We start from the raw sequence: 111,096 nt of genomic DNA, 5'->3' as shown, positions 1-111,096 counted from the left end.
TTCCTTGGCGATGCGCCGGCGTTTTTCGCCGGACAGCACTTCAAGGGTGCGCATGTTGTGCAGGCGGTCGGCGAGCTTGACCAGGATCACGCGAATATCGCGGGCCATGGCCATGGCCATCTTCTGGAAGTTTTCCGCCTGGGCTTCGGCCTTGGTCTCGAAATTCATCTGGGTCAGTTTGCTGACCCCGTCGACCAGTTCGGCCACGGTTTCACCGAACTGCGCTTGCAGCGCTTCCTTGGCGATCCCGGTGTCTTCGATCACGTCATGGAGCATGGCCGCCATCAGGCTCTGATGGTCCATGTGCATGTCGGCAAGAATATTGGCCACCGCCAGCGGATGCGTGACGTAGGCTTCGCCGCTGCGACGGCGTTGACCGTCATGGGCTTGTTCGGCGTAGAAGTACGCCCGGCGGACCAGGTTGACCTGGTCGGCGCCGAGGTAGGTCGATAAGCGATCGGCGAGGGCGTCTATGCTCGGCATGAGGTTTCCCCCGGCCGAAGCCTTGTACCCTGCGCCGTGCTACGTCGACCAGGCATAGGCTTAGACGGCCTCGTTGGACTCGTCCTCGAAGGCGGCGAAGACCGGGTCTTCATGGACGATATCCTGTTCAGCGATGAACGCGTCCGTCACGTAGCCTTCGGCGATTTCCCGCAGGGCCATTACGGTTGGTTTGTCATTTTCCCACGCCAGCTTCGGCTCTTTGCCGCCGGTCGCCAGTTGACGAGCGCGCTTGGTGGAGAGCATGACCAGCTCAAAACGGTTAGCCACATGTTCTAGGCAGTCTTCAACGGTTACGCGGGCCATGGTGTTCCTCGTAGCAAATGCGGTAATCACGCTACCCGGATGGGCGAGCGGACTGAACAGTTTAAAAAATCACCAGCGTTTAGGGAAGCGCTGATTTTTCCAGGCGCTTCACCAACGCGCTACGAGTACCAATGTAAAGCCCTCGCGGCGCTTTTGGGAAGTGTTGCTTATGCCAGCAATTCACTCAAGAGCTGAGTGAAATGTTGCTGTTGGGGCAGCTGTTGCAAGCGATTGGCGCGGAAAATCGCCTTCAGATCGTCCAGTGCGTGGGCAAAATCGTCGTTGATGATCAGGAAATCATATTCGACGTAGTGGCTCATTTCGCTGACTGCTTCACGCATCCGCCCTTCGATGATCGCGTCGCTGTCCTGGCCACGGTTGGTCAGGCGCTGGCGCAGGGCCTGCTGGCTCGGCGGCAGGATAAAGATCGAGCGGGCCGCGGGCATTTGCCGACGTACTTGTTCGGCGCCCTGCCAGTCGATCTCCAGGATCAGGTCGTGGCCTTCGTCCAGGGTCTGTTGCAGGTGGCTCTGGGAGGTGCCGTAGAGGTTGCCGAAAACTTCCGCCTGCTCGAGGAAATCACCGTGCTCGACCATCCGCACGAACTCGGCGCGGTCGACGAAGTGGTAGTTCACGCCGTTGGCTTCGCCCGGGCGCATGGCGCGGGTGGTGTGCGAGACCGAGACGCGGATCTGCGGTTCGGCATCGATCAGGGCCTTGACCAGGCTGGTCTTGCCTGCGCCCGACGGTGCGGAAATGATGTAGAGGGTGCCAGTGCTGTGGGTCATGTCGGGTTAGCCTTACTCGATGTTCTGTACTTGTTCGCGCATTTGCTCGATCAACACCTTGAGGTTGACCGCCGCCTGGGTGCTGCGCGGGTCGAAGGCCTTGGAGCCGAGGGTGTTGGCTTCGCGGTTGAGTTCCTGCATCAGGAAGTCCAGGCGTCGGCCGGCCGCGCCGCCGGACTTGAGGACCCGGCGGACTTCGATGATATGGGTGGCGAGGCGGTCGAGTTCTTCGGCCACGTCGCTTTTCTGCGCCAGCAGGACCATTTCCTGCTCCAGGCGGGTCGGATCCAGCTCGGCTTTCATGTCGGCGAAGCGGTCGAGGACTTTCTGGCGCTGGGTGGCGAGCATCTGCGGAACCTGTTCGCGCAGGGTCGCGACATCGCCTTCGATGGCGTCCAGGCGCTCGACGATCAAGCGGGCCAGCTCCGCGCCTTCGCGCTGGCGGCCGTTCTTGAGTTCCTCGAGGCCTTGGGTGAACAGGGCCAAGGCTTCGTTGTTCAGGGCCTGCGGGTCGCTGGCGTCGGCCACCAGCACGCCGGGCCAGGCGAGCACTTCCAGCGGGTTCAGCGCGGCGGGCTGCTTGATCAGGCCGGCGACGGTTTCGGCGGCGGCGATCAGTTGGGTGGCGCGCTCGCGGTCGATCTGCAGGGCCTTGCCGGTGGTTTCCTCGGTAAAGCGCAGGGTGCATTCCAGCTTGCCCCGGGACAGGCCCTGGCGCAGGGCTTCGCGAACCGCGCCTTCGAGGTCGCGGAAGGATTCCGGCAAACGCAGGTGGGGTTCCAGGTAGCGGCTGTTGACCGAGCGCAGCTCCCAGCTCAGGGTGCCCTGGCTGACGGCGCTTTCGACGCGGGCGAAGGCGGTCATGCTGTGGACCATGGAAGTACCTCGCGATTCAGGTTCGCCGCCGTTTGGGCGGGCAATACCGATGAATGAATTAAAGCCGACGGGCAGCAAGGCGCAGGATTGTAGCGCAGTGCGGGCGCTGCCCCCAAACCCCCCGTAGGAGCGAGCTTGCTCGCGATGGTAGTCCAGGCACCGCGGGGTATCAGGTTTCCCGCGTTATCGTTGACGTCCATCGCGAGCAAGCTCGCTCCTACAGGGTCGGCGGGTGGCATCAGGTATTTAGAGGTGCCCAGCGCAGTCCCTGGCCTCTATAATGCCCAGTAGATTTCCGTCCTCGTACAGGTATTCCCAATGAAACGTCCAAGTGGTCGCGCTGCCGATCAGCTTCGCTCGATCCGCATCACCCGCAACTACACCAAACACGCCGAGGGGTCTGTACTGGTCGAGTTTGGTGATACCAAAGTGATTTGCACGGTCAGCGTCGAGAACGGTGTGCCGCGTTTCCTCAAGGGCCAGGGCCAGGGTTGGCTGACCGCCGAGTACGGCATGCTGCCGCGCGCCACCGGCGAGCGTAACCAGCGTGAGGCCAGCCGCGGCAAGCAAGGCGGCCGGACCCTGGAGATCCAGCGCCTGATCGGCCGTTCGCTGCGCGCCGCGCTGGATATGTCCAAGCTGGGCGATGTGACCCTGTATGTCGACTGCGATGTGATCCAGGCCGACGGCGGCACCCGCACCGCGTCCATCACCGGTGCCATGGTCGCGCTGGTCGACGCTTTGGCAGTGATCAAGAAGCGTGGCGGCCTGAAGGGCGGTAGCCCGCTCAAGCAGATGATCGCCGCGGTATCGGTGGGCATGTACCAGGGCGAGCCGGTGCTCGACCTGGACTACCTGGAAGACTCGGCCGCCGAGACCGACCTGAACGTGGTCATGACCAGCACCGGTGGTTTCATCGAAGTCCAGGGCACAGCCGAAGGCGCGCCGTTCCAGCCGGAAGACCTGAACGCGATGCTGGCATTGGCACAGAAAGGCATGAACGAAATCTTCGAATTGCAGAACGCCACCTTGGCCGACTGAGGATTCGAACCGTTACCAGCATAAGGAGAGCGCCATGAGTGACGAGCAACTACCCGTACCGACACCGAGCCAGGAAGTCAGGCAATGGGCGATGTTCTGTCATTTGTCGGCGTTTCTCGGCTACTGGTTTCCGTTCGGCAGCCTGATCGGGCCGCTGATCCTGTGGCAGATGAAGCGCGAGCAGGATCCGTTTATCGACGCCCAGGGCAAGGAAGCGCTGAACTTCCAGATCACCGTGGCGATTGCGGCGATGGTCTGCATCCCGCTGATGTTCGTGCTGATCGGCATTCCGCTGTTCGGTTTGCTGGTGATCGCGGCGGTGGTGTTGACCATCATTGCCGGGGTCAAGGCCAATGAAGGCGTGGCTTACCGCTATCCCTTCACCTGGCGGCCGATCAAGTAGGTCCTGGTGCTGTTCCTGCGAGGTTTGTGGCGTTTTTGAGGGCCTGTTCGCGGGCAAGCCCTGCTCCTACAGTATTGTGTCGTACACAGATTTTGTGCTCGACGGCGAACTGTAGGAGCAGGGCTTGCCCGCGAAGACGGCCGCACAGGCATCGCCATATCCAGCGGCGACACGCAAAAAAGCCGACGCGAAGTCGGCTTTTTTGTCACTGCGAAAAGACCCTTAGATGGTCAGGGTCCAGTCGTAGTCGACGATCAGCGGCGCGTGCTGCGAGAAACGCGGCTGGCGCGGCAGGCGTGCGCTACGGACAAAACGGCGCAGGCCCGGGGTCAGCAGCTGATAGTCGAAACGCCAGCCGAGGTTGAGCATCTCGGCCTGTTCGTTATCCGGCCACCAGCTGTACTGGTCGCCTTCGCGGCTGACTTCGCGCAGGGCATCGACATAACCCATGTTGCCGACAATCTCGTCCATCCAGGCCCGTTCCGGCGCCAGGAAGCCCGGGGATTGCTGGCTGTCGCGCCAGTTCTTGATATCCAGCTTCTGTTGCGCGACGTACAGCGAGCCACAGTAGATGTATTCGCGACGTTTGCGCCGCTGTTTATCCAGATAGCGGGCGAAGTCGTCCATAAGCTTGAACTTCTGGTTCAAGTCTTCATCGCCGTTCTGCCCCGAGGGAAGCAGCAAGGTCGCGATGCTGACCTTGTCGAAATCGGCTTGCAGGTAGCGCCCGTAGCGGTCTGCCGTCTCGAAACCGAGACCGCTGATGACAGCCTTCGGTTGCAACCGCGAATACAGAGCCACGCCACCCTGGGCGGGGACTTCGGCATCGCAGGCATAAAGGAAGTAGCCATCCAGTTGGAAGGCTGGGTCGTCCAGTTCAAAGGCGGAGGCGCGGGTGTCCTGCAGGCAGATGACGTCGGCATTCTGAGCTTGCAGCCAACTGAGCAAACCACGCTCGACTGCGGCCTGAATACCATTGACGTTCACACTGATGATCCGCATAAATGGCCCCAAAAATCACGTGCGTGTATGATACCCCAAGGTCTACCTAATTAGCTAAATCCGTGGTATTTGGGGCTTTTTTCATGCAGGCGTATCAACGCGACTTCATTCGTTTTGCCATCGATCGCGGGGTTTTGCGCTTCGGTGAGTTCACCCTGAAGTCGGGACGTACCAGTCCTTACTTCTTCAATGCCGGTCTGTTCAACAGCGGTTCGGCCCTGGCCCAGCTGGGGCGTTTCTATGCGTCGGCGATTGTCGAGAGCGGTATTGCGTTCGACGTGCTGTTCGGCCCGGCCTACAAGGGTATCCCCTTGGCGGCGGCCACCGCCGTGGCCCTGGCCGAGCATCACGGGCGTGATCTGCCCTGGTGTTTCAACCGCAAGGAAGCCAAGGCCCACGGTGAGGGCGGCAGCCTGGTCGGCGCGCCGCTGGCCGGCGATGTGCTGATCATCGACGACGTGATCACCGCCGGCACCGCGATCCGTGAAGTGATGCAGATCATCCAGGCCCAGGGCGCCAAGCCTGCCGGCGTGCTGATCGCACTCAACCGCCAGGAACGCGGCAATGGCGAGCTGTCGGCGATCCAGGAAGTCGAGCGTGACTTCGCGATCCCGGTGGTCAGCATCGTGTCCCTGACCCAGGTCCTGCAGTTCCTGGCCGACGATGAGCAGCTCAAGCAGCATTTGCCTGCGGTTGAGGCTTATCGCGCGCAATACGGAATCTGACCTCCCTTGCGCGGTGGGTATCGGTGGTTGCCCCTGATGCTCTGTGTGTCCTTTGCCGTTCAGGCCGAGGACGCATCCGGCGTGCTGTTGTATCGCTATGTCGACGGCAAGGGCGTCACGGTGCTCGACCGCCAGGTGCCGCCGGAGTACGCGGGCAAGGGTTATCAGGTGCTGAACTCGCGTGGTCGGGTGGTGCAGACGATTGCGCCGGCGCCGACGGCCGAGGAGTTGGCGCGCTTGCAGGCGCAGAAAGCCCAGGCCGATGCCAATGCGCAGCTGTTGCAGCGTTATTCCAGCGTCGGCGAGGTCGACAAGGCCCAGGCTCGGAAACTCGCTGAGCTGGACGCGATGATTGCGAGTATCCAGACCAACCTCAACGCCTTGCTGGCGCAGCAGGCCAGTTTGCAAGGCCAGGCGGCGGAGCAGGAGCGGGCGGGGCACGAGGTGCCGTCGCAATTGCTCGGGCAACTCGCGGGGCTGCGGGATGAGCAGGCGCGGATGAGGGCCGATATTGCCCGCTACCAGGCGGCACGGGTCCAGGCGCAGCAGGATTTTGCCCTGGATCGGGCGCGGGTGGAGCAATTGACGCGCTGAGGTGTGGTCGGCGCGAGCCTGTAAATACTGCCTTGACCCTCGCTCGTAGCGACGGCCGACGTGATCCCTGTAGGAGCCTGGCTTGCCAGCGAAGAGGCCCTTGAGTCTTGCAGAGATCTTGCGGGCCTCTTCGCTGGCAAGCCAGGCTCCTACAGGGGGTATTGCGTTTTCGAGTCCGTGCTTCGGCTTGATCAGTGACGCTTGCGATTGCTGATCAGGGTGCCCATGCCGGTATCGGTAAAGATCTCCAGCAGCACCGCGTTCGGCACGCGACCGTCGATGATCAGCGAGCTGCCAACCCCGCCCTGTACCGCTTCCAGCGCGCAACGGATCTTCGGCAGCATGCCGCCATAGATGGTGCCGTCGGCGATCAGTCCATCCACCTGGGTGGTGCTCAGGCCGGTCAGGACCTTGCCTTCCTTGTCCATCAGGCCGGCAATGTTGGTCAGCAGCATCAGCTTCTCGGCCTTCAGGGCCTCGGCGATCTTGCCCGCCACCAGGTCGGCGTTGATGTTGTAGGACTCGCCATTGGCACCCACGCCGATCGGTGCGATCACCGGGATGAAATCACCCTTGACCAGCAGGTTCAGCAGATCGGTGTTGATCCCGACCACTTCGCCGACCTGGCCGATGTCGATGATTTCCGGCTGGGTCATTTCCGGGGTCTGGCGGGTCACGGTGAGCTTTTTCGCGCGGATCAGCTCGGCGTCCTTGCCGGTCAGGCCGATGGCGCTGCCGCCGTGACGGTTGATCAGGTTGACGATGCTCTTGTTTACCTGGCCGCCGAGAACCATTTCCACCACGTCCATGGTTTGGGCGTCGGTCACGCGCATGCCGTCGATAAAGTGGCTCTCGATGGACAGGCGCTTGAGCAGGTCACCGATCTGCGGGCCACCCCCGTGGACCACCACCGGGTTGATCCCCACCGCTTTCATCAACACGATGTCGCGGGCAAAACCGGTTTTCAGCTCTTCGCTTTCCATGGCGTTGCCGCCGTACTTGATCACCAGCGTCTTGCCGACGTATCGGCGGATGTAAGGCAACGCTTCGGAAAGAACCTTGGCGGTATTGGCAGCGGCATCGCGTTCGAGGGTCATTCAGGGCTCCGGTGGAACAAGTGGTCGGACGGTGCAAAGACTACGCTTTTACACCGTCCAGAGGTCAGAACGGTAGTGGGAGATCAGGTGCAACACGTTTCAATTGGGCGTGGAACACGTCCTTGATGCGCTGCAATTCGGCTTCGCTGTCGGCTTCGAAGCGCAGGACCAGCACCGGGGTGGTGTTGGAGGCGCGGACCAGGCCCCAGCCCTGGGGATAGTCGACCCGCACACCGTCGATGGTGGTCAGGTTGGCATCGCCCCAGTCGGCGTCGCGTTGCAGTGCATCAATGATGCTGAATTTGCTCTCGTCGGTCACATTGATATTGATTTCCGGCGTGGAAATATCGTTCGGGAAGGTCGCGAACAGCTCCTCGGCGCTGGATTTCTCCTGGCTGAGGATCTCCAGCAGGCGCGCGGCGCTGTAGATACCGTCGTCAAAACCGAACCAGCGTTCCTTGAAGAAGATATGGCCGCTCATTTCGCCGGCGAGCAGGGCGCCGCTTTCCTTCATTTTCTTCTTGATCAGCGAGTGACCGGTTTTCCACATCACCGGACGACCGCCGTATTCGCGGATCAGGGGCGTCAGGCGGCGGGTGCACTTGACGTCGAAGATGATGTCCGCGCCAGGGTTGCGCGCCACCACGTCCTTGGCGAACAGCATCAGCAGGCGGTCGGGGAAGACGATGCTGCCGGTGTTGGTCACCACGCCGACGCGGTCGCCGTCGCCGTCGAAGGCCAGGCCCAGGTCGGCATGGCTTTCCTTGACCTTGGCGATCAGGTCCACCAGGTTCTCGGGCTTGCCCGGGTCCGGGTGGTGGTTGGGGAAGTGGCCGTCGACCTCTTCGAACAACGAGATCACTTCACAGCCCAGGGCTTCGATCAGCTTGGGAGCGATGACCCCGGCGGCGCCGTTGCCGCAGTCGACCACCACCTTGAGTTTCCGCGCCAGCACGATGTCGTTGCGGATCTGCTCGAAGTACGGGGTGAGGATGTCGACTTTCTCGACGCTGCCCTTGCCGCTGCTCAGGTCGTTGTTCTTGAGGCGGGTGTGCAGGGCCTGGATCTGCTCGTTGGCCAGGGTGTCGCCAGCGATGACGATCTTGAAACCGTTGTAGTTCGACGGGTTGTGGCTACCGGTGAGCATCACCCCGGACTTGCCGGCCAGCACGTTGGCGGCGTAGTACAACGCCGGGGTCGGCACCAGGCCGACATCGCTGACGTGGCAGCCGCTGTCGTGCAGGCCCTGGATCAACTGCTGGACCAGCTCCGGCCCGGACAGGCGACCGTCACGGCCGACCGACACGTTGGGCTCGCCCTGGGCCAGGCTCTGGGCGCCGATGGCGCGGCCGATCCAGTAGGCGGTTTCGCCGTTCAGGGTCTCCGGGACCGTGCCACGGATGTCGTAGGCGCGGAAGATGCTGTCAGGGAAGCTCGGGATGGCAGGTGCGGTGCTGTTCATGGTGTGGGGGGGCTCCGTTCCCAGGAAATCCTGGTGTTCGTCGAGAATATCGATATCGAGAATGTCGGTGTCTTGGAACAGCGGATCGGCCCAGACGGTACTTGGCGTCGTAGACTGGATCGGCGCGGGGGCGCTGCGGATCGCGGTGCCTGGATCACTGCCGACAGGCTCGGGATGACCATTGCGCAAGGAAAAGCGCGCCAGTTCCTGGGCCAGCCCATTGAGGGCCGGCAGGCTCAAGCTGAAGGCTTTGACGGCTTTGCCGCCGGAGAGTTCGCGAAACAGTTGCTCCAGCTGTCGGGCATCGCCGTCGAGACGGTTCTGCAGGCGTTTGTACGGCAGGTAGGTGCCCAGCAGGGCGCCGCCGAGGGCGAGCAGGGCGGCGAGGGCTGTCAGGGCGTAGGCGCTCAGGGGATAGGACAGTTTGAGCGAGGGGCCTGGGCTGAATTTCAGCGTCCAGTTGGGGTTGCCGGTACCAAAGGCAACGCTTTCGTCGGTTGCCGCCGTTCCGCGCTGGTCCAGCACCTGTTCCGGGCTGCCGAGGACGCTTTGCGTCAGGCGCAGTTCGCCGGTCTCCGGGTGGAATGTGCTGAGGGATTGGAGCAGGCGTTGCAGGTCGAAGACCAGCAGCAGGGTGCCGCTGCTTTGGGTGGCGGCGGGCGCCTTGAGTGAGGCCACGCTGTAGACCAGCCAGCGCTGGCCGATCTTGTAGGCTTCCGGTGCGGGTCGGGTGCCGCGCTCGGCGCGGGTGATCAGGTCCAGCGCCGAGAAATTCAGCGGCGCGGCGCGGTCATTGCTCGGTTGGGCCTGGCCGGGCAGGTAGAGTTGCGCGTCCACCAGGCCGCTGGCGAAGCGCAAGCCGGCTTCCGCGGCCTTGACCTGGTCGGCGTTCTGGCTTTGCAGGGCCTTGAGCAGCGAAGGATCAAGGGCCGTTGCCTCGGTCTGGGCGATCAGGTCGCTGCTGGCCTGGCTCAGGCCCGCGGCCGCGACGGCACCCGGGGTCTGCACCAGGCTGCCGCGCAGCGCCTGGTTCCAGGGCGCGACTACGCCAAACCACAGGAGCGCGGCGGCCAGGGCCAACCCGCCCAAGGCAATCTGCAATCCCGGTAACAGGGGCCTGGTGGCGTCGCCTGGAGGCGCATGGCCGTTGCTTTCATGACCGCCGGCGGTCTTTGCACTGCGCTTGAAGCCTTTCAAATACTGCCTCCGAGAGGGTCATCCTGAAATTCAACGCGCACCGTTCGGACCGGGCCTGGACCAGCTTAGGTCAATGGCTGCCCGAATGCCCGAAGCCGCCGGCACCGCGTTGGCTTTCGTCAAAGGTTTCAACCAGTTCGAAGTGCGCCTGGACCACCGGCACCAGCACCAGCTGGGCAATCCGTTCGCCGACGACGATGTTGAAGGCGGTCTGGCCACGGTTCCAGCAGGACACCATCAGTTCGCCCTGGTAGTCGGAGTCGATCAGGCCCACCAGGTTGCCCAGCACGATGCCGTGTTTGTGACCCAGGCCGGAGCGCGGCAGGATCAGGGCCGCAAGGCCTGGATCGCCGATGTACACCGACAGGCCGGTGGGGATCAGCAAGGTCTGGCCCGGTTCCAGTACGGTGTCCTGCTGGAGCATGGCGCGCAGGTCGAGACCGGCGGAGCCGGGCGTGGCGTACTGCGGCAGCGGGAATTCGCCGCCGATGCGTGGGTCGAGGATCTTGGCTTGCAAAGCGTGCATGAAAATTAAACCTGGTTCAGTCGTTCGGCGATAAAGGAAACCAGCTGGCGGGCAATCTTGCCTTTGCTGGTCTGGGCAAACAGCGTCGCGTGGAGCTCGCGGTCGATCACGCTGCAGGCGTTTTCCTCGCTGTTGAAGCCAATGCTGGGGTTGGCCACGTCATTGGCGACGATCAGGTCGAGGTTCTTGTCCTTGAGCTTGCGCGCGGCGTAGTCGAGCAGATGTTCGGTTTCGGCGGCGAAACCGACACTGAACGGGCGGTCGGCGCGGCTGGCGATGGTGGCCAGGATGTCCGGGTTACGCACCATCTGCAGCAGCAGGCCGTCGCCGTTCGTAGGGTCTTTCTTGAGTTTTTGCGGGGCAACGACTTCCGGGCGGTAGTCCGCGACCGCTGCCGAGGCGATAAACAGGTCGCAAGGCATGGCCGCTTCGCAGGCGGCGAGCATGTCGCGGGCGCTGACCACGTCGATGCGGGTCACCCGGTCCGGGGTCGGCAGGTGCACGGGGCCGGTGATCAGGGTCACCCGGGCACCGGCTTCCACCGCGGCTTCGGCCAGGGCGAAGCCCATTTTCCCGGAGCTGTGGTTGGTGATGTAGCGCACCGGATCGATGTTTTCCTGGGTCGGGCCGGCGGTGATCAGCACGTGTTTGCCGGTCATGGCCAAGTGCTGGAAGCAATCGGCGGCGCATTGCGCCAGGTCCGTGGCTTCGAGCATGCGCCCCAGGCCGACGTCGCCGCAGGCCTGACTGCCGGAGGCCGGGCCGAAGACTTTCAGGCCGCGGCTTTGCAGCAATTGGGTGTTGGCCTGGGTGGCCGGGTCGCGCCACATGGCCTGGTTCATCGCCGGGGCGATGGCCACGGTGGCGTCGGTGGCGAGCACCAGGGTGGTCAGCAGGTCGTTGGCGATACCCTGGGCCAGGCGCGCGATCAGGTCGGCGGTGGCCGGGGCGATCAGCACCAGGTCGGCCCATTTCGCCAGCTCGATATGGCCCATGGCGGCTTCGGCGGCCGGGTCGAGCAGGTCCAGGTGCACCGGATGCCCGGACAGCGCCTGCATGGTCAGGGGGGTGATGAACTCGCTGCCGCCACGGGTCATGACCACGCGCACTTCGGCGCCCTGGTCGAGGAGTCGGCGAACCAGCTCGGCGCTCTTGTAGGCAGCAATGCCGCCGCCGACGCCGAGAACGATGCGTTTCCGATACAGCCGCTGCATAGACCTGCCTTTTAGTCCGGTGATGGCGACCCCCTGACGACGCCTCCCCAGGCCAGATCAGGGGTAAAAATGATGGGCTAAGATAACACAGCGACCGCCAGGGAACAGCGGCGCCACAAGGACAGGGAGGTGGAATGAGTATTCGTGATTGGCCGGCGGCGGAGCGGCCCCGGGAGAAATTGCTGGAGCAGGGGGCGGCGAGCCTGTCGGACGCCGAGTTGCTGGCGATCTTTCTGCGTACCGGGGTTTCCGGGAAGAGCGCGGTGGACCTGGCCCGGCACCTGTTGAGTCGGTTCGGCAGCCTGCGCAATCTGCTGGAGTCCGACCAGCAGGCGTTTGGTCGCCAGTTGGGCCTGGGGCCGGCCAAGTTCGCGCAATTGCAGGCGGTGCTGGAGATGGCCCGACGGCATCTGGCCGAGCGCCTGCGCCGCGACTCGGTGCTGGAAAGCCCGCGGGCGGTCCGCGATTACCTCAAGGCGATGCTGCGTCATGAGCCCCATGAGGTGTTCGCCTGCCTGTTTCTCGACAGCAAGCACCGGGTGTTGGCATTCGAGCCGCTGTTTCACGGCTCCATCGACAACACCAGTGTCTATCCTCGGCAGGTGGTCAAGCGGGCGCTGGCGCACAATGCGGCGGCGTTGATCCTGTGTCACAACCACCCTTCGGGGGTTGCCGAGCCCAGCCAGGCTGATCACGTGCTGACCAAGCGGCTGAAAACGGCACTGGAATATGTCGATGTGCGGGTGCTCGATCACTTTATCGTCGGCGAGGGCGAGCCCTTGTCGATGATGGAGCGGGGCTGGATGTAGCGGTCCGGGAACGATCCCCTGCAGGAGCCGGCAAGCCGGCTCCTGCACAGGGTGTGCCGGTTTCAAGGCTTGAGGCTGACCTTGGAAAAATCCTGCCGCCCGAACGGACTCACTTCATAGCCCTGGACGTTCTTGCGCAGCAAGGCGAAGGCCGTCGGATGCGCCAGCGGCACCCACAGCGCCTGTTGCTGGATCTGCGCCTGGGCCTGCTCGTACAGCTTGCTGCGCACCCCTTGCTCGCTGGTGGTCTTGCCGGCACTGATCAGCTTGTCCAGGCCCGCATCGCAGTAGCGGGCGAAGTTGGTGCCCGATTTCACCGCCGCACAGGAGAATTGCGGGGTCAGGAAGTTGTCCGGGTCGCCGTTGTCGCCGGCCCAGCCCATGAACAGCAGGTCGTGCTCACCGGCCTTGGCCCGGCGGATCAGTTCGCCCCATTCGATCACGCGGATCTGCGCCTGGATGCCGACTTCGGCGAGATCGGCTTGCAACAGCTGGGCACCGAGGCTCGGGTTGGGATTGAGCAGGCTACCCGACGGACGTGTCCAGATGGTGGTCTGGAAACCGTCCTTGAACCCGGCCTTGGCCAGCAGGGCCTTGGCTTTTTCCGGGTCATGGGCGTAGCCGGGCAGGTCCTTGGCGTAACTCCAGGTGTTGGGCGGGTACGGCCCGTTGGCGGCCTCGGCGGTTTCTTCGAACACGGCCTTGAGGTAGCTGGTCTTGTCGACGGCGAGGTTGATCGCCTGACGCACCTCCGGTTTGTCCAGGGGGGGATGCTGGCTGTTGATGGCGACGAAAGCGGTCATGAAGGCCGCGGTTCTTTCCACCTTGAGCGTCGGCTCTTTACTGGCAGCCGTGACATCCAGGGGCTTGGGCGAGAGCGCGATCTGGCATTCGTTGCGCCGCAGCTTCTGCAGGCGAACGTTGGCATCGGGGGTAATGGCGAAGACCAGGTTGTCGACCGCCGGCTTGCCGGCGAAGTAGTCCGGGTTGGCGCTGTAGCGGATCGAGGCGTCTTTCTGGAACCGGCCGAACACGAACGGGCCGGTGCCGACGGGCTGGCTGTTGAGTTTTTCCGGGGTGCCCGCGGCCATCAGCTTGTCGGCGTATTCCGCCGGATAGATCGAGGCGAAGCCCATGCTCAGGGCCGCGAGGAAGGTCGAGTCGGGGTGGTCGAGGGTGAAGCGCACGGTCAGCGGATCAACCGCCTCGATTCGTTTGATCAGGCTCGGCAGTTGCAGCGACTGGGCGTGGGGGAAGCCGCTCTGGGCGATCTGGTGCCACGGGTTGGCCGGGTCGAGCATGCGTTCGAAGCTGAAGCGCACGTCGGCGGCGCTCAGGTCACGGGTCGGCTTGAAGTAGTCGGTGTGATGGAATTTCACCCCCGGATGCAGCTTGAACTCGTAGATCAGGCCGTCGTCGGACACGGTCCAGCTGTCAGCGAGGCTGGGCACCAGCTTGCCGCTGTCGGCGTCGAAGTCCACCAGGCGGTTCATCAGCACGTCGGCCGAGGCATTGGTGGTGCTCAGCGAGTTATACTGCACCACGTCGAACCCGTCGGGGCTGGCTTCGGTGCAGACGCTCAGGGTGCTGGCGGCCTGGGCCGACACCCCGAGGAAGGGGACGAGCAATAGCGGTAGGGCAGCGAGACGCATATTCAGTATCCTTTGCAGGTCGTTGTCCCATCTGCGAGTGCAGTCTGGAAAAGTCCTACCCTAGAGGTATGGACGGTAATTGACTATCCCGTTTTTAGCGGATTTTTCAGTTTGCCTGCTTCCCCCGATATTTTCACCGCACGGTTTGCCGGGCCTTTTGCGCCGCTGGCCGGTGTTGTGCGACGAGCGGCCTTTCAGGGCGCCAGCCCAGGTTGCTGGCGTCCTGGCCGGTCATTGACGGTGCGCCGTCGAGGTTTTAATCGCACTTGATGTTGTTGCACCTGAGTCTTTCTGGTATAAAGCAGCGCTCTTTTCTAGGGGCCCGGTTCCTTCGCTTGTAGGTGTAGCCGGTAAGACCCTTAAAGAAACGCGGCGCCTGGCGCCAAATGACTGAGAGATTAAGCGGCCAACCCATGCCGGGTTGGGCATGTGGTTTTAGAGGGCTGAGGCATGTCTAGAGTCTGTCAAGTTACCGGTAAGGGTCCGGTGACTGGGAATAACATTTCCCACGCAAACAACAAAACCCGTCGTCGTTTCCTGCCGAACCTGCAGCATCACCGCTTCTGGGTCGAGTCCGAGAAGCGTTTTGTGCGTCTGCGCGTATCCGCCAAGGGCATGCGTATCATCGACAAGCGCGGCATTGATGTCGTGCTGGCCGAACTTCGTCGCGATGGCAAGGTATAAGGGAGCTAAATCATGCGTGAATTGATTCGTTTGATCTCGAGCGCCGGTACTGGTCATTTCTACACGACTGACAAGAACAAGCGCACTACTCCGGACAAAATCGAGATCAAGAAATATGATCCGGTTGTTCGTAAGCACGTGATCTACAAGGAAGGCAAAATCAAGTAATTGATTTTGTTTTTCGAGAAAAACCCCGACTGGTTCGGGGTTTTTTTTCGCCTTTTTTCGGCCGGCTCCTGCCTATTGCGTGGCTGATTCCTACATTTTTCCCGTTGCGCCTTTCCTAGACTGGGGTGAACACCGAAAGGATGCGGATGTGGAGAACGCTCATGATGATTGCGAGGATGTTTGGAATTCTGCTGCTGGTGGTCCTGGCAGCGGGGAGTATTGCGGTTTCGGCGGCTCAGTCGGCCAAGGCCGAAACCAGTACCGATGCCTACGTACGCAGGATGATCGAGGCCACTCGGATCGGCTGGTCCGCATTGGCCGGGTTCAATGAAATCACCCGTGTGTTTGCGGATGTCCAGTTGTTGACCAGCGACGGGCAGCGGGCCTGGCTGATGAGCGCGCAGGGGGGGAGCGAGATCGATATGGAGGCGGTCAGGGCGCTTGGGGTTTCCTACGAATACAAATCCTTCGACAAGATCCTCTGGCGGGGGCGTCCGTCTGTCTTTATCGGTCTGGGAAAGGAACTGCCGGCGGACGAACTGCAGCGGCTGGAAGATCCGCGAGCGATTCCCGATGTGTTCAGTCTGGCAACCCACGAAGCCTTTCATTTTTACGCCGAGGACGAAAAGAGCTGGGCATTCTCCCCGGGATCGGATCGCAGCACTTTGTACCCTGCCGCCGCCGAGCCGCGCATGCATCGCAACCAGTTGATCCGTCACCTGCTGGCGGCGGCTCAGGGGCGGGCCGATGGTTTGCGGCGGGCCAGTTATTGGTATCGCCAATGGTCAAGCGGGTATGCCGACGAGTTGAAGCACATTCATGGCACTGATCGTTCCGAAGGTAGTGCGCGTTATGTGGAGGCGATTGTTCGGCCGCTGGTGCTGGGCGCGCGTCCACTCTCCCATGAGTGGTCGGTACTCATGCTTGAGGAACTGAGCCTGCTGGCGCGAGATGATTATCTGGCTGCCGATCATGAAAGCTATGCGTTGGGTGCTTTAGCCGGCTATCTGCTTGAGCAGCAGGGTGTGGACTGGCTGCCGCGCGTCGCCCGGGGAGAAACGCCCGTAGCGATGCTGCTGGATTCGGTGCCGCCTCTGGATACTCCCCCTGACGAGTTGATGGGGCGACGTATTCGGGAGGTCATTGCCGAGTCCAATCGACAGACAGCGCAAGTTTTCGATTCGTTCCTGCCGCATTTCAACGATCCGGCAGGGAAGCGTTTGCTGGTGCCGAACCAGGTTATGCAAGGGAGCTTCAATCCCACGCATTCCTACCGTCTGGCTACACAGCCCGAGAAAATTGAAGTCGGGATTGATGCCGCCTTCGTCTTGAACGATGGCCGCATTGACCTCAGGGCAGCGACGGTCGCTACCCATGTGAGCGAGGATTGTGGTCAGTTGGATCTTTACTGGATCTTGGCCCTGACCAGGGACGAGTTCGAGAAAACCGCTGACAGTCGGATGCGTTTCGAGCGCGATGACATCAAGGTGGATATTCCCTACCCGGCCCAGCCTGCCCAGGATCCGCGTATCTGGTGCGTCCAGGTCTGATCAGGCTTTCTGCTCGAACACCACATAGATCTTGCGGCAGTGCTCCAGCACCTCCCAGGTGCCCTTGAAGCCCGCCGGGATCACGAAACGATCGCCGGCGCGCAGGGTCTTGGCGTTGCCGTCCGCGTCGCGCAGCACCGAGACGCCCTGGACGATTTCGCAGTATTCATGTTCGGTGTAGTTCACCGTCCATTGGCCCACCGCGCCCTCCCAGACGCCGGCATTCATCTGCCCGCAGGGGCTGCCATAGTGGTTGTAGATGGTTTGCTCGGGATCGCCCTTGAACACTTTCTCCTCTGCCGGGCGAAAGCGTTCCGGTACGGTGGTGGCTTCGCTGAAATCGACGATGTCCTGGATACTCATGGTGCTCTTCCTCTGCGGTGACGGGCTTTGGGTCGCAAGCACCGAGTCTATGTTTATTAAAACGAACATGGCAACGGCGTTTGACGAGTCTTTGTCAAATATATTGAAACTTCAGGTGCCGCTGGTTTAGGGTGGTGGGTGCCATGGGCCTGAATCGAGGTTCGTTGGGCAGAATTCCGAACGGTGCTGGCGCAAGAGCGCACGGTTCCAGTATTTCAATAAGAGGAGGACACTCGAATGATCACCCTGACTCGTGCTGACTGGGAACAACGTGCCCGTGAGCTGAAGATTGAAGGCCGTGCCTACATCAATGGTGAATACACCGCCGCGGTCTCGAATGAGACCTTCGAGTGCATCAGCCCGGTCGATGGCCGCCTGCTGACCAGCGTTGCCAGTTGCGATGCGGCCGATGCCCAGCGTGCCGTCGAGAGTGCCCGCGCGACGTTCAACTCCGGTGTCTGGTCGCGGCTGGCCCCGGCCAAGCGCAAGTCGGCGATGATTCGTTTTGCCGCGTTGCTGAAGGTCAATGCCGAGGAGCTGGCCTTGCTGGAAACCCTCGACATGGGCAAGCCGATCAGCGACTCCCTGCATATCGACGTACCCGGCGCGGCCCAGGCCCTGAGCTGGAGCGGCGAGGCCATCGACAAGATCTATGACGAAGTGGCCGCCACTCCCCACGATCAGTTGGGTCTGGTGACCCGTGAGCCGGTGGGCGTGGTCGCGGCCATCGTGCCGTGGAACTTCCCGTTGATGATGGCTTGCTGGAAGCTCGGGCCGGCGTTGTCCACTGGTAACTCGGTGATTCTCAAGCCTTCGGAAAAATCCCCGCTGACCGCGATCCGCATTGCCGCCCTGGCGGTTGAAGCCGGTATTCCGGCGGGTGTGCTGAACGTGCTGCCGGGTTACGGCCATACCGTCGGCAAGGCCCTGGCCCTGCACCAGGATGTCGACACCCTGGTGTTCACCGGTTCGACCAAGATCGCCAAGCAACTGCTGATCTACTCCGGCGAGTCCAACATGAAGCGCGTCTGGCTCGAAGCCGGCGGCAAGAGCCCGAACATCGTCTTTGCCGATGCTCCGGACCTGCAGGCCGCCGCCGAATCCGCGGCCAGCGCCATTGCCTTCAACCAGGGCGAAGTCTGCACCGCCGGTTCGCGCCTGCTGGTGGAACGTTCGATCAAGGACCGCTTCCTGCCGCTGGTGATTGAGGCGCTGAAGGCCTGGAAGCCGGGCAACCCGCTGGACCCGGAGACCAATGTCGGTGCCCTGGTGGATACCCAGCAGATGAACACCGTGCTGTCGTATATCGAATCGGGTCATGCCGATGGCGCCAAGCTGGTGGCCGGTGGCAAGCGGACCCTGCAGGAAACCGGTGGTACCTACGTCGAACCGACCATCTTTGATGGCGTGAGCAACGCGATGAAGATCGCCCAGGAAGAAATCTTCGGCCCGGTGCTGTCGGTGATTGCCTTCGACAGCGTGGAAGAGGCGATCAGCATTGCCAACGACACGCCCTATGGCCTGGCGGCAGCGGTCTGGACCGCGAACATCTCCAAGGCGCACCTGACCGCCAAGGCCCTGCGGGCCGGCAGCGTGTGGGTGAACCAGTACGATGGCGGCGACATGACCGCACCGTTCGGCGGTTTCAAACAGTCGGGTAATGGCCGTGACAAGTCGCTGCATGCGTTCGACAAGTACACCGAGCTGAAGGCGACCTGGATCAAGTTGTAAGGCATCGATCCTGAGGGCACAACGAAACCTGCAGGAGCTTGATTAGGGCTCTGCGTACGTGATCGAGCAACGCCCCTGACGCAGCCGGACTCTCCGCAAGGAAGTCCGGCTGTGTCGTCTTGAACAGAAACTATCCACAGGAGCGTGGAACATGCGTTGGGCGACTTATTTCGCCGTGCTGGCTTCGGTACTCAGTGTCGGGCTGGCACTGGGCGTGAGCATGCCGTTGGTGTCCCTGCGGCTGGAAAGCTGGGGTTATGGCTCTTTTGCCATTGGCGTGATGGCGGCGATGCCGGCCATCGGGGTCTTGCTCGGTGCCAGTATCTCCAGCCATCTGGCGGCGCGTTTTGGCACTGCCCGGCTGATGGCCCTCTGCCTATGGGCGGGAGCCCTGTCTATCGGTTTGCTGGCGCTGCTGCCCAGCTACCCGGTGTGGCTGGTGCTGCGCCTGATGATCGGGGTGATCCTGACCATCGTCTTCATCCTCGGCGAAAGCTGGATCAATCAACTGGTGGTCGAGCAATGGCGCGGGCGCCTGGTGGCGCTTTATGGCAGCACCTATGCGCTGAGCCAGCTGTCCGGTCCGCTGCTGCTGGCCGCCGTGGGCACGGAAGGCGATTACGGCTTCTGGGTTGGCGTGGGCCTGCTGGTGGTCGCGCCATTCCTGTTGCTGGGGCGCAGCGGTGCGCCAACCACGGAGTCCAATCGCGTCACCCTGGCGGACTTGCTGGGCTTCTGTCGGGGTTTGCCGGCCATTGCCTGGGCCATTTCGCTTTTTGCTGCTTTCGAGGCGATGATTCTGACCTTGTTGCCGGTGTACTGCCTGCGCCAAGGCTTTACGGCGGATATCGCCTTGGCGATGGTCAGCACCGTGGTGGTGGGCGATGCCTTGTTGCAGTTGCCGATTGGCGCCTTGGCCGATCGGCTGTCCCGGCGCGCGTTGTTCATCGGTTGCGCCCTGGCGCTGATGTTGTCGAGCCTGGCGGTGCCTCTGCTGCTCGACACCTTGCTGATCTGGCCGCTGTGGGTGCTGTTCGGTGCCAGCGCGGGCGGGCTGTTCACCTTGTCCTTGATCCTGATCGGCGAGCGTTATCGCGACGACGCGCTGGTGCGGGCCAACGCCCATGTGGCGCAGTTGTGGGGTATCGGCTGCCTGATCGGGCCGTTGGTGGCGGGTGCGGGCAGCCAGTGGATCAGCGGGCATGCCTTGCCGTTGTTCATGGCGGCCGGGGCCTTGGGCCTGCTGGTGTTGCTGTTGCGCCAAGGGGCCTTCGGCACGGCACAGTCGGCCACCTCCCTGTAGGAGCAAGCTTGCTCGCGATGACGGGCTTCCGGGCACCGCCGAAACATCAGCCTGCCGGCTGATCGCGAGCAAGCTTGCTCCCACAGGTCAGGCCTCGTGAACCTTCAGAGCATGCGCTCCAATCCGATATGGTTGGCGAACCAGGCGTTGAACCGACGCCACCAGTTGCCCGGCTCGTGGTGCAGCTCGTGGAGCTGTCCGTGGTCCTCGGTGACCCAGACAATCTGTCCCTGCTCCAGGCGCGGCTGGTAGCTCAGGGCCGGGGCCATGCCGCGCAAGGCCAGGGCCCGAACGTGTTCCGCCAGCTCCGGACTGTCCACCAGGACGCCGACTTCGGTGTTCCACAGTACCGAGCGCGGGTCAAAGTTGAATGAACCGATAAAGGATTTCTGCCGGTCGAAAATCATCGCCTTGCTGTGCAGGCTGGAGTCCGAGCCTTTGTAGGAAGCGCTATGAAACAGGTGCGGCCCGCTGCCGCCACGCTCTCCGGGCTGGCGCCGCAGTTCGAAGAGTTTCACGCCGTGTTCCAGCAACGCCTTGCGGTAAGGCGCGTAACCGCCGTGCACGGCAGGCACGTCGGTGGCCTCCAGCGAATTGGTCAGCAGGCTGACCGAGACCCCTGCATCGGCGCGCCCGGCCAGGTAGACCAGCCCCGGTTGACCAGGCACGAAGTAGGCGGAAATCATCATCAGTTCGGTATGGACGTTCTTCAGTTCCGGCGCCAACTGTGTGGCCAGCAACAAGCGTGGATCAGGCTCGTCCCTGGCCAGGACCTTGCTCGGTGCGTCCCACAGCGCCTCGCTCCAGGCCCAGATCAGCTCACGGCGCCAGATATCCATGCGCGGCTCGCTCTTGTAGGCCCGAAGCTTCAGGTACAGGGCGGTATTGTGCTGGCGATAGCTGCCCAGCGAGTCCTTGAGCTGTTGTCGGGCCTTGGCCAGTTCCACCGCGGACGGTGGGTTTGAGAGGAAGTCGCCAATGGGCGCGCTCAGGGCGCTGTTCCAGTACTGGTCGAAGCTGTGTCCGAGTTGTTCGGCCACGGGGCCGAAGCCGAGCAGGTCGATGTCGGTGAAGTTCAGGTCCGGCTGGGCGCCGAAATATTCGTCCCCGAGGTTGCGGCCGCCGACGATGGCCGCGCTGTTGTCGGCCAGCCACAGCTTGTTGTGCATCCGCCGATGTTGTTGCGACAGGTTGAACAAACGGCCCAGGGTACGCGTGGCACCGGTGCTGCGGCCCAGGTTCAGCGGATTGAACAGGCGGATCTGGATATTCGGATGGGCGGCGAGGGTGCCGATGACCGAGTCGAGCCCGTCGCTGGTGGTGTCGTCCAGCAGGATGCGCACCCGTACGCCGCGATCGGCGGCCTCGAGCAGTTCATCCACCAGCATGCGGGTGCTCAGGCCGTCATGGACAATGTAGTACTGCAAATCCAGGCTGACTTGGGCATTGCGGATCAATTCGGCCCGGGCCCTGAACGCCTCGCTGCCGTTGGGCAGCAGGCGAAAGCCCGAGCGCCCCTGCCAGGGTGCGGCCTGTTCCTGGATCGAACGACCGAAGCTCGATTCGCTCGCCGCCAGGGCCTGGCTGGGAAGCCGTGGAATATCCAGGGTCGCGCATCCGCTCAACAGCAGGGCAATGAGCAGCAAGCAGGCTTTCAATGGTCATCGCCCCGGGTCGGTAGGTGTCGGCATATGGACGCTGTCCGGCGGGTAAAGGTCAATCGATACTGCTCTCGTTTTGTGCCAGTAATTTGATCGCGGCCGCGCCGACCTTGCGCACAGCCTCTTCGATCAGTGGCGTCGGCTTGGCAGCGTAGTTCATGCGCAGGCAGTTACGGTATTTGCCCGAGGCGGAAAAGATGCTGCCCACCGCGATCTGCACGCCCTGGTCCTGCAGCGCCCGGTTCAGGCGCAGGGCATCGAACCCTTCGGGCAGTTCGACCCAGAGCATGAAGCTGCCCTGGGGGCGACTGGCGCGGGTACCGGCGGGAAAATAACGGCTGATCCAGTCGATCATCAGGTCGCGGTTGCGCTGGTATTGGCTGCGCATGCGTCGCAGATGCGGCTCGAAGTGCCCGTTTCTGAGGAAGTCGGCGATGGCCAGCTGTGGCTGCGGGGCCGTGGAACCGGTGCTGATGTACTTCATGTGCAGCACCCGTTCGAGGTAACGACCGGGTGCGACCCAACCGATGCGCAGGCCCGGGGCGAGGGTCTTGGAGAAGGAGCTGCAGAGCAGCACGCGACCGTCTTCATCGAAGGACTTGATGGTGCGCGGACGGGGGTAGGTGTAGGCCAGTTCGCCATACACATCGTCTTCGATAATCGCCACGTCGAAGCGCTGGGCCAGGGTCAGCAGGGCGCGCTTGCGCGACTCCGGCATGATATAGCCCAGCGGGTTGTTGCAGTTGGGGGTCAACTGTATGGCCTTGATCGGCCACTGCTCGAGGGCCAGTTCCAGGGCGTCGAGGCTGATGCCGGTGATCGGGTCGGTGGGGATTTCCAGGGCCTTCATACCCAAGCCCTTGAGGGTCTGCATGGCGCCGTGGAAGCTGGGTGAGTCCACCGCGACGATGTCCCCCGGCTCGCAGATGGAGCGGATGCTGGTGGACAGGGCCTCGTGGCAGCCGGTGGTGATCACCAGATCTTGGGGGCCGAGCTGGCAGCCGGAGTCGAGCAGCAGGCGCGCCACCTGTTCGCGCAGCCCGAAGTTGCCGTGGATATTGTCGTAGGACAGGCCGGGCATGTCCTGGCGGCGGCTGATCTGCGCCAGGCTGCGCAGCAGCGGTTTCAGGGTCGGGCTGTCGATGTCGGGCATGCCGCGGCCCAACTGTACGGTGTCCTCGCGAGGGACGGCGCGAATCAGTTCCAGCACCTGTTCCCATTGCGAGATATCAACAGGGCGTTGTGCCGGTCGGCCGATGACCGGCAACGCCGGTAGTTCGCGGCCTACGGGTACGAAGTAGCCGGACTTGGGTTTTGGTTGGGCCAGCCCGCTGTCTTCCAGGACGCGGTAGGCCTGCTGCACCGTACTCAAACTGACACCGTGCTCCACGCTCAACGCCCGTACAGAAGGCAGGCGGTCTCCGGGGCGATAGAAACCCTGTTCTATGCGGGTTCCAAGCAGTTCGGCAAGGTTGACGTAGAGGGTCATGGCGCAGTTCTCGGCGACGGTGGAAAGCGTTGGACGGTACAGATAGGAAGAAAATACAGGATTCAGTCGCGCTTTGGCGAGATCTGTATTGAATTAATAAAAATTGATTGAATCTGTAATGGTTTTGGCCGCTCACCCATTCTATGTACTCATGGCAACCGAGTAACAAAGGAGCAGAGGTAATGAACGGCATGAGCGATGTGCGTCTGGTGTTGCGCAGTCAGGAACTGGTGATCGAGCACGAGCGGGTAGTCATGGCGTCTTCCGCCCGTGGCGGCGCTCCGGCCTTCGGTGCCATGGGTCTGTTCTGGCATCGTCTGCGTACCCGCAAGACCTTGCTTGCACTTACGCCCGAGGAACTGAGCGATATCGGATTGAGCCCGGAGCAGGCCCGGAAAGAAGGTTTGAAACCGTTCTGGCGTTCTTGACGCGAAATTTGTGGGAGCCCGGCTTGCCAGCGGGCGCATGACTCAAGGGCCTGATCGCCGGCAAGCCGGCTCCTACAGGGGACCGCGCTCCTTCAGATGAGCAGGTTTGCTGCCGGGAGTGGTCTTTTCAGGCAAAATACGCGCTTGTTCTTCTTTCCGGTCGTCGTTCGATGAGTTGCAACAGTCAGAAAATCCGCTTTCTGCGTCAGCAAATTCCGTCGTTCGACTGCGTGCCGGGCTGTCACGACTGCTGCGGGCCGGTGACCACTTCGTCCGAGGAGATGGCCCGCCTGCCGCGCAAGACCGCCGCCGAGCAGGAAGCGGCGCTGGACGAGCTCAATTGCGTGCACCTGGGACCGAACGGCTGCACTGTGTATGACGAGCGTCCGCTGATCTGTCGCTTGTTCGGGACAACACCCACGTTGCCTTGCCCCAATGGCCGACGTCCCGTGGAGATGATTCATCCACGGGCCGAGCAGCAGGTGCACGAATACATCGCTACCACGCGTCAGGTACTGGTCTAGGCTCAATCCGGAATCGGCAGGTTCAGGCTCTCCTTCACTTCTTCCATCACGATATAGCTCTTGGACTCCCGAACGTGGGGCAGCTTGAGCAGGATGTCGCCGAGCAGCTTGCGGTAGGAAGCCATCTCGGAAATCCGTGCTTTCACCAGGTAGTCGAAATCCCCCGAGACCAGGTGGCATTCCAGCACATGGGGCAATTTCAGCACGGCACGTCGGAATTCTTCGAAGGTGTCGCCCGACTTGTAGTCGAGGCTGATCTCGACGAACACCAGCAGGCTGCCCTTGAGGTGCTGCGGGTTCAACCGGGCGTTGTAGCCCATGATGATGCCTTCGCGCTCCAGCCGGCGAACCCGCTCGGTGCAGGGCGTGGTGGACAGTCCGACCTTTTCGCCAAGCTCAGTGAACGAGATGCGTCCGTCGGCCTGCAGGATGCGCAGGATATTGCGGTCGATCTTGTCCAGCTCGCGCTTGGTCTGATGGTTGGTTCTCATTAGGGAATGCCCCTCCGTCAAAAGCGATAGTGCCGAGAATTCTCGCCAAATATAGGCACTTATATAGTGAAAAGCACTGGCTATTGTTTTTTACACTGCGCGCATCTTGGCTTTGAACATTAAACATCGGCGCCTGGCCGCGGATTGAGGAATAGACACATGCGAGTTCTGGTATTGGGTAGCGGCGTCATTGGTACCACCAGTGCTTATTATCTGGCGCGGGCCGGTTTCGAAGTGGTGGTGGTCGACCGTCAGCCGGCCGCGGCCATGGAGACCAGTTTCGCCAACGCCGGCCAGGTCTCGCCCGGTTATGCCTCGCCCTGGGCCGCCCCGGGCGTGCCGCTCAAGGCCATCAAGTGGCTGCTGCAGCGTCACGCGCCGCTGGCGATCAAGGCCACCGCCGATATCGACCAGTACCTGTGGATGGCACAGATGCTGCGCAACTGCACCGCCAGTCGTTATGCGGTGAACAAGGAGCGCATGGTCCGCCTGTCCGAGTACAGCCGTGACTGCCTCGACGAACTGCGCGCCGAAACCGGGATTGCCTACGAAGGCCGTAGCCTGGGGACCACCCAGTTGTTCCGCACCCAGGCGCAACTCGATGGCGCAGCAAAAGACATCGCGGTACTGAAAGAGTCCGGTGTCCCTTACGAATTGCTCGACCGCGCCGGCATTGCCCGGGTCGAACCGGCCCTGGCCAGCGTCACCGATATCCTCGCCGGCGCCCTGCGCCTGCCGAACGACCAGACCGGCGACTGCCAGATGTTCACCAGCCGCCTGGCCGAAATGGCCATCAAGCTCGGTGTGGAATTCCGCTTCGGCCAGGACATTCAACGGCTCGACCATGCGGGTGACCGCATCAACGGCGTGTGGATCGACGGCAAGCTGGAAACCGCCGACCGCTACGTACTGGCGCTGGGCAGTTATTCGCCGCAGTTGCTCAAGCCGCTGGGGATCAAGGCGCCGGTCTACCCGCTCAAGGGCTATTCGCTGACCGTGCCGATCACCAACCCGGCCATGGCCCCGACTTCGACTATCCTTGATGAAACCTACAAGGTCGCGATCACTCGTTTCGACAACCGCATCCGCGTCGGTGGCATGGCGGAAATCGCCGGTTTTGACCTGTCGCTGAACCCGAAACGGCGCGAAACGCTGGAGATGATCGTCGGCGATCTTTATCCTCAGGGCGGCGACCTCGAGCAAGCCAGTTTCTGGACCGGTTTGCGTCCGACCACTCCCGACGGTACGCCGATCGTGGGGGCGACCTCATTCCGCAATCTGTTCCTGAACACCGGTCACGGTACGCTCGGCTGGACCATGGCTTGTGGCTCCGGTCGCCTGCTGGCTGACCTGATGGCGAAGAAAAAGCCGCAGATCAGCGCCGAAGGCCTCGATATTTCCCGTTACGGCAAAACGCCCCAGGAGACTGCAAAACATGGCAATCCAGCGCCAGCTCACCAATGAACGTCTGAGCCAGATCGTTGTTCACAGCGGTACCGTGTATCTGGCGGGGCAGGTTGGCGACAACATGAGCGCCGGGATTGAAACCCAGACCCGTGAAGCCCTCGGCAATATCGAGCGTTTGCTGGATCTGGCGGGTACCGACAAGAGCAGGTTGCTGTCGGTGACGATCTACCTGAAAGACATCGATGCCGACTTCGCCGGGATGAATTCGGTCTGGGACAAGTGGCTGCCCAAAGGCGTCGCGCCGGCCCGTGCCACGGTTGAGTCGAAGCTGTGCGAACCGGAAATCCTGGTCGAGCTGTCGGTCGTGGCCGCTCTGCCTTAAGTACGATCCCTCTCCCGGTGTGATGGCGGTCTCACTGCTTTTCGCACCGGTTTTTTTCCCCGTTGACCGTCCAGAAGTTTGCCGCCATGCGTCCTGCCCGTGCCCTGATCGACCTCCAAGCCCTGCGTCACAACTACCAATTGGCCCGCGAAGTCTCGGGTGCCCGAACCCTCGCGGTGATCAAGGCCGATGCCTATGGTCATGGCGCGCTGCGCTGTGCCCAGACCCTGGAAGCCGAGGCCGATGGTTTTGCCGTGGCCTGTATCGAGGAGGCCCTCGAGTTACGGGCCGGGGGGATTCGCGCGCCGATCCTGTTGCTGGAGGGCTTTTTCGAGGCCGCCGAACTGCCACTGATCGTCGAGCACGACTTCTGGTGCGTGGTGCATGCGCTCTGGCAGCTGGAGGCCATCGAGCAGGCGGTGTTGGCCAAGCCGATCAATGTCTGGCTCAAACTCGACTCGGGCATGCACCGGGTGGGGCTGGAACCGGCCGATTATCAGGCGGCTTACCAGCGCCTGCAGGCCAGCGGCAAAGTGGCGAAAATCGTCCTGATGAGCCACTTCGCCCGCGCCGATGAACTGGGCAGCCAGCGCAGCGCCGAACAGGTGGCGACCTTCGAGGCCGCGCGCCAGGGTTTGTCGGCTGAGGTCAGCCTGCGCAACTCTCCGGCGGTGCTCGGTTGGCCGCAGATTTCCAGCGACTGGGTACGTCCCGGCATCCTGCTGTTCGGCTCGACGCCTTTCGAAGAAGAAAACCCTGTCGCCGCGCGTTTGCAGCCGGTCATGACCCTGGAGTCGAAAGTCATCAGTGTGCGCGAGCTGCCGGCGGGTGAGCCGGTGGGCTACGGCGGCCTGTTCGTGACGTCCAGGCCGACGCGGGTTGGCGTGGTTGCGATGGGTTATGCCGACGGCTATCCGCGTCACGCACCGACCGGCACGCCGGTGCTGGTGGCGGGCCAGCCGAGCCAACTGCTGGGCCGGGTGTCGATGGACATGCTGTGCATCGATCTGACCGACGTGCCCCAGGCCGGGTTGGGCTCGACGGTGGAGTTGTGGGGCAAGAACATCCTGGCCAGTGAGGTCGCGGCCCGGGCCGAGACCATTCCTTATCAGATCTTCTGCAACCTGCGCCGGGTGCCACTGCTCTACACCGGGAGCTAACGGGCAACCCGCCGCGCCACAGATCGTCCCGCCGACCAGGATTCGGCCCTGAGTGTTGTAAATACTGAACGCTATGCCATGATATCGCTCAATTACAACATCGCCTGAATCCCTGGGAGGCTGCCGTATTGGACGTCGGTGAACGACTGCAATCCATCCGTAAACTGAAAGGTCTGTCTCAGCGTGAACTCGCCAAACGCGCGGGCGTCACCAATAGCACCATTTCAATGATTGAGAAAAACAGTGTCAGCCCCTCGATCAGTTCGCTGAGGAAGGTGCTTGGCGGCATTCCCATGTCCATGGTCGAGTTCTTTTCCGAAGAAATCCTCCAGGAAAAACCGACCCAGATCGTCTACAAGGCCAACGAGCTGATCGATATCTCCGATGGTGCCGTGACCATGAAGCTGGTCGGTCGTGCTCATCCCAGCCGTGCTATCGCTTTTCTCAATGAGATCTATCCTCCAGGTGCCGACACCGGAGAGGAAATGCTCACCCATGAAGGCGAAGAGACTGGCATTTTGCTGGAAGGCCGACTGGAATTGGTGGTGGGTGCAGAAACTTTCGTCCTCGAGGCGGGCGACAGCTACTATTTTGAAAGCACCAAGCCGCATCGCTTCCGCAACCCGTTCGATACCCCCGCGCGACTAATCAGCGCAGCGACACCGGCGAATTTTTAACAGAGAGGCGTCAGGTCAGGGATTTCAAGGCGCCCGGTAGTATTGATTGGCCACTTGCTAATACCCTTGTGACTATTAGGGTTGTTTCGCAGTGGCAATCGAACCGTTATACTCACGCCGCCTGCGAAACCGTGGTTGCGGGCGTGATTAGCCACCATTGAGGGTGTACGCGTGAATCCAATTATGAAAATGCTGGCCGTACCAGCAACCGTAGTCGCCCTGTGGGCCATCAGCGCTCAGGCTTCGACCATCAATGACGACATTGCCAAGCGCCTGGAGCCGGTGGGCAAGGTGTGTGTCCAGGGCGAAGAGTGTAAAGGCATGGAAGTGGCGGCTACCGTGGGCGGTGGCGGTGGTGCCAAGACGCCGGATGAAGTGATTGCCAAACATTGCAACGCCTGCCACGGCACCGGTTTGCTGGGTTCGCCGAAAATCGGCGACGCCGCGGCCTGGAAAGATCGCGCCGATCACCAAGGTGGCCTCAGTGGCCTGCTGGCCAAGGCCATCACCGGCCTTAACGCGATGCCGCCAAAAGGCACCTGCGCCGATTGCTCCGATGACGAGCTCAAAGGTGCGATCGAGAAAATGTCCGGGTTGAAATAAGACCGATCGTCTCTGAAAAAGCCGCTTACGAGCGGCTTTTTTGCATCTGCTGAAAACCCGATCCTGTGTCTGTGGGCTGTCATTTTCAGCAGATTCCCGGCAAGCTCGGTCGAACCTCAATTCACGGAAAGGCGAGGAGGATCCGATGGTGCAATCCTGTTCTATCGAACGTGCGGTCGATGAGGTGCTGGCACGGCTGCCGGCACATATCCACATGGCCAGCCCCTTGGGCCTGGGCAAACCCAACCGCTTTATCAACGCGCTCTACCAGCGCATCAGGCAATTGCCGGAGCGTCGGCTGACGATCTATACGGCCTTGAGTCTCGGTCGCCCATCCCTGGGCGACGGTTTGCAGCGGCGTTTCCTCGAACCCTTTGTCGAACGAGTATTCGGCGACTACCCCGAACTGGATTTCCTCGCCGACCTGCGCCGGGACAGCCTGCCGCCGAATATCCATGTCCAGCAGTTCTTCATGCAGCCCGGCAGCCTGTTGCACAGCGAGCAGGCCCAGCAGGATTACGTCAGCAGCAACTACAGCCATGCCGCCCGCGATATCAACGCCGCCGGCCTGAACCTGATCGCGCAACTGGTGGCCGAGGCGCCGGAACATCCCGGGCATCTGAGCCTGAGCTGCAATCCGGACATCACCCTCGACCTGCTGTCGATGATCGCCCGCCGCCGCGCCGCCGGGGAGACCATCCTGGTGCTGGCGCAGGTTCACAGCGATCTGCCGTATATGCCCGGGGATTCGGAACTCAGCCGTGATGCCTTCGACCTGCTGATCGACGAACCGGAACGCAGTACCCTGTTCTCCACCCCGAATATGCCGGTGGACACCCAGGACCACTTTATCGGCCTGCACGCCAGCACCCTGGTGCGCGATGGTGGCACCCTGCAGATCGGCATCGGCTCCATGGGCGACGCCTTGACCGGTGCCTTGCTGGCCCGTCAGGCGGACAACGAGGGTTACCAGGCCTTGCTGGCGGATATCGACCTGTCCCCCTGGAAGGTGCTGCTCGACAAGGAGGGTGGCATCGAGTCGTTTGCCAAGGGGCTTTACGGTTGCAGCGAGATGTTCGTCAATGGCCTGCTGGTGCTGGTGGACGCGGGTATCGTGCGGCGCAAGGTCTACGCCGACCTTGAGCAGCAACGCCAGGCCAATGCCGGAACCCTCGACAGTGCCCTGCAGACGGGCGGTATTGCGGTGCATGGCGGCTTCTTTCTCGGCCCGCGCAGTTTTTATCAGCGCCTGCACGAGCTGTCCCGGGACAAGCTGGGCGAGTTCAACATGACCGCCATCAGCTATATCAACGAGCTGTTTGGCCAGGAAGAACTCAAGCGCCTGCAGCGTCTCGACGCACGCTTTATCAACAGCGCCTTCACCATGACGTTGCTGGGCGCGGGGGTGGCCGACCAGCTCGAAGACGGCCGGGTGCTCAGCGGTGTCGGCGGGCAGTACAACTTCGTGGCCCAGGGCCATGCGCTGGAGGGCGCGCGCTCGATCCTGATCCTGCGCAGCTGGCGCGAGTCGGGCGGCGAGGTCAGTTCGAATATCGTCTGGGAGTATGGGCATTGCACCATCCCCCGGCATCTGCGGGATATCGTGGTCACCGAGTATGGGATTGCCGATCTGCGCGGCAAGACCGACGCCCAGGTGATCGAAGCGTTGCTGAATATCGCCGATTCGCGCTTTCAGTCGGAGCTGATCGAGCAGGCGCAAAAAGTCGGCAAGCTGCCGGGGAATTTCCGTCTCGATTCGCGGTTTGCCGATAACAGCCCGCAACGTTTGCAGGCGATTCGCGCGCGTCACCCGCAGTTGTTCCCGGAGTATCCGCTGGGCTGTGATTTCAGCGTGGAGGAGCGGGATCTGCTGCGGGCGCTGAACTGGCTCAAGAGCAAATTCAAGCTCACCGAGGCACTTGAGTTGGGCAAGGCGACGCTGGACGCGCCCGAGCCGTCGGCGTTCCCGGTACATCTGGAGCGCATGGGGCTGGCACAGCCCCAAGGCCTGCGTGACGAGTTGTACCAGCGCCTGTTGCTGGCGGGGTTGCAGGCCACTGCCGGCTAGCGACAGGGCCTTGGCGCAGGGCGCATGCCTCAGTTGTAGGTGACGTCCACCGTCGCCAGGCTTTCCAGCTTGCCTTCGCTGACCGCGCCGGACTTCCAGTAGGCCGCCCCCAGTGGCAGCACCGCCTGGCCGCCGCTCGGCGTCAGGGTGCGGGTATTGTCGTTGCCGTCGGCGCGGATGGTCTGTCGCACGCCTCCCAGCTGCGAGTACAGCCACAGCGTCAGGCCGCTGACATCGCCGGTGTTGGCGAAGCGGGCGCCATCCGAGGAGGCCGGCGTGCCATGGAACGTGAAGGTGACGCTGGTGATATCGGAGTCGCAGCGGACGCTCAGCTCGAAGGGCTTGTGGCCCGCGGAGTCGACGCCCGCGAAGTCATCGATCTTGACCGGTGGCAGGGATATGGCGCGTTCGATGTCATCGGCAATCAGGTTGCAGGTGCCGCCCTCGACAGTGCCTTCGAAGCGCAGATTGCCCGGGTTCAGGGTTTCCGTGGCCGAAGCCGGGGCGATGGTCGCGAGCGCCAGCGCCAGGGGTATCAGGTAGGTCTTCATCGGGTGTTGTCCGTTCTGGCGGGCCGACGGAAGGTGGCGGCCTGGTAAGGCTTGTGGCGTCAGTTATAGGTAATGGTCACGGAGGCCGTGGTGATCAGTGTGCCTTTGGAGACGCCGAAGAGGACGGTCTTTATGTAGTGCGCGCCCATGGGCAGTACCGCACGGCCGGCGGTTGTTGAAATGGTTCGCGAGCGAGCGGTAGGGTTGCCGTTGGCAGGGAAGTTGTAGGCAGTTCCCCCGATGCGCGATTGAATCACGGTAGCGATGCCGCGGGCGGTGCCGGTATTGGCGAAGCGTTCAGGCGCTAAGGAGTCCGATGTGCCGTTAAAGGTGAAGGTGACACTTCTGATATCCGAGTCGCAGTTGGCGGTCAGGTCGAATGTCTTGAGCCCGGCCCAAGTGGCGCTATCGAAATCGCTGACCTTGACCGGAGGCAGCTCGATCAAGCGGCTGACATCGCCGGTGGCCAGGTGGCAGGTGCCACCCTGGATATCACCTGTGAACCGCAGACTGCCGGTCTGGACAGCTTGAGCCGTGCCGGTGATCGTTGCAGCGGCAACCAGTAGGGGCAATACGAAAAGAGGTTTTTTCATTACAGGTATCCTTGTCAGGTAAAGCGTTGATTGACGCATTGCATTCGACGAGCGCTGCCGCGAGCGGTCTGTTGGCTCAGTTGTAGGTGATGTTGACGGTGACGGTGCTCACCAGCGTGCCTTTGGTCAGGGTGCCGGTGGTCTTGTGGTACTCCGCGCCCATGCGCAGCACGGCCCGGTTGCCTGAAACCGCGACGGTGCGAGTACTGTTGTTGCTTACCGTCTGGCCCGGTGTATGCAGCCATAGCGCAACACCGCGAGCCGAACCGGTGCTATTGGCAAAGAGCGCGGAGTTTCCGGGATCCGGCGTGCCGGTGAATCTGAAGGTGACGTTCGAGGCATTGCTGCAGTTGGCGGTCAGGTCGAAACTCTTGGTGCCGATCGAGATGCCGGTGAAGTTCGAGATCCGCACGGGGTCCAGTGCGATCACGCGGCTGACGTCGCCAGCGGCGAGGTCACAGGTGGCGGTGGGGGTGACGAAGCTGACGGGGTTGTTCAGTAGAACCGTGTGGATGGTGCGCCCATCCCAGCTGTTCACCATGAGGTTTGCGCCGGGGACCGTACCGTTTGATACGTTCCCTATTTTGTAGAACTGGGCCTCCATCGTGACGATGGTGTGCTCATAGCTTGTATAGGTCAGTGAAGTCGAGCTGCTGTGGAGGGGCAGCAAGTAGGGGCTCCCCCACCTGAGCGTCGCATAGACCCGTATGCCAATCCCTGGAACATTGGTTCGATAGACACCTCCCACACCAGGAAGCGTCACCAAATCGGCGGTTGTATATCGCCCGGTTGTTTGCTGCATGATGGGAGGGCTGCAGGTGCTGACGCCGCTGGGGTATGTACCACCAAAGGTGGCTTTTGCTATCAGGGCTCCCACTGCCAGACTTGACGGCACGCTGATAGTGGCTGGAAAAGTTGCGCCGTTGCGCGGGTTGTTTGGGTAATAGTTGCACGCCGCTTGAGCCGCCACCGGCAGTGAAAGGATCAACAATGCGCAAACTGACTGGAGGGGGCGTTTCATTTTCTGTCTCGCGTGAAGTAAGGTCTGGAATCTGTCGACAGAGGCGTTTGCGAAGCAGGTATGGGCGACCATGATCAAGCCTCATCCGCAGCGGTATCCGACGGACCCGACCGAGGCGTATCGGTCATGGCGGCCCGGCATTCACCATCCATCTGACGTAAACCGTTCGAGTCGGCGAGCGTGCCCAGGTCATAGGTGATCCGGCAGACGTCCGTGCTGGCCGAGCCCCACTTGACCGTCAGTTGGCCGCTATCGCGCGGTACCCGGACAAACGCCTTGCTGCTCTGCCCGACCACGCCTGTGCTGACGCCGCTTTCATCGAACACATCGGCACCGAAGGGCAGCGGGCTGCCATCCTCGCGCAGGGCATTGATGATCAAGGCCCGCCCGCTGCTGGTCTCGTACTTCATCACCACCACGGAACCGGCCCGGGGCGCGACGTTGTGCGAGGCGGACTTGAGCTCCACGTCGTGGGACATGTCCCTGGGGTCCAGCTCGACCACGTTCTGGCGGTACGACGTGAGGTGTGGCACCACCGCGTAGCCGTTATCGTCCACCTGCGCGTTATTGCCGCCGACCCAGGCGCCCTTGGCTCCGGGCGCGTTGACCAGGCCGAAGGTGTCGCCCAGTTCCGGGGTCAGGGTCAGGCCGTCGGCATGGGCCACCAGGCCGCCGGACAGGCCTAGCGATTGCGAGTGGTAGCCGTTGCCCTGGCTGTAGCTGGTGGAGGCCTGGGCGTAGCGGCTGCGGTACTGCAGGTCGGCGTTGAAACTGTTGCCGATGCCATTGTCGGCGTGGCTGGCCGAAGCGCCGTAGTTGATCTCGTTGCGTTCGCCCCAAGTGCCGCTGAGGCCAGTGCGGATGCTGTTTTGCCGGTCGCCGTGGGTCAGCGTGCTCGACAGGTTGGGCGCACGGTTCGAGTAGCCCAGCGGCAGGCTGACGGTGAGGTCGATCTGGTTGCTGCTGCGCTCGGTCAGCAGGTCGCGGGTGCGCTGGGCACTGAGGGTGTAGTTCAGGCGTTGCCAGTTGCTGCTGTAGCCGGCGCTGAAGCTCAGGCTGCCGCCCTTGCGGTTCCAGTAGTTCTGCGACGAGCCGGTGAGGAACAGCGAACCCCGCTCCAGGCTCTGGTTGATGCTGATATCCAGGCGTTCGCGTACCCGGCTGATATTGTCCAGGTTGCCGCCGTCGCGGGCCAGTTCGCGCAGTCGTGCGGTATCCCGCGCGGTGAGGAAACCGTCGGTGGAGTAACGGAAGGCCCCGAGGGCGAAGTTGGTCCCGGTGTCGGCGAAGTTCTTGTTGTAGCGGGCCTGCAGACTCTGGCCCCGGCGGTTGCCATTCCCCGGCAGCTGGGCATGGGAGGAGGTCAGATCCAGCGAAATCGCTCCCACCGGGGTGTTGAGGGCGGTGCCGAGGATTTGCGAGTTATAGCCTTCCGAGGCCAGGGCCCCGGCATAGCCGGTCAGCAGGTTGTTGAGGCCGTACTGGAAAGTGCCCTGGCTCAGCCAGGGATTGCTGTTGACGCCGAGCTCGGCCATTTCGCCCACGCTCAACGAGTAGCGGCTGTAACCCGGTCGGAGCAGTTTCACATCGGAAGCGAAAGGCACGATGAATTGCCGCTGGCGCCCGTCAGCCTCGGTGACGGTGACTTCCAGGTCGCCGCCGTAGCCGGTGGGGAACAGGTCATCGAGCACGAACGGCCCGGGGGCCACCGTGGTTTCGTCGAGCAGGATGCCGCGCTGGCGTACGCTGACCCGGGCGTTGGTCTCGGCCACGCCACGGACGATGGGCGCATAGCCGGTCTGCGAGTCGGGCAGCATGCGATCGTCGGTGGCCAGGCTGGCGCCGCGCATGCGCAGGCTGTCGAACAACTCGCCGGTGGTGTAGATCTCGCCGGTCATGAATTGCGATTGCAGCCCGGGCAGTTCCCGTTGCACATAGGTGGCGCTGCTCTGGTAGCTGCTGCCGGCATCGTTGCTGCTGTAGGCGCCGTTGTGCCGCAGGTGCCAACCCTCCAGGTTGAGACCGGTGTTCAGCCGCAGGGAGTTGGAGAACGATGAGCGGCCCTGGTTGTTGTTCATGAAGCCGTTGGCGTCGTAGCGGACGAACGCCGCGTTCACGCCGGTGTCCCAGTGCTCCGGACTGACATAACCGCGCGCCTTGCGTGACAGGTAGATCTGCGGGACTTGCAGGTCCAGGCGGCTTTCGCCGGCATCGAAGCGGGCGCTGGCGTCGGGTAGATAGGTACTGATATCGCCGCAGGCCGGTGTACTCGGTAACGGCGGCGGAACGGTTTCGCCAGCGTCGGCGGCCTTTTGTGCCACCCCGTCGAGGTCGATCCCGAGCCTGATCAGCAGGGCGCGATCCAGGCACAGCTGCGCGTTTTTCTGGCCCTCGACACCGGCGAAAGTCAGTTCGTCGCGGCCGATCCAGCCGCCGTTGACGCTGATATCGGCACGATAATGTCCCGGCAGGACCACATTGCCTTCGTTGAAGCGCGAGATGTCGATCTGCCCGCCACCTCCCGGAAAGAAGGCCGGGTTGAACTCCACCTGCTCGACCTCGTAGGCGGCCAGGACGCTGCCGGCGGCCAGCAGCAGGAGGCTGTGAATGACGTGGGCCAGGCGGCTGCGCGCAGGGTGCGATCCGCCGGCTACAGGTTGTGTCTTCGATCTCATCACTAACGTTCCAAACCTTGTGTATGGCCGGATTCGGGCAAGCCGTTCCCTGCCGTCGCGCGTTGTGGATCGCGACGGGGCCGGAGGTGTCGTTACGGGTGGGCGTTCGAGGGACGCCGGTTTTGGATTCAGCCCGTCAAAGCATGACCTGGGCCTTGTGCGTGTGGCGGGCGCCGTAGTCGTCGATGACCTGGAATTCGACCTGGGCGCCGGCACTCGGCGTCGACTTCAGGCTGGGCAGGGGGAAACGGTTGCTGGCCTGCGGATTGACCATGTTCGCGACTGCCGTCTCACCGACCGGCTTGGCATGGCGTTGGCCCGCCGCCAGCAGCTCCACCGAATCGAAGTTCAGGTGGTAGGGCGTCGGGTTATGCACTTCCAGGACCGGCCCCTGTTCGGTTTTCACCAGCGTCCAGCGCAGTTTTTCGGTGGCCTGTACCGCCTCGTACGGCAGGCCCTGCGGTCGAAAGAACAGCTTGATGCGGGTCTTGAACGCCAGTTGCAGCTGGTTGCTCTGCTCCGAATCTGGGGCCTTGGGCGGGACTTCCAGCATGTTCAGCCAGAACAGGCTCTCGCGATCCTTGGGCAGCGGTTCACCGGTGTAGGTCAGGCGCACGACCTGCTGCTTGTCCGGCTCCATCCGAAAGATCGGTGGCGTGGCGACAAACGGAACCTTGGCCCGTTCCGGCGTCACCTCCTCGTCGCCGCTGTCCAGCCAGACCTGTACCAGCGCCGGTTTCTGGTTCTTGTTCTCGAACCTTATGCTCATCTCCTTCTGGTTCGCCGGATACACCACGCGGGTGCCGGTGATAACGACGCTGGCCTGCACCGTGAAGCAGGTGATCAACGTCAGGGTCGCCAGGGCGAGCCGGGCGGCGAGGCGAGTGAAACGGGCGGTGTGCTGGGATCTGAGGGTGTTCATGGGCAATCGTCGGTCCGGTTCAAGAGGGGATGTCGGCGGTATGGCTGACCCGTGCGCCGAAATCGCTGATGGCGCTGAACTCGACCTTCAGTGCTCCCGGGGGCGGGGTCCGCAGGGCGGGCAGGGCGAAGCGCTTGATATCGCCGGCCGGCAGCAACAGGCTGTCGTTGGCCTCCTTGTTCGGGGCTTTCGGATAACGTTCGTTGCCACCTTTGCCCACCAGTTCGACCGAGCCCAGGGAGACGTGATAAGGCGTCGGGTTGACGACTTCCAGGGCGTGACCGCCTTCGTGGCGCACCAGCTTCCAGCTCAGCTTCGGTGCAGCGGCGGCCTTCGAATAGGGCAGCCCCTCGGGGCGGAAGAACACTCGCAGACGGGAGCGAAACGACAGCTCCAGCAGGTTCTTGTCCTTGGCGTCGGCTGCGGTCGGCTGCACTTCCAGCACATTCAGCCAGAACAGGCTTTCGCGGTCCGTGGGCAACGGCTCGCCGGTATAACGCAGGCGCGGGGCCTGCTGCTTTTTCGGTTCGATGCGCAGCATCGGCGGTAGCGCGGTGAAGGGCGCCTTCGCGGTTGCGGGTGTCGCACGTTTGTCGCCGTCGTCGAGCCAGAGCTGGACCAGGGCGGGGCGTTCGCCCTTGTTCTCCAGTCGGACCACGACTTCCTGTTGTTCGGCGGGATAGATCACGCGCGCGCCATGGATGATCACGGCGGCAAACGAGGACGTAGCGTGCAGCGATGCCGTCAGAAGGGCACAGATGACCATGCCCGAACGAGTCAGGTTGTTCATTGGCGAAGCTCTCGTGTTGAAGGCTGGACCCACGACAGGGCGCAGGTCCATTGGATGATGCTTAGTCGGCGTACTCGACCATGAAGCCGACCCGGGTGGCGACCTCGCCTTCGCCCGCGGCGCCGGTGGCGTAGTACTGGGCGGCCAGGGGAATGAGTGCCTGGTTGTTGGCGATGACCACGCCTTCGGATTTTTCGCTGTAGACGTGGATCGGTGTGCCGTCGCGCTTGGTCACCTCGACCTGGACGTTGCTGGCGGCGTTCGCGGTTGCATCGATGTTCAGGCGGCCGGTGGCGACATCGATCGCCGGGCTGCTCGGATCGAATGCGACCATGGCGGTGCGGCCGTTGGTGCAGGCCGTTTCGCCTGGAGCGCCCACGCGAATCGTGAAGCCGGTGAGGTTCCGACGATCGCCGGCGTTTGTCAGGAGAGAGGCGGGCACACCACCCAGGTCGACGTTCTTGACCACGGTACCGCCGCCTGGCGCTTCGCCTTCAATGGTGCAGGTCACGTCGGTCACCAAGCCGTTGAAGTTGATGATGCCGTCGTTGGCTGCGGAAGCCGGCAGAGCGATCAGGGCGGCGAGCGCAAGGGAAACGGCGGCAGAGACTTGAGAGATTTTCATCGGATTACCTTGAATGGTTTCAGTTGATGTCTCTTCCGATAGGCTGGCAGGGAAGGTACTAGCCTGTCGGATGAGGGTTATCACTCTCGTGCAAACCAAACTTCCGACATATCGAGATAACTCGAACCTGGGCAGTTTCGTGATTTCTCGAATGGTTTGTCGTTTGTGCTCCCGGTGCTGGCTGCTATAAGTCTGAAAGTTCTGTAGGTCTTAGCCGGGCCCCTCCCGTTGCCGGCCTGGCTCTATCGTTCAGGAGGTCTGATCCAAGATGAGTAGCGTATTTCCTGGTCCCCGCACCGTCATGCTGCTGGATGACCATGAGGTGATAAGGGTGGGCACGGCCTTGTGGTTATCCAAGGAGTCCGATCTTGAGATCATCGGTTCCTTTTCCACGAGTGGGGAACTGTTCGCCGCGTTGGCCCAGCGACGGCCCGATGTCGTGGTCGTCGATTTCATGCTCGGTCCGCTGGAGATCGATGGTGTCAACCTGATCCGCGCGCTGCGGGTGCGTTATCCCGAGTGCCGGACCCTGGTGCTGTCGGCGCAATACACGCCGGCGACCGTGTCGCTGGCGCTGCAGGCGGGAAGCTGGGGCTTCTTCGGCAAGTCCCAGCGCCTGGACGAACTGGCGGCCGCCATCCGTACCGTGGCCCGCGGCAAGATCTACCTGCACCCGGCCATGGCCCGGGAGGTGGGGGTGTCGGAGGCGGCGTTGTGCAAGGTGTCGGTCGCCGCCGAGCGCACGTGCGGCTGTGCGCACGATGAGATTCTTTCGCCGCGGGAGCGGGAAGTGTTGCGCTGCTTCCTGGATGGCATGTCGGTGAACGGGATTGCCGCCAAGTTCTCCCGCAGCGCCAATACCATCAGCACGCAGAAACAGTCGGCCTACCGCAAGCTGGGGATCAAGACCGACAGCGAACTGTTCAAGTTATCCGGTTCGCTGCGGGACTCGAGCGCGATAGGCCTCTGATATCCGGGCTCGGCTCAGAGAAAGCTGACGACCCCACCGGCCAGGGACTTGACCCGGGCCAGGGATTCCACGCGATAACCCTGGGCATCCAGCTCGGCGCGGCCGCCCTGGAAGGATTTCTCGATGACGATGCCCAGGCCGGCCACGGTCGCGCCGGCCTGCTTGATGATCGAGATCAGCGCCTGGGACGCTTTGCCGTTGGCCAGGAAGTCATCGATGATCAGCACACGGTCGCTGCTGGTCAGATGGCGCGGGGAAATCGCCACGGTGTTTTCCACCTGCTTGGTGAAGGAATACACCGTTGCCGACAGCAGGTTTTCCGTCAGGGTCAGGGACTGGTGCTTGCGGGCGAAAATCACCGGCACGCCGAGGTTCAGCCCGGTCATGATCGCCGGGGCAATCCCCGAGGCCTCGATGGTGACGATCTTGGTAATGCCCGAGTCGGCGAACAGCGCGGCGAATTCGTCACCGATCAGTTTCATCAACTGCGGGTCGATCTGGTGGTTCAGGAAGGCGTCGACCTTCAGGACCTGATCGGAAAGCACGATGCCTTCTTCGCGAATTTTCTTGTGCAGTGCTTCCACGGAACGTCCTCGAATAGCGCTTTTGCGCTGAAGATAGATTAAAAAATGCTCAATTCTAGCGCTTTAACATCGCGCGTATATCCGCCAACGCCGAATTGCCGCGTACGGCTTTCACTTCGGTCGGCGTGTCGTCGTTGCCTTCCCAGGCCAGGTCGTCCGGCGGCAACTCATCGAGAAAACGGCTCGGCGCGCAGTCGATGACCTCGCCGTACTGCTTGCGCTTGGCGGCAAAGGTGAAGGCCAGGGTCTGACGGGCACGGGTAATGCCGACGTAGGCCAGGCGCCGTTCTTCCTCGATGGTGTCGGCTTCGATGCTGGAGCGATGTGGGAGAATTTCCTCCTCCATGCCCATGATGAACACGTAGGGGAATTCCAGCCCCTTGGATGCATGCAGGGTCATCATCTGCACGCCCTCGGCGCCGTCCTCTTCTTCCTGCTGGCGCTCGAGCATGTCCCGCAGTACCAGCTTGCCGATGGCATCCTCGACGGTCATATCGCCGTCTTCGTCTTTTTCCAGGGTGTTCTTCAGCGCTTCGATCAGGAACCAGACGTTGCCCATCCGGTAGTCCGCGGCCTTGTCGCTGGAGCTGTTGGTGCGCAGCCAGTTCTCGTAGTCGATGTCCATGACCATGCTGCGCAGGGCGGCAATCGGGTCTTCGCCGGCGCACTGCTCGCGCACCCGGTCCATAAAGCGCTTGAAGCGCGCCAGGCGGTCGGTGAAGCGGCTGTCCAGGTGTTCGCCCAGGCCGATTTCGTCGGTGGCGGCGTACATCGAGATCTTGCGTTCGGTGGCGTAGTTGCCGAGTTTTTCCAGGGTGGTCGAACCGATCTCCCGGCGTGGGACGTTGATCACCCGCAGGAAGGCGTTGTCGTCGTCCGGGTTCACGATCAGGCGGAAGTAGGCCATCAGGTCCTTGACTTCCTGGCGGCCGAAAAAGCTGTTGCCCCCCGACAGGCGATAGGGAATCTGGTGGTGTTGCAGCTTCAGCTCGATCAGCTTGGCCTGGTAGTTGCCCCGGTAGAGGATGGCGAAATCGCTATAGGGCCGGTCGGTGCGCAGGTGCAGACTGAGGATTTCCATGGCCACGCGTTCGGCCTCGGCGTCCTCGTTGCGGCAACGGATCACGCGGATCTCGTCGCCGTGGCCCATTTCGCTCCACAACTGCTTTTCGAATTCGTGGGGGTTGTTCGAGATCAGCACGTTGGCGCAGCGCAGGATACGGCTGGTGGAGCGGTAGTTCTGCTCCAGCATCACCACTTTCAGGGACGGGTAGTCGTCCTTGAGCAGCATCAGGTTTTCCGGCCGTGCGCCGCGCCAGGCATAGATCGACTGGTCGTCGTCGCCGACCACGGTGAACTGGTTGCGTGTGCCGATGAGCATTTTCACCAGCAGGTACTGGCTGGCGTTGGTGTCCTGGTATTCATCCACCAGCAGGTAGCGGACCTTGTTCTGCCACTTTTCGAGGATGTCGGCATGTTCCTCGAACAGCTTCACCGGCAGCAGGATCAGGTCGTCGAAGTCCACCGCGTTGAACGCCTTGAGCGTGCGTTGGTAGTGGGTGTAGACGATGGCGGCGGTCTGTTCCTTGGGATTGCGTGCATTCTCCAGGGCCTGGGGCGGCAGGATCAGGTCGTTTTTCCAGGAGCCAATCATGTTCTTGATCTCGTCGACGCCGTCGTCGCCCGAGTATTCCTTCTGCATGATGTCGGTCATCAGGGCCTTGACGTCGGCCTCGTCGAAGATCGAGAAACCCGGCTTGTAGCCCAGCCGCGCATGCTCCTTGCGGATGATGTTCAGCCCCAGGTTGTGAAAGGTCGACACCGTCAGGCCACGGCCTTCGCCGCCCTTGAGCAGGGTGCCGACGCGTTCCTTCATTTCCCGCGCGGCCTTGTTGGTGAAGGTCATGGCGACGATGTACTGGGCGCGGATGCCGCAGTTCTGGATCAGATGGGCGATCTTGCGGGTGATCACGCTGGTCTTGCCGGAGCCGGCGCCGGCGAGCACCAAAAGAGGGCCGCCGACGTAGTTCACGGCTTCTTGCTGCCGGGGATTGAGTCGGGACATGACGGAGTCAGGAGTCTGTTGCGAAAAGGGCGGGCATTTTAACAGGCTGGAGGGATTCTGCCGCGACTCTCCGACACTGTGACGTGCCGCGCTATCTAAATTTGCCGGTTTTGTTACTTTCACGCAGGATGCGCGGCGGAATTACAGCTATTGTTCACCTTTGTGTTACACAACGAAGCACTTGATAATCACTCGTATTTAAAGTCGCCCCGAAGCGTGTCGCAATGTTGATCGTCAACGTTATTTGCAGAGTCTAGGGAGTCAGCTTGTCTACGCCTGTGGAACCCTTGCGTTTGCTGCTACTGGCCGATGAGCCGGAGTGGGCTGCCTTGTTGCGCGAGTGTCTGGCTCCGTTGGGAGATTCGGCCGTGCTGATCCATGCGCCGTCCTGGGAGGTGGTCAGCCGCCTGTTCGAGGCTGACCGCACGGCGCTGTTGTTGACGGTGCCGAACCTGCAGCCGGCGCCGGGACGCTGCCACCTGCCGACCATCCTGTTGCTGGACGAAGAACCCTTGATCGCGCCGTTGGGCGTCAGTGACTGGCTGGTTCGCCAGGGCCTCGATGCGCCGACCTTGCGCCGCTGCCTGCGTCATGTGCGGGAACGGGGCGTGCTGGAAAACACTTTGCAACGCCTGGCCGAGCAGGATCCGCTGACCGGTATCGCCAATCGCCAGGGGTTCCAGACCCTACTGGCGGCGCGGTTGGCCGAGAACGAAGGGCGCGGCCTGGCCCTCGGGCACCTAGACCTGGACAATTTCCGCCATGCCAACGACGCCCTGGGTCACCAGGCCGGCGACCGGCTCATCCTGCAGGTGGTCGCGCGGCTCAAGAGCCAGCTCGAGGCCGGTGACCAGCTGGCGCGCCTGGGCAGCGATGAATTCGCCCTGCTGATCGACACCCGTCGCGCGCCCCAACGGGCCGGGAGGGTGGCCGAACGGATTGTCGAGGCCATGGCCGAACCTTACTGGGTCGACGGCGAGAGCCTGCTGATCGGCTGCAGCCTGGGCATCGCCCATACCCGTGCCAACGCCGGGGCCGACCCGTTGATGTGGCATGCGCATATCGCCATGCAGCAGGCCAAGAGCACCCAGGGCTGCACCTTTCATATCTTCAATGAACGGATCAATCGCAACGCCCGCAGCCTCGCCGACCTGGAAAGCGAACTGCGCCGGGCCCTGCGCCGCGATGAACTGGAATTGCACTACCAGCCGCGCCTCGATCTGGGCAGCGGCAAGATCGTCGGGCTCGAAGCCCTGGTACGCTGGCGCCATGGCGAGCGCGGGTTGTTGCCGCCCAGCGAGTTCGTGCCCCTGGCCGAACAAAGCGGCCTGATCGTGCCGTTGGGCTACTGGGTGATTTCCCGGGCGCTGCGGGATATGCAGGCCCTGCGCGAGCGCGGCCTGGCGCCGTTGCACATGGCGGTCAACCTGTCGTTCCGACAGTTCCAGGACAGCCAGTTGCTGCCGACCTTGAGCCGGCTGATTAACGAGCGCGGTGTCGAGGCGCAATGGCTGGAATTTGAACTCACCGAAACCGCGGTGATGCGCCGCAGCGACCTGGTCAAGCAGACCATGGATGCCCTGAGGCGGCTGGGGGTGCGTTTTTCCCTGGACGACTTCGGCACCGGGTTTTCCTCCTTCGTGCACCTCAACAGCCTGCCGATTGCCTTGCTCAAGGTGGACATGAGTTTTGTCGGCGGCATGGAGCAGCGCGAAGAAAACCGCAAGTTGGTGCATGCCATGGTCAACCTGGCCCACAACCTTCATCTGGAAGTGGTGGCCGAAGGGGTGGAAACGCCAGGGCAACTGGCTTTGCTGCGTGAGTTCGGCTGCGACCAGGTCCAGGGTTACCTGATCAGCAAGCCGTTGCCGCTGGCTGAACTGGTGGAATACCTGACCTTTGACGCCGCCCAGCCGGCGGTGCAGGAAGTGGTTTGACGCCGCTGGAGGTAGCCTGTCGACTCAGGCTGCATCCATGACGCCAGGCTGTGGGCTTTGCGCCGTATGGCGTCCGAGCATCCGCTTCATCCGCCATTCAAACGCCAGTGTCAGGCTCACCGCCGAGCAGGCCAGGCCCAGCGCCAGGCCCCACCAGACACCGGTCGGTCCGCCGTTGAAGTCGAACGCCAGCAGCCACGCCGCCGGAGCGCCGATCAGCCAGTAGCAGGCAAGACCGACGAGGAAGGTGGTCTTGGCGTCTTTCAGGCCCCGGATCGCGCCCATGGCAATGGTCTGGGTGCCGTCGAACAGCTCGAACCAGGCGGCCACCGCCAGCAGCCTGACGGCCAGTTCGATGACCGGTTGGAACGCCGGGTCGTTGCGATCCAGGAACAGCCCGACCAATTGATTCGGTGCCAGCCAGAACAGCGCGGCAAAGGCCAGCATGGCGGCCGCGCCGAAGGCGATACCGACCCGGCCGGCCAGGCGCGCGTCGAGCAATTGCCCGGCGCCATAGTGCAGGCCGATGCGCAGGGTGATGGCGTAGGAAATCCCCGCCGGTACCATAAACGCCGCCGAAACGATCTGCAGGGCGATTTGGTGCGCCGCCAGTTGCGTGCTGCCCATGGTGCCCATGCACAGCGCGGCAAAGGCGAACAAGCCGACTTCCACGGCATAGGTGCCGCCAATCGGCAGGCCCAGGCGCCAGAGCTCGCGCAGATACTGCCAGTTGGGTCGCGACAGGCCCCGCAGCAAAGGGTAGTTGCGGTACGCCGGATGCCGTTTGATATGCCAGGCCAGCGCCAGGGCCATGCAGCTGGCGACCAGCGCGGTGACCAGGCCGATCCCCACCAGGCCCAGCTTGGGCAGGCCGAACATCCCGGTGATCAGGGCGTAGTTGAGGGCAAAGTTGGCCAGGGTCCCGCACAGGCTGATCACCATCACCGGGGTGGCGCGGCCCAGGGCGCTGGTGAAACCACGCAGGGCCATGAAGCTCAGGTAGCCGGGCAGGGCGAACGGCAGCACGGTCAGGAACTGCGTGGCGGCGTGCACGTTGCTCGGCGTCTGGCCGAACATCAGCAGCACCGGCTTGAGGTTCCACAGCAGCAGGCCGGCGAGCAGGGCCATTGCCCAGGCCAGCCAGAGCCCGGCCTGGGTCAGGCGGGTGGCGCCTTCGATATCGCCGGCGCCCTGGCGAATGGAGACCAGGGTGCCGACCGCCGCGATCACGCCAATGCAGAAAATCGACACGAACGAATAACTCGCCGCCCCCAGGCCGCCGCCGGCCAGGGCCTCGGGGCTGAGCCGGGCCATCATCAGGGTGTCGGTCAGCACCATCAGCATATGCGCCAACTGCGAGGCGATCAGCGGCCCGGACAGCCGCAGGATGGCCCAGAGTTCGGTGCGTGCTGAATGCTTCATGATCATCAGGCTCGACAGGTGCAAGGCAGTGAGGACCGTTGATTCTCAGGGTTCCCGGGCATTTGCACAAAGGGATAAAACCGATTGCTCACATGATAAAAACTCATGCAAGGCGCTTTCTGCTAGGGTTGGCGCATTGCGTTATCGGAGCGCTTCCCATGTCCCGTCGTCTGCCTCCCCTGTATGCCTTGCGCGCTTTCGAAGCGGCGGCACGCCATAGCTCGTTTACCCGGGCGGCGGAGGAACTGTCGATTACCCAGAGTGCGGTCAGCCGACATATTCGTACGCTCGAAGAACACTTCGCCTGCCGGCTGTTCCAGCGCAACGGGCGCAATCTGCAACTGACCGAATCCGCGCGTTTGCTGCTGCCGGGTATCCGCGAGGGCTTCGGCGCCCTGGAGCGGGCCTGCAATACCTTGCGCGCCGAAGACGATATCCTGCGCATGAAGGCTCCTTCGACCCTGACCATGCGTTGGCTGCTGGCGCGGCTGAGCCGCTTCCGACATTTGCAGCAAGGCAATGAGGTGCAGCTCACCAGCGCCTGGATGGATGTGGACAGCGTGGACTTCAACCAGGAGCCGTTCGATTGTGCGGTGCTGCTCAGCAACGGCCATTTCCCGCCCGACTGGGAGGCCAGCTACCTGTTTTCCGAGTGGTTGATTCCGGTGGGAGCACCTACGCTGCTCAATGAGCAGCCTTGGGATGCCGAGCGTCTGGCCAGCGTCGAGCTGCTGCACCCGACGCCCGATCGGCGCGACTGGCGCAGTTGGCTGGGGCGCATGGGGCTGTCCGAACGGGTCTCCCTCAAGGGCGGCCAACTGTTCGATACCCTGGAGCTGGGGATGATTGCCGCTGCGCGGGGTTATGGGGTTTCCATGGGCGACTTGCTGATGGTGGCCGAGGATGTGGCCCAGGGGCGTTTGAGTTTGCCGTGGCCGACCGCCGTCGACAGCGGTGAGAAATATTACCTGGTCTGGCCGAAAACCCGACCGGGCGGGGAGCGTCTGCGGCGGCTCAGTGATTTCCTCCAGGGTGAGGTCGCGGCCATGGTCTTGCCCGAAGTCGAGCGTCTGGGCTGATACGCTGTTTTTGGGGGGCCACTGATATCCGCCCAAATGACTCAAGTATTCGTCGGCGCCGCCGAATCTACCGACAGGGAACCGGCGTCAAAAAACGGTTTGCTCATACTTTGTTCATTGGAAATGTTTCCGCGCGGTCTGACAGTCTCCACAGGATTCGCCGCCCGGTCAGGAGCCGTACCATGTCTCGACCCCGTGCTCGAATCGCCTCGCAACTGGGGCTGGCGCTCGCCGTTATCCTGGCGTTGGTGATCAGTGGCAGCACCGTGTTTGCCCTGCGTTCGCTGGATTCCGCCAACCTCGACACCCGTGAAGAGCACCTGGCCAGTGAAGCGCGTTTGCTCGCTGATCAACTGAACACTTTCCACAGCACCCTGCGCGACAGTACCCAGCGCCTGAGTGGGTTGTTCGAAAAGCGTTTCAGCAGTGGCATGAGCGTGCGCCCCGAGCAAATGATCGCCGTGGGCAGCGTGCAAGCTCCGGGCTTGTACCTGGGCAATGAACTGCTGAACAACAACTTTACCGAGGTGGATGCGTTCAAACAGATGTCCGCGGGTGTCGCGACCCTGTTCGTGCGCAGTGGAGAGGACTTCGTCCGGGTCAGCACTTCCCTGACCAAGCAGGACGGCAGTCGCGCCATCGGCACCTTGCTCGATCACCAGCATCCGGCCTACCAGCGTTTGCTGGCGGGCCAGGCGTACGTCGGGCGGGCGCTGCTGTTCGACCGATCCTACATGACCCAGTACACACCGGTACGCGATGCCGGCGGCAAGGTGATCGCGGTGCTGTTCGTCGGTTTCGACTACACCGATGCGCAGAATGCCCAGTTCGACAACCTCAAGCGCTTCCGTATCGGCACGGCCGGCTCCCTGGCCTTGCTCGATGAGCAGAAGCATTGGCTGGTGCCGCCAGCCGGGGTGACGGACCCTGCACAGGCGATCCCGGTGATTGTCGATCTGGTCCGGCAACCGGGCCACGGGCGCTTCTGGAGTGACAAGAACGAGGACTTCTACAGCGTCGCGGCGACCTTTGACGGCGGGCCGTGGACCGTGGTGGCGAGCATGCCCAAGGCCGAGATCCGCGCCGTGACCTGGAGCGTCGGCATTCAACTGGTGATCGGCAGCCTGCTGGCGATGCTGCTGGCGGTCGGCGCGGCGATCTGGCTGCTGCGCAGCAAGTTGCGGCCCCTGGGCGACCTGGTACGCCAGGCGCAAGCCCTGGGGGCGGGGGATTTGAGTGTACGGTTGAACGTGTCCAGCCATGACGAGATCGGCCAGTTGGCCGAGAGTTTCAACCAGATGGGGCAGGCGCTGTCCTCGATGGTCGAGCACATCCGCAAGGCGGCTGCCGAGGTCAGCGCACGTGCCCATGTGCTCACCGGTTTGTCTGGCGGAGCCTATGAAGGGATCGAGCAGCAATCCGGCGAGATCAGCAGCATGGCCGGTGCCGTGGAGCAGTTCAGTGCCACCTCGCTGAATATCGCCGACAACATGGGCAATACCGAACGGCTGGCCCAGGAAAATGCCCGGCAGACACGAATCGGTCGCACCGCCATGGAGGAGGCTTCGGCCTCCCTGGAGCAGATCGCCGGCTCCCTCGGTGGCACGGCAGAGGTGATCAACGCCCTGGGGCAACGTTCCGAGGAGATCGGCGGGATTGTCGGGGTGATCACCTCGATTGCCGACCAGACCAACCTGCTGGCGCTGAACGCGGCTATCGAAGCGGCCCGCGCCGGCGAGCAAGGTCGCGGCTTTGCCGTGGTGGCCGATGAGGTGCGCAGCCTGGCGGGGCGTACCCGTGAAGCCACCGACCAGATTTCCGGAATGATCCAGAGCATCCAGCAACAGACCGGCCACGCCATCAGCACCATGGAAGAGGGCAATCGGCTGATGCAGGAAGGCCTGTCACGCAATGCCAATGTGGCGTCGGCCCTGGCGCAGATCGACGAGCAGAGCCGGTCGGCCGGGCAGCAGTTCGCCGTCATCACCAGCGCAACGCAGGAGCAGAGCAACACCGCGACCCAGCTCAGCGGCAACCTGCAGGGTATTGCCCTGGCCAATAGCGAGCAGCGCGAAGTCGTCTCCAACCTGGCGCTCACGGCCCGGGAGCTGGAGACCCTGGCTACGGAGCTGCGCCAGGAAGTGGATCAGTTTCGCTGAGGACGGTGCGGCTCAGTTCAGCGTTGCTGGTGTATCGACAAAGGCCTGTTCCACTGCTCGGGCAATACGCTCGCCCAAGTCCGGCCTTTCGATAAATAGCGGGTAACGCTTGATCAGCTTATTCGAAAGGCTCCCTCCGTTCTGACGCACTGCCCGGATGATCTGGTCGAGTTCGTTGTCCGGAGCTTCCATGAATTGCTTTATCGCATGCCGAGCGTTGTCATTGGCCTGTAAGAAGCGGGCTTCCAGGCGCATCTCCTGAGAGAGGGTGTCGTCGATGACTCCGGCCAGGTAGAGCGTGTGCCGGGTCAGGTCCGGGTAGCGCCATGCTGGCAGCGCCTCATCATAGGCGCTGAAGTGAAGGTTGTAGTGCACGCCGTCCTCGGCCTGAAGCGTTTCGCCGAAGCGTGTGTGTTCGGTGTACCGGCGCATCAGCGGTCGTGAGAAGCTTTCCAGTACTCGATCATATGCGGCCTTGTTCTGTGCGCTATGGGTGATACTGGCCGAGACCGGCAGGATAAGAGGGGCGGCCAGTACACTGTCGCGGCGTAAGACATCGTTGATCAGGAACCTTGAGATGCGTCCATTACCATCCGCCATGGGATGGACATAGACAAACCCGAAGCAAGCGACGGCTGCCCTGACTATGGATGATTTGCCCCGGCTTTTCTGCAGGAAGCTGCTCAGCCCTGCAAGCATTGGGCGAGTGTGATCCCAGTGGGGGGCGATGTAGTCGACGACGGGTTGGTAACGTGCTGTATGGCCGACATAGACGGGAGAGCGACGAATACCGTAACGCAAGGCTGACTTGCCGAGAATTTCGCGTTGCAGTACTTCAAGTGTGCCTGGGTCGAAAGGGTTGTCATGTACACCGCATTCATTCTCCATCACAGCGGCGAAACGTCGAATCCGGTCCTCTTGATCCTGTTCATGCTCTATCAGGAAGCTGGCTCGGCTTTACCTTGATCGGTTGGCCAAAAAAACGATTAATGCAATCATGGTTGAGCGTTTTTTGATCGGAGTTAAAATTTGGCAGGTGAGTGTAAAAACGATTATTCACGTTCAAAAACGATTAAAAATTAAGATTTTTAAAAAAAACGATTAAAAATCGCCTTAATAGTCATCGATATGGCGATTTGATCTCATGGCTGACGCTCGATCACGCTACGCGGTCATCGTGTTAGCAAATTTGTCTGGCTGACTTGCTGAATCGTTTCATCAGCGCTATAAAAGTCGGACAATTCCAATAAGGACAGCCCATGACTTCCCTCCGCTTGCTCTTCGGTGTCACCGCCCTGACCGCTGCTTCCCACGCCATGGCCTGGGACTACGTGCTGCTCGACAGCGACACGCCCGCGCAGAACCGGCAGATCACCAGCCAACAACTGGGGATCAAGACCGACAAACCTTTTTCCGTGACGATGCGCACCTTGCATGGCGGCCGCCAGGAAGGGGTCAGCATCGTCGATATCGACAACGGCACGATGAAACTCTCGGTGGTCCCGACGCGGGGCATGAACGTCCTGCACGCGTCCGTGGGCAATGTGCGCCTGGGCTGGGACTCGCCGGTCAAGGAAGTGGTCAACCCGGCCTTTATCGAGCTCAACGGCCGTGGCGGCCTGGGCTGGCTGGAGGGCTTCAACGAGTTGGTGGTGCGTTGCGGCTATGAGTGGGTCGGGCATCCGGGGCTCGATAACGGTGAACTGCTCACCTTGCACGGGCGGGCGGCGAATATTCCGGCCAGCAAGGTCACGTTGCATATCGATGAGAAGCCGCCTTATGCCATTCGTTTGCAAGGCGAGCTGAAGGAGCAGGCGTTCAAGAAAGTCGACTTCTCGGTGGTCACCGAACTGTCGACGGTGCCTGGGAGCGTGAGCTTTGCGCTCAACGACACGCTGACCAACAACGGCGACTATCCGAAGGAATACCAGGCGCTGTACCACAGCAACTTCAGCACTCCGTTCCTGGAGCAGGGCGCGCGCTTCGTGGCGCCGGTGAAGCAGGTCTCGCCATTCAACGACAAGGCCAAGGGCGACCTGCCGGACTGGCAGACCTATCGCGCGCCGACCAAGGACTATGACGAGACCGTCTACAACGTCGTGCCGTATGCCGATGCCAAGGGCGACACCTTGGCGGTGTTGCACAACAAGGCCGGCAGTCTCGGGGTTTCGCTCGGGTTCAATACCCAACAGTTGCCGGTGTTCTCCCTGTGGAAAAACACCGATACCCAGGGGCAGGGTTATGTCACCGGGCTGGAGCCGGGAACCAGCTTCTCCTATAACCGCCATTACCAGCGCCCGCTGGGCTTGGTGCCGACCATCGAGGCCGGGCAGAAACGCCAGTTCCAGATCAGCTACAGCCTGCTGGCGGACAAGGCGGCTGTGGATAAGGCGGTGCAGCGGGTGACGCAGATTCAGGACGGGCGCAAGACGGAGGTGCGGGGCACGCCGTTGGTGGATTTGAGCAAGGAATAACCTGGAGGGGATGGGTTGGCCGATGGTGTGGTGTGTCGGTCAGACCTTGTTCGCGTGATATTCCTGTTGTCACTGAGTTTTGAAACAGCATATGACATTGGTTTGACTGTTTCGTCATAGGCGAATATTATTCGATCAACAGCCCAGTACAGCGCGCAGGCAATAGTTAGAACCTGCCCAGCGGTCCTGGGCTTTTTTTTGCCTGGAGAAAGCCAATGAAGCGAACAGCCGTCCTCATTGACGGAGGATTCTTCTTCCAGAGAATCATGTTTTTTATTCGAAAATACTTTAGGAAAGATTTTTCTATTACTGCGGAGCAATTAGCGCGAGTTATCAGAAAAATCGTTCGGCTTCATATTGAAGACTCACGAACTGCAACCCGAGAGCTGTACCGGGTTTACTATTACGATTGTCCGCCACCGTCAAATCAGGTGCGTCTGCCAATAGCATCGGAAGGACAAACCTCGGCAGATCATTTGAATTTCAAAAGCCATCCGCCTTACCAGCTTCGGCGGGATCTGCACGATCATCTGCGATCAAGCCGAAAGACCGCGTTGCGTCTGGGAGAGTTGGCTAAAACCGGGGAATGGCAGCTTAACGCCCATACTCTGAAGGATCTGCTTAGGGGGGCACGGCAATGGGCAGAACTGACGAACGGCGATTTTCATTACAAGGTTCAGCAGAAAGCAGTTGATACGAAGCTTGGGATGGATATAACAACACTCACTCTCGACAAGTTGGTGGACGTTGTCATATTGGTTGCTGGAGATTCTGATTTTGTTCCTGCCGCTAAGTTGGCGCGTATGAAAGGTATCGATTTTATACTGGATCCCATGTGGGCTAACACGAGCCGTAGTTTGAGTGAACACGTTGATGGGCTTCGATCATATGATCTGGTCAAAATAATTCGAGACGTGACGGGGGAGGTCGTTTCAAATCCCCCTGATTGGTGGGAGAAGTGTTTGGGCATAGGCCAGCAGAAGGTCTATGCAGAGATGGTTATTGCTGGAAACTTGGATTCTGATCCAGGCGTTCCCAACTGAGCGGATAGAAGAGATTTATCTAGCTGGAGCTTGGTCGATACTGCAACGCTTCGGCCAGATGCTCCCGGCTTATGTTTTCCTCCTGCTCCAGATCCGCCAAGGTGCGCGCCACCTTGAGCAGCCGATGGGCTGCCCGCAGAGAAAGCGTCAGTCGTTCGCACGCCGTCTCCAGCCATTTTTCATCGCCTGTGGATAACTTGCAGTGCACGCGCAATGCCGGTAAATCGAGAAACGCGTTGGCGCATCCCTGGCGCTGTTGCTGACGTTGTCGAGCTTCGGCGACTCTGGCGGCGGCCTGCGCGGTGTTGTCGCCGTCTTGCTGGCTGGGGCTGAGCGCCGTGGCTTCGCGGGCCACGGTCAGGTGCAGGTCGATGCGATCCAGCAGCGGGCCGGAGAGTTTGTTGCTGTAGCGCTGGATCTGTTCCGGGGTGCAGCGGCAACGTCCACTGGGGTCGCCAAGATATCCACAGGGGCAGGGATTCATCGCCGCCACCAGTTGGAAGCGTGCCGGGAAGCGCACCCGGTCGCGGGCGCGGGAAATCACGATATGGCCGGACTCCAAAGGATGTATAATTCTCACACATTTAAAAGCAGGTTTCCCGGTTGCGAGACGCCCGGAAAACGGCATGTTTTTACGCACTTATTGGACCCATTGGCTAAACCTCGTGGAGCATGGATGATGCCTAGGAAATTCCGGTGATCTGGTTACTGGGTTAACGATAAATTGCTCAAGGATTCGACGATGCTACAAAGCTATGCTTTCCGTAATCGGGACGGCCTATTAGGAATCTTTCAAAAAGAAGGCGACGTAGTTCATTTGTATGTAGATAGTCAGTTCTATACATACGATTGCCGAAATTGGAAGGAATGGACCCGACAGGCTACAAGTGATTATGATCAAAGATTTGCTGGCGGGGATGTTTCAAAACCAACAGAAAAATCTATTGGTTATTATCTGCTTAGCTTCTGCGAACGTATTAACATTGACGTGCTCGACTTGGTTGAAGTAGTGAGTCCCGGTTTTTTCTTCTCACGAATCAGCAGAGGAAATTTTCAGTTTAATTACGTAGGGGATAGCTATTACCAAGAAATTAGAGCCTACCAAGCGATTCAGGATTCATTAGATTCACTTCTCTACGTTGTTGAACCATCGGTTACAAATTTTGAATCTTACGGGCACAAGATACGTGAGCTTTTGATTTTGGCATGTACTGAGGTCGAATATCTTTTGCTCAGGGTATTGATGGAAAACGGGTACCCACAGAAGAAAACCTACAATACAACCGATTACATCCAATGCTTGCCAATACTCAAGCTGAATGAATACAAGGTGGTATTAGGTCAATATCCAAATTTAAAGATTTTCCAGCCATTTGAAAACTGGAGCAATCAATTACCGACGCAGACGCTTGAATGGTATGACGCGTACAACTCAGTGAAACATAATCGAGGCGGAAGCCTGAAAAATGCAAATTTCAAGAATTTGCTTGACGCGATTGCAGCTATTCATATTTTACTAGAAGCTCAATATGGAAAAAATGTCTTCCACAAATGGAATCAATACAAGGAAGCCAAAAGCATTTTCGAGAGTGTTTCTCGACCGGAATGGAACCCAGCAGAGATCTCAGTACCTATATTTGAGGGGTATGAAATAAAGACTAATTGGATCGGTGCTTTACAGTATTTTGCTTGTAACCCGATTCCTAGCAAACCACCGAAACCGAAATGCACGACGTGTGGTAAATAAACTCATTATTAAAAGCCGAGTTTCCCGGTTGTTAGATGCCCGGAAAACGGTGCGTTTTAGATCGAGGTAGTTTTGAGTGCTGGGACTAGTACCCGTGCGAAAAACACCGGATATCCGCTCCAAAGGACGTATAATTCTCACATAAATTTGAGATCCGAGTTACTCCCATGCCAAATGCCTACGCATACGTTCGATATTCCTCTACCGTCCAATCCTCGGGTGATTCGGTGGATCGGCAAACCAGTCCATTGAAATCATTCGAAAAGGACACTGGCGTAGATATTGTTGAAACGATCATTGATGAAGGCGTTTCATCGTTCCGTGGAGATAATGCGAACAAGGGGAAGTTTAAAGAGATATTGGCTAGGATCGATCGGGGGGTTATCCGACGTGGCGATTACTTAGTTGTTGAATCAATTGATCGGATCACTCGTCAGCGGGTGCTTGATGGCGTGGAGTTACTGCAAAGTATCCTAAGGGCGGGAGTTAAGATTTATACGACGACTGATTCGCAATGCTATTCTTATGACAATCCGGATCGTGATTTTGAAAACTTGATCATGATTAGCTTGATCGCTAAAAGGGCGAACGAAGAATCGGAGATCAAGTCAAAGCGCCGAAAATCTGCTTGGAATAAAGCGAAGTTGGCCGCGTTTGAAAATGGGAAAAAATTCAACGCTCATAACCCACCATACGGCTTCCATTATGATGTGATAACTGAGCAATTTGTAATTGCTGAAGATGAAGCATCAGAAATACGCTTGATATTTGAACTGTTGAAAACAATGGGCGTTTCTAACGCGACGAGACGGGTTAATATAAGCTCTAAAAGAAAATGGACTAGTCGCCAAATCGCACAGATGATAGAAAACAAATACCCCTTGGGCATGTTGATGTCGCAAAAACGCGATGAGAAGGGGAAGAAAGTATTTGTTGAGTATATCGAAGAGTATTATCCAAGGATAATCAGTCAAACAGCTTTCAATGAAGCTGTTGTTTCGATGAGAAATCGTCAAGATAGAAAGCATTATGGAAATACAACCGTTGGGAGTACGAATATCTTTCGGCATGTAATAAAATGTGCCGAGTGTGGCGAAACAATGATGTTTGAAAAGCAGAAAAATCAGAAAGGTGTAATGTATCCTTATTTTAACTGTTTCACTCGGAAAGAGTTGAAAGGGCAGTGCGATCAACGATTTAGATTCGATTTGGCCTTCGGTATGCTTCTACATGCCATGCAGGTTATACAGTCGAGGGTATCACCCGGCATTATACGTTATGACTACGAGACAAATGGAAAGCCGCAAACAAAGTGGAGTGATCCGACACCGCCTGCACCTTTTAGCGGCGTGACCGTTCAAAAGCTTAAAACGAACCCGGTTGAACTCTCGGAGCGTCGGACCGGCATGGCCGACTTTGGGGGCGAATTTAGCTCTTTTCTGTCTGATGATGAAAGTTTACAGGAACTGGCAGGAAGTAAATTGGCCGAAGCGTCTGAAATATTGGCTGGTTTAAAAGAGAAATATGAAAATGCTGGACGGTCGCTTGAAGGCTATGATGGAAAAATTCCGATGCTTATAATCAAAATGTTGGAAAGGTTAGAGGTAGCGATTGCTGATCAAACTGTCTTGGTAGATAAGCTCAGTAGCGAGTTCAATTCGAGTGTGACAGATGTTAAATTAACCACGTTCGAAGATGTCGTCGAACGTTTTCGCACCGAAGACGGTCGTTTGAAGTTAAATCAATTCTTCAAGGCATCGAAAATAGTTTTTAAATTCCGATACGATAAATCTACTAAAAGCCTTCATATGTGGGTAAATCGAAACGAACAAGAAATTCTTAGCATTTCTAGAAAATTTCCGCTCCATAAACCACTTGCTCATTTTGGAATTCCAAGATTAGCTGATCTGTATGAACAGATGTAAGGGTGTCAAAATTATTAGTTGGTATGGATAACTTCGCAACAAGAAACCTCTGGGATGCAAAAAAATATGAAGGTTATTTTTTGATTTGGTCATACCGATAAGGTGGTTCCAATTTGCCCCTTTAGCCCTTTCTGAGGTCATGTAGTCGGTCCCCCCGGTGTCACCCCTTCCCCTGGCCCCGTCCAAGCTGGTTCGTCAGCATGGAGCGATTTAACCCTTAGTATTGATCGGTGCTCGTTTCAGCCTCTTGGTCTTGGCTGAAGGTGTAGTCAATTGCTATGATGATTTGATAAGCACTTGACCAAATCTATCCGTAGTGATATCAATGTGCCAGGTATAAGGGACTAAATTTCAAAAACAGTCGTGACAGGGTTTGAGGGAAATAAAATGTTTAATTGCAAAAAGTGTCAAGAAGAAGTATCTAACGCAAAAATGGTTGGTTTGGTAATCGGTCAAATTGGTCGAGAAAAAGCGCTTTCCGCAGGGCTGTCCCCACAATCCAAAGCAGACTTCATCGCCGGCCTATTGAGCGGCGCGAAAATCCAATGCCCATCCTGCAAAAGTACCAATTGGGATTACAGTTAATGGCTGTCCTGATAGTTTTGGTAGTTGGTATTATATTCTTCATAATGCTTTTCAAAAATCCAAAACTACTATTCAAAGGCATTGGTTTGCTATTCACTTTACCGAAGCTGATTTTGGCTGAAATGGTAAAGCAGCAGAAAAAATGACCATGTGCACTTGGGTTGACCCGAGTGCATAGTCAAATCATCCCTCATAAATCCTTATGACAGTGAGGCTTTCATAGCTCTTTGCACGCTACTCAAACTTACATCCAAAGCCTTCGCCACCTTGCGGAACGATGCACCCTCAGCTTGCATTGCAACCCTGATTGCAGCGTCATCAACTGACTTTACACGACCTTTGTACGCGCCCGCTTCCTTAGCCTTGGCTATGCCCTCCCTCTGACGTTCCTTGATCATTGCTCGTTCAAACTGGGCAACGCTACCCAACAGCGACAGCATCAACTCCTGCATGGGGTTGGCTTCACCTGTGAACAACAATTGCTCCTTGTGAAAGTGGACGCTGATCTTCCTAGTATTCAAATCCTTCACCAGCTTCAGCAAGTCTTCCAGTGACCGGGCCAGCCTGTCGATAGAGTGGATGTGAACGGTGTCGCCCTCACGGATGAATTTCAGCATCTCTTGTAGTTGAGGGCGATCTGTCGTCGCACCCGACACCTTATCTTCAAACACCCGGTCCAGAGTCACGCTGTCCAACTGGCGAGCGGTGTTCTGATCAACCGATGAAACCCTGACGTAACCGACATTTGCCATTTTCTGTACCTTTTGTATTCATTAGCTTCTAGATGTTTTGAGTGTGTATGTATTCATTATGAAAATCAACTCTATTGAATGCGGAATCGTGAAGAATTCTGTATTCACTGGATTGTTTTCATATGGGTGTACTCATTTGAGTACACTCTTACGCCGATTGGAAATCGAGTGGTGTAGCCGTTACCGGAGCGATTACCATGGACGGCCCAGTTCCCAGAGGTCCCGTCATGAGCGTTATCCATTCGTTAACTATCAACGTGGAAGGCAAGTCCGCTGCACACCTGAAAAAACTTCTTGAGCTGGCGCTTTTTGAGTTGGAAGAGCTACAAGAAAGTTCATGGCACAAGCACGAAGGCGATTGCTTGCCCCTCCAGATGAGCGGGGACCTTGGAAGCTATCGGTTGGAATACAAACTTGGCTCACAGGCCCTCATCGATGCACAAGCTGAGCTAATCGCAAGTGGATACCGAAGAACGGAGGTCACAGACTTTAGGTCGAATAACTACAGTGTGTTCGAGCACGACGAGAAGCTCCCTATGAGGCTTTACCTGAAGACTGCTCTAGTGGTGGAACATGACGTAGCTGAACACGAGGCGGGCAATATTCCATTCTGAATTCAAACGGCTGGGTGGTTCAGGGTGCATGGTTGCTCAGTCGTTGGCTGGTGCGGGAGAAAATTCCTGCATTCACTGGTGGCCCTGCATGACATCGTAGACGCCAAATGTGGTTGATCTGCGAGGCCTGGACTCAAAATCCAGACCGTTTCACAATTGATCCGCGCCATCTCATTCCGGGACCGAACACCTAGGGCTGTCTGCGATACCACGGCGAAGATGACCTACTCGTACTTTGACCACGGATCAGGGCCAAAGGAGTGGCGTGATGGCGCTGGGCCATGATAGCCGGTAGCATGGATCCCTCATTCAAAAAGGATTTCAGCATGAAGGCTTGGATCTTGATGTGGGTCACGGTGATGTCCCCCCATCTGTTTGCAGCGGACGCGCCTGGTGAAACACGTCCGCTTCTATATGACAAGAAACATCCTCCATTGATGTACGGCGTTGGCTCGCATAGTTGCGGGATGTATCTAGATGCGAGCGTTAACCCGGGCCTAGCTGCGCCCTATGAGGGATTCCTCAGCGGCTATGCCACGGCCAGAAGCGTCAATATAGGAGCTGACTTCTTCTACAACACCGACGCTGCTGGGATAAGGCATTGGTTACAAAGCTACTGCACAGCTCATCCGACAGCTCATTTCGCGGACGCGATATCTGGAGCGGTGGATGAAGCGATCACCCGATACTTACAAGAGTAAGGTGTTCCACATGCGGAGCTGACCAACGGCGTGACTTCCGCAGTCTGCACAGGGTGAGGGGCTGAGGGGCAAGCGAAGTGATCGGATCAGTAACGAGGGTTACGGTTGCTGACCCAGCATCCTTTCCAAATCGGATATCAATTCGGACGGTGGGCATTTCAAGGCGTTCGCGAGCTTGAACAGTACCGCAATCGTAGGGTAGTGAATGCCGCGTTCTATCAGGCTGACATAGTTACGCTGCACATCAGCGTCATGTGCAAGCTGCTCTTGAGTCAGTCCCGCTTCCTTACGTTTTTGACGCAATACCTTTCCGAAAGCTAAGCCGATATCCACGTTCGCAGCCCCATCTCAAAGACGGGTCACTGTCGGGGATGGCTGTCGATACGTCCTCACAGTATACTGTGAATTCTGACGTTAAAATCACAGCTACTGAGGTGCCTAATGAAGCTCTACACCGCAATTCTCAGCATGCCGCTGGCCCATCTGACGGGTGTCAGGAAAAAGGTGACCAGCCAATTGGCGTTCTGCGGACTGGCCTTTGTTGCGATCAATGCATGGGCCGATGTCGACAAAGAGAGTTTTGACAGCCCGAATCATGATGTTGTGGCCTATCAAAAGAGGTTTTTACACCCTAGAAGCAATTCGGCGGATGTAGGTGGACTTCGGGTGGCTGCGAACGGTTGTGTAACACGTAGGAAGATCGGAACTCTGAATCCCGTCTTAGATCCTAAATCGTGGACTGGTTCAAAATTCCTGATTCTCGATGCTAGCTTTAAGAACACTTCGACAACTAGCAGGTATCCATCGCCTGGCGCTGTAATAATTAGCAAGAACGGACAGACTTACAAATTCGACAAATTTGAAATGGTCGCTGGAGACGGATTTGGTGTTCTGTCTGAAGCTCTAAATCCATTAATAACCTACCGTACGAAATTAGTGTATCGAATTCCCGCTGATTTGACCGGCGCCGTAGTTTGGCAACCCGATGATAGATCCACTGATGTCATGGTGTCTTGTGGATCAATTTGACCATTTTTATGCCACCCGCGATGTTAGGTCTCACAGGAGTTGGTTACATAATAATGACGTCGTGAACGCATCTGGGATTGTATCTATTTTTTTTGTCTGTGGGGGATACGTTATGAGCAAAATCACATTGATGTTCGTTGTAATTCTGACTGGGTATGTACGGTTCGCATTGGCTGGTACTAAAGCTAACCAGGAACCGGGTATCCTATTCTGGGTTTTGGCCGCTATTGTAGCACCGATGGTGATTTATACGGCCAATAAGTGGAGGTTGTGGGGGCTGGGGTTCAAATTCGGCATGGCCAGTAAGTCGACTTTTCTAGGCTCGCTCAAATGGACAGCTGCATCATTGATTGTGACTTTTACGTCGGCTCTAATACTATATAAGTTTGGTTAAAAGTAGAGCTACTGATAGTTCAAGCCCCTGCGGAAAGCTGCCTGGGGCTTGTCTAATTTTATTAGATTATGGTGATTCCCAACCTTGCACGAATGACCGCATCTAGGAACTCCCAAGAGTACGTCGAGTGCCATTAATCACAATGCCACAAGTTAGGGGTCATAGAAGCTCCTGTAGCCACCGCTGAAGGGCCTCAATACAACCCCGGCACAACCCCATAGGGTGATCGTTTAAGTCGCCACGTGCAGCGTATTAGAGGCTGTACGCGACACCATGACCATGGGCGACACGTCAACTAATTGCATGAGCTCAAAAATATCAACAGCCGCACTGCTATCTTTCGATTGTTGATCGAGTAGCTGTTTTCGCAAGTCAGGCTTGCTGGCGAGTTGCCACTGCTTCGATGCACGACCGACAGCGCGGCAGGGGCTCCAAACTTGGCGATGCTCAGGCTTGGTATAGACCTTCGCCAGATAGCTCATCCATTCAAAGTAGTTATCTTTTTCTTCTATGGTTCGAAGGTGATGCCCATAAGCATCAATGTCAGGGCAGACCACTTGATAGTTGGCTAGAAAACCTCCAGCCAAGAGCTGTGCCATAAAATGCTGTAAACTTGATCTCCGATCTAACCTGTCGTTCAATATTATAGAAAAGTGATGATGTAAGCCTTCATCGTCCTCATCGCATTCCACAACCGTCACGCGTAATGGCACGTAACCAGACTTTCTTTGGAAAAAAGTAGAAAGGCGGGCACTGAATGTGCGGCTAGTCATTTTTTTCGTAAACCTAAGCCTGACATGGTAGCCGCGTGGCCTAGGGTAGGCTTTTGTACCCTCGTAAATCATCACATACAATGCTTCTAGAATATCGGTGAACGATGGGTATAAAGCCCCGCACTTGATTGGAACTCCCATAAAGCTATCTTGGGAGTAATGTTCTTTGTTTTCTGACATGGTAGATTTTTATTCAGACCTATTTCCTAGTTGGATGCATGACAAAGCACCTTTAATATTAGTAACCACCAAGCCGCCCCTGCATTCAACTCCGGCACACTAGATACCATGACACAGAGAAATAAAGATCCCACCCGCGAAACATAACCAACACCCAGCAGTGCATGGGGCCGAGGGGATATTGGGGTGTTTGCAAGTCAAATTTTCCCTGGCCGTAGTCTGGGTGCAGGAAAATCGCGTTTTTGAATTTTATACAATTATTTGCTGAGAGCGCGACCACCCCAGATGAAAGCTAGACATTGCGCATTTGGGGGATGGTTGTACGATCTATTATACGGCCTGCCACACCCAATTCTAAACAAATTTGGATGGGGTTTTTCAATCGCGTTATAAATGTCTATAAATTTGATGCAACCACGATACTGGTGACACAATGGGTAGCTATGGCAGAACTCGTCAAAGCGTCTGTATCCATCCCTGGGGCGCAGGTGGGTGTTCTTTATTATGCTCCGGCGTTTACGACTAATAGCATAGCAATTTGACAACGGTCACGAATAAAAACACAGCCCCCAAAGCACAGCCCCAAAGGACCACCGCACGGAATCGGGAGGCCTTCACATAAGCAACGTCCCGGTTGAATTCAGCGTCATTTTGTAGAATTCGGTCTCGGTCGCTTTTGGCAATAAGGTCATCAAATCTAGATTTAAAGGAGTTATAAATGGATTCAAATCGTTCAAGCTCGGCCGTGCATTCTTTATATGCATATACCAACGTGCAGACCGAAAGGATAAGAAACATGAGAAATATTATGTATATCCCATGACTGAATGTAACATCTGTGGAGGTTTTTGATATGGAGCGAACAATGAAAGTCGTGATGACGAATGAGTATACCGTAAAGATTGACGTTCTAAGATATCCTCCGATGGACTTAACCATGTCATTGGCTTTTTCAGATTGTTTCTGGATTTGATCGGATAGCTTGTTTTTTATGTCAATATATTGCTTAACATTCTCTTTCAAGTAAATGCTGTAGTTTGATATGATCGCATTCATGCTTCCGTCTTTAACTTTTCGGAAATGATCGTCTTCAATGTGGATTGAAAGTAAATTTCTTGAGATTCCTAATTTATCAGTGGTGCTTCCGTCACCATACGCCCAAATATAAATTTCATAATATGCGAGAGCAGCATTTTGGTCGTCATGGCCATCCAGCATAATAGATCCAGAGACGTGCCGGTAACCTTTTATTGTAGCCGTAAACTCAGAGCTGCTAAGTGAACTTATGTCAGCGATGTAAACAATTGCAAAGACAAGTTGTAGAGTGCCAAACAGACGTCCAATACCAATGTGGCTAATTGGCGAGCCAAAACTGAAATCTTGTGGTATGAAAGGGTAGGACTTACTTTCGTAGAACAAACATGATTTGTCACGTGTGGATATCAGTTTATGCTTGTTGGGAAGTTCAGGGTTGGTTTGTATCAAATTGTTAGTGTTTGGAGGTCGGAATACAAACAAGCTAGTTGCAAAAGTCTGTTGTAATTCCGCCGATTCAAGTATGTAAGCTTTTTCCGATAGAGAATGAATTTTGTTTGCGGTTTGGCCAATACCACCTAAACGCCAATATTTTTCAATCTGGTCGAGTGAATATATTGTGGCGGTTTTGTCCTTGAATCCTTTCGTTATGGAAATGGTAACGATAGCTGACACTGGCTCATCATCATCACAGTGCAATTCAAGACGACGACAAAAAACATCTATGGCGTTAGATTCGCAGCTTTCCAAACTTGTTGCTTGGTCACTGTCCGAGTATAGAACACCAACCGAAAAGTTATCCCGCGAATTGATCTTGGCTAAAGCGATGTCTAGCGCAGTGCGGTCGACGTTCATTTGAGAAAGGCGAAACCTTTCCCGAACGTTCGTGTTAGTTTCCTCGGTGTCAATGTGTATGACAGACGCCGAAAGTGCATTAGCTATCGCTGTGAAGATCATCATTCATTCTCGTTTCTTGAACGCTTCGTAGCCTTCATCGGAATAAATTTTCAGAAACTTCCGACCGTCGTCATCACCAGTATCAAATGTTTGATCAAAATTAGTGATTTCGCCGGTTATCCTGAGGTCCAAATTAGGTGCAAGATGAATTTGCCGCTTGATTTTATTGCTGATTGTATTTGGTGCAATAGTGAAATGTGAGTCGAAGCCTTTCTTTTTCGGCAACTCCTTAGCTTCTTTCGCAAGCTGTTGCATATTCAGTCCATCATGATGGGCTGGATATTCACTCATTATTTCATCAACCATTTGGTCGAATACACAATTTGGCTTTGTATTGAAGTAGCTTACAAAAGCGTTCCGCAAGGTCCAGTAATCACTTGGGGACGTATTTTCGATCTTCTTTTTAAGGAATCCTTCGATCGCTTTGAAAGCTTTGTATGTATTCTTTTCAGAGTCAGATAGTGTTTTTAGATTCAGGAAGTCACTCCACCAATACTCTGTCAAAGCGCTGTTGCTGTCGCTGATAACAACTGTGGATTCAACTTCTCCATCAACAATCTTGAAGGTTGCGCACTTTTGAGCCCGTTGTTTGTCTGGAAGGCCAGAGGTATGTTGGAAATTGACTTCCTCGATGAATCCTGCATGATCAATTTTAACCAGAATGACGTATTCGGATTCTGCGAGCTTGAAATGTGCGCATAACAGGCTACCCGCGCGCAATTCTTTGAAACCTTCAATCTTCTTTTGGGCGACAATTTCGCACTGAAGCAGTCGCTCGGTCATTTCTAGGGCATAGGATTTAAAGGTGCGCTCATCTGACAATGCACCGACATGTTCCTTTGTGTTGAATCCGTTTTCACAGAACTGAAAACTTTGGCTCCGTGAGATATCAACCAAACTGCGAAGAACCCCTGTGAGGTATTGTCGTATACCTGGCTCATTCGTTCGGTAGAACGGCGCACCCAAGACTTGCCCTTTACAATCAACCTTTTGAATGACCGCGTTGAAAATGATAAGAGGCGGCGGTGGATCACCTACCGCATCTGCATTACCGATTTCTTCAACCGGTTCAGGGGCGTCTTGGTCGTTGGTGGCGGCTTCCATGTTGCACTCCTTAGCAATGCTGGCAAACCGCTATTGTAGCTTGCATAGGCCGGGTTAGTGAGCCTACCACTGTCCGACAATACTGTGAATGCATACAGTGATTGGCGGGAAATAATAATATGTGATTAATAACACACCATTCTCCAGCGGTTCGCGCAAAACCTCCAATACCCGGCGGTCGAATTCCGGTAGTTCGTCAAGGAACAGCACGCCGTGATGGGCCAGGGTGATTTCGCCGGGTTGTGGTCGCGATCCGCCCCCCACCAGCGCGGGTCCCGAGGCCGAGTGATGCGGTTGGCGAAAAGGCCGCTGGGGCCAACTGCTCAACGGCACATGGCTGGCGACCGACTGGATGGCCGCGACCTCCAGGGCTTCCTGTTCGTCCAGCGGCGGTAGCAATCCGGGGAGACGGCTGGCGAGTAGGGTCTTGCCGGTACCGGGCGGGCCGCTGAACAGCAGGTTATGCGCCCCGGCGGCGGCGATCAGCAAGGCGCGTTTGGCGGCGAGTTGGCCTTGCACTTCGCTCAGGTCCGGGTAGGGCTTGCTCAAGTGCAGCAGGCCGTTGGATTCGAAGGGTTTGATCGGCGCATGTCCATTGAGATGGGCCACCAGTTGCAGCAGATGGTCGACGGCAATCACTGTTAGCCCGGAGGCCAGCGAGGCCTCCTCGGCGTTGGCTTGTGGCACCACCAGCGTACGTCCGGCGGCGCGAGCGGCCAGGGCCGCCGGCAGCACGCCTTGCACCGGGCGAATGGCGCCGGACAAGGCCAGTTCGCCCAGGCATTCCAGGTTGTCCAGTGTCAGGGCGGGCACCTGCACGCTGGCGGCCAGGATGCCGAGGGCAATCGCCAGGTCGAAGCGTCCGCCGTCCTTGGGCAGATCCGCCGGAGCGAGGTTCAGGGTAATGCGTCGTGCCGGAAAATCGAGGGCTGAATTGAGGATCGCGCTACGGACCCGGTCCTTGCTTTCCTTCACGGCGGTTTCGGGCAGCCCGACCAGCGTCAGCATCGGCAGGCCGTTGGCCAGATGGGTTTCGACGGTGACGGCGGGGGCTTCCACGCCCACCTGGGCGCGACTGTGGACGATGGCCAGGGACATGTTCTTTCCTTGAACGCGAAGGGGCCGCTTCCTGCGGTTCTGGAAGATTAGTTGAGAGGGGGAGGGGCTTGGGGGCTTTTATGTGTCCAGACGATTCGATGTCTGTTCGTGGGGGGCGGGAAGCAGGGTTAGCATCGGCCAGCGAGGTCGTCAGAAACGAGTAGGCCCCGCATAGCGGGGCCATATATACCTAGGTTCTTCACCGTTTCAGTAACCCGGGAGTGGAATGGCCAGGGCTGCGAAGAAATTGTATTGGAATCTTTTTTCTCTTGGTAGTGATGGCAACAGCGGGCCGGCGCTCACTGCGCTTGATACGTAGTTCCCAAGGGGGGGCTCAACTACGTACGAAGACCATAAGTGGGGCGTAATCGCCGGCATCGGCGTCACAGAGGGACTGGATATAGCGATCACGGACCTCATTGGTTGAAACCAGATTCCCGTTACCCCAGGAGAAATCAGGGCAACCGCACTGCCTTAGAAGTGCATCGGTCATGTAACGAGCATGGCGACCATTTCCGTTTGGAAAGGGGTGTATCGACACGAGCTGGTGATGAAAGCGAGCCGCTATCTCATCCGGTGTGAAGGTCGCGGCAGAAGTGTTCGTTAAGCACATCAAGCTTTTTCTGGCGATTCAGCCACTGCCTGGCCTTGAGCAGGTTTTCCGCTTCCCACTCGTCAAGCTCGCCCTGGGTACTGATGTGTTTTGGCTTGAGACCTGCGGCTTCGTCATGGTCGAGAGGGGTTTGCCCGGGTTTCGGTTCGAGTTCTACCGCCATAATCGAGCCCACGCTCCTGCCAGCAGTTCCTGGCGTCGTTCAGTTACCTTGCGTTCGATGAATGAGTCGGACGGGCGCTGGTCTTCAAGGGCCATCATGTGCGAAACCCCCATGACCTCCTTCCTGGCCAGCGATTCCGCGCGCTCTTCGACCATGTCATGCAAAGGCTTCTTCGGTATCAGTGCATAGACCAGCTCGCAGTCGAGCCCGTTGGCCAGTTTTCTCAGTTGACCGAGGGTAATTCGGTCATCTGCCTCCGATTGCTCGGATTTTTGAAGCGTAGCGGGCGCCACGCCGAGCAGAGCAGCCTGACTGCGTACAGTTCTGCCCAGGGATTCTCGAATCGAGCGCAGCCAGCCACCACGAGGGGTAGTTTTCCCTTTGAGGGTTACGAAGGGCTCGAGAGCCCGTTCCACCTGAGCCAGACGCAGGTTGCTGAGTGAGGAATTACGCATGAGATCTCCTTTTTGACAGCCTATAAGCTGTCAAAATAGGCATTTATGTATGCCTATAGGCTAACAATTTTGACAATGGCTTGGGTGTGAAAGCTGGTGCCGGTGGCTCTGTGCAGTCCTGCGGCGCATCGAGGAGACCCCAGAGCCCCAACCTTACGACAACGATGGAAGTAGGCGTGACGTTCGTTTCCACCACGGCGCGTTTCGCGTGCTACGTGGCTGTTCTCCCTCCGGCAGCATATGGGGAACATCTTGTCGTCTGGTCCACGGCTGATTTATTTGCGCCGATCTACCGGACATCGAGTGGCACCGCCTGTTCCGGCTCCCCTGTATCACTTTCGAACAGCCGGGCCAGCTCCAGGCGGGCTTCCTGCGCGGTCTGCCTGATCTTCGAGGTGTCGTCGCGTACCAGCCGTTGGGCGGCCAGCACCTGTTCATCATGTGCCATGAACTGCTGGATCCGGTGCTCGGCCTGGGTTGGGGAGATACCGAGTCCTTCCAGGGTGCGGCGGGTCATCTCCAGACTCGAATAAAAGGTCTCTCGCACGGGCTCGGCACCGGCATCGAGCAGTTGGTGCACGTGCTGTCGATTGCGGGCCCGGGCCAGGACTTTGACCTGTGGATACAGGCGCTGCACCGCTTGCGCGGTCTTCACGGCTTTCTCCGGGTCGTCCAGGGCGACGATGAAATATTCGGCCTCGCCGACCTTGGCGGCACTCAGGATTTCCGGGCGCAGGGGGTCGCCATAGAACACCGGCGCGTGCTCGAAGCTGCGGGTCATCTCGATGGTATCGATCGAGGTGTCCAGCGCGACGAAAGGAATGTCCTGCGCATGCAGGATCCGCGCAATGATCTGGCCGACGCGACCCATGCCGGCGATGACCACTCGCGGCCCTTCGCTCTGGATCGCCTTGAGACTTTCCGGCACCTCCCTGGTCGGCTGTGGACGCGTCTTCAGCCCTCGCGCGCAGGCCAGCAGCAGCGGAGTGACGGCCATCGACAGGGTGATGGTCATGATCAGGGTATCGTAGGTGCGGGCATCGAACAGCCGCAGGTTCTGGCCAAGCTTGAATACTACAAAGGCGAACTCCCCGCCGGCGGCCAGTACCAGGCCCAGGCGCAGTGCCGCGATGCGCGACAGACCACCGGCCATGCGTGCGACGAACATCAGCAAGGGCAGCTTGAGGGCGATCAGCAGGAGGGTCAGGCCGACGATCAGGCCGGGATTCTCGAACAGCAGCGCCAGGTTGGCGCCCATGCCCACGCTCATGAAGAACAAGCCCAGCAGCAGACCCTTGAATGGCTCGATCTGTGACTCCAGCTCATGGCGATATTCCGAGTCGGCCAGCAGCAGGCCCGCAAGGAACGCCCCCAGCGCCATCGACACTCCCGCCAGTTCCATCAGCCAGGCGGTACCGAGCACCACCAGCAGTGCGGTGGCGGTGGCGACTTCCGGCAGGCCGGTGCGAGCCACGGCGCGGAACAACGGGCGCAGCAGGTAGCGACCCCCCACCACCACTACGGCGATGCTGCCGAGCACCTTCAGCCCGTGGGCCAGGCCGCTTTCGCCGGTGGCCTGCGCGCCGGTGACCGCCAACAGTGGTACCAGGGCGATGAGGGGGATGGCGGCGATGTCCTGGAACAGTAGGATGGCGAAGGCGAGCCGGCCGTGGGGGCTGTTCAATTGGCGGCTCTCGGCCAGGCTCTGCAATCCCAGTGCCGTCGATGACAGTGCCAGGCCCAAGCCGAGGATGACCGCCGCCTGGAGGGTCTGGCCGAAGGCGACGATGGCCAGCGTGCCGATCACCAATCCGGTGAGCAGCACCTGGGCCAGCCCGACGCCGAATACCGCCTTGCGCATCAGCCAGAGGCGCTTGGGCGATAGCTCCAGGCCAATGATGAACAGCAGGAATACCACCCCCATCTCGGAGAAGCTCGCGACGTTTTCCGCGTTGCCCAGCAATTTCAGCACCTGTGGGCCGATGAGTACGCCAGCCAGCAAGTACCCGAGCACGGCACCGAGCTGAAGGCGCTTGGCCAGGGGAACGATGATGACGGCGGCCATCAGGAGAATGACCGAGGCCTGCAGCAGGCTGCCTTCATGTGGCATGGGAGAAATCCCTTGATTCTGGAAGATACAATGCAAGCCCGCCAGCATGCAGCCTGGCGGGCAGATTGTCGGGAGAATCAGCTCAGGGTGCGCTGCGGTGCGTTGTGCACCATGGTGTAGGCGTAATCCACGCCCATGCCGTAGGCGCCGCTGTGCTCGCGCACCAGATCCATCACCGCGTCGTAGGTTTCCTTGTGCGCCCAGTCACGCTGGAACTCCAGCAGTACCTGCTGCCAGGTCACCGGTACGGCGCCAGCCTGGATCATCCGTTGCACGGACATGTCGTGGGCTTCCTGGGTGGTGCCGCCGGAAGCGTCGGTGACGATGTACACCTCGAAACCTTCGGCCAGGGCTTCCAGGGCCGGGAAGTTCAGGCACACCTCGGTCCACAGTGCGGCCATGATCAGCTTCTTGCGACCGGTGGCCTTCACCGCTTCGACGAATTTCTTGTCTTCCCAGGAGTTCATCGAGGTGCGCTCGATCGGCTGTGCGCCCGGGTTCACTGCCAGCAACTCAGGCCAGATGTAACCGCTGAAGCTCTTGGTTTCCACCGAGGTATAGATCGTCGGCACGTTGAAGATCTTCGCTGCCTTGGCCAGGCCCACGGTGTTGTTCTTCAGGGTCTGACGGTCGATCGATTGCACGCCGAAGGACATTTGCGGTTGGTGGTCGATCAGGATCAGGGTGGAGTTGGTTGGGTTGAGCAGTTCGCGGTTGGACATGATTGATTTCCTTATGAGTCGGGAGTGTTGAGAGATTGAATTCGGCAGCAGCTTGTCGTTTCGGTCAGTGGCTGCGGCATGGGTGTACTTTATTGTTCAATATCTCTCGGGACAATCCGGCAAAAACGGGAATCATTGATTCTAATAAAGGGACAATTCGCTCTCCAGCTCGGCGACCTTGGCCACCGGGCTTTCGAGCCGCGCACGGGGTGCGCCAACACCGCCGCCTGGTTGTCGAACTCCTCGCGGCGGAGCCGGTCCAGCTTGCTGGTATCCTGCAGACTGATCCGTAATGAGTTGTTCCACAGCCACAGACCGAGGGACATTTCGGGCTGATTTTAGTGGGCTGTTAGTGGTTGTACGGCCAGCCTTAACCCCATAACACGCAAGATCGCGGTAAGGCTGCTGACAGCCGGATTACCTTCGGCGGACAAGGTCCGATAGAGCTGAGTCGGATTCAGCTCGGCTGCCTTGGCGACGCCGCGCACACCGCCAAAAGCTTCTGCCATTTGGCGAAGGGCAATCAGCAGCTCAGCCTGTTCGCCGTCTTCCAGGATGCTGTTCAGCAGTTCTGCCGCGTAGGCCGGGTCGCTGCGGAACACCTCGGCCATTGCGGCATCATGGGATCTGTCTTTCATTCTTGGTTCTCCTGTCCGTTGCTGCGCTTCCAGTCGCGCCAGCTGCCGAAGGGATCTCGTCCGTTACCGTCGACGTAGTGTTTTATCTCTATCATCATCCATGATCTCAATGTCGTTTATAAACGATAATATGTCAACTTCGCTCGATGGGTGAGAGAGCGAATGGTGAGCTGGAGAAAACGCAAATTTTGCTCGGGGGAGTGAAGCGGCAGCCATGAGGCTGTGACGAAGAACTATAAGTGGGCACCGTTGCCTACGAAACGGAGGCAAATTGCCCGTTTTGCAACCAGAGAATTCAGCGCTGAAGGCAGGCAGCAGATGCCCTTTGGGCGGATATATCGAAGAAGGTGCGATGGTGCGCGAGATGAGGCGAGTGATTCAGACGGGGTATTGCGAGGAGTCAAGATTTCCAGCAGGAGCCATCGAGCGGCAGCCTATCGCTCCCGCATGAAGCAGGAGCGGGCGATGAAACCTTATTCCACAGGAGGATTCAGTCTGGCCTCCAACTCCGCCACCTTCGCCTCCAGACTCTCCAACCGCGCGCGGGTCCGGGCCAGCACCACCATCTGGCTGTCGAACTCTTCCCGGCTGACCAGGTCCAGCTTGCTGAAGCCGCTCTGCAACAGCACCTTGAACTGGCTTTCGAATTCCTGGCGGGGCAGGGGTGTTTCACCGCTGAACAAACGGGAGGCGTGGCCGCTCAGGGCATCGAGGAAAGCTTTGGGCGCAAGCATGGCTAAGGTTCCGGAAACAGATTACCGACCAGTGTACCACGCAGTGTCTATAGTCATTTCCATGGGGGCGGGCGCACGGTTATCGCGCATCGCGCTGGCGCAGTGCGCACCGTTGTTGTGCGTATAGCCCGGGCGCAACGTGCTTTTTCACCCTCCATAGCGACCAAGGGACTGAAATCATTGGTTTTTACGGAGCTGGCAAGCTTTCTGCTTAGTTGCCAGTGACCCATGCACTGATGCAGTCGCTGTGACGAATGCAGTGCGGCAGGCGAAGCTGGGAAGTTTTGCCGGCAGCGGTTAGCTGGCGTCGGGCGGTAGATGTGGACCGACGATGCGTTACAAAGCCAGGCACTGCGCTTAGACTTGAGTCGGGTTTGTTTTCCTGGGGCAAGTCCACCAATTCGGGAGAGAGTTTTCATGAAGCTAGTCACTGCCATCATCAAGCCGTTCAAGTTGGACGACGTGCGCGAGTCGTTGTCCGAGATCGGCGTGCAGGGCATTACCGTTACTGAGGTCAAAGGCTTCGGTCGGCAGAAGGGTCACACCGAGCTGTATCGCGGCGCGGAATACGTGGTCGACTTCCTGCCCAAGGTGAAGATTGATGTCGCCATTGACGACAAGGATCTTGACCGGGTTATCGAGGCGATAACCAAGGCGGCCAACACCGGCAAGATTGGTGACGGCAAGATCTTTGTGGTCAATCTGGAACAGGCTATTCGCATCCGTACCGGCGAAACCGATACCGACGCAATCTAAGCCGCCAAACCCCAACGCCCCAGGAGAAAACAATATGACTCTGCGTAAATTCGCAGGGCTAGGAGCCCTGTTGTCCCTCGTAATGCCGGCCTTGGCCATGGCGGCGGACCCGGTACCTGCTCCAGTCCTCAATTCCGGCGATACCAGCTGGATGCTGACCTCCACAGCCCTCGTGCTGTTCATGACGATCCCAGGCCTCGCGCTGTTCTACGGGGGCATGGTGCGTTCGAAAAACATTCTTTCCGTGATGATGCAGTGCTTCGCCATTACCGGGCTGATCACCGTTCTGTGGTTCATTTATGGCTACAGTCTTGCGTTCGATACCACCGGGATGGAAGCCAACGTCGTCAACTACAACTCCTTCGTCGGCAGTATGGCCAAGGCCTTCCTCGCGGGCATCACGCCGGCCAGCATCACCGGGCCGACGGCGCTGTTCCCCGAGGCGGTGTTCGTCACCTTCCAGATGACCTTCGCCATCATCACCCCGGCGCTGATCGTCGGTGCCTTCGCCGAACGCATGAAGTTCTCCGCGATGCTGGTGTTCATGGGCGTGTGGTTCACCCTGGTCTATGCGCCGATTGCGCATATGGTCTGGAGCGGCCCGGGTTCCCTGCTGGGCGACTGGGGCGTGCTCGACTTCGCCGGCGGCACCGTGGTGCACATCAACGCCGGTGTTGCCGGCCTGGTGGCCTGCCTGGTGCTGGGCAAGCGCAAAGGCTTCCCGAGCACCCCGATGGCGCCACACAACCTCGGTTACACCCTGATGGGCGCGGCCATGCTGTGGGTCGGCTGGTTCGGCTTCAACGCCGGTTCCGCCTCAGCGGCCAACGGCACCGCCGGTATGGCGATGCTGGTCACCCAGATCGCTACCGCCGCCGCTGCGCTGGGCTGGATGTTCGCCGAGTGGCTGACCCACGGTAAGCCAAGTGCCCTGGGCATCGCTTCGGGTGTGGTCGCCGGTCTGGTTGCCATTACGCCTGCTGCCGGCACCGTGGGCCCGATGGGCTCGCTGATCATCGGCCTGGCGGCCGGTGTGGTGTGCTTCTTCTGCGCCACCACGCTGAAACGCAAACTGGGCTACGACGACTCCCTGGACGCCTTCGGCGTGCACGGTATCGGCGGTATGCTCGGCGCGATCCTGACCGGTGTGTTCGCCGCACCGTCCATGGGCGGCTTCAACACCGCTACCACCGATGTCGCCGCACAAGTCTGGATTCAGTGCAAAGGCGTCGGCTTCACCGTCATCTACACCGCGATCGTCACCTTCATCATCCTCAAGGTGCTGGATGCCGTGATGGGGCTGCGTGTGACCGACGAAGAAGAGTCGGTGGGCCTGGACCTGGCGCAACACAACGAGCGTGGCTTGAACGTGTAACCGCACTGAAAAAAAATGCCCGGCTTGCCGGGCATTTTTTTGCCTGGAGTTTGTCATTGAAAAAGGGACTGAAAGGATTTATCCAAAGGCATTACGGCCAAAACCCCAGGGCGTTTTTGTAAGGGTCGATTGCTTACAGCAAAGCAAGAGGATTAGGCGCTTTGCTTTTTTCCACAGCGCGCTAGAATGCGCGCCGAAGGGCGGAGAACTGTATGTGGCAACAGACCCTGATTACCTTGCGGGCCAGGCCCCGGGGTTTTCATTTGGTGACCCAGGAGTTGCTCGACGGTTTGCCTGAACTCCAGGCGTGCCAGGTCGGTCTTTTGCATCTGTGGCTGCAGCATACCTCGGCCTCGTTGACCATCAACGAGAATGCCGATCCGGCGGTCCGTCGCGACTTCGAGCGTTTTTTCAACCGGCTGGTACCCCAGGTCAAGGCCGATTATGAACACAACGACGAAGGCGCGGACGACCTGCCGGCGCACTTCAAGGCCAGTTTGCTAGGCTGTCAGCTGACTTTGCCGGTGACGGCGGGACGGTTGGCTCTGGGTAGCTGGCAAGGTGTCTATCTGGGCGAGCACCGGGATCATGGCGGTGCTCGTAAAGTCCTTGCCACCCTTTACGGTGACGGGGCATAAGCCGCTGGTATGCAGCGGATGTTGATTTTTTTCCGGCGGCCTTCGACAGTCGGCACAGCTGGGCTATAACTAATCTGCTTTTCGCAAGTCATGAGGTAGAACATGAGCGACGATGATCTGGAAAACGACGACCTCGAGGTCGGTGAAGACGACGAAACCGAAGAAGGTCTGGAAGCGGCGTCAGCTGAAGATGTAGATGTTGCCGATGACGACGGTGGTGATGCACCGGTACCGACTGCCAAGGGCAAAGCCAAGGCTGCGGTGTCGGTTGACGAACTGCCGAGCGTTGAAGCCAAGAACAAGGAACGCGACGCCCTGGCCAAGGCCATGGAAGAGTTCCTGGCGCGTGGCGGCAAGGTGCAGGAAGTCGAGGCCAATGTGGTGGCCGATCCGCCCAAGAAGCCCGATAACAAATACGGCAGCCGGCCTATCTGAGTCTCAGCGTCGGTTTTCTGCTTTGTTGAAAAAGCCCGCCGTCGCTGCGGGCTTTTTCATGGGCGGACAGAGGTGTTTGGCACCGGCTGCGCCGGTGATCGCGAGCAAGCTTGCTCCTACAGGGGCATGCGCTCAGGCAGGGATATTCCAACCGGCCAGCAGTGCCGGTAGCTCGCTCAGGCTGCGAACCTGCGCATCCGGCTGCCGCTCTGCTTCCCAGGCCTTGCCCGTCGGGTTGTACCAGATCGCCCGCAGGCCGGCCTGCTGGGCCCCGGCGATGTCGTCCCCGGGGTGATCGCCGATATGCACCGCCGCGCTGGCCGGGACATTGCCGCCGCGCACCAGGGCTTCGTGGAACAGCCGTGCATCCGGCTTGGCGATGCCGATGTCTTCGGCACACAGCGCAAAGCGGAAATAGTCGGCGAGCCCGAGGCGGCGCACGTCGGCATTGCCATTGGTGACCACTCCCAGGGCAAAGGAGCGGCCCAAAGCCTCCAGGGTCGGCTCGACCTCCGGAAACACCTCGATCTGGTGCCGGGCGTGGATAAACACCTCGAAGCTCTCCTCCGCCAGCTGCAAAGCCTGCGCATGGGGATAACCGGCCTCTTCCAGGGCATGGAACAGAACCCGCCGGCGCAAGGCGCTGATGCGGTGCTTGAGCGTCGGCTCCTTGAGCAATACCCGTTCGCGAATCGCCCACAGGTGTTCCACCGGCACGCCGCCCAGGTTCGGGGCATGCTCGGCCAGCCATTCACGCAAAACGGCCTCCGCGCTGTGGATAACCGGCGCGGTATCCCACAGGGTATCGTCGAGGTCGAAGGTGATCAGCTGAATCGTCATTACTCACTGTCCTTGCTGCGTTTGGCCCGGGGATGGGCGCTGTCATAGACGGTTGCCAGGTGCTGGAAGTCCAGGTGGGTGTAGATCTGCGTGGTCTTGATATCCGAGTGGCCGAGCAGCTCCTGCACGGCGCGCAAATCCTGGGACGACTCCAGCAGGTGGCTGGCGAAGGAGTGCCGGAGCATGTGCGGGTGCAGGTTCTGCCCCAGTTCGCGCTCGCCGGCGGCCTTGACCCGCAGTTGAATGGCCCGTGGACCCAGGCGGCGGCCTTGCTGGCTGACGAATACGGCGTCGTCGGGGGGATTGCTCAGGGCGCGCAGCGGCAACCAGCTCTGCAAGGCTTCCCGGGCTTTGCGGCCGATGGGCAGGACGCGGGTCTTGCTGCCCTTGCCGTGGACCTGCACCAGGCCGTCGGCCAGGTCCAACTGCTCCAGATCGAGCCCGGTCAGCTCTGACAGGCGCAGGCCCGAGGAGTAGAACAGCTCGAGAATGGCCTGGTCGCGACGGGCGATAAAGTCGTCCTCCACCCCGCCGTCCAGCAATTGCAGGGCGCGGTCGGTATCCAGGGTCTTGGGCAGGCGGCGTTCGCCCTTGGGCGGTGCCAGGCCGGTGGCCGGGTCGTGGGTGCAGAGGCCTTCGCGGTTGAGGTACTGGTACAGCCCGCGCACCGCCGACAGCAGGCGGGCCAGGCTGCGGGAGGACTGGCCCTGCTGGTGCAGGCGGGCGATCAGGCGCCTCAGGCGTTGGATATCCAGGGCGCTCCAGCTGCCGATCTGTTCCTTGGTGCAAAAGCCCAGGACCTTGTCCAGGTCGCGGCGATAAGCCAGCAGCGTATGGGGCGACACCTGGCGCTCACTGCGCAGGTGCTCGCAGTAGGCGTCCAGCTGCCGCTCCATGGCTAGCGCACCGAGCGCAGGGTGGGGGTGAAGCGCGGAACCACGCGGCCCATGACTTCGGCGATGTAGCTGAGGAACAGGGTGCCCACCGAGCTTTTGTAGTGTTGCGGGTCACGGCTGGCCACGGCCAGGACGCCATGTACACCCTGATAGCTGATGGCGACCACCGCGGTGGAGCCGATCTGCTTGCGTTGTTCTTCGCCGAACAGGAAGTCCAGCTCGTGCTCACGCAGGCTGCCGCTGATGCTCTTGCCTTCCGAGAGCAGGCCGCCGATGGCCTGCTGGGCTTCGGCATGGCTGACCCAGCGGCCCACCGGCATGGCGTTGTCGCCGAACAGGATCAGGCTGACGAAGGGCACCTGGAAGTCCTGGCGCAGGCTGTCTTCCACGGCCATGACCAGGTCGTCCAGGCTGGTGGCGTCCATCAGCGCGAGGATCAGGCGGCGGGTCTTCTCGAACAGGCGATCGTTGTCCCGGGCCACATCCATCAGTTGCGACAGGCGATGGCGCATCTCGATGTTGCGCTCGCGGAGGATCTTCATCTGGCGCTCGACCAGCGACACCGTATCGCCGCGTCGATGAGGAATGCGCAGCGCCGGCAGCAGTTCCTCGTGCTCGACGAAGAAATCCGGATTGGCCTCCAGATAGGCGGCGACCTGCGCCGCCTCAAGGCTCTGTGCAGGCGACTCGTTGGGCTGTTCGGCTGGAACCTGAGGCTGGTCGGTCATGGTATTGGCTCGCTTATAGACGCACTTGTCCTTCATACACCCGAACGGCAGGACCCGTCATCATCACCGGTTCGCCGACACCCGCCCATTCGATGGACAGGCGTCCGCCGGGCAGGTCGAGGGTCACCGGTGAATCCATCCAGCCCTGGCTGATGGCAGCCACCGCGGCGGCGCAGGCGCCGGTCCCGCAGGCCTGGGTTTCCCCGGCGCCACGTTCCCAGACTCGCAGTTGTCCGCGGTGGCGGTCAATCACTTGCAGGAAGCCGACATTGACCCGGGCCGGAAAGCGCGGGTGATGTTCGATCTTCGGTCCCAGTTCATGCACCGGCGCGCTGTTGATGTCGCTGACCCGCAGCACCGCATGGGGATTGCCCATGGACACGGCCGCCAGGTCGACGTTCTGGCCGTCGACATCCACGGCGTAGCTCGTGGCCTGTTGCTCGGCCTGGAACGGGATTTCGGCCGGCACCAGGCGCGGCGGGCCCATGTTCACGCTGATCTGGCCGTCCTGGCGGACATCCAGCTCGATGACTCCGCTCTTGGTTTCGACGCGGATCAGGCGCTTGGCGGTCAGGCGTTTGTCGAGCACGAAACGGGCGAAACAGCGCGCACCGTTGCCGCACTGTTCCACTTCCGAACCGTCGGAGTTGAAGATCCGATAGCGGAAATCCACTTCCGGATTGCTCGGTGCCTCGACGATCAGCAACTGGTCGAAGCCGATACCGGTGTGGCGGTCGCCCCATTGCTTGGCGTGCTTGGGCTGGATATGCGCGTGCTGGCTGACCAGGTCGAGGACCATGAAGTCGTTGCCCAGGCCGTGCATCTTGGTAAAACGCAGCAGCATGGTCTTACTCCGGCAGCAGGCTTTCGCCGGCATACAACTCGGCGAGCGTCTCGCGACGACGCACTTCGAACATCTGCTCGCCATCCACCAGCACTTCGGCGGCGCGGCCGCGAGTGTTGTAGTTGGAGCTCATGACGAAACCGTAGGCGCCGGCCGAGTGCACGGCCAGCAGGTCACCTTCCTCGAGGGCCAGCTGACGTTCCTTGGCCAGGAAGTCGCCGGTCTCGCAGATCGGCCCGACGATATCGTAGACCCGCCCGGCGGCTTCGCGCGGACGTACGGCGCTGACGCCCATCCAGGCCTGGTACAGGGCCGGACGGATCAGGTCGTTCATCGCCGCGTCGACGATGGCGAAATCCTTGTGTTCGGTGTGCTTGAGGTACTCGACCTGGGTCAGCAACACGCCGGCATTGGCGACGATATAGCGGCCCGGCTCGAACATCAGCCCCAGGTCGCGACCGGCGATACGCTCGCGCACGGCCTTGATGTAGTCGCCGACCAGCGGCGGCTCTTCGTCGCGATAACGCACGCCGACGCCGCCACCGAGGTCGATGTGCTGCAGGTGGATGCCGCATTCGCCGAGGCGGTCGATCAGCGCCAGCAGGCGGTCGAGGGCGTCGAGGAAGGGCTCGAGGGTGGTCAGTTGCGAGCCGATATGGCAATCGACGCCCAGCACTTCCAGGTTCGGCAGCTGTGCGGCGCGGATGTAGACATCCTCGGCATCGGCAATGGCGATACCGAATTTGTTCTCTTTAAGGCCGGTGGAGATGTACGGGTGGGTGCCGGCGTCGACATCCGGGTTGACCCGCAACGAGATCGGCGCACGCACGCCCAGCTCGGCGGCCACTACTTGCAGGCGTTCCAGCTCGTCGGTGGACTCGATATTGAAGCAGTGCACACCGACTTCCAGGGCGCGGCGCATGTCTTCACGGGTCTTGCCGACGCCGGAGAAGACGATCTTGTCGGCGCTGCCGCCGGCGGCCAGGACCCGCTCCAGTTCACCACGGGAAACGATGTCGAAACCGGCACCGAGGCGTGCCAGGACGTTCAGCACGCCCAGGTTGGAGTTGGCCTTGACCGCGAAGCAGACCAGGTGCGGCATGCCGTCGAGGGCATTGGCATAGGCATTGTACTGCGCCTCGATGTGGGCGCGGGAATAGACGTAGGTCGGCGTGCCAAAGCGCTCGGCAATGGCGGACAAAGCTACACCTTCCGCGAACAGCTCACCGCCACGGTAGTTAAAAGCTTCCATGGTGATCCCTTAGTAGGTGTCGTGCTGGTGCGCTTTGGCCTGCGAGGACTTGGCCTGGTCGTCCGGGTTCTGGCTGCCATCGGGCAGATACAGCGGACCTTTTTGACCACAGGCGGAGACGAGGCAAGCGATCGCGAGGAGCGCAGCAAGGGAAGAGATCAGGCGCTTCATGGCGAAATCCTTTGAAAAAGCATTAATTGCGCCGGAGTATACCGGCCACCCGGCGGCTTGCCTATGCGGGCCGCTGCCCGTCCGGCGGCACCCGGGCACCGTTTGTGGATTATTGATGTCACTCTTGGCTTCACGTGGTTATGCTTTGCAATCGTCCGGGAGCGCTCGTATCTTGCGGCGCTTGAAGGGACAGGCATTTTTCGAGGTTCGCGCAATGAGTTTGACTGAAGCCCGTTTTCACGATCTGGTCGATTCCACCCTGGAAAACCTGGAAGAAGTGTTCGATGAGAGTGGCCTGGATGTGGACCTGGAAAACTCCGCCGGTGTGCTCACCGCGAAGTTCGAAGGCGGCAGCCAGCTGATCTTCAGTCGCCAGGAGCCGCTGCGTCAGCTCTGGCTGGCGACGGCCAAGCCCACCGGTGGTTATCACTTCGAGTACAAGGAAAGCAGCAGCGAGGATGAAGACGGCAGCTATTGGTTCTGTGTGAAGAGCGAAGAGAAGCTCAACGAGATCCTGGCGCGCTTTACCCTGGAACAGGCCGGTGTCGACCTGGACTTCGAAGAGATCTGATCGTGACGCAGCAAACCGCTCCGGCACGCCCCGCCAAGCCGTTGTACAGCAACGTCAGCCCGGCCGTGCCGTCGCCTTGTGTGAGCCTTTGTCGGCTGGACGAGCAGAAAATTTGTATCGGCTGTTTTCGGCACGTCGAGGATATCCGCGAGTGGCGCGCGGCGGATGATGCGCGCCGGCGGGAGATCTGCGAGCAGGCCCGGCAGCGCCAGGCGCAGGCCTGACGGATTGTCGGGGGCAAACCCCTTCCGCCTCGGGTTGTGTATTTACGCCGCTGTGGTAGTGTCCGGGTACGCCTCGTGTCGACGAGGCCTGTGAAAACCCCGCCTTTCGTGGCGGGGTTTTGCTTTTATCGTGCAGAAAAAAGGAGTCTGCCTGGATCATGAGCACCGCACCTTCCATCATCCTCACCCGCCTTGACGTGCAACGTCTGGAGCGCCTGATCGACAGCCTGGACGAAACGCTGCCCGGTGTCATCGCGTTGCAAGCCGAACTGGACCGTGCCGACAGCGTGGTAGGCCACGAAGAAGTGCCGGCCGGTGTCGTGACCATGAATTCCCGGGTGCACTGCCGTGAAGAGGTCAGCGGCAAGGATTATCGCCTGACCCTGGTGTACCCGCAGGACGCCAATGCCGATGAAGGGCGGATTTCCATTCTCGCGCCGGTGGGCAGCGCTTTGCTCGGTTTGCAGGTCGGCCAGCACATCGATTGGCCCGCTCCGGGCGGCAAGACCCTGAAGCTGAACCTGCTGGAAGTGGAATATCAGCCGGAAGCCGCCGGCGACTTCCACCTCTGAGCCCACCCTGGCGCCCTCAGACCTGGTCCAGTGCCAGGTTCAGCGCGCTTTCCAGTTCGGCCTTGTAGCGCAGGTAGAGATTGCTCGAACCCTGTCCGTCACCGATCAGCGCACTCAGGTCCAGGTCGGTGATGTAGCAGCGGTAGCGTTCGATTTCCCGGCGCTGCCCGACGATTTCCCGGGCGACCGTGATAAACAACTGGTCGCCGTATTCCAGTTCGGAAAACTCCCGCTGATTGCAGTACAGGGTGACCTGGACCGTATCCGTCCCGGTTTTGCCGACAATCGCCTGGACGTCATAGAACGGCTTGTTGACCGGGGTTTGCGGCGCCGGCCGGGGTTCAACCCGGCGCGCTCGCCCGGGTCCCGAGGGCAGCACCTGGTAGTAGAGGATTTCCAGCGCCGCCGAAGACGCCGTCGTCTCCATGGGCATCAGCGCCTCGCGGCGGTAGAGAATCGACTGCAGGAAGCGTTGCAGCGGCACCAGCAGGCTTTGCTCGTCATGGAACGGCAGGCGCTGTTGCCAGAGGGCATTGAACTCATCCAGCACGTACAGCTCGGCGTAGGTGTCGTTGATCCGGTAGAACACCTGCACGCATTCGGGCTGGCCCATGGGCAGCACCAGCGCCAGGTCGTGCTCCTCCATCGCCCGGATGTCCACGTACAGCGGGCTGTAGGCGGACAGTTCCTGGTTCAGGTAGCTGAGCAACTCCGCCAGGCTGTCCAGGGCGATATGTTTGACACGGCCCTGCACCAGCTCCAGGACGTGATAGTGCTGCTGGACCTGGACCAGATAACGATGATTGAGGTTGCCGAGCAACAGTTCCTGGGCGGTGTTGAGCACTTCCTCGACCCGTTGGGCGATGAACTGCGCGCGGTTGTGGCAGAAGCAGCGCACTCGCAAGCGCGGCAGCTGGCGCCCGACCGGCAGGTGGTTGAGGTAGTTGCACAGGCAGTCGAGCAGCGCGTGAGGACCGTCGTAACGGTTGATCAGCACTTCGTTCCAGCTGTTGAGCGTGACCTGGTCGAGGGTCAGCACCAGGTTTTCCCTGACGCCGGCGTAACTCAGGGAGTCGGTGCGCTCGGTGGTCATCAGGATATTCAGGTCGCGGTGGTGCTTGAGCGGGTCGACCCCGATATTCACCAGGATCAGCACTTCGGCCGCAATACTCGGGCGCAGCAACTGGTCCTCGCTGACGCTGCCCAGGGGCAGGGCGATGGTCTGTTGCAGGCTGCCGAGCAGGTTGAACAGTTCGAACTCGGTCAGGTCGCTGCTACCGGGGTGCAGCGACAGGCGTGTGGTGGGGTCGATCACACCATTGCGATGACTCCAGGCCAGCAGTTCCAGCAGTTCGCGGCTGCGCTTGATCGGGGCGAAGTTTTCCCATTCGAGGGCGTTCAGGCTGCCGTTGTACAAGGCCCAGTGGGTTTGCCCCGGCTCCTTGCGGTTGGGCGACTGGACCAGGGTAAGGGTGTCTTCGGCCAGGTCCGGGGCGATGCCGGGGTTGATGAACTCGATCTTGCCGGCCTTGCGCTCGAACGCGGCGTACAGACGGCGGCCGAGGACATTCAGGTCGCGCTTGTTGATCAGGCTGACCGCCTGCTCGGTGCGGGCGAACTGGGTCAGGAAGCGGTAGCTGTAGTTGAGTTCGTTGACCAGGGCCCGGCGTTCGGCGCTGACCTGGCGGACTTTCCACTGGCTGCGGCTGTCGAGCAGCGCCAGTTGCCGGCGGTCCCAGCCCCACTCGGCGGCCAGTCGCATCAGCAGCAGGCGCTGCCAGCTCTGGTTGCGCGTGCTCTGGCCGGTAAGCTTGCGGTTGACCTTCAGGTACAGGCTGCGCCGCACCAATTCCAGGCGCTCCGGTTCATTGCGGGCCTTGAGGTACTCCTCGATGCGCCGGTAGACCACGATATAGGGGTCCAGCTCGTCGAGGTCCAGGTGATTGGCGAACACCGCCTGCTTGAAGCGCAGGCTCAGGCACTCGACGTGGGGATGTTCGCTGGCGTAGACCTCGATCAGCAGCAGCTTGAGCACCGATTTGTAGGGCGACTCGATGCCTTTGAACAGTTGCCAGAGCCCGGCACCGATAAATTCCCCCGGCGGAATCCGCGCCAGATGGCCGAGGTCGAGGGTTTCGTTGGCGCGGATAAAACGCTTGGACAACAAGGTGTGGGTGTACTGGTCGTAGTGCTGTTCCTCATACACCGGCACCAGCCACCACAGCGGCGTGCGCCCGGCGAGCCAGATGGCGGTGCGGTAGAACTCGTCCAGCAACAGGTAATGCTGGGTGGTGCCGCAGTCTTCCGAACTCAGTTGCGTATCGCGCTCGCCGCGCACGAAGCGGCTCGGGTCGATCAGGAAGAAATGCGCTTCGGCGCCCTGGCTGGCGGCCCACTCCTCCAGCAACTGGCACTTCTTGCGCAGTTCGGCCAACTCGCCCTGGCTCAGATCGCTGGCGTGGCAGACCCACATGTCCATGTCGCTCTGCTCGGCCTGGGCCAGGGTGCCGAGGCTGCCCATCAGGAACAGGCCGTGGATCGGCCGCGGTGGATTGCCGTGGCGGGTCTTGTAGGAAAACGAGCGGGTCAGGCGCTGGGCTTCGGCCAGGGCCAGCTCGCCGGGCTCATAGTCCGACAGTCCGGCTGGTGTGCTACCGGAGACATAACCGGGCAGCAACGGGTGATTGACGTGGAAAAACAGCGGCAGCAGGTTGAGCACCACCTGTTGGCGCGGTGACAGGCCTTCGAGGGCACGACTCATGCGCCCCTGGTTGAGCTTCAGGAAGCGCGCACGCAGTTGGCTGAGGACTTTGCGATCGATTCCCTCGTCCAGGTTCGGGCGAATTTCGTGGGTACGCGTCATGTCTAACTCAAACCGGCTCGCGGGGCTCGAAAGGAAGGGGTTCGCAAGGGTGGCAGTTTAGCGCCGAAGTGGCAGGACGCTTAAACAGAATTTCTTCTGGACGTCGGTTTTTCAGCGTTTTGTCGTCGGCGCCCGCGAGATCCGGCAGAAGGCGATCCCGTGGGCGCGGCGAAGGGTCAGGCGGCTTCTTTGATGGCCAGGATGGTCAGCAGGCCTTGTGCATGCTCGGCTGCGTCACGGCCCAGGCTGGTCAGGTAACCGCCGTCGGCTTGGGTGATCAGCTCTTTCTCGAACAGGCGTTGGGCGGCGGCGATGGCTTTTGGCGCGGCGGTCTGATGAATTTTCAGGCCTTCCTGGGAATTGCCCAGATTGAACAGTGCAAGGATTTCCAGTTCGGCAACCAACTCAGGGGTATACGACATAAGGACTCCAGACTTTCTAGGAATTATTGGACGACAGCGCCCCTAAGGTGATCGTACTTGAGCGCTCTGTCCAGTCTTCGATGTGGATGCGGTCGAACGGTGGGGACAGCGCCCCGGGACCGAGTGGTGAGGGGGCGATATCAGTGTAGACAGGGGGCGCTGCAAATCCAGTGGGGTTACTGAATCTCGGGAGGCAGTTCCGGCAGGGCACGCAAGGCGGTCTCGTACCATTCTGTATTGAACGGGCGATCTTCATCCAACATCGCATCGATCTCCACGGCCAGCACGTGGGCCATCAGGTTGAGGATCTCTTCGCGCTCGTAACCCACCAGGGTCAGTTTGTTGAAGATCGCCTTGGCCGCCGGCGGGTTGTCGGTCTCGATCTGGTTTTCGATGGCCTGGACCAGGGTGCTTTCGGCGAACGCTTCGTCGTCGTTGTCGATATCGGTTGGCTCGCTCATGGCGGACTCCTCAAGGAAAGGCGGCCAGTTTAACTGCATTCAGGGGCGTGATGCTGCTGGCGAGAGAGCCTTCGAGGTTCTATAACTGCCGGGGCCAACCCCCTGCACGGCCTGGAGGCTTTGTGATGCTCAAACTTTATGGATTCGCGGTCAGCAACTACTACAACATGGTCAAGTTGGCGCTGCTGGAAAAGGGCCTGCCTTTCGAGGAAGTGCCGTTTTATGCCGGGCAGACCCCGGAGGCCCTGGCGATAAGCCCCCGTGGCAAGGTCCCGGTGCTGGGCGTAGAGCAGGGTTTTATCAACGAAACCGCGGTGATCCTGCCGTATATCGATGACACCCAGCCGGGGGTGAAGCTGCTGCCGGCCGATCCTTTCCAGCGGGCCCGGGTGTTGGCGCTGGCCAAGGAAATCGAGTTGTACATCGAGTTGCCGGCGCGGGCGTCGTTCGCCGAGGCCTTCTTCGGGATGCCGGTGCCGGAGGCGATCAAGGAGAAGACCCGGGCCGAATTGCTGCTGGGCTTCGCCTCGCTCAAGCGTCATGGCACGTTCGGCCCTTATGTGGCGGGCAGCGAGTTCAGCGTGGCGGATATCTACTTTCTCTACAGCGTCGACCTGGCCTGCGCGGTCGGCCAGAAGCTGTTCGGGATTGATTTGTTGGCCGAGATGCCTGAGGCCAAAGCGTTACTGGAACGCTTGCAGCAGTGGCCGAATGTGCAGCGGATCGCGGCGGACAAGGAAGCGGGGATGCCGGCGTTCCTGGCGATGGTTGCGGCCAAGAAATAGTTTTGTAGCGCTCATCAGGGCGCCATCGCCGGCAAGCCGGGCTCCTACAAGGAGCGGGGCTCGACGGTATCTCGCGGTGAAACACGGTTCTGTGGGAGCCGGCTTGCTGGCGATTCAAGTGACGCGGTCTATCAGACACACCGCGTCATTGTTCATCGCCAGCAAGCCGGCTACAACACAGGGATCAGCGGCTGGCGAGCAACGCCTGGCCACGTGCAACGGCCAACTTCACCTGCGCCGGTGCCGTCCCGCCGATATGGTTGCGGGCATTGACCGAGCCTTCCAGGGTCAATACCGCAAACACGTCGTCATCGATCTGGTCGCTGAACGTGCGCAGTTCTTCCAGGCTCATTTCCGCCAGGTCCTTGCCGGTTTCCACGCCGTACTTCACCGCATGGCCGACGATCTCGTGGCAATCACGGAACGGCAGGCCACGACGCACCAGGTAATCCGCCAGGTCGGTCGCGGTGGAGAAACCCCGCAGCGCCGCTTCGCGCATCACCGCGTGCTTGGGTTTGATCGCCGGGATCATGTCGGCAAACGCCCGCAACGAATCGCGCAGGGTGTCGGCGGCGTCGAACAGCGGTTCCTTGTCTTCCTGGTTGTCCTTGTTGTAGGCCAGCGGCTGGCCCTTCATCAAGGTCAGCAGGCCCATCAGCGCGCCGAACACCCGGCCGGTCTTGCCGCGCACCAGCTCCGGCACGTCGGGGTTCTTCTTCTGGGGCATGATCGAGCTGCCGGTGCAGAAGCGGTCCGGCAGGTCGATGAACTGGAACTGCGCGCTGGTCCACAACACCAGCTCTTCGGAGAAGCGCGACAGGTGCATCATCGCGATGCTGGCCGCCGAGCAGAACTCGATGGCGAAGTCACGATCCGAAACGTTGTCCAGGGAGTTGCCGCCGACCGCGTCGAAGCCCAGCAGTTGGGCGGTGTATTCACGGTCGATCGGGTAGGTGGTGCCGGCCAGCGCCGCGCTGCCCAGGGGCATGCGGTTGGTGCGCTTGCGGCAGTCGACCAGGCGCTCGTAGTCGCGGCTGAGCATTTCGAACCAGGCCAGCATATGGTGCCCGAAGGTCACCGGCTGGGCGGTCTGCAAGTGTGTGAAGCCGGGCATGATGCTGCCGGCTTCGCGCTCGGCCTGTTCCAGCAGGCCTTTTTGCAGGCGGGTGATTTCAGCCAGGATCAGGTCGATCTCGTCCCGCAGCCACAGGCGGATATCGGTGGCCACCTGGTCGTTGCGGCTGCGACCGGTGTGCAGCTTCTTGCCGGTGATACCGATACGGTCGGTCAGGCGCGCTTCGATATTCATGTGCACGTCTTCCAGGTCCACGCGCCAGTCGAACTGGCCGGCCTCGATTTCACCCTGGATGGTTTTCAGGCCGTCGGCGATGCTGTCGCGTTCGGCATCGGTCAGCACGCCGACCTTGGCCAGCATCGTGGCGTGGGCGATGGAGCCCATGATGTCGTGGCGATAGAGGCGCTGGTCGAACGTGACGGAGGCGGTGAAGCGTGCGACGAAGGCGTCGACGGGTTCACTGAAGCGGCCGCCCCAGGACTGGTTGGTCTTGTCGGTGCTCATGGATTCGCTCGTGATCTGCTGAAAGTGGGTTGCCGGAAAAGTTGTCACCGATCATAACAGGGTTGCGCCGAGGCCCGTCAGCCGGCCGGCGTGCACAGGGTGGATTTGCGGTCGTGGTGGATTAAATTTCGACCGAATCTGTCGAACGGCTTGTCGGCACGGGCGCGGGCGCAGAGACTGGGCCCATGCCTATTTCACGATCGAACGAAGGGCGTGACGCGCCCGCGACCCAGGAATTCTTCCTTCCGGAACTCTGCCTGCCCGAGGCGCTGCTGGTGCTGGTGGTGCTGGCCGAGCTGCTGGTCATGGTGCTGGTGTTGGCCGAGCCGATGCCCGTCGGTTTCGACTGGGTGCGCCTGGCGCTGACTTCCTTGTATGTGCAGTGGATCGTGCTGTTGTCGGCGGCGTTGTTGTGCAGTGCGCGGGCCTGGTTGGCGCGCTTGCGCCCGGGGCTGGCCGGGGTGCTGTGCTGTGCCCTGGTGGTCGGGTTGAGCCTGGCCTGTACCGGCCTGACCGAGTACTTTTCCCTGGCCGGCCCGCCCTCGGGTGAAGGTACGCTTGGGCACTATCTGCGCCATGGTTTGATCAGCCTCATCATGTCGGCCCTGATGTTGCGCTACTTTTATCTGCAGAGTCAGTGGCGTCGCCAGCAGCAGGCGGAGTTGCAGGCGCGCATCGAAGCCTTGCAGTCGAGGATCCGCCCGCACTTCCTGTTCAACAGCCTGAACAGCATCGCCAGCCTGGTGGTGAGCGATCCGCGACAGGCCGAGCAGGCCGTGCTGGATCTGTCCGACCTGTTCCGCGCCAGCCTGGCCAGGCCAGGCAACCTGGTGACCTGGCGTGACGAGCTGGAATTAGCGCAACGATATTTGTCGATTGAGCAATATCGTCTTGGCAACCGTCTACAGTTGGACTGGAGGGTGGGCACAATTCCAGAGGATTTGCCGATCCCGCAATTAACCTTGCAACCACTGTTGGAAAACGCTCTGATCTACGGCATCGCACCGCGCATCGAAGGCGGCGTGGTCAGGGTCGAAGCCGACTATAAAGAGGGAGAGTTCATATTGTGTATCAGCAATCCCTACGACGATGCCGCACCGCGGCAGGTGTCGGGCGGTACTCAATTGGCACTGGCAAATATCGGTGCCCGACTTACGGCACTTTTCGGGCCTCGCGCTAGTCTTAGCGTGGATCGCCGTGACGGTCGTCACTTCACCTGTCTACGCTATCCTTGTGCGAGACTCACGCAGGAATCCAGTGCAATATGAATGTCCTGATCGTTGATGACGAACCCCTGGCCCGCGAGCGCCTGAGCCGTTTGGTCGGCGAACTCGAGGGTTACAGTGTCCTGGAGCCCAGCGCCACCAATGGCGAAGAGGCATTGTCCCTGATCGAGAGCCTGAGGCCCGATGTGGTCCTGCTCGATATCCGCATGCCCGGCCTCGACGGCCTGCAAGTGGCGGCACGGTTGTGCGAGCGTGAGGCACCACCGGCCGTGGTGTTCTGCACCGCCCATGACGAGTTTGCCCTGGAAGCGTTCCAGGTCAGCGCCGTGGGTTACCTGGTCAAGCCGGTGCGCGCCGAGCACCTGCTCGAAGCGCTGAAGAAGGCCGAGCGTCCCAACCGCGTACAACTGGCGGCCCTGACACGGCCCGCCGCTGAATCCGGTGCCGGCCCGCGCAGTCATATCAGCGCCCGTACCCGCAAGGGCATCGAGCTGATTCCCCTGGACCAGGTGATCTACTTCATTGCCGACCACAAGTACGTGACCCTGCGCCACGAGGGTGGCGAAGTGCTGCTGGATGAGCCGTTGAAGGCCCTGGAAGACGAGTTCGGCGACCGTTTTGTGCGTATTCACCGCAACGCGCTGGTGGCTCGCGAACGCATCGAGCGCCTGCAACGTACGCCGTTGGGGCACTTCCAGCTGTTCCTCAAGGGCCTGGGCGGTGACGCGCTGATCGTCAGCCGACGCCATGTCGCCGGTGTGCGCAAGATGATGCAACAGCTTTAATCCGTGCCTTGCGCGTGGCGCAAGGTACCGTCTACCCGGTATTTCCAGGCCAGGGAGGCCGCTTATTGGCTGATACAAGTCAAAGCGGGCCGGGCCGAGCTGTTATTATCTGCCGTATCTATTCAGTACGGATCGATCCATGTCTTCTCGCGAAATCCGCATCGCTACCCGTAAAAGTGCGCTGGCCCTGTGGCAGGCCGAATACGTCAAGGCCCGCCTGGAGCAGGCTCATCCCGGTTTGTCGGTGGTCCTGGTCCCCATGGTCAGTCGCGGCGACAAGCTGCTGGACTCGCCGCTGTCGAAAATCGGCGGCAAGGGCTTGTTCGTCAAGGAACTGGAAACCGCGCTGCTCGAGCACGAGGCCGATATCGCCGTGCATTCGATGAAAGACGTGCCGATGGATTTCCCCGAAGGCCTCGGCCTGTTCTGCATCTGCGAGCGCGAAGACCCGCGCGATGCCTTCGTTTCCAATACCTTCGCCAGTCTTGAGGATCTGCCGGCCGGCAGCGTGGTCGGCACTTCGAGCCTGCGCCGCCAGGCACAATTGCTGACCCGTCGGCCTGACCTGCAGATCCGCTTCCTGCGTGGCAACGTCAACACCCGCCTGGCCAAGCTGGACGCCGGCGAGTACGACGCGATCATCCTCGCCGCCGCCGGCCTGATACGCCTCGGTTTTGAAGATCGCATCACCTCGGCCATCAGTGTCGAAGACAGCTTGCCGGCCGGTGGCCAGGGCGCGGTGGGTATCGAATGCCGCAGCGCCGACACGGAAATCCATGCCCTGCTGGCACCCCTGCACCATGCCGACACCGCCGTGCGGGTCACCGCCGAGCGCGCCTTGAATAAACATCTGAACGGCGGTTGCCAGGTGCCGATTGCCTGTTACGCCGTGCTCGAAGGCGAGCAGATCTGGCTGCGTGGGCTGGTCGGCGATCCCAAGGGCGGCCTGCTGCTCAGCGCCGATGCCCGGGCTCCGCAAGCTGATGCCCAGGCCCTCGGCGTGCAGGTCGCACAAGCGCTGCTGGCCCAGGGCGCGGACGCGATTCTCCAGGCCGTCTATGGCGAGGCTGGCGAAGAGTGAGTGGTTGGCGCCTGTTGTTGACCCGGCCGGCGTCAGAGTCGGCGGAGCTGGCGAGCGCCCTGGCCGCGGCCGGGATATTCAGCAGCAGCCTGCCGCTGCTGGAGATCGAACCCGTGCCCCTCGACGGTGCCGGGCGGACGATGATCTACGACCTGGCCCACTACAGTGCGGTGATCGTGGTCAGCAAGCCGGCGGCGCGCCTGGCTGTTGAGTTGGTGGACCAGTACTGGCCGCAGCCGCCGTTCCTGCCATGGTTCACGGTGGGTGCCGCGACTGCGGGGATCCTCGCCGATTACGGCCTCGAGGTTGATTATCCCGCCGAGGGCGACGACAGTGAGGCCTTGTTGGCGTTGCCGGCGTTGCAGCAGGCGCTGGCGTGCCCCGAGCCGCGGGTATTGATCCTGCGCGGAGAGGGCGGACGCGAGCTGCTGGCCGAGCGTTTGCGCGGCCAGGGTGCTAGTGTCGACTACCTTGAGTTGTACCGTCGGCTGTTGCCCGAGTATGCCGAGGGCTTCCTGGCCCAGCGCGTCGCGGCGGAACGCCTGAACGCCCTGGTGGTCAGCAGTGGGCAGGGTTTTGAACACCTGCTCCAGTTGGCGGCGACGGCCTGGCCGGAACTGGCGCGCCTGCCGCTGTTTGTTCCAAGCCCGCGGGTGGCCGAAATGGCCCGCGCCGCGGGGGCCCAACATGTGGTGGATTGTCGTGGTGCCAGTGCCACGGCTTTGCTAGCGGCGTTGCGGGAACATCCCGTACCCGCTCTCTAGAATGCAAAGGATGGACACGTGAGCGAAACAGCCTTGCCGAAAGAAGAAGCCCAGCCGGTGGTCGATACCCCGGTTCAACCGCCGATGGCGCCCGTGGCGCGTCGTGGCAATGGCCTGGCGCTCCTCGCCCTGTTGCTCGGCGCCGCCGGCGCGGCGGCGGGTGGCTGGGGTGTCTGGCAGGTGCGCAACCTGCAAGCCAACCATCAGCAGCAGAGCGGACAACTGCAAGACCTGGGCAGCCAGGCGCAGGGCCTCAAGCTGACCGAACAGCAACTGGCCGCGCGCCTGGATCAGTTGCCGGGTGCCGGTGAACTGGAGGAGCGTCGTCGCCTGGTGACGCAGTTGCAGGGCGATCAGCAGCGTCTGAACCAGAAGCTGGAAAGCGTGCTGGGTGCCAGCCGCAAGGACTGGCGCCTGGCCGAGGCCGAGCATTTGCTGCGCCTGGCGAGCCTGCGCTTGTCGGCGTTGCAGGACATCACCAGTGCCCTGGCCCTGGTGCAGGGCGCCGACGATATCCTGCGTGAACAGAACGATCCGGGTTCCTTTGCCGCCCGCGAGCAGGTGGCCAGGAGCCTGGCCGCGCTGCGCAGCACCGAGCAGCCGGACCGTACCGGCCTGTTCCTGCAACTGGGCGCCCTGCGCGACCAGTTGCCCCAGCTCAACGAGCTGGCGCCGGAGTACAAGGATCGCGGCGACTCCCTGCTCGGCCTGACCGCCGACGGCGATGGCGCCAGCCGTTGGGCCCTGTGGTGGGATGAGATCTCGCGTTATATCCGCATCGACTTCAATGCCAACAAGAACATCCGGCCGTTGCTCGCCGGGCAGAGCCTGGCGCAGGTCCGTCTGGCCCTTGGCCTGGCCCTGGAACAGGCCCAGTGGGCCGCCTTGAACGGTCAGGCCGGGGTCTACACCCAGGCCTTGACCGAGGCCCGCGACGTGCTGACCGGTAGCTTCAACCCGGACAATCCACAGAGCAAGGTCATGCTCGAGCGCCTGGCCGAGCTGAGCAAACAGCCGGTGACCGTGGTCACGCCTGATCTGGCCGGAACCCTGGCGGCGGTGCAGGCCTATCTCGAGCGGCGACATGTCGAGATCGAGACCCCGGTCAGCCCGAGCGTGACCCCGGTCGAGGGGACCAGCCCATGAAGCGCTTCCTCCTGATCCTGGTACTGGTCGTCGCCATTGCGGCGGGCCTCGGCTATGCGATCTCGCGGCACGCGGGTTACGTCCTGATCGCCTATGACAGCTTCCGTTACGAATCGAGCCTGTGGGCCTTCCTGGCCGTGCTGCTGCTGGCATGGCTGGTGCTGTGGCTGGTGAAATTCCTGGTGGGGTTGGTGACCACCTCGGGCTCCGTGGCCAATCCCTGGTCCCGGCGCAATCGCAGCCGGCGCACCCAGGTGGCCATCGAGCAAGGCCAGATGGACCTGGCCGAGGGCCGCTGGGCCAGTGCCCAACGCCATTTGCAACGGGCCGCCGAGGCCGAACGCCAGCCGCTGCTGTACTACCTCGGCGCGGCCCGGGCGGCCAACGAACAAGGCAAGTACGAGGAGTGCGACAGCCTGCTGGAGCGCGCCCTCGACCGCCAGCCCCAGGCCGAGTTGGCGATTGCCCTCAGTCACGCGCAGTTGCAAGTGGACCGTGGCGACAGCGAGGGGGCTTTGAATACCCTGCAGGCCATGCACGAGCGTCATCCCCATAGCATCCAGGTCCTGCGTCAGTTGCAGCGCCTGTATCAGCAACGTGGCGACTGGTCGGCGTTGATCCGTCTGTTGCCGGAGTTGCGCAAGGACAAGGTGCTGGCCAAGGCTGAACTGGCCGAGTTGGAACGCCGTGCCTGGGGTGAGAACCTGAGCCTGGCGGCCCAGCGCGAGGACGGCGAAGCGGGCCTGCAGGCGCTGGAGCGGGCCTGGCAGCAATTGAGCTCGGCCCAGCGCCAGGAGCCGCCATTGGTGCTGGCTTATGCCGAGCAACTACGCCAGCTCGGCGCCGACACCCAGGCTGAAGAAGCCCTGCGCGAGGCGCTCAAACGCCAGTACGACAGCCATCTGGCGCGTCTGTACGGCTTGTTGCGCGGACGTGACCCGGCCCGACAGTTGCAGACTGCCGAAGGCTGGTTGAAAGACCATCCCGAGGATGCCAGCCTGTTGCTGACGCTGGGACGCCTGAGCCTGCAAAACAGTCTGTGGGGCAAGGCCCGCGACTACCTGGAAAGCAGTCTGCGGGTGCAGCGCCACCCTGAAGCCTGCGCGGAGCTGGCGCGACTGCTGGCCCAACTCGGTGATACCGAGCGCAGCAACCAGTTGTTCCAGGAGGGCCTGGGTCTGTTGGACAAGCGTCTGCTGGCCTCGCCACTACCGGTGTGAGGTGGCCTGGAAGACGGGATGCGGCTTCAGGCATCCCGTCTTTGCGTGTCAGGATGCTTCCCTTGCCGTGACGAAGTCTGATTCCTACTTCTGAATTAATGGTTTCATAGGATGTCCGTCGGTAATTCCTTACAGGCTTAAGGAATTGTCTGCTCTGGCTCGCCTTGAAAGGGCCAAGGGCTTTCCTCTACCGTAACTGCCTGTCTCTCCTGTTACGGATAAGCCATGTTCTTGGCCCGCTCACGTTCTCTGTTCTCCCTGGCCTTGTTGACAGGTGCCCTGGTCATGGGGGCGTCGCTGTACCTGGAGCGTGTGACCGGGCTGGAGCCTTGCTCGCTGTGCATCGTCCAGCGCTTTTTCCTCGCCGGGTTCTGCCTGGTCAGCCTGGTGGCGGTGTTGCACGGCCCGGGTCGTATCGGCCGCTGGGTCTATGGCGGCCTCGACCTGTTGCTGGCCCTCGCCGGTGCCGCCACGGCGGCGCGGCAGGTCCTGTTGCAGCGGGTGCCGGCCGAGCAGCTGATGATCTGCCAGCCTGACCTGCATTGCCTGATCCAGCAGGTACCCACCCTCCAGGCGTTCAAGTTGATGTTCCGGGCCACGGCCGAATGCGCGGAGATCCAGTGGACCCTCTTCGACCTGAGCATTCCCGAGTGGAGCCTGCTGGCTTTCGTGGGTATGAGCCTGCTGATGATCTATCAGCTGGTGGGGCCGGATTCGGTGTCGGGCGGGGCGTAAAAGTAACCGGCAGTCGTGCCTCGGATTAAACACTTGTATGAACTTTCTCTCCTGCGTACCTTGAAGCAGGTGTCGAGCGGGCATAATCTGGCCCGCATCGCGTTATCGCAATCAGCTTGTTCTGTTTGGCCAAGTCAGGAGCCTCGATGTGTCCGAGGCGTCGGTCGGCATGACCCAGAAGGGAAGAGATCACCATGCTCGAAAGTTGTCGGAATGCTCAGGAACGCTGGGGTGGAGTGCATCTGCTGATCGATCGCTGGCTCAAGGAGCGTCACGAGCTCGTGGGGGCCTACGATGCCCTCGGTGCCGAGCCGGGTGCACTGGCGCAGAACCCCAAGCCCTTGCAGGAGTTCTGCGGTTTGCTGGTTGACTATGTGTCGGCCGGCCACTTCGAGATCTACGAGCAGTTGACCGGCGAGGCCAAGGCCTTTGGCGACAAGCGTGGCCTGGAGCTGGCGGAGACGATCTACCCGCGTATCGATGTGATTACCGAGAAGCTGCTGGCCTTCAACGATCTGTGCGATGAAGGCGAGTGTGTGGCGCATAAATTCCAGGAACTGGGCGGCTTGCTGCACGAGCGCTTCGAGCTGGAGGATTGCCTGATCGAAGTGTTGCATACCGCGCACAAGGAAAAGGCTGAAGCCCAGGCCTGATCCCAATGACTACACATGAAAACGGTGCGCTCAGGCGCACCGTTTTTCGTTCTGGTGCCAGCGTCAGCTGGCCACGCCGAGCAGCTCGATTTCGAACACCAGCGGTGTGTACGGCGCGATCAGATCGCCGGCACCGTCGGCGCCATACGCTTGTGCCGAGGGCAGTACCAGGCGCCATTTCGCACCGACAGGCATCTGGGGCAGGGCGCTGCGCCAGCCATTGATCACACTGTCCAGGCGGAACCATTGTGGCTGTCGGTTCTGATCGAATACCGTGCCGTTGGGCAGGCGTCCGACATAGCGCACCTGGACCTTGCCGTTGGCCGCGACTTTTTCTCCGCTGCCAGGCGTCAGTTCCGTCATCAGGATGCCGTCGGCCAATTCGTGGACGCCGGGCTTGGCCTTTTCTTCAGTGAGGAATTTTCGCTCGGCTTCCAGCGCGATTTCGCTCTGGGGTTTGGCCGCTTCCTGAGCGACCTGGGCATCATGCGCGGCGAGAATCTGCTGGATGCGTTCGTCCTTCAAGGCCAGCGGCTTGCCCTGGTAGGCCTGCTTCAAACCGTCGAGCAGGGCCTTGATCTGCAGGTCCGGAGCATCCTGGCGCAGACGCTCGCCGAGGCTGGCGCCGAGGCTGTAGGCCAGGTCGTGGGCGTCGTCGTTCGCGACCTCTGGCGCGGCGTGCGCAAGCGACCAGAACACACACAGTGACAGCAGAAAATAACGCGGCATAAGCACTCTCCGACCTCAGGTTCGGAGGATTATGCCAGTGCTCTGGATGAGTTGTTGAAGAAGCATTTTTCAAGGCATGCAACGCGGGCCCTTCGATACTGTCAACATGCCCTAGCGGCGGTAGTCCCAGAGGGCTAGTATGAGCCGCATTCACATCAGTCAGGAGGTACACCATGTCGGCCACCAAGAAGCCCGTAAATACTCCGTTGCATCTGCTCCAACAGTTGTCGGGCAGCCTGCTCGAACATCTGGAAACTGCTTGCACCCAGGCTTTGGCTGATGCTGAAAAACTGCTCGCCAAACTGGAAAAGCAACGCGGTAAAGCTCAGGAAAAACTGCACAAGGCGCGGACCAAATTGCAGGACTCGGCCACTGCCGGAAAAGCCAAGGCACAAGCCAAGGCCAAGAGCGCGGTCGGTGAGCTCGAAGAGTTGCTGGACAAGCTGAAAGCCAGCCAGTCGGACACCCGTGGCTACATCCTGCAACTCAAGCGCGATGCCCAGGAAAGCCTGAAACTGGCCCAGGGTGTTGGCCGTGTGAAAGAGGCTGTCACCAAGGCACTGTCGACTCGTGCTGCCAAACCTGCCGCGGCTAAACCCGCTGCCGCCAAACCGGTTGTCGCCAAGCCTGCTGCAAAAGTGGCTGCTGCCAAGCCTGCTGCAAAAGCTGCTGCCGCTAAGCCAGTTGCTGCCAAGCCCGCTGCAAAAGTGGCTGCCGCTAAACCAGCCGCTGCCAAGCCCGCTGCAAAAGCTGTAGCTGCCAAACCGGCCGCCGCCAAGCCAGCTGCAAAAGCTGCTGCCGCTAAACCTGCCGCCGCCAAGCCTGCTGCAAAAGTGGCTGCTGCCAAACCAGCCGCTGCCAAGCCCGCTGCAAAAGCTGTAGCTGCCAAACCGGCTGCCGCCAAGCCAGCTGCAAAAGCTGCTGCCGCTAAACCGGCCGCTGCCAAGCCTGCTGCAAAAGTGGCTGCCGCTAAACCAGCTGCTGCCAAGCCTGCTGCAAAAGCTGTTGCCGCTAAACCTGCCGCTGCCAAGCCTGCTGCAAAAGCTGTTGCCGCTAAACCAGCCGCTGCCAAGCCCGCTGCAAAAGCCGTGGCTGCCAAACCGGCCGCAAAGCCTGCTGTCACCGCCGCCAAGCCAGCCGTAGCAGCCAAGCCGGCGGCACCTGCATCGGTCGCGCCCGCCAGCGTCGCCGCAGCCGCACCGGCTGCTCCAGCACCAGCCGCGCCTGCTGCCGTAACCCCGACCAGCGCTTCCTAAGCCTGGTTCACCGCGACGCGCAGCTGCTGCAGCGCGTCGCTATTCAGGCCTGTGGCCTGGGCGGTCACCGCCTCCAGCCACGTGTCCAGATCTTCCGCGCCGACCTCGGGCCAATCCCGTGCCAACGCTTCCAGTCGCTGCAATAGCTGCTGCTCGGCGGCCAGTTCCAGCGCCTTGACCTGATCCCTCAGCACTTTCAACTCGACGTCCTCCAAGGCCGCCGTGCGCCATTGCGTGCGCAACTGCCGCAGTGGCTGCACCACCTGGTCGTGCCAGGGCTCGGCGAGAGCCTGCAATTGCCCCGCGCGTTCGGCCTCGCAGCGCACTCCGCGTCGGCCCAGCCAGGCCGCGCAGAGCAGCAGGCAGACATTCGCCCCCTGGGCCTGGAGCGCCAGGCAGGTTTGTTCCACGCCGGGCTTGGCGTAAGTGTTCAGGGAAAACGTCCACAGGTCAGCATGCATGGTGAGATCCGCGCCAGTTGCGAGGGAAGCTGGTAGACTCCGCCGCCATTATGATTCGACTTCAGAACCTGACTTTACAGCGTGGCCCGCAACGTCTGCTAGAAGACGCCGAGCTGACCCTGCACGCCGGCCATAAAGCCGGCCTGATCGGTGCCAACGGCGCCGGCAAATCCAGCCTGTTCGCCCTGCTGCGGGGCGAGCTGCACCCGGACTCGGGTGATTGCTTCCTGCCGGCCGATTGGCGTATCGCCCACATGCGCCAGGAGGTCGACACCCTCGAACGCCTGGCGGTCGACTACGTGCTCGATGGTGACGTGCGCCTGCGCCAGGTGCAACACGACCTGGCGGCGGCCGAGGCGGCTCATGACGGCGGCGCCCAGGCCCGTCTGCACTCGGAGCTCGACAGCGCCGACGGTTACACCGCCGATGCCCGCGCGCGCAAGCTGCTGGCCGGCCTGGGCTTTACCAACGACCAGATGGACCATCAGGTCTCGGCATTCTCCGGTGGCTGGCGGATGCGCCTGAACCTGGCGCAGGCGCTGATGTGCCCGTCGGACCTGTTGCTGCTCGACGAACCGACCAACCACCTGGACCTCGACGCGATCATCTGGCTGGAAGACTGGCTCAAGAGTTACCCCGGTACCTTGCTGCTGATCTCCCACGACCGTGACTTCCTCGATGAAGTGGTCGATCACGTGGCCCATGTCGACCAGCGCAAGATCACCCTCTACCGGGGTGGCTACACCGCGTTCGAGCGTGCCCGTGCCGAGCGTCTGGCCCAGCAGCAACAGGCCTACGAGAAGCAGCAGGCGCAGCGTGCGCACATGGAAAGCTACATCGCCCGCTTCAAGGCCCAGGCCACCAAGGCCCGCCAGGCCCAGAGCCGGATCAAGGCCCTGGAGCGGATGGAAGAGCTGTCCGCGGCCCACGTCGATTCGCCGTTCGACTTTGTCTTCCGCGAGTCGCATAAGATTTCCAGTCCGCTGCTCGACCTGTCCGACGCACGCCTGGGTTATGGCGACAAGACCGTCCTGGAGAAGGTCAAGCTGCAACTGACCCCGGGCGCCCGGATCGGCCTGCTCGGCCCCAACGGCGCGGGCAAGTCGACGCTGATCAAGAACCTCGCCGGCGAGCTGTCGCCGCTGGCGGGGCGCATGACCCGTGGTGAAAACACCGTGGTCGGCTACTTTGCCCAGCACCAGCTCGACTCGCTGGACTCCAAGGCCAGCCCGTTGCTGCATCTGCAACGCCTGGCGCCGACCGAGCGCGAGCAGACCCTGCGCGACTTCCTCGGCGGTTTCGACTTCCGTGGCGCGCGCATCGACGAGCCGGTGCTGAACTTCTCCGGTGGCGAAAAGGCCCGCCTGGCGTTGGCCTTGATCGCCTGGGAGCGGCCGAACCTGTTGCTGCTCGACGAACCGACCAACCACCTCGACCTGGAAATGCGCCTGGCGCTGACCATGGCCTTGCAGGAGTTCAGCGGTGCGGTGCTGGTGGTTTCCCACGACCGTCACCTGCTCAAGAGCACCACGGATAATTTCTACCTGGTGGCGGACGGCAAGGTCGAAGAGTTCGACGGCGACCTGGAAGACTACGCCCGCTGGCTGGTGGAGTATCGCCAGCGCAATGCGCCGGTGAGCAATACGCCAGTCAATGCCGACAAGACCGACAAGAAAGCCCAGCGCCAGCAGGCCGCCGCGTTGCGTCAGCAACTGGCGCCGCACAAGCGTGAAGCCGACAAGCTCGAAGCCGAGTTGGGCAAGCTGCACGAGAAGCTGGCGAAGATCGAAGCGAGCCTGGGTGACAGCGCGGTCTACGAGGCGGCGCGCAAGGATGAGCTGCGTGATCTGCTGGCCGAACAGGCCAAGTTGAAAGTGCGCGAGTCCCAGCTGGAAGAAGCCTGGATGGAAGCCCTGGAGCTGCTGGAAAGCATGCAGGCGGAGCTGGAAGCGTTGTCCTGAGCGACAAAAAACGATAGTCAATTTCACGCCCACGGATTAGCTTAGGGGTTTGTAACAACTCTTGAGATCCGAGGTGCGTGATGCTGCTTGAGACATGGCTGGCCTTTTTTGCCGCGTGCTGGGTAATCAGCCTATCCCCGGGTGCCGGTGCCATCGCCTCGATGTCCAGCGGCCTGCAATACGGTTTCCTGCGTGGCTACTGGAATGCCCTAGGCCTGCAACTGGGCCTGGCGGCGCAGATCGCGGTGATTGCTGCGGGCGTCGGGGCGATCCTGGCAGCCTCTTCCTCGGCTTTCTACGCCATCAAATGGTTCGGCGTGGTCTACCTGGTGTACCTGGCGGTCAAGCAGTGGCGCGCGTTGCCCAGCAATATGGCTGAAGAGTCGACGATTCGCCCGGTCGGCAAGCCACTGACCTTGATGTTCCGCGGTTTCCTGGTGAACGTCAGCAACCCCAAGGCCCTGGTGTTCATGCTGGCGGTGCTGCCGCAGTTCATCGATCCCCATGCACCGCTGGTGCATCAGTACCTGATCCTTGGCGTGACCATGATCGCCGTCGACATGATCGTCATGGCCGGTTACACGGGCCTGGCGGCCAAGGTCCTGCGCCTGTTGCGCACGCCCAAGCAGCAGCGCCGGATGAACCGTACCTTTGCTGGCTTGTTCGTGGGGGCGGCGGGTTTTCTGGCGACCTTGCACAAGGCGACCACCTGAAGCTCATCGTTGCCTGAGCGGACGCCTTCGCGAGCAAGCTCTGCTCCCACAGGTTTTGTGTCGGCCTCGGAATCCGGGGACACCCTGCCCTCTGTGGGAGCGGAGCTAGTCGAGATGCCGCACCGCCGCGAAGGGGGCGACTCGGTTGCGGATCAGTGCAGAACCCGTGGCGCCTCATCCGGCGGCAGGTTGTTGCGCAGCGGCGGCGCGGAACCCGGGCCCATGTCCGGTCCACCCAATTGCAGGCTCAACTGCCGCGCCACATCCTCGCCCAGGGCCTTGGACACATCGCGGATCACCCGTGGACGGTTCAGCGACACATGGATATCCCGGCTGTTGACCAGCTTGGTGTCCTGGCCTTCGCCCATGGCGGTGAACGCCGAGGTGATCTCGTAGGTGCGGGTATTGATCAGGCTGAAATCGCCCACCAAGGTCAGCCCCAGCACTGCCGAGTAGCTGTTGGTATTGGCCAGCTCGTTGATGTCCTGGGTGAAGTCGATGTCCGACACCGTACCGAACAGCACGTAGTCGGCACCCTTGAAGTTACCGCCCTTGATCCGCTTGATGACGTCGTAGACATCGCCCTTGGAACTGGCGGTATAAGGCGTGCCCTGGATCAGCTGGAACATCCCGCTGCGCAGGATCTCGCCCTTGATATCGCCGGTGAAGCGGCGCAGCTCGCCCTGCTCGATATAGCTGTTGCGGCTTTCGGACTCGTCATAGCTCGACGAGCCGCTGGCACCGTAATAACTCTCCTGGTGGTTGTCCCGCGCCGAAATAGTGTGGATGTACTGCTCCACCTGCGCCTGGTACGCCAGGTCCGCCACCGCCACCTTGGGTGCGGCCTGGACGCCGAAGGCGCAGACCAGGCCGATCATGCCAATCCATGCACGCATTGTTCAACGCTCCGTGGTTTTGCGGATCTCTTTTTCGTCCATCCATTCGGCCAGGCCGCTTTCGACGTCGATCAGTTGCAGGCTGAATTTGTAGAACACGTCCTTGTAGTCGCTGCTGCGCTTGACGATCGAGCTGATCGAACCTTCCAGGCGGTACTTGGCGGCGATCATGTTGCCGGTCTTGCTGACGGTGCTCTTCTTGTACAGGCCGCTCTGGTTCTGCAGCTTCAACTGGTCGACCTGGCTCTGCATCTCGGTGTTGTCGCTGGCGAAACGGGCGGTGCCGCTCTTCATCAGCTGGGTCTTGATCGAAGTGGTGATCTCGCGGGTATCGATGTACTCGCTGGTCTTGTTCTTCACGTCGTAGACCTGCACCACCGGACGCCCTTGAAGGACACCGGACTGGGCCAGGGAGCGGGTCATGGACTCGGCGATCATCTGCAGGTCGGTGGAGCCGAACTCGTTGGTCACCAGTTCCACGGCCTTGGTATCGCCGTAGCTGATGTTTCCGCCGCCCAGTACGGGCGAGGTGTTGTTGGCGCAGCCGCTGGCCAGCAGGGCGACGACGGCGAGGAGGGACAGGCGTGCAAACATGGACTGATTCTCTTCAAAAGGACGCGAGAGGGCGGCGTCGACTCAGGGGGTTTTGACTTCAAGACGGAAATCGGTGGCCTTGGGCGTCGGGGCGATGGCCGGCAGGAAGGTGCTCTGGGCGCCATACAGGTTCAGGGTCTTCCAGACTTCATCGTCGGCCACCGGAAAACCGTCGTTGCCCAACCAGGCAAAGCGGTAATACATCATTTTGTTCTTGGTGCGGGTGTTGCTCAGCTGCACCTTGACGGTCAGGAAGCCGTTTTCCCGGGCGACGCGGATGGCACCGACCTCGATGTTCTCCATTTCGCCCATGGCGACGATCTTGCTCGCCGCGCTACCGGGGGCCGGTGGTGGCGGCGGCGGGGTGACGCACCCGGCCAGCAGGGCCAGGGCAACGGCAACAGTCAGTTTGAAACGCATGCACGAGACTCCTTTCTTCAAGGTTGTTTGAGGCTGGCCACGGCCGTTGGCCCGGCATCCGCCATCCGCACGGTGGCGACACCGCTGGTGAACACCTGGTTGCCGACGGCGCGCAGGCTGATCACCTGATAGCGTCGGTCGACGGTGAAGGCTACGCGGGAACCGCCGAGGGCGTTGGGCAGGGTCACCTGGTGCTCACCCTTTTTCAGGCGCAGGCGTAGCACCTGGGTGGTGTCCGGCAGGGTCCGCCAGGTGCGGGTGTCGGCGCCTTCTAGGACCGCGGAAGTGATACCCACGGCCAGGCCGGCCAGCGGATTCGTCTTGTTCAGCTTGGCCTGCGCGGCGCCGCGGCTGATGGCCCGCACGCTGGTGCGCAGGATGATCCCCGGCATGTCGTCACGCAGGGCACGACGGGACATGGCGGTGGTGCTGTTGAGCAGGGTCAGGTTCTGCGGCTGGCCGTCGACGCCGATCTGGGCGAAGGTGGCCGTCGAGGTGTCGGCCTGGATGACCGGGAACGACAGCGGGGTGATCACCAGATGCTGGTCGATCGGCAGCGGCAACGGGATGCTGATGGAGGCGCGGGACGGCGCCAGGCCGCTCTGCACCACGATCAGGATATCGCTGTCGTCATCCTTGCCGGCAGGCTTGTCGAGATTGACCAGTGCCTGTTCCAGCAGCGGCGTGTTCGGGCGCAGTTCGATGGCCTGGCGATAACCGGGCGCGGCGAGATCTTTCTCGCCGATGGCTTCGTAGACGAACCCGGCCAGATAATGGCTGAACGCGCTCTGGTAGCTGTTCTTCAGGCCGACCACTTCCGGCGCGTCGAGGCTGGCCACCGGATAGCCCTGAAGGTCCTTGTACTGGGTCTTGATGCCTTGCTGGTCGGCTTCGGTTTCGCTCTTGAGGTATTGCTTGTCGCGCAGATCGGCGATCACCGCTTCGCGCTCATGGGTTTTCTTGATCGCGATACGCGCGCCGTCGAAATCATTCAGAGCCAGCTGGTTCAGCGCCATCTGCGTGGTCAGCATGACCTTTTCGTAGTCATAGCCTTCGTAGCGGCGGACCTTGTCGTTGATCAGGAAACTGCCGAACTGGGCGAGGTACCTGGCGCTGTCCAGTTTGACCGCGTCTTCCCACTGACCCACCATCTGGTCGGCGCTGCCCCAGGCTTTCTGGCTACCGGCCAGGTCACCCTTGGCTTGCAGCAACTCGCCTTTTTCGAAGAAATACAGCAGGTCCTTGTCGGCATCGCCGTTGTTCTTTTCCAGCAGGGCCAACGCCCCGTCAACATTGCCCGAGGCCAGTTGCTGGTTGGTTTGCGCCAGTTCGGTGTCGTAGCTGCGCATCATCGAACAGCCGGACAGCAAGGTCGCGGCGCCGAGGGCGAACGAGAGGAGGGCACGGGATGCCATGGGATCTTCCCTGATGAAAAAAATCAGCCGAGCATGCTGGTCGGGCTGAGATGGACCCATTGAGAGGGAAAGCGGCTACCCTGCCAATTCCTCATTAAACGAGGAGCTTTTAATGCCATATCGCAATAACGAAGGCAGGGCAGTATAACCATGGCTATTGGCTATGTAATGGCTTTTTAGCGTCATCCGGGCAGGAGGAAGACCTGGTTGCCGATGACCCGCAGGCTCACCACCTGGAAGGGATGTTCGATATTCAGGCTGACCGGTACCGCGCCTTTGACACCTGGCAGCAGCAATTTGTGTGCGCCGGGCTTGAGGCGCAGGCGCACGACCTGGGTGTTGTCCGGCAGGGTGCGCCAGGTGCGGGTGTCGGAGTCACCGGTGAAGCCCTGGTAAACCGACGAAGCCTTGTCCGGCTTGCGTTTGTTCTCCTTGGCTTGCAGTTCGGCATTGAAACGCACGCTCGCAAGGGCGAAGTTGATGATCGCGGGCATGTCGTCGTGCAAGGTGCGCAATGACATATGGGTCGTACTATTGAGCAGGGTCAGCGACTGTGGTTTGCCATCCACGCTGATCTGCTTGAGGGGCGCTGTCGACTTGTCGGCTACCAGCACCGGAAAAGGCTGGTTCACGGTGATCGCCTGGCCGTCCTCGGTTTGCACCTGGATGGGCACGCGCAGCGAAACGAGCGCCGGGGCCAGGCCGGTCTGGACGACGATCAGCACGTCGCTGTCAGGAGAGGTGTCGGCGGGTTTGCCCAGGTTGGCCAGGGCTTTTTCCAGCAGCGGTGTATTGGGCCGCAACTCGATGGCCTGGCGGTAACCCGGCGCGGCGAGGTCGCGTTCGCCCAGGGCTTCGTAGACGAAGCCGGCGAGGTAATGGCTGAACGCACTCTGGTAGCCGTTTTTCAGGGCAATGACCTGCGGCGAGTCGAGGGTGGTCACCGGGTAACCCTGCAAGTCCTTGTAGCGCAGCTTGATGCCTTTGGCCTTGGCCTGGTCTTCGACCGCCAGGTATTGCTTGTCGCGCGCTGTGGCGATCAGGGCTTCGCGTTCGTGGCTTTTCTTGATATCGACCCGGGCGCCGTCGAAGTCGTTCCGGGCCAACTGGTTGAGGGCCATTTGCGTGGTCAGCATGACCTTCTCGTAGTCATAGCCCTCGTAGCGATGAAACTTGTCGCCGATGAGTCCGATGCCGAGGATCTGGTCGAGCCCCAGGTTTTTCAGGGTGGCGACGACCTGCGTCCCTTCTTCGTACTGGGACACCCGCTGGTCCGCGATGCGCCAGGCGTCCTGGCTGCGGGACAGATCGCCCTTGGCCCGCAGCAGTTCACCTTTTTCCAGGTAATAGAGCAGGTCCTTGTCGTCCCAGGGGTTGTGTTGCTCCAGCAACTGCAGCGCGCCATCGACGTTGCCCGAGATCAGCTGCTCGTTGGTGGCCTGGAGTTCCTGGTCGTAGTTGTGCAGCAGCCCGCAGCCGCTCAGGAGCAACGCACAGGACAGCAGTGTGAGTAAGAGGCGCGAGGGCATGGCGTGTCGTTCCTTTCCTTGGCTGACGGGCAGTGGGACTTGAGGGCGGGGATTATGCACAAAGCCGTGGTCGAGATGGCATTCTCATGGACATCTCGATACATGACCCAGAGCAAAACATTGAGGAATCGGGCCGATCAGGGTTGAGCCAAACGTATTGAGAGGGAACAATGTGTTACTTCGCATTTAGATTTAGGCTTTCCATGACTTTTCCCTCTCGTTTCCTCGCGTGGCTGATGCTGCCGCTGTTCGCTCTCTGCAGCTTCAACCTGTTGGCCGAAACAGCGGAGGGCGCACCCCAGGCCCTGCATCTGCTGGACTATATCGGCGCCGATTACCCGCCCACGGTGCACGCGGGCCAGGTGGTCGATGATGGCGAATACCGCGAGCAGCTGGAATTTATCAAGGTCCTGCAAGGACTGGTCGCCGCGTTGCCGGCCAAGCCGGAACAGGCTGAGCTGGTTCAGGGTATCGAGGGTTTGCAGGCGGCCGTGACGGCTCGGGAGGAGGGTGAACGCGTTGCCCGCCAGGCCCGGCAACTGGGGGCGAAGCTGGCCGTGGCCTATGAAGTCAGCCAGGCACCGATCATCACCCCGGACCCGACTCGTGGTGCGCCGCTGTATGCCCAGCATTGTTCGGTGTGTCACGGCGAGGCGGGGGCGGGCGACGGTCCGGCCGGTGTCGGCCTGACACCGCCACCCGCCAACCTGCGCGATGCCGCGCGGCTGGATAGGTTGAGCCTCTACGCGATCTACACCACCCTCGGCCTGGGTGTCGAAGGCACCGATATGCCGGCGTTCGCCGACCAGTTGGATGAGCGTCAGCGTTGGGACCTGGCGACTTACATTGCCGGATTCAGTGCCGCTCCTGCCGCCGCCAACGACGGGAAAACCTACAACCTGGCCGACCTGGCCCGTTCGACGCCGGCTGAAGTACAGGCCGCCGAAGGTCCGGCCGCCGCCGTCGCCTTCCGTGCCCAGCGCGCCCAGCCGCCCGAGGTCAAGCGCGGTCCGGGGCAATTGCTCGACTACACCGCGACGACCCTGGACAAGAGCCTCGCGGCCTACCGCGCCGGCGAGCATGAACAAGCCTACGACCTGTCCGTTGCTGCCTATCTGGAGGGCTTCGAGCTGGTGGAAAGCTCCCTGGACAACGTCAATTCCACGGTGCGCAAGGACACCGAGAAGTCGCTGATGGCCTATCGGCAATCATTGCAGGATGGCTTGCCGCTGGAGCAGGTCGAGCAGCGCCTGAGTGTGGCCAAGGGCAAGCTCAAGGAGTCCGCCGATCTGCTGGGCAATGATGGCCTGAGTCAGTCGCTGAGCTTTATCTCCGGGTTGCTGATCCTGCTGCGCGAAGGCCTGGAAGCGATCCTGGTCCTGGCGGCGGTGCTGGCTTTCCTGCGCAATACCGGCCAGCAGTCGGCGGTGCGCAGCGTACATGTCGGCTGGGGTCTGGCGCTGGTCGCCGGGTTGCTGACCTGGGCGGCGGCGGCTTACCTGATCGATGTCAGTGGCGCCCAGCGTGAATTGCTTGAAGGCTTCACGGCTTTGTTTGCCAGCGTCATGGTGCTCTGGCTCGGGGTCTGGATGCATGACCGCCGGCACGCGGCGGCCTGGCAGGACTACATCAAGAGCAGCCTGGTCAGTGGTGGCGGGCGCTTCGGCTTTGCGCTGCTGGCGTTCTTCTCGGTGTACCGGGAACTGTTCGAAGTCATCCTGTTCTATGAAACCCTCTGGTTGCAGGCGGGGCCGGCGGGACATAACGCCGTGCTGGCCGGTGCCGGCACCGCGCTGGTGCTGCTGATCGGCCTGGCCTGGGTGATCCTGCGCGGTTCGGCGAAGCTGCCGCTGGCGTTGTTTTTCGGGATCAATGCCGGGTTGCTGTGCGCCTTGTCGGTGGTATTTGCCGGACACGGGGTCAAGGCGTTGCAGGAAGCCGGGATCTTCGGTACGCGGCCGGTGGCGTTCTTTGAATTCGACTGGTTGGGGGTTCATGCCGATGCCTACTCGCTGGGTGCCCAGGCGTTGGCGTTGCTGGCGATTGGGGTGCTGTACAGCCGCAGTCGGTTGGCGGAAAAGCGTCGGGTCCAGGCGGCCTGATAATGCGGGTTTGCCGGCGAAGACGTTCGTATGAGCGGCGCAAGATTCGAGGGCCTCTTCGCGGGCAAGCCAGCTCCCACAGGGGCCGCGTGAACCTACAGGGAGCGCGTTCGACGTTCCCTGGTTTCTGGCGTTAAATGTCTACAGCTTTGGCATTCATTGTCAGCGGATTTTCCCGCCATAGCCCCTAATCTTTGCAGATCGACTCTGGAAGGTTGGCCCCATGGACTTCGTGCCTTACGCGGTACCGTTTTTCATTGCATTGATCGTCATCGAGCTGCTCGCCGATCGCTGGCGTGGTGTGAGCAACTATCGCATGGCGGATGCCATCAACAGCATGAGCACCGGCGTGCTGTCGACCACCACCGGGCTGTTGACCAAGGGCGTCGGGATCCTCACCTACGCCTTTGCGCTGGAGCACCTGGCGCTGTTCGAGCTGTCCGCGCAAAAGCCCTGGGTCTGGGTGTTCGCCTTTGTCGCCTACGACTTCTGCTACTACTGGCTGCACCGTATGGGGCACGAGCGCAATATCCTCTGGGCCGCCCACTCGGTGCATCACCAGAGCGAGGACTACAACCTCAGCACCGCCCTGCGCCAGACCAGCACCGGCTTCCTCCTGAGCTGGATCTTCTATCTGCCGCTGGCCGTGCTCGGCGTGCCGCTGGTGGTGTTTATCAGCGTGGCCTCGCTGAACCTGTTGTATCAGTTCTGGGTACATACCCGGCACGTGCCCAAGCTGGGTTGGTACGAGTGGTTCTTTGTCACGCCGTCCAACCATCGGGCGCACCATGCGCAAAACGCGCTGTATATGGATCGCAACTACGGCGGGGTGTTTATTCTCTGGGACCGCCTGTTCGGCACCTTCCAGGAAGAGGACGAGCGCGAGCCGGTGATCTTCGGCGTGACCACGCCGCTGGCCAGCTGGAACCCGCTGTGGGCCAACCTGCAGTTCTATGCGCAGCTATGGGCCGATGCCCGGCGTACGGAAAGCTATTGGGACAAGCTGCGGATCTGGTTTATGCGCACTGGCTGGCGTCCGGCCGATGTCGCGGCCAGATACCCGCTGAACAAGCCGGACCTGAGCCAGTTCCGCAAATTCGAGGTGCCCCTGGAGATCCGTCAGCAGATCTACCTGGCCCTGCAATTCGCGGTCTATGTCGGTTTGGGCAGCTACCTGATGAACTTCGGCGAGCATTTGCCGCTGGCGGCGCTGCTGCTGGGCTGTGGCACCCTGGTGCTGGGGTTGTTCGTGCTCGGCGCGGCGCTGGAGAATCGCCCCTGGGCGTTGCGGCTGGAGCTGGTCCGCCTGGCGTCCAACCTGCCGTTGGTCTGGTGGGCACCGTTGGTCGGGCTGTGGCCAGCCAGCCCATTGGGCTGGATCGGCGTGTTCAGCTACAGCCTGTTGAGCCTGATCGGCCTGTACTACTGCAGCAAGCCGCGGGTCATTCGTCTGGCCGGTTCGTAGTTTCGGCCAGGCGGGCCTCGGCCCGGGCCAGGCGCGCGCTGCGGATGCGTCGCCAGCTCCAGAGCAGCAGGCCGGCCACCAGCAGGCCGCCGAGCACCCACAGCTCGTATTTCTTCACGCTGCCGAGCATCCCTTCGAGAATCGCCCCGAAGTGATAGGCCGCCGCCGCCAGGGCCGCGGCCCAGATCGCCGCGCCGATGCCGTTGAGCAACAGGTAGCGGCCCGGCGGATAACCCGACAGGCCGATCGCCACCGGCATCACCGTGCGCAAACCGTAGACAAAGCGGAAGGTCAGCACCCAGATATCCGGATGGCGGCGGATATGCTCCAGCGCTCGATCACCCATCAATTGCCAGCGCGGCTTGCGTGCCAGAAGTTTGCGGCCATGCTTGCGCCCCAGGAAATACCACAGCTGGTCGCCGGCATAGCTGCCGAAGAACGCCACGATAACCACCAGGTTGATGTCCATGTATCCGCGGAACGCGAGGAAGCCGGCCAGTACCAGAATGGTCTCGCCTTCGAAAAACGTGCCGAGAAACAAGGCGAAGTAGCCGAAATCCTGCAGAAATTGTTGGAGCATTGTCTGGATGCTGGCGAAATGAACGCGCAGCCTAACCCTTCGAGGACAGAGAGGAAAGTGTCGAAATGTGTCTCGACGTTAACATTTCCTACAAGGGTAGCGGCTGTGGCGACGGGTCGCAGGAGTAAGCACAACTGTAATTCCTTCGTCATAATGGCCGCTTATAACTGCCATGCTCGCCCGCTTGTGCGGGCTCAGGAGTCTGCCGTGAGCTTTACCCCCGCCAATCGCTTGTTTCCCGCCACCCGCCTGCGTCGCAATCGCCGTGATGATTTTTCTCGCCGTCTGGTGCGTGAGAATGTTCTGACAGTCGATGATTTGATCCTGCCGGTGTTTGTGCTGGACGGTGAGAATCGCCGCGAAGCCGTGGCGTCGATGCCAGGGGTCGAGCGCCTGACCATCGACCTGCTGCTCGAAGAAGCGGCGAACTGGGTCGAACTGGGGATTCCGGCACTGGCACTGTTCCCGGTGACACCGCCCGAACTCAAGTCCCTGGACGCCAGCGAGGCCTGGAACCCGGAAGGCATTGCCCAGCGCGCCACCCGTGCCCTGCGTGCCCGCTTCCCGGAACTGGGGGTGATCACCGACGTCGCCCTGGACCCGTTCACCACCCACGGGCAGGACGGTATCCTCGACGAGCACGGTTACGTCCAGAACGACATTACCGTCGATGCACTGGTCAAGCAGGCCTTGTCCCACGCCGAGGCGGGCGCCCAGGTGGTGGCGCCTTCCGATATGATGGACGGACGCATCCAGGCGATCCGCGAAGCCCTGGAACTGGCCGATCACGTCAACGTGCGGATCATGGCCTATTCGGCCAAGTACGCCAGCGCCTACTATGGACCTTTCCGCGATGCCGTCGGCTCGGCCCTGAACCTGGGCAAGGCGAACAAGGCGTCGTACCAGATGGACCCGGCCAACAGCCACGAAGCCCTGCATGAAGTGGCCGCCGACCTCGCCGAAGGCGCCGACATGGTCATGGTCAAGCCGGGTATGCCGTATCTGGATATCCTTTTTCGGGTCAAGGATGAATTCAAGGTGCCGACTTTTGTCTATCAGGTTAGCGGTGAGTACGCCATGCACATGGCGGCCATCCAGAATGGCTGGTTGGGCGAAGGCGTTATTCTTGAATCCCTGACCGCTTTTAAACGGGCGGGTGCCGATGGCATCCTGACCTACTTTGCCGCCCGCGCCGCCCAACTGCTACGAGAGCAGAAATAGCCCTCACAGGAACACTCGATGAATACCGAAGGACTCAGCGAAGTTGAAGTAAAAGACGCTCAAGCGGTGGTCGAGCCGATCGTCGAAACCCCGCCGGAGCTGGAACCCGCGCCGGTGGTGGTCGAAGCCCCCCATGTGGCGGTGCCGTCGGCGGTGGTGATTCCGAGCCTGGATGACAGCAGCCTGTATATCCACCGTGAGCTGTCGCAGCTGCAGTTCAACATCCGCGTGCTGGAGCAGGCGCTGGACGAGTCCTATCCGCTGCTGGAACGCCTCAAGTTCCTGCTGATCTTCTCCAGCAACCTGGATGAGTTCTTCGAAATCCGTGTCGCCGGGCTGAAGAAGCAGATCACCTTCGCCCGCGAACAGGCCGGCGCCGACGGCCTGCAGCCGCACCAGGCCCTGGCGCGGATCAGCGAGCTGGTGCACGGGCATGTCGATCGCCAGTACGCGATCCTCAACGACATCCTGTTGCCGGAGCTGGAAAAACATCAGGTCCGCTTTATCCGCCGCCGCTACTGGACCACCAAGCTCAAGACTTGGGTCCGTCGTTATTTCCGTGACGAGATCGCACCGATCATCACCCCGATCGGCCTCGATCCGACGCACCCGTTCCCGTTGCTGGTGAACAAGAGCCTGAACTTTATCGTCGAGCTCGAAGGTATCGACGCCTTCGGTCGCGATTCGGGCCTGGCGATCATCCCGGCGCCGCGCCTGCTGCCGAGGATCATCAAGGTACCCGAAGACGTGGGTGGGCCTGGCGATAACTATGTATTCCTGTCGTCGATGATCCACGCACACGCCGACGACCTGTTCCAGGGCATGAAGGTCAAGGGCTGCTACCAGTTCCGCCTGACCCGCAACGCCGACCTGGCGCTGGATTCCGAAGACGTCGAAGACCTGGCCCGCGCCCTGCGCGGCGAGCTGTTCTCGCGCCGCTACGGTGACGCCGTGCGCCTGGAAGTGGCCGATACCTGCCCGAAACACCTGTCGGACTACCTGCTCAAGCAGTTCAACCTGAACGAGAGCGAGCTGTACCAGGTCAACGGTCCGGTGAACCTGACACGGCTGTTCAGCATCACTGGCCTGGACAGTCATCCGGAGCTGCAATACACACCGTTCACTCCGCAGATCCCGAAACTGCTGCAGAACAGCGAGAATATTTTCAGCGTGATCAGCAAGCAGGACATCCTGCTGCTGCACCCGTTCGAATCCTTCACCCCGGTGGTCGACCTGCTGCGCCAGGCGGCCAAGGACCCGCACGTCCTGGCCGTGCGCCAGACCCTGTACCGCAGCGGCGCCAACTCGGAAATCGTCGACGCCCTGGTGGACGCGGCGCGCAACGGCAAGGAAGTCACCGCGGTGATCGAGCTGCGGGCGCGCTTCGACGAAGAGTCCAACCTGCAACTGGCCAGCCGCCTGCAAGCGGCCGGTGCGGTGGTGATCTACGGCGTAGTCGGTTTCAAGACCCACGCCAAGATGATGCTGATCCTGCGTCGCGAGGCCGGCGAGATCGTCCGCTACGCGCACCTGGGCACCGGTAACTACCACGCTGGCAACGCCCGCCTGTATACCGACTACAGCTTGCTGACCTCCGACGACGCCCTGTGCGAAGACGTCGGCAAACTGTTCAGCCAGTTGATCGGCATGGGCAAGACGTTGCGCATGAAGAAGTTGTTGCACGCGCCGTTCACCCTGAAGAAGGGCATGCTCGACATGATTGCCCGGGAAACCCAGTTCGCCGTCGAGGGCAAGCCGGCGCACATCATCGCCAAGTTCAACTCGCTGACCGATCCGAAGATCATCCGCGCGTTGTACAAGGCCAGCCAGTGCGGCGTGCGTATCGATCTGGTGGTGCGCGGCATGTGCTGCCTGCGTCCGGGCATCGCCGGGGTCTCGCACAACATCCAGGTGCGCTCGATCATCGGTCGCTTCCTGGAACACACCCGGGTCTTCTACTTCCTCAACGGCGGCGAGGAGCAGATGTTCCTCTCCAGCGCCGACTGGATGGAGCGCAACCTCGACAAGCGTGTCGAGACCTGCTTCCCGGTCGAGGGCAAGAAGTTGATCCTGCGGGTCAAGAAAGAGCTGGAAAGTTATCTCACCGATAACACCCACAGCTGGAGCCTGCAGTCGGACGGTCGGTATATCCGCAACACGCCGACCGGCAACCAGAACGCCCGTAGCGCCCAGGCGACCTTGCTCGATCGCCTGAGCAACCCGCTCCTCAGCGTACGTTGAGGGTAATGCTGACTCGGGTCAGCCACTCCGCTTCCAGCGCGAAGTCGGCCTGAGTCAGCTGGTTCTGCTCCAGCCAGTCCTTGGGAAACACCACATCCAGGCTATCGCCGTCGGCACGCAAGGTGACCTGCGGCATTTCCTGGGTGCCACGGATGTGATGGAACAGGATCGCGAAGCGCAGCAGCACGCACAGGCGAATCAGCTTGATGCCTTCATCGCCGAACTCGGCAAACTTGTCCTTGGGAATATTGCGTCGGTGCCCGCGCACCAGCAGGGCGAGCATTTGCTGGTCTTCCCGGGAGAAGCCGGCCAGGTCCGAGTGCTCGATCAGGTAGGCGCCGTGCTTGTGGTACTGGTAGTGGGCGATGTC

At 60.5% G+C, this 111,096-nt stretch carries 108 protein-coding genes and 3 pseudogenes (2 of these 111 only partly in view); 52 read left to right on the top strand and 59 right to left on the bottom strand.

The genetic code is table 11. The features are described from left to right. The 4 genes from spoT to M5C01_RS09145 all read right to left on the bottom strand — a co-directional run. Positions 1-483, bottom strand: partial view of a bifunctional GTP diphosphokinase/guanosine-3',5'-bis pyrophosphate 3'-pyrophosphohydrolase gene (spoT, locus tag M5C01_RS09160; RefSeq protein ID WP_103499220.1) — the beginning only. The gene continues 1,623 nt to the left of window position 1, outside the view; the window shows 483 of its 2,106 coding nt (coding positions 1-483); its start codon is at positions 481-483; the stop codon falls past the left edge of the window. Positions 484-543: 60 nt separating this feature from the next. Then, a complete protein-coding gene (gene rpoZ / locus M5C01_RS09155) occupies positions 544-807 on the bottom strand; it encodes a DNA-directed RNA polymerase subunit omega (protein ID WP_103499221.1) in 264 nt (87 codons plus the stop codon). Positions 808-974: 167 nt separating this feature from the next. Then, positions 975-1,595 carry a guanylate kinase gene (gene gmk / locus M5C01_RS09150; protein ID WP_103499222.1) on the bottom strand — a complete coding sequence of 207 codons (621 nt, stop codon included), beginning with the start codon at positions 1,593-1,595 and terminating at the stop codon, positions 975-977. 12 nt (positions 1,596-1,607) lie between these two features. Next, a complete protein-coding gene (locus M5C01_RS09145) occupies positions 1,608-2,471 on the bottom strand; it encodes a YicC/YloC family endoribonuclease (RefSeq protein ID WP_103499223.1) in 864 nt (287 codons plus the stop codon). A gap of 318 nt (positions 2,472-2,789) precedes the next feature. On the opposite strand from M5C01_RS09145, the gene rph reads away from it, so the two are divergent. Together rph and M5C01_RS09135 are read left to right on the top strand one after the other, a co-directional pair. Beyond that, the gene (gene rph, locus M5C01_RS09140; RefSeq protein ID WP_103497884.1) at positions 2,790-3,512 is read left to right on the top strand and encodes a ribonuclease PH; all 723 of its coding nucleotides are present in this window, start codon (positions 2,790-2,792) and stop codon (positions 3,510-3,512) included. A 34-nt stretch (positions 3,513-3,546) separates the two neighbouring features. Beyond that, positions 3,547-3,915, top strand: a complete 369-nt coding sequence (locus tag M5C01_RS09135; protein WP_103497885.1) for a DUF4870 domain-containing protein — start codon at positions 3,547-3,549, stop codon at positions 3,913-3,915. A gap of 222 nt (positions 3,916-4,137) precedes the next feature. Here M5C01_RS09135 and M5C01_RS09130 read toward each other — a convergent pair whose 3' ends face one another. Next, positions 4,138-4,917: an exodeoxyribonuclease III gene (locus M5C01_RS09130; protein WP_003176915.1), complete on the bottom strand. Its 780-nt coding sequence runs from the start codon at positions 4,915-4,917 to the stop codon at positions 4,138-4,140. An 83-nt stretch (positions 4,918-5,000) separates the two neighbouring features. Here M5C01_RS09130 and pyrE point away from each other — a divergent pair, with 83 nt between their 5' ends. Both pyrE and M5C01_RS09120 read left to right on the top strand, forming a co-directional pair. After that, entirely contained in the window at positions 5,001-5,642 is a 642-nt protein-coding gene (pyrE, locus tag M5C01_RS09125; protein ID WP_152736668.1) for an orotate phosphoribosyltransferase, read from the top strand. A gap of 36 nt (positions 5,643-5,678) precedes the next feature. After that, entirely contained in the window at positions 5,679-6,236 is a 558-nt protein-coding gene (locus M5C01_RS09120) for a DUF4124 domain-containing protein (RefSeq protein WP_152736669.1), read from the top strand. A 191-nt stretch (positions 6,237-6,427) separates the two neighbouring features. Here M5C01_RS09120 and argB read toward each other — a convergent pair whose 3' ends face one another. The 4 genes from argB to coaBC all read right to left on the bottom strand — a co-directional run bounded on the left by argB (position 6,428) and on the right by coaBC (position 11,732). After that, complete coding sequence (gene argB / locus M5C01_RS09115; protein ID WP_103497890.1) at positions 6,428-7,333, bottom strand: acetylglutamate kinase; 906 nt, start codon at positions 7,331-7,333, stop codon at positions 6,428-6,430. A gap of 64 nt (positions 7,334-7,397) precedes the next feature. Next, positions 7,398-8,795 carry a phosphomannomutase/phosphoglucomutase gene (locus tag M5C01_RS09110; RefSeq protein WP_218586065.1) on the bottom strand — a complete coding sequence of 466 codons (1,398 nt, stop codon included), beginning with the start codon at positions 8,793-8,795 and terminating at the stop codon, positions 7,398-7,400. Between the two features lie 1,267 nt (positions 8,796-10,062). Next, positions 10,063-10,518 (bottom strand): dUTP diphosphatase, encoded by a 456-nt coding sequence (gene dut / locus M5C01_RS09105; RefSeq protein WP_100942178.1) that lies wholly within the window; start codon positions 10,516-10,518, stop codon positions 10,063-10,065. 5 nt (positions 10,519-10,523) lie between these two features. Next, complete coding sequence (gene coaBC, locus M5C01_RS09100) at positions 10,524-11,732, bottom strand: bifunctional phosphopantothenoylcysteine decarboxylase/phosphopantothenate--cysteine ligase CoaBC (RefSeq protein ID WP_100942177.1); 1,209 nt, start codon at positions 11,730-11,732, stop codon at positions 10,524-10,526. 134 nt (positions 11,733-11,866) lie between these two features. Between coaBC and radC the strand changes: the two genes are divergently transcribed. Further along, entirely contained in the window at positions 11,867-12,541 is a 675-nt protein-coding gene (gene radC, locus M5C01_RS09095; RefSeq protein WP_100942176.1) for a DNA repair protein RadC, read from the top strand. 62 nt (positions 12,542-12,603) lie between these two features. Here radC and M5C01_RS09090 read toward each other — a convergent pair whose 3' ends face one another. Beyond that, on the bottom strand, positions 12,604-14,193 hold the full coding sequence (locus tag M5C01_RS09090; protein WP_152736671.1) for an ABC transporter substrate-binding protein: 1,590 nt from the start codon (positions 14,191-14,193) through the stop codon (positions 12,604-12,606). Between the two features lie 450 nt (positions 14,194-14,643). On the opposite strand from M5C01_RS09090, the gene rpmB reads away from it, so the two are divergent. The 3 genes from rpmB (at position 14,644) to M5C01_RS09075 (ending at position 16,595) form a co-directional block, all read left to right on the top strand. Beyond that, complete coding sequence (gene rpmB / locus M5C01_RS09085; RefSeq protein WP_007921114.1) at positions 14,644-14,877, top strand: 50S ribosomal protein L28; 234 nt, start codon at positions 14,644-14,646, stop codon at positions 14,875-14,877. Between the two features lie 12 nt (positions 14,878-14,889). Next, positions 14,890-15,045: a 50S ribosomal protein L33 gene (rpmG, locus tag M5C01_RS09080; protein WP_003177274.1), complete on the top strand. Its 156-nt coding sequence runs from the start codon at positions 14,890-14,892 to the stop codon at positions 15,043-15,045. A gap of 161 nt (positions 15,046-15,206) precedes the next feature. Then, on the top strand, positions 15,207-16,595 hold the full coding sequence (locus tag M5C01_RS09075; RefSeq protein ID WP_152736672.1) for a hypothetical protein: 1,389 nt from the start codon (positions 15,207-15,209) through the stop codon (positions 16,593-16,595). On the opposite strand, the gene M5C01_RS09070 is transcribed toward M5C01_RS09075, so the two are convergent. Then, complete coding sequence (locus M5C01_RS09070; protein ID WP_103497897.1) at positions 16,596-16,958, bottom strand: cupin domain-containing protein; 363 nt, start codon at positions 16,956-16,958, stop codon at positions 16,596-16,598. A 237-nt stretch (positions 16,959-17,195) separates the two neighbouring features. Between M5C01_RS09070 and M5C01_RS09065 the strand changes: the two genes are divergently transcribed. Together M5C01_RS09065 and M5C01_RS09060 are read left to right on the top strand one after the other, a co-directional pair. Then, on the top strand, positions 17,196-18,689 hold the full coding sequence (locus M5C01_RS09065; RefSeq protein WP_103497899.1) for an aldehyde dehydrogenase: 1,494 nt from the start codon (positions 17,196-17,198) through the stop codon (positions 18,687-18,689). A 151-nt stretch (positions 18,690-18,840) separates the two neighbouring features. Beyond that, positions 18,841-19,992, top strand: a complete 1,152-nt coding sequence (locus M5C01_RS09060) for an MFS transporter (RefSeq protein ID WP_103497900.1) — start codon at positions 18,841-18,843, stop codon at positions 19,990-19,992. 104 nt (positions 19,993-20,096) lie between these two features. Here M5C01_RS09060 and M5C01_RS09055 read toward each other — a convergent pair whose 3' ends face one another. After that, on the bottom strand, positions 20,097-21,650 hold the full coding sequence (locus tag M5C01_RS09055) for a phospholipase D family protein (RefSeq protein WP_152736673.1): 1,554 nt from the start codon (positions 21,648-21,650) through the stop codon (positions 20,097-20,099). A 58-nt stretch (positions 21,651-21,708) separates the two neighbouring features. Continuing rightward, entirely contained in the window at positions 21,709-23,142 is a 1,434-nt protein-coding gene (locus tag M5C01_RS09050) for a PLP-dependent aminotransferase family protein (protein ID WP_103497903.1), read from the bottom strand. Between the two features lie 182 nt (positions 23,143-23,324). On the opposite strand from M5C01_RS09050, the gene M5C01_RS09045 reads away from it, so the two are divergent. Together M5C01_RS09045 and M5C01_RS09040 are read left to right on the top strand one after the other, a co-directional pair. Further along, positions 23,325-23,570: a DUF1127 domain-containing protein gene (locus M5C01_RS09045; protein WP_103497905.1), complete on the top strand. Its 246-nt coding sequence runs from the start codon at positions 23,325-23,327 to the stop codon at positions 23,568-23,570. Positions 23,571-23,740: 170 nt separating this feature from the next. Next, complete coding sequence (locus M5C01_RS09040; RefSeq protein WP_103497907.1) at positions 23,741-24,094, top strand: YkgJ family cysteine cluster protein; 354 nt, start codon at positions 23,741-23,743, stop codon at positions 24,092-24,094. Between the two features lie 2 nt (positions 24,095-24,096). On the opposite strand, the gene M5C01_RS09035 is transcribed toward M5C01_RS09040, so the two are convergent. Then, positions 24,097-24,585: an Lrp/AsnC ligand binding domain-containing protein gene (locus M5C01_RS09035; RefSeq protein ID WP_017125528.1), complete on the bottom strand. Its 489-nt coding sequence runs from the start codon at positions 24,583-24,585 to the stop codon at positions 24,097-24,099. A 159-nt stretch (positions 24,586-24,744) separates the two neighbouring features. On the opposite strand from M5C01_RS09035, the gene dadA reads away from it, so the two are divergent. The 6 genes from dadA to M5C01_RS09005 all read left to right on the top strand — a co-directional run bounded on the left by dadA (position 24,745) and on the right by M5C01_RS09005 (position 30,882). Next, a complete protein-coding gene (gene dadA / locus M5C01_RS09030) occupies positions 24,745-26,049 on the top strand; it encodes a D-amino acid dehydrogenase (RefSeq protein ID WP_103497908.1) in 1,305 nt (434 codons plus the stop codon). Then, complete coding sequence (locus M5C01_RS09025; protein WP_103497910.1) at positions 26,021-26,374, top strand: RidA family protein; 354 nt, start codon at positions 26,021-26,023, stop codon at positions 26,372-26,374. The genes dadA and M5C01_RS09025 overlap by 29 nt, the downstream gene beginning before the upstream one ends. Before the next feature lie 86 nt (positions 26,375-26,460). Further along, positions 26,461-27,534 carry an alanine racemase gene (gene alr, locus M5C01_RS09020; protein WP_152736674.1) on the top strand — a complete coding sequence of 358 codons (1,074 nt, stop codon included), beginning with the start codon at positions 26,461-26,463 and terminating at the stop codon, positions 27,532-27,534. 128 nt (positions 27,535-27,662) lie between these two features. Continuing rightward, positions 27,663-28,211: a cupin domain-containing protein gene (locus tag M5C01_RS09015; RefSeq protein WP_100942162.1), complete on the top strand. Its 549-nt coding sequence runs from the start codon at positions 27,663-27,665 to the stop codon at positions 28,209-28,211. A gap of 183 nt (positions 28,212-28,394) precedes the next feature. Next, on the top strand, positions 28,395-28,814 hold the full coding sequence (locus M5C01_RS09010; RefSeq protein WP_103497912.1) for a c-type cytochrome: 420 nt from the start codon (positions 28,395-28,397) through the stop codon (positions 28,812-28,814). 145 nt (positions 28,815-28,959) lie between these two features. After that, entirely contained in the window at positions 28,960-30,882 is a 1,923-nt protein-coding gene (locus M5C01_RS09005) for an acetyl-CoA hydrolase/transferase C-terminal domain-containing protein (RefSeq protein ID WP_152736675.1), read from the top strand. 29 nt (positions 30,883-30,911) lie between these two features. On the opposite strand, the gene M5C01_RS09000 is transcribed toward M5C01_RS09005, so the two are convergent. The 7 genes from M5C01_RS09000 to M5C01_RS08970 form a co-directional block, all read right to left on the bottom strand. Beyond that, positions 30,912-31,433, bottom strand: a complete 522-nt coding sequence (locus tag M5C01_RS09000; RefSeq protein WP_152736676.1) for a fimbrial protein — start codon at positions 31,431-31,433, stop codon at positions 30,912-30,914. A 59-nt stretch (positions 31,434-31,492) separates the two neighbouring features. Further along, positions 31,493-32,026 carry a fimbrial protein gene (locus M5C01_RS08995; RefSeq protein WP_152736677.1) on the bottom strand — a complete coding sequence of 178 codons (534 nt, stop codon included), beginning with the start codon at positions 32,024-32,026 and terminating at the stop codon, positions 31,493-31,495. A gap of 76 nt (positions 32,027-32,102) precedes the next feature. Continuing rightward, on the bottom strand, positions 32,103-33,047 hold the full coding sequence (locus M5C01_RS08990) for a fimbrial protein (protein WP_103497920.1): 945 nt from the start codon (positions 33,045-33,047) through the stop codon (positions 32,103-32,105). 74 nt (positions 33,048-33,121) lie between these two features. After that, entirely contained in the window at positions 33,122-35,722 is a 2,601-nt protein-coding gene (locus M5C01_RS08985; RefSeq protein ID WP_152736678.1) for a fimbria/pilus outer membrane usher protein, read from the bottom strand. Positions 35,723-35,858: 136 nt separating this feature from the next. Continuing rightward, entirely contained in the window at positions 35,859-36,644 is a 786-nt protein-coding gene (locus M5C01_RS08980) for a fimbria/pilus periplasmic chaperone (protein WP_152736679.1), read from the bottom strand. Positions 36,645-36,663: 19 nt separating this feature from the next. After that, on the bottom strand, positions 36,664-37,434 hold the full coding sequence (locus M5C01_RS08975) for a fimbria/pilus periplasmic chaperone (protein WP_103499761.1): 771 nt from the start codon (positions 37,432-37,434) through the stop codon (positions 36,664-36,666). Positions 37,435-37,495: 61 nt separating this feature from the next. After that, positions 37,496-38,059 carry a fimbrial protein gene (locus M5C01_RS08970; protein ID WP_103499760.1) on the bottom strand — a complete coding sequence of 188 codons (564 nt, stop codon included), beginning with the start codon at positions 38,057-38,059 and terminating at the stop codon, positions 37,496-37,498. A 301-nt stretch (positions 38,060-38,360) separates the two neighbouring features. Between M5C01_RS08970 and M5C01_RS08965 the strand changes: the two genes are divergently transcribed. Then, a complete protein-coding gene (locus M5C01_RS08965) occupies positions 38,361-39,029 on the top strand; it encodes a response regulator transcription factor (RefSeq protein ID WP_152736883.1) in 669 nt (222 codons plus the stop codon). A gap of 14 nt (positions 39,030-39,043) precedes the next feature. Here M5C01_RS08965 and M5C01_RS08960 read toward each other — a convergent pair whose 3' ends face one another. Beyond that, a complete protein-coding gene (locus M5C01_RS08960) occupies positions 39,044-39,613 on the bottom strand; it encodes a xanthine phosphoribosyltransferase (RefSeq protein ID WP_103499758.1) in 570 nt (189 codons plus the stop codon). A 55-nt stretch (positions 39,614-39,668) separates the two neighbouring features. Continuing rightward, positions 39,669-41,678, bottom strand: coding sequence for a DNA helicase Rep (gene rep, locus M5C01_RS08955; RefSeq protein WP_100942151.1), 2,010 nt, complete (start codon positions 41,676-41,678; stop codon positions 39,669-39,671). Between the two features lie 266 nt (positions 41,679-41,944). On the opposite strand from rep, the gene M5C01_RS08950 reads away from it, so the two are divergent. After that, the gene (locus M5C01_RS08950) at positions 41,945-43,615 is read left to right on the top strand and encodes a bifunctional diguanylate cyclase/phosphodiesterase (RefSeq protein WP_152736680.1); all 1,671 of its coding nucleotides are present in this window, start codon (positions 41,945-41,947) and stop codon (positions 43,613-43,615) included. 24 nt (positions 43,616-43,639) lie between these two features. On the opposite strand, the gene M5C01_RS08945 is transcribed toward M5C01_RS08950, so the two are convergent. After that, positions 43,640-45,043: a NorM family multidrug efflux MATE transporter gene (locus tag M5C01_RS08945; protein WP_152736681.1), complete on the bottom strand. Its 1,404-nt coding sequence runs from the start codon at positions 45,041-45,043 to the stop codon at positions 43,640-43,642. Between the two features lie 152 nt (positions 45,044-45,195). Between M5C01_RS08945 and M5C01_RS08940 the strand changes: the two genes are divergently transcribed. After that, positions 45,196-46,116 carry a LysR substrate-binding domain-containing protein gene (locus tag M5C01_RS08940; protein ID WP_152736682.1) on the top strand — a complete coding sequence of 307 codons (921 nt, stop codon included), beginning with the start codon at positions 45,196-45,198 and terminating at the stop codon, positions 46,114-46,116. A gap of 182 nt (positions 46,117-46,298) precedes the next feature. After that, on the top strand, positions 46,299-48,275 hold the full coding sequence (locus M5C01_RS08935; RefSeq protein ID WP_152736683.1) for a methyl-accepting chemotaxis protein: 1,977 nt from the start codon (positions 46,299-46,301) through the stop codon (positions 48,273-48,275). Between the two features lie 12 nt (positions 48,276-48,287). On the opposite strand, the gene M5C01_RS08930 is transcribed toward M5C01_RS08935, so the two are convergent. Further along, entirely contained in the window at positions 48,288-49,163 is an 876-nt protein-coding gene (locus M5C01_RS08930) for a Fic family protein (RefSeq protein WP_248764304.1), read from the bottom strand. Positions 49,164-49,534: 371 nt separating this feature from the next. Here M5C01_RS08930 and M5C01_RS08925 point away from each other — a divergent pair, with 371 nt between their 5' ends. Beyond that, positions 49,535-50,749 carry an aldose 1-epimerase family protein gene (locus M5C01_RS08925; protein WP_152736684.1) on the top strand — a complete coding sequence of 405 codons (1,215 nt, stop codon included), beginning with the start codon at positions 49,535-49,537 and terminating at the stop codon, positions 50,747-50,749. A 215-nt stretch (positions 50,750-50,964) separates the two neighbouring features. After that, positions 50,965-51,792, top strand: a complete 828-nt coding sequence (locus M5C01_RS08920) for an NYN domain-containing protein (RefSeq protein ID WP_152736685.1) — start codon at positions 50,965-50,967, stop codon at positions 51,790-51,792. 19 nt (positions 51,793-51,811) lie between these two features. Here M5C01_RS08920 and M5C01_RS08915 read toward each other — a convergent pair. Beyond that, positions 51,812-52,357, bottom strand: a pseudogene (locus M5C01_RS08915) (ATP-binding protein); the annotation flags it as partial. 177 nt (positions 52,358-52,534) lie between these two features. Here M5C01_RS08915 and M5C01_RS08910 point away from each other — a divergent pair. Together M5C01_RS08910 and M5C01_RS08905 are read left to right on the top strand one after the other, a co-directional pair. After that, on the top strand, positions 52,535-53,539 hold the full coding sequence (locus tag M5C01_RS08910) for a hypothetical protein (RefSeq protein WP_152736687.1): 1,005 nt from the start codon (positions 52,535-52,537) through the stop codon (positions 53,537-53,539). A 167-nt stretch (positions 53,540-53,706) separates the two neighbouring features. Further along, a complete protein-coding gene (locus M5C01_RS08905) occupies positions 53,707-55,464 on the top strand; it encodes a recombinase family protein (protein ID WP_152736688.1) in 1,758 nt (585 codons plus the stop codon). Between the two features lie 785 nt (positions 55,465-56,249). Here the strand turns inward: M5C01_RS08905 and M5C01_RS08900 are convergent. After that, a complete protein-coding gene (locus M5C01_RS08900) occupies positions 56,250-56,801 on the bottom strand; it encodes a recombinase family protein (RefSeq protein ID WP_152736689.1) in 552 nt (183 codons plus the stop codon). Positions 56,802-57,028: 227 nt separating this feature from the next. On the opposite strand from M5C01_RS08900, the gene M5C01_RS08895 reads away from it, so the two are divergent. Together M5C01_RS08895 and M5C01_RS08890 are read left to right on the top strand one after the other, a co-directional pair. After that, the gene (locus tag M5C01_RS08895) at positions 57,029-57,415 is read left to right on the top strand and encodes a hypothetical protein (RefSeq protein WP_152736690.1); all 387 of its coding nucleotides are present in this window, start codon (positions 57,029-57,031) and stop codon (positions 57,413-57,415) included. A 326-nt stretch (positions 57,416-57,741) separates the two neighbouring features. Further along, on the top strand, positions 57,742-58,116 hold the full coding sequence (locus M5C01_RS08890) for a hypothetical protein (protein WP_152736691.1): 375 nt from the start codon (positions 57,742-57,744) through the stop codon (positions 58,114-58,116). A 99-nt stretch (positions 58,117-58,215) separates the two neighbouring features. On the opposite strand, the gene M5C01_RS08885 is transcribed toward M5C01_RS08890, so the two are convergent. After that, positions 58,216-58,449 carry a helix-turn-helix transcriptional regulator gene (locus tag M5C01_RS08885; RefSeq protein ID WP_178129701.1) on the bottom strand — a complete coding sequence of 78 codons (234 nt, stop codon included), beginning with the start codon at positions 58,447-58,449 and terminating at the stop codon, positions 58,216-58,218. A 108-nt stretch (positions 58,450-58,557) separates the two neighbouring features. Between M5C01_RS08885 and M5C01_RS08880 the strand changes: the two genes are divergently transcribed. Further along, on the top strand, positions 58,558-59,145 hold the full coding sequence (locus M5C01_RS08880) for a hypothetical protein (protein ID WP_152736692.1): 588 nt from the start codon (positions 58,558-58,560) through the stop codon (positions 59,143-59,145). Positions 59,146-59,769: 624 nt separating this feature from the next. On the opposite strand, the gene M5C01_RS08875 is transcribed toward M5C01_RS08880, so the two are convergent. The 12 genes and pseudogenes from M5C01_RS08875 to M5C01_RS08820 form a co-directional block, all read right to left on the bottom strand. Further along, a complete protein-coding gene (locus M5C01_RS08875) occupies positions 59,770-60,492 on the bottom strand; it encodes a hypothetical protein (protein ID WP_152736693.1) in 723 nt (240 codons plus the stop codon). A gap of 522 nt (positions 60,493-61,014) precedes the next feature. Continuing rightward, positions 61,015-62,487, bottom strand: a complete 1,473-nt coding sequence (locus M5C01_RS08870) for a hypothetical protein (protein ID WP_103497689.1) — start codon at positions 62,485-62,487, stop codon at positions 61,015-61,017. Beyond that, on the bottom strand, positions 62,488-63,588 hold the full coding sequence (locus M5C01_RS08865) for a nucleoid-associated protein (protein ID WP_103497688.1): 1,101 nt from the start codon (positions 63,586-63,588) through the stop codon (positions 62,488-62,490). 123 nt (positions 63,589-63,711) lie between these two features. Next, positions 63,712-64,686: pseudogene (locus M5C01_RS08860) on the bottom strand (YifB family Mg chelatase-like AAA ATPase); the annotation flags it as partial. A gap of 334 nt (positions 64,687-65,020) precedes the next feature. Next, positions 65,021-65,299, bottom strand: a complete 279-nt coding sequence (locus M5C01_RS08855) for a Fic family protein (protein WP_248764298.1) — start codon at positions 65,297-65,299, stop codon at positions 65,021-65,023. Continuing rightward, a complete protein-coding gene (locus tag M5C01_RS08850; protein ID WP_248764297.1) occupies positions 65,256-65,462 on the bottom strand; it encodes a hypothetical protein in 207 nt (68 codons plus the stop codon). Before M5C01_RS08850 ends, M5C01_RS08855 begins: the two co-directional genes overlap by 44 nt. Then, complete coding sequence (locus M5C01_RS08845) at positions 65,453-65,917, bottom strand: mobile mystery protein A (protein WP_103497686.1); 465 nt, start codon at positions 65,915-65,917, stop codon at positions 65,453-65,455. The genes M5C01_RS08850 and M5C01_RS08845 overlap by 10 nt, the downstream gene beginning before the upstream one ends. A gap of 153 nt (positions 65,918-66,070) precedes the next feature. After that, positions 66,071-66,193 (bottom strand): annotated as a pseudogene (locus M5C01_RS08840) (phage antirepressor protein); the annotation flags it as partial. A 13-nt stretch (positions 66,194-66,206) separates the two neighbouring features. Further along, positions 66,207-68,027, bottom strand: a complete 1,821-nt coding sequence (locus tag M5C01_RS08835) for a monovalent cation:proton antiporter-2 (CPA2) family protein (RefSeq protein WP_152736694.1) — start codon at positions 68,025-68,027, stop codon at positions 66,207-66,209. 77 nt (positions 68,028-68,104) lie between these two features. After that, complete coding sequence (locus M5C01_RS08830) at positions 68,105-68,749, bottom strand: hydrolase (protein ID WP_152736695.1); 645 nt, start codon at positions 68,747-68,749, stop codon at positions 68,105-68,107. A 338-nt stretch (positions 68,750-69,087) separates the two neighbouring features. Next, positions 69,088-69,387 carry an addiction module antidote protein gene (locus tag M5C01_RS08825; RefSeq protein WP_100942144.1) on the bottom strand — a complete coding sequence of 100 codons (300 nt, stop codon included), beginning with the start codon at positions 69,385-69,387 and terminating at the stop codon, positions 69,088-69,090. Positions 69,388-69,860: 473 nt separating this feature from the next. After that, on the bottom strand, positions 69,861-70,121 hold the full coding sequence (locus tag M5C01_RS08820; RefSeq protein WP_152736696.1) for an accessory factor UbiK family protein: 261 nt from the start codon (positions 70,119-70,121) through the stop codon (positions 69,861-69,863). Between the two features lie 417 nt (positions 70,122-70,538). On the opposite strand from M5C01_RS08820, the gene glnK reads away from it, so the two are divergent. The 4 genes from glnK (at position 70,539) to sutA (ending at position 73,325) form a co-directional block, all read left to right on the top strand. Next, the gene (glnK, locus tag M5C01_RS08815) at positions 70,539-70,877 is read left to right on the top strand and encodes a P-II family nitrogen regulator (protein ID WP_002555808.1); all 339 of its coding nucleotides are present in this window, start codon (positions 70,539-70,541) and stop codon (positions 70,875-70,877) included. Between the two features lie 34 nt (positions 70,878-70,911). After that, positions 70,912-72,252, top strand: coding sequence for an ammonium transporter (locus M5C01_RS08810; protein WP_103499024.1), 1,341 nt, complete (start codon positions 70,912-70,914; stop codon positions 72,250-72,252). A 212-nt stretch (positions 72,253-72,464) separates the two neighbouring features. Next, a complete protein-coding gene (locus tag M5C01_RS08805) occupies positions 72,465-72,890 on the top strand; it encodes a secondary thiamine-phosphate synthase enzyme YjbQ (protein WP_100942141.1) in 426 nt (141 codons plus the stop codon). A 102-nt stretch (positions 72,891-72,992) separates the two neighbouring features. Next, positions 72,993-73,325: a transcriptional regulator SutA gene (sutA, locus tag M5C01_RS08800; protein ID WP_100942140.1), complete on the top strand. Its 333-nt coding sequence runs from the start codon at positions 72,993-72,995 to the stop codon at positions 73,323-73,325. Positions 73,326-73,457: 132 nt separating this feature from the next. Here sutA and M5C01_RS08795 read toward each other — a convergent pair whose 3' ends face one another. From M5C01_RS08795 to M5C01_RS08770, 6 genes are read right to left on the bottom strand one after another with little or no spacing between them, the layout of a single operon-like run. Then, positions 73,458-74,165 carry an HAD family hydrolase gene (locus M5C01_RS08795; protein WP_152736697.1) on the bottom strand — a complete coding sequence of 236 codons (708 nt, stop codon included), beginning with the start codon at positions 74,163-74,165 and terminating at the stop codon, positions 73,458-73,460. After that, complete coding sequence (gene xerC, locus M5C01_RS08790; protein ID WP_103499022.1) at positions 74,165-75,061, bottom strand: tyrosine recombinase XerC; 897 nt, start codon at positions 75,059-75,061, stop codon at positions 74,165-74,167. Before xerC ends, M5C01_RS08795 begins: the two co-directional genes overlap by 1 nt. 2 nt (positions 75,062-75,063) lie before the next feature. Then, on the bottom strand, positions 75,064-75,789 hold the full coding sequence (locus M5C01_RS08785) for a DUF484 family protein (protein WP_152736698.1): 726 nt from the start codon (positions 75,787-75,789) through the stop codon (positions 75,064-75,066). Between the two features lie 13 nt (positions 75,790-75,802). After that, positions 75,803-76,633 carry a diaminopimelate epimerase gene (dapF, locus tag M5C01_RS08780; protein ID WP_103499020.1) on the bottom strand — a complete coding sequence of 277 codons (831 nt, stop codon included), beginning with the start codon at positions 76,631-76,633 and terminating at the stop codon, positions 75,803-75,805. Positions 76,634-76,637: 4 nt separating this feature from the next. Further along, positions 76,638-77,885: a diaminopimelate decarboxylase gene (lysA, locus tag M5C01_RS08775; RefSeq protein WP_152736699.1), complete on the bottom strand. Its 1,248-nt coding sequence runs from the start codon at positions 77,883-77,885 to the stop codon at positions 76,638-76,640. A 9-nt stretch (positions 77,886-77,894) separates the two neighbouring features. Continuing rightward, positions 77,895-78,056, bottom strand: coding sequence for a lipoprotein (locus tag M5C01_RS08770; protein WP_103499018.1), 162 nt, complete (start codon positions 78,054-78,056; stop codon positions 77,895-77,897). Positions 78,057-78,270: 214 nt separating this feature from the next. Between M5C01_RS08770 and cyaY the strand changes: the two genes are divergently transcribed. The 3 genes from cyaY to rnk all read left to right on the top strand — a co-directional run bounded on the left by cyaY (position 78,271) and on the right by rnk (position 79,423). Continuing rightward, complete coding sequence (gene cyaY, locus M5C01_RS08765) at positions 78,271-78,627, top strand: iron donor protein CyaY (RefSeq protein ID WP_103499017.1); 357 nt, start codon at positions 78,271-78,273, stop codon at positions 78,625-78,627. Then, positions 78,627-78,851 carry a DUF1289 domain-containing protein gene (locus M5C01_RS08760; RefSeq protein WP_177101007.1) on the top strand — a complete coding sequence of 75 codons (225 nt, stop codon included), beginning with the start codon at positions 78,627-78,629 and terminating at the stop codon, positions 78,849-78,851. Before cyaY ends, M5C01_RS08760 begins: the two co-directional genes overlap by 1 nt. Before the next feature lie 158 nt (positions 78,852-79,009). After that, positions 79,010-79,423: a nucleoside diphosphate kinase regulator gene (gene rnk, locus M5C01_RS08755; RefSeq protein ID WP_152736700.1), complete on the top strand. Its 414-nt coding sequence runs from the start codon at positions 79,010-79,012 to the stop codon at positions 79,421-79,423. Between the two features lie 16 nt (positions 79,424-79,439). Here the strand turns inward: rnk and M5C01_RS08750 are convergent, their stop codons facing one another. The 3 genes from M5C01_RS08750 to M5C01_RS08740 all read right to left on the bottom strand — a co-directional run bounded on the left by M5C01_RS08750 (position 79,440) and on the right by M5C01_RS08740 (position 83,169). Then, the gene (locus M5C01_RS08750; protein WP_152736701.1) at positions 79,440-82,286 is read right to left on the bottom strand and encodes a class I adenylate cyclase; all 2,847 of its coding nucleotides are present in this window, start codon (positions 82,284-82,286) and stop codon (positions 79,440-79,442) included. A 176-nt stretch (positions 82,287-82,462) separates the two neighbouring features. Beyond that, positions 82,463-82,708 (bottom strand): TIGR02647 family protein, encoded by a 246-nt coding sequence (locus tag M5C01_RS08745; protein WP_100942130.1) that lies wholly within the window; start codon positions 82,706-82,708, stop codon positions 82,463-82,465. A 176-nt stretch (positions 82,709-82,884) separates the two neighbouring features. Further along, on the bottom strand, positions 82,885-83,169 hold the full coding sequence (locus M5C01_RS08740; RefSeq protein ID WP_152736702.1) for a hypothetical protein: 285 nt from the start codon (positions 83,167-83,169) through the stop codon (positions 82,885-82,887). Between the two features lie 125 nt (positions 83,170-83,294). Between M5C01_RS08740 and M5C01_RS08735 the strand changes: the two genes are divergently transcribed. After that, positions 83,295-83,954 (top strand): glutathione S-transferase, encoded by a 660-nt coding sequence (locus M5C01_RS08735; RefSeq protein WP_152736703.1) that lies wholly within the window; start codon positions 83,295-83,297, stop codon positions 83,952-83,954. A 184-nt stretch (positions 83,955-84,138) separates the two neighbouring features. Here the strand turns inward: M5C01_RS08735 and argH are convergent, their stop codons facing one another. Continuing rightward, positions 84,139-85,533 carry an argininosuccinate lyase gene (gene argH / locus M5C01_RS08730; RefSeq protein WP_103499013.1) on the bottom strand — a complete coding sequence of 465 codons (1,395 nt, stop codon included), beginning with the start codon at positions 85,531-85,533 and terminating at the stop codon, positions 84,139-84,141. A gap of 185 nt (positions 85,534-85,718) precedes the next feature. Here argH and M5C01_RS08725 point away from each other — a divergent pair, with 185 nt between their 5' ends. The 8 genes from M5C01_RS08725 (at position 85,719) to rsd (ending at position 93,143) form a co-directional block, all read left to right on the top strand. Further along, positions 85,719-86,801, top strand: a complete 1,083-nt coding sequence (locus M5C01_RS08725; RefSeq protein WP_152736704.1) for a sensor histidine kinase — start codon at positions 85,719-85,721, stop codon at positions 86,799-86,801. After that, positions 86,798-87,544, top strand: a complete 747-nt coding sequence (locus M5C01_RS08720; RefSeq protein ID WP_100942125.1) for a LytTR family DNA-binding domain-containing protein — start codon at positions 86,798-86,800, stop codon at positions 87,542-87,544. Before M5C01_RS08725 ends, M5C01_RS08720 begins: the two co-directional genes overlap by 4 nt. A gap of 139 nt (positions 87,545-87,683) precedes the next feature. Then, positions 87,684-88,625: a hydroxymethylbilane synthase gene (gene hemC / locus M5C01_RS08715; RefSeq protein ID WP_103499010.1), complete on the top strand. Its 942-nt coding sequence runs from the start codon at positions 87,684-87,686 to the stop codon at positions 88,623-88,625. Continuing rightward, positions 88,622-89,389, top strand: a complete 768-nt coding sequence (locus tag M5C01_RS08710; protein ID WP_178129702.1) for a uroporphyrinogen-III synthase — start codon at positions 88,622-88,624, stop codon at positions 89,387-89,389. Before hemC ends, M5C01_RS08710 begins: the two co-directional genes overlap by 4 nt. A gap of 18 nt (positions 89,390-89,407) precedes the next feature. Beyond that, positions 89,408-90,535 carry a uroporphyrinogen-III C-methyltransferase gene (locus M5C01_RS08705; protein ID WP_178129703.1) on the top strand — a complete coding sequence of 376 codons (1,128 nt, stop codon included), beginning with the start codon at positions 89,408-89,410 and terminating at the stop codon, positions 90,533-90,535. After that, the gene (locus M5C01_RS08700) at positions 90,532-91,755 is read left to right on the top strand and encodes a heme biosynthesis HemY N-terminal domain-containing protein (RefSeq protein ID WP_152736705.1); all 1,224 of its coding nucleotides are present in this window, start codon (positions 90,532-90,534) and stop codon (positions 91,753-91,755) included. Before M5C01_RS08705 ends, M5C01_RS08700 begins: the two co-directional genes overlap by 4 nt. Before the next feature lie 225 nt (positions 91,756-91,980). After that, complete coding sequence (locus tag M5C01_RS08695) at positions 91,981-92,490, top strand: disulfide bond formation protein B (RefSeq protein ID WP_103499008.1); 510 nt, start codon at positions 91,981-91,983, stop codon at positions 92,488-92,490. Between the two features lie 194 nt (positions 92,491-92,684). Further along, entirely contained in the window at positions 92,685-93,143 is a 459-nt protein-coding gene (gene rsd / locus M5C01_RS08690) for a sigma D regulator (protein WP_103499007.1), read from the top strand. A gap of 63 nt (positions 93,144-93,206) precedes the next feature. Here the strand turns inward: rsd and M5C01_RS08685 are convergent, their stop codons facing one another. Further along, on the bottom strand, positions 93,207-93,872 hold the full coding sequence (locus M5C01_RS08685) for an FKBP-type peptidyl-prolyl cis-trans isomerase (RefSeq protein ID WP_152736706.1): 666 nt from the start codon (positions 93,870-93,872) through the stop codon (positions 93,207-93,209). Between the two features lie 173 nt (positions 93,873-94,045). Between M5C01_RS08685 and M5C01_RS08680 the strand changes: the two genes are divergently transcribed. Next, positions 94,046-95,128, top strand: coding sequence for an AlgP family protein (locus tag M5C01_RS08680; protein WP_152736707.1), 1,083 nt, complete (start codon positions 94,046-94,048; stop codon positions 95,126-95,128). Here M5C01_RS08680 and M5C01_RS08675 read toward each other — a convergent pair. Beyond that, positions 95,125-95,589 carry a TIGR02444 family protein gene (locus M5C01_RS08675; protein ID WP_152736708.1) on the bottom strand — a complete coding sequence of 155 codons (465 nt, stop codon included), beginning with the start codon at positions 95,587-95,589 and terminating at the stop codon, positions 95,125-95,127. The genes M5C01_RS08680 and M5C01_RS08675 overlap by 4 nt on opposite strands. A 50-nt stretch (positions 95,590-95,639) precedes the next feature. Here M5C01_RS08675 and M5C01_RS08670 point away from each other — a divergent pair, with 50 nt between their 5' ends. Further along, the gene (locus M5C01_RS08670) at positions 95,640-97,550 is read left to right on the top strand and encodes an ATP-binding cassette domain-containing protein (protein WP_152736709.1); all 1,911 of its coding nucleotides are present in this window, start codon (positions 95,640-95,642) and stop codon (positions 97,548-97,550) included. Between the two features lie 80 nt (positions 97,551-97,630). After that, positions 97,631-98,263 carry a LysE family transporter gene (locus tag M5C01_RS08665; RefSeq protein ID WP_152736710.1) on the top strand — a complete coding sequence of 211 codons (633 nt, stop codon included), beginning with the start codon at positions 97,631-97,633 and terminating at the stop codon, positions 98,261-98,263. A gap of 152 nt (positions 98,264-98,415) precedes the next feature. Here the strand turns inward: M5C01_RS08665 and M5C01_RS08660 are convergent, their stop codons facing one another. The 5 genes from M5C01_RS08660 to M5C01_RS08640 form a co-directional block, all read right to left on the bottom strand. Continuing rightward, positions 98,416-99,159, bottom strand: coding sequence for a penicillin-binding protein activator LpoB (locus M5C01_RS08660; protein WP_152736711.1), 744 nt, complete (start codon positions 99,157-99,159; stop codon positions 98,416-98,418). A gap of 3 nt (positions 99,160-99,162) precedes the next feature. Then, complete coding sequence (gene lpoB / locus M5C01_RS08655; RefSeq protein WP_100942115.1) at positions 99,163-99,753, bottom strand: penicillin-binding protein activator LpoB; 591 nt, start codon at positions 99,751-99,753, stop codon at positions 99,163-99,165. A gap of 42 nt (positions 99,754-99,795) precedes the next feature. Next, the gene (locus M5C01_RS08650) at positions 99,796-100,173 is read right to left on the bottom strand and encodes a YcfL family protein (protein ID WP_103496067.1); all 378 of its coding nucleotides are present in this window, start codon (positions 100,171-100,173) and stop codon (positions 99,796-99,798) included. Positions 100,174-100,190: 17 nt separating this feature from the next. After that, on the bottom strand, positions 100,191-101,588 hold the full coding sequence (locus M5C01_RS08645) for a hypothetical protein (RefSeq protein WP_152736712.1): 1,398 nt from the start codon (positions 101,586-101,588) through the stop codon (positions 100,191-100,193). A gap of 182 nt (positions 101,589-101,770) precedes the next feature. After that, positions 101,771-103,117: a hypothetical protein gene (locus tag M5C01_RS08640; protein WP_152736713.1), complete on the bottom strand. Its 1,347-nt coding sequence runs from the start codon at positions 103,115-103,117 to the stop codon at positions 101,771-101,773. A 203-nt stretch (positions 103,118-103,320) separates the two neighbouring features. On the opposite strand from M5C01_RS08640, the gene M5C01_RS08635 reads away from it, so the two are divergent. Together M5C01_RS08635 and M5C01_RS08630 are read left to right on the top strand one after the other, a co-directional pair. Continuing rightward, a complete protein-coding gene (locus M5C01_RS08635; protein ID WP_152736714.1) occupies positions 103,321-105,219 on the top strand; it encodes a cytochrome c/FTR1 family iron permease in 1,899 nt (632 codons plus the stop codon). A 223-nt stretch (positions 105,220-105,442) separates the two neighbouring features. Continuing rightward, positions 105,443-106,684 carry a sterol desaturase family protein gene (locus M5C01_RS08630; RefSeq protein ID WP_152736715.1) on the top strand — a complete coding sequence of 414 codons (1,242 nt, stop codon included), beginning with the start codon at positions 105,443-105,445 and terminating at the stop codon, positions 106,682-106,684. On the opposite strand, the gene M5C01_RS08625 is transcribed toward M5C01_RS08630, so the two are convergent. Further along, on the bottom strand, positions 106,662-107,264 hold the full coding sequence (locus tag M5C01_RS08625; protein WP_100942109.1) for a DedA family protein: 603 nt from the start codon (positions 107,262-107,264) through the stop codon (positions 106,662-106,664). The two genes, M5C01_RS08630 and M5C01_RS08625, sit on opposite strands and share 23 nt — an antisense overlap. Positions 107,265-107,471: 207 nt before the next feature. On the opposite strand from M5C01_RS08625, the gene hemB reads away from it, so the two are divergent. Both hemB and ppk1 read left to right on the top strand, forming a co-directional pair. Then, the gene (gene hemB, locus M5C01_RS08620; protein ID WP_103496072.1) at positions 107,472-108,485 is read left to right on the top strand and encodes a porphobilinogen synthase; all 1,014 of its coding nucleotides are present in this window, start codon (positions 107,472-107,474) and stop codon (positions 108,483-108,485) included. An 18-nt stretch (positions 108,486-108,503) separates the two neighbouring features. Next, a complete protein-coding gene (gene ppk1, locus M5C01_RS08615; RefSeq protein WP_152736717.1) occupies positions 108,504-110,726 on the top strand; it encodes a polyphosphate kinase 1 in 2,223 nt (740 codons plus the stop codon). Here ppk1 and ppx read toward each other — a convergent pair. After that, on the bottom strand, positions 110,713-111,096 hold the 3' portion of the coding sequence (gene ppx / locus M5C01_RS08610; RefSeq protein WP_152736718.1) for an exopolyphosphatase. It continues 1,119 nt past the right edge of the window; only the last 384 of its 1,503 coding nucleotides appear in the window; the start codon falls outside the window, past its right edge — the gene reads right to left on this strand; it ends in the stop codon at positions 110,713-110,715. The genes ppk1 and ppx overlap by 14 nt on opposite strands.

It is taken from the genome of Pseudomonas sp. MWU12-2319, assembly GCF_023242525.1.
GTDB classification, from domain to species: Bacteria; Pseudomonadota; Gammaproteobacteria; order Pseudomonadales; family Pseudomonadaceae; genus Aquipseudomonas; species Aquipseudomonas gingeri_D.
Note: the sequence above shows the minus strand (reverse complement) of the source record. Positions and strands in the feature narration are given on the sequence as shown.

What these genes read in the sequence shown, in the direction of transcription:
- xerC (WP_103499022.1), bottom strand. Translation starts at nt 75,061, where the DNA reads ATGGAGCGGCAGCTGGACGCCTACTGCGAGCACCTGCGCAGTGAGCGC.
- M5C01_RS09065 (WP_103497899.1), top strand. Translation starts at nt 17,196, where the DNA reads ATGATCACCCTGACTCGTGCTGACTGGGAACAACGTGCCCGTGAGCTG.
- M5C01_RS08630 (WP_152736715.1), top strand. Translation starts at nt 105,443, where the DNA reads ATGGACTTCGTGCCTTACGCGGTACCGTTTTTCATTGCATTGATCGTC.
- radC (WP_100942176.1), top strand. Translation starts at nt 11,867, where the DNA reads ATGAGTATTCGTGATTGGCCGGCGGCGGAGCGGCCCCGGGAGAAATTG.
- M5C01_RS08890 (WP_152736691.1), top strand. Translation starts at nt 57,742, where the DNA reads ATGAAGGCTTGGATCTTGATGTGGGTCACGGTGATGTCCCCCCATCTG.
- M5C01_RS08855 (WP_248764298.1), bottom strand. Translation starts at nt 65,299, where the DNA reads ATGTGCTTAACGAACACTTCTGCCGCGACCTTCACACCGGATGAGATA.
- dadA (WP_103497908.1), top strand. Translation starts at nt 24,745, where the DNA reads ATGCGAGTTCTGGTATTGGGTAGCGGCGTCATTGGTACCACCAGTGCT.
- M5C01_RS09130 (WP_003176915.1), bottom strand. Translation starts at nt 4,917, where the DNA reads ATGCGGATCATCAGTGTGAACGTCAATGGTATTCAGGCCGCAGTCGAG.
- M5C01_RS09040 (WP_103497907.1), top strand. Translation starts at nt 23,741, where the DNA reads ATGAGTTGCAACAGTCAGAAAATCCGCTTTCTGCGTCAGCAAATTCCG.
- M5C01_RS08795 (WP_152736697.1), bottom strand. Translation starts at nt 74,165, where the DNA reads ATGACGATTCAGCTGATCACCTTCGACCTCGACGATACCCTGTGGGAT.
- M5C01_RS08745 (WP_100942130.1), bottom strand. Translation starts at nt 82,708, where the DNA reads ATGTCGTATACCCCTGAGTTGGTTGCCGAACTGGAAATCCTTGCACTG.
- M5C01_RS08870 (WP_103497689.1), bottom strand. Translation starts at nt 62,487, where the DNA reads ATGATGATCTTCACAGCGATAGCTAATGCACTTTCGGCGTCTGTCATA.
- M5C01_RS08640 (WP_152736713.1), bottom strand. Translation starts at nt 103,117, where the DNA reads ATGCCCTCGCGCCTCTTACTCACACTGCTGTCCTGTGCGTTGCTCCTG.
- M5C01_RS08900 (WP_152736689.1), bottom strand. Translation starts at nt 56,801, where the DNA reads ATGGCAAATGTCGGTTACGTCAGGGTTTCATCGGTTGATCAGAACACC.
- M5C01_RS08930 (WP_248764304.1), bottom strand. Translation starts at nt 49,163, where the DNA reads ATGGAGAATGAATGCGGTGTACATGACAACCCTTTCGACCCAGGCACA.
- ppk1 (WP_152736717.1), top strand. Translation starts at nt 108,504, where the DNA reads ATGAATACCGAAGGACTCAGCGAAGTTGAAGTAAAAGACGCTCAAGCG.
- M5C01_RS08995 (WP_152736677.1), bottom strand. Translation starts at nt 32,026, where the DNA reads ATGAAAAAACCTCTTTTCGTATTGCCCCTACTGGTTGCCGCTGCAACG.
- M5C01_RS08845 (WP_103497686.1), bottom strand. Translation starts at nt 65,917, where the DNA reads ATGCGTAATTCCTCACTCAGCAACCTGCGTCTGGCTCAGGTGGAACGG.
- M5C01_RS08805 (WP_100942141.1), top strand. Translation starts at nt 72,465, where the DNA reads ATGTGGCAACAGACCCTGATTACCTTGCGGGCCAGGCCCCGGGGTTTT.
- M5C01_RS08875 (WP_152736693.1), bottom strand. Translation starts at nt 60,492, where the DNA reads ATGTCAGAAAACAAAGAACATTACTCCCAAGATAGCTTTATGGGAGTT.
- M5C01_RS09050 (WP_103497903.1), bottom strand. Translation starts at nt 23,142, where the DNA reads ATGACCCTCTACGTCAACCTTGCCGAACTGCTTGGAACCCGCATAGAA.
- M5C01_RS09120 (WP_152736669.1), top strand. Translation starts at nt 5,679, where the DNA reads ATGCTCTGTGTGTCCTTTGCCGTTCAGGCCGAGGACGCATCCGGCGTG.
- alr (WP_152736674.1), top strand. Translation starts at nt 26,461, where the DNA reads ATGCGTCCTGCCCGTGCCCTGATCGACCTCCAAGCCCTGCGTCACAAC.
- lpoB (WP_100942115.1), bottom strand. Translation starts at nt 99,753, where the DNA reads ATGTTTGCACGCCTGTCCCTCCTCGCCGTCGTCGCCCTGCTGGCCAGC.
- M5C01_RS08945 (WP_152736681.1), bottom strand. Translation starts at nt 45,043, where the DNA reads ATGATCATGAAGCATTCAGCACGCACCGAACTCTGGGCCATCCTGCGG.
- M5C01_RS08985 (WP_152736678.1), bottom strand. Translation starts at nt 35,722, where the DNA reads ATGAGATCGAAGACACAACCTGTAGCCGGCGGATCGCACCCTGCGCGC.
- M5C01_RS08740 (WP_152736702.1), bottom strand. Translation starts at nt 83,169, where the DNA reads ATGAGCGAGCCAACCGATATCGACAACGACGACGAAGCGTTCGCCGAA.
- M5C01_RS08910 (WP_152736687.1), top strand. Translation starts at nt 52,535, where the DNA reads ATGCTACAAAGCTATGCTTTCCGTAATCGGGACGGCCTATTAGGAATC.
- rsd (WP_103499007.1), top strand. Translation starts at nt 92,685, where the DNA reads ATGCTCGAAAGTTGTCGGAATGCTCAGGAACGCTGGGGTGGAGTGCAT.
- M5C01_RS08850 (WP_248764297.1), bottom strand. Translation starts at nt 65,462, where the DNA reads ATGGCGGTAGAACTCGAACCGAAACCCGGGCAAACCCCTCTCGACCAT.
- M5C01_RS08810 (WP_103499024.1), top strand. Translation starts at nt 70,912, where the DNA reads ATGACTCTGCGTAAATTCGCAGGGCTAGGAGCCCTGTTGTCCCTCGTA.
- M5C01_RS08665 (WP_152736710.1), top strand. Translation starts at nt 97,631, where the DNA reads ATGCTGCTTGAGACATGGCTGGCCTTTTTTGCCGCGTGCTGGGTAATC.
- M5C01_RS08725 (WP_152736704.1), top strand. Translation starts at nt 85,719, where the DNA reads ATGCCTATTTCACGATCGAACGAAGGGCGTGACGCGCCCGCGACCCAG.
- argH (WP_103499013.1), bottom strand. Translation starts at nt 85,533, where the DNA reads ATGAGCACCGACAAGACCAACCAGTCCTGGGGCGGCCGCTTCAGTGAA.
- M5C01_RS08770 (WP_103499018.1), bottom strand. Translation starts at nt 78,056, where the DNA reads ATGAAGCGCCTGATCTCTTCCCTTGCTGCGCTCCTCGCGATCGCTTGC.
- M5C01_RS09070 (WP_103497897.1), bottom strand. Translation starts at nt 16,958, where the DNA reads ATGAGTATCCAGGACATCGTCGATTTCAGCGAAGCCACCACCGTACCG.
- cyaY (WP_103499017.1), top strand. Translation starts at nt 78,271, where the DNA reads ATGAGTTTGACTGAAGCCCGTTTTCACGATCTGGTCGATTCCACCCTG.
- M5C01_RS08920 (WP_152736685.1), top strand. Translation starts at nt 50,965, where the DNA reads ATGAAGCGAACAGCCGTCCTCATTGACGGAGGATTCTTCTTCCAGAGA.
- M5C01_RS09135 (WP_103497885.1), top strand. Translation starts at nt 3,547, where the DNA reads ATGAGTGACGAGCAACTACCCGTACCGACACCGAGCCAGGAAGTCAGG.
- rpmB (WP_007921114.1), top strand. Translation starts at nt 14,644, where the DNA reads ATGTCTAGAGTCTGTCAAGTTACCGGTAAGGGTCCGGTGACTGGGAAT.
- M5C01_RS08785 (WP_152736698.1), bottom strand. Translation starts at nt 75,789, where the DNA reads ATGACCGACCAGCCTCAGGTTCCAGCCGAACAGCCCAACGAGTCGCCT.
- lysA (WP_152736699.1), bottom strand. Translation starts at nt 77,885, where the DNA reads ATGGAAGCTTTTAACTACCGTGGCGGTGAGCTGTTCGCGGAAGGTGTA.
- M5C01_RS08820 (WP_152736696.1), bottom strand. Translation starts at nt 70,121, where the DNA reads ATGCTTGCGCCCAAAGCTTTCCTCGATGCCCTGAGCGGCCACGCCTCC.
- M5C01_RS08980 (WP_152736679.1), bottom strand. Translation starts at nt 36,644, where the DNA reads ATGAACACCCTCAGATCCCAGCACACCGCCCGTTTCACTCGCCTCGCC.
- M5C01_RS08735 (WP_152736703.1), top strand. Translation starts at nt 83,295, where the DNA reads ATGCTCAAACTTTATGGATTCGCGGTCAGCAACTACTACAACATGGTC.
- M5C01_RS08895 (WP_152736690.1), top strand. Translation starts at nt 57,029, where the DNA reads ATGAGCGTTATCCATTCGTTAACTATCAACGTGGAAGGCAAGTCCGCT.
- M5C01_RS08645 (WP_152736712.1), bottom strand. Translation starts at nt 101,588, where the DNA reads ATGGCATCCCGTGCCCTCCTCTCGTTCGCCCTCGGCGCCGCGACCTTG.
- dapF (WP_103499020.1), bottom strand. Translation starts at nt 76,633, where the DNA reads ATGCTGCTGCGTTTTACCAAGATGCACGGCCTGGGCAACGACTTCATG.
- rph (WP_103497884.1), top strand. Translation starts at nt 2,790, where the DNA reads ATGAAACGTCCAAGTGGTCGCGCTGCCGATCAGCTTCGCTCGATCCGC.
- M5C01_RS08695 (WP_103499008.1), top strand. Translation starts at nt 91,981, where the DNA reads ATGTTCTTGGCCCGCTCACGTTCTCTGTTCTCCCTGGCCTTGTTGACA.
- M5C01_RS08670 (WP_152736709.1), top strand. Translation starts at nt 95,640, where the DNA reads ATGATTCGACTTCAGAACCTGACTTTACAGCGTGGCCCGCAACGTCTG.
- M5C01_RS09000 (WP_152736676.1), bottom strand. Translation starts at nt 31,433, where the DNA reads ATGAAGACCTACCTGATACCCCTGGCGCTGGCGCTCGCGACCATCGCC.
- M5C01_RS09005 (WP_152736675.1), top strand. Translation starts at nt 28,960, where the DNA reads ATGGTGCAATCCTGTTCTATCGAACGTGCGGTCGATGAGGTGCTGGCA.
- rpoZ (WP_103499221.1), bottom strand. Translation starts at nt 807, where the DNA reads ATGGCCCGCGTAACCGTTGAAGACTGCCTAGAACATGTGGCTAACCGT.
- hemC (WP_103499010.1), top strand. Translation starts at nt 87,684, where the DNA reads ATGTCTTCTCGCGAAATCCGCATCGCTACCCGTAAAAGTGCGCTGGCC.
- M5C01_RS08685 (WP_152736706.1), bottom strand. Translation starts at nt 93,872, where the DNA reads ATGCCGCGTTATTTTCTGCTGTCACTGTGTGTGTTCTGGTCGCTTGCG.
- M5C01_RS08975 (WP_103499761.1), bottom strand. Translation starts at nt 37,434, where the DNA reads ATGAACAACCTGACTCGTTCGGGCATGGTCATCTGTGCCCTTCTGACG.
- argB (WP_103497890.1), bottom strand. Translation starts at nt 7,333, where the DNA reads ATGACCCTCGAACGCGATGCCGCTGCCAATACCGCCAAGGTTCTTTCC.
- M5C01_RS09060 (WP_103497900.1), top strand. Translation starts at nt 18,841, where the DNA reads ATGCGTTGGGCGACTTATTTCGCCGTGCTGGCTTCGGTACTCAGTGTC.
- dut (WP_100942178.1), bottom strand. Translation starts at nt 10,518, where the DNA reads ATGCACGCTTTGCAAGCCAAGATCCTCGACCCACGCATCGGCGGCGAA.
- coaBC (WP_100942177.1), bottom strand. Translation starts at nt 11,732, where the DNA reads ATGCAGCGGCTGTATCGGAAACGCATCGTTCTCGGCGTCGGCGGCGGC.
- rpmG (WP_003177274.1), top strand. Translation starts at nt 14,890, where the DNA reads ATGCGTGAATTGATTCGTTTGATCTCGAGCGCCGGTACTGGTCATTTC.
- M5C01_RS09045 (WP_103497905.1), top strand. Translation starts at nt 23,325, where the DNA reads ATGAACGGCATGAGCGATGTGCGTCTGGTGTTGCGCAGTCAGGAACTG.
- M5C01_RS08825 (WP_100942144.1), bottom strand. Translation starts at nt 69,387, where the DNA reads ATGAAAGACAGATCCCATGATGCCGCAATGGCCGAGGTGTTCCGCAGC.
- glnK (WP_002555808.1), top strand. Translation starts at nt 70,539, where the DNA reads ATGAAGCTAGTCACTGCCATCATCAAGCCGTTCAAGTTGGACGACGTG.
- sutA (WP_100942140.1), top strand. Translation starts at nt 72,993, where the DNA reads ATGAGCGACGATGATCTGGAAAACGACGACCTCGAGGTCGGTGAAGAC.
- M5C01_RS08990 (WP_103497920.1), bottom strand. Translation starts at nt 33,047, where the DNA reads ATGAAACGCCCCCTCCAGTCAGTTTGCGCATTGTTGATCCTTTCACTG.
- M5C01_RS08700 (WP_152736705.1), top strand. Translation starts at nt 90,532, where the DNA reads ATGAAGCGCTTCCTCCTGATCCTGGTACTGGTCGTCGCCATTGCGGCG.
- M5C01_RS09110 (WP_218586065.1), bottom strand. Translation starts at nt 8,795, where the DNA reads ATGAACAGCACCGCACCTGCCATCCCGAGCTTCCCTGACAGCATCTTC.
- M5C01_RS08750 (WP_152736701.1), bottom strand. Translation starts at nt 82,286, where the DNA reads ATGACGCGTACCCACGAAATTCGCCCGAACCTGGACGAGGGAATCGAT.
- M5C01_RS08905 (WP_152736688.1), top strand. Translation starts at nt 53,707, where the DNA reads ATGCCAAATGCCTACGCATACGTTCGATATTCCTCTACCGTCCAATCC.
- gmk (WP_103499222.1), bottom strand. Translation starts at nt 1,595, where the DNA reads ATGACCCACAGCACTGGCACCCTCTACATCATTTCCGCACCGTCGGGC.
- M5C01_RS08650 (WP_103496067.1), bottom strand. Translation starts at nt 100,173, where the DNA reads ATGCGTTTCAAACTGACTGTTGCCGTTGCCCTGGCCCTGCTGGCCGGG.
- M5C01_RS08935 (WP_152736683.1), top strand. Translation starts at nt 46,299, where the DNA reads ATGTCTCGACCCCGTGCTCGAATCGCCTCGCAACTGGGGCTGGCGCTC.
- M5C01_RS08720 (WP_100942125.1), top strand. Translation starts at nt 86,798, where the DNA reads ATGAATGTCCTGATCGTTGATGACGAACCCCTGGCCCGCGAGCGCCTG.
- M5C01_RS08680 (WP_152736707.1), top strand. Translation starts at nt 94,046, where the DNA reads ATGTCGGCCACCAAGAAGCCCGTAAATACTCCGTTGCATCTGCTCCAA.
- M5C01_RS09145 (WP_103499223.1), bottom strand. Translation starts at nt 2,471, where the DNA reads ATGGTCCACAGCATGACCGCCTTCGCCCGCGTCGAAAGCGCCGTCAGC.
- M5C01_RS09010 (WP_103497912.1), top strand. Translation starts at nt 28,395, where the DNA reads ATGAAAATGCTGGCCGTACCAGCAACCGTAGTCGCCCTGTGGGCCATC.
- pyrE (WP_152736668.1), top strand. Translation starts at nt 5,001, where the DNA reads ATGCAGGCGTATCAACGCGACTTCATTCGTTTTGCCATCGATCGCGGG.
- M5C01_RS08830 (WP_152736695.1), bottom strand. Translation starts at nt 68,749, where the DNA reads ATGTCCAACCGCGAACTGCTCAACCCAACCAACTCCACCCTGATCCTG.
- M5C01_RS08675 (WP_152736708.1), bottom strand. Translation starts at nt 95,589, where the DNA reads ATGCATGCTGACCTGTGGACGTTTTCCCTGAACACTTACGCCAAGCCC.
- M5C01_RS08835 (WP_152736694.1), bottom strand. Translation starts at nt 68,027, where the DNA reads ATGCCACATGAAGGCAGCCTGCTGCAGGCCTCGGTCATTCTCCTGATG.
- M5C01_RS09090 (WP_152736671.1), bottom strand. Translation starts at nt 14,193, where the DNA reads ATGCGTCTCGCTGCCCTACCGCTATTGCTCGTCCCCTTCCTCGGGGTG.
- M5C01_RS08865 (WP_103497688.1), bottom strand. Translation starts at nt 63,588, where the DNA reads ATGGAAGCCGCCACCAACGACCAAGACGCCCCTGAACCGGTTGAAGAA.
- M5C01_RS08625 (WP_100942109.1), bottom strand. Translation starts at nt 107,264, where the DNA reads ATGCTCCAACAATTTCTGCAGGATTTCGGCTACTTCGCCTTGTTTCTC.
- M5C01_RS08970 (WP_103499760.1), bottom strand. Translation starts at nt 38,059, where the DNA reads ATGAAAATCTCTCAAGTCTCTGCCGCCGTTTCCCTTGCGCTCGCCGCC.
- M5C01_RS08965 (WP_152736883.1), top strand. Translation starts at nt 38,361, where the DNA reads ATGCTGCTGGATGACCATGAGGTGATAAGGGTGGGCACGGCCTTGTGG.
- M5C01_RS08925 (WP_152736684.1), top strand. Translation starts at nt 49,535, where the DNA reads ATGACTTCCCTCCGCTTGCTCTTCGGTGTCACCGCCCTGACCGCTGCT.
- M5C01_RS08635 (WP_152736714.1), top strand. Translation starts at nt 103,321, where the DNA reads ATGACTTTTCCCTCTCGTTTCCTCGCGTGGCTGATGCTGCCGCTGTTC.
- M5C01_RS09035 (WP_017125528.1), bottom strand. Translation starts at nt 24,585, where the DNA reads ATGAGAACCAACCATCAGACCAAGCGCGAGCTGGACAAGATCGACCGC.
- M5C01_RS08880 (WP_152736692.1), top strand. Translation starts at nt 58,558, where the DNA reads ATGAAGCTCTACACCGCAATTCTCAGCATGCCGCTGGCCCATCTGACG.
- rnk (WP_152736700.1), top strand. Translation starts at nt 79,010, where the DNA reads ATGAGCACCGCACCTTCCATCATCCTCACCCGCCTTGACGTGCAACGT.
- M5C01_RS08660 (WP_152736711.1), bottom strand. Translation starts at nt 99,159, where the DNA reads ATGCGTGCATGGATTGGCATGATCGGCCTGGTCTGCGCCTTCGGCGTC.
- M5C01_RS08940 (WP_152736682.1), top strand. Translation starts at nt 45,196, where the DNA reads ATGTCCCGTCGTCTGCCTCCCCTGTATGCCTTGCGCGCTTTCGAAGCG.
- rep (WP_100942151.1), bottom strand. Translation starts at nt 41,678, where the DNA reads ATGTCCCGACTCAATCCCCGGCAGCAAGAAGCCGTGAACTACGTCGGC.
- M5C01_RS09075 (WP_152736672.1), top strand. Translation starts at nt 15,207, where the DNA reads ATGATGATTGCGAGGATGTTTGGAATTCTGCTGCTGGTGGTCCTGGCA.
- M5C01_RS09025 (WP_103497910.1), top strand. Translation starts at nt 26,021, where the DNA reads ATGGCAATCCAGCGCCAGCTCACCAATGAACGTCTGAGCCAGATCGTT.